At 75.0% G+C, this 105,038-nt stretch carries 105 protein-coding genes and 2 pseudogenes (1 of these 107 cut by a window edge); 22 read left to right on the top strand and 85 right to left on the bottom strand.

All coding sequences use genetic code 11. The features are described 5' to 3' along the window. Window positions 1–101 precede the first annotated feature (101 nt). From KDL28_RS05110 to KDL28_RS05100, 3 genes are all read right to left on the bottom strand, one after another. Window positions 102–1,202 carry a class I tRNA ligase family protein gene (locus tag KDL28_RS05110; RefSeq protein WP_252436027.1) on the bottom strand — a complete coding sequence of 367 codons (1,101 nt, stop codon included), beginning with the start codon at window positions 1,200–1,202 and terminating at the stop codon, window positions 102–104. Window position 1,203: 1 nt separating this feature from the next. Then, window positions 1,204–1,731 carry a LapA family protein gene (locus tag KDL28_RS05105; protein WP_252436026.1) on the bottom strand — a complete coding sequence of 176 codons (528 nt, stop codon included), beginning with the start codon at window positions 1,729–1,731 and terminating at the stop codon, window positions 1,204–1,206. 176 nt (window positions 1,732–1,907) lie between these two features. Continuing rightward, complete coding sequence (locus tag KDL28_RS05100) at window positions 1,908–2,369, bottom strand: GNAT family N-acetyltransferase (protein ID WP_252436025.1); 462 nt, start codon at window positions 2,367–2,369, stop codon at window positions 1,908–1,910. 97 nt (window positions 2,370–2,466) lie between these two features. On the opposite strand from KDL28_RS05100, the gene KDL28_RS05095 reads away from it, so the two are divergent. Next, entirely contained in the window at window positions 2,467–3,888 is a 1,422-nt protein-coding gene (locus tag KDL28_RS05095; RefSeq protein WP_252436024.1) for a mycothione reductase, read from the top strand. 146 nt (window positions 3,889–4,034) lie between these two features. Here the strand turns inward: KDL28_RS05095 and KDL28_RS05090 are convergent, their stop codons facing one another. After that, window positions 4,035–4,886 (bottom strand): lysophospholipid acyltransferase family protein, encoded by an 852-nt coding sequence (locus tag KDL28_RS05090; protein WP_252436023.1) that lies wholly within the window; start codon window positions 4,884–4,886, stop codon window positions 4,035–4,037. A 274-nt stretch (window positions 4,887–5,160) separates the two neighbouring features. Here KDL28_RS05090 and KDL28_RS05085 point away from each other — a divergent pair, with 274 nt between their 5' ends. Both KDL28_RS05085 and KDL28_RS05080 read left to right on the top strand, forming a co-directional pair. After that, the gene (locus KDL28_RS05085; RefSeq protein ID WP_252436022.1) at window positions 5,161–5,898 is read left to right on the top strand and encodes an alpha/beta fold hydrolase; all 738 of its coding nucleotides are present in this window, start codon (window positions 5,161–5,163) and stop codon (window positions 5,896–5,898) included. Window positions 5,899–6,020: 122 nt separating this feature from the next. After that, window positions 6,021–6,458 carry an SRPBCC family protein gene (locus KDL28_RS05080; RefSeq protein WP_252436021.1) on the top strand — a complete coding sequence of 146 codons (438 nt, stop codon included), beginning with the start codon at window positions 6,021–6,023 and terminating at the stop codon, window positions 6,456–6,458. A gap of 4 nt (window positions 6,459–6,462) precedes the next feature. On the opposite strand, the gene KDL28_RS05075 is transcribed toward KDL28_RS05080, so the two are convergent. From KDL28_RS05075 to KDL28_RS05055, 5 genes are all read right to left on the bottom strand, one after another. Next, complete coding sequence (locus KDL28_RS05075; protein WP_252436020.1) at window positions 6,463–7,038, bottom strand: pyridoxamine 5'-phosphate oxidase family protein; 576 nt, start codon at window positions 7,036–7,038, stop codon at window positions 6,463–6,465. Between the two features lie 42 nt (window positions 7,039–7,080). Next, entirely contained in the window at window positions 7,081–7,938 is an 858-nt protein-coding gene (gene map, locus KDL28_RS05070; RefSeq protein WP_252436019.1) for a type I methionyl aminopeptidase, read from the bottom strand. 58 nt (window positions 7,939–7,996) lie between these two features. Beyond that, window positions 7,997–8,374: a DUF3054 domain-containing protein gene (locus KDL28_RS05065; protein ID WP_252436018.1), complete on the bottom strand. Its 378-nt coding sequence runs from the start codon at window positions 8,372–8,374 to the stop codon at window positions 7,997–7,999. 83 nt (window positions 8,375–8,457) lie between these two features. Then, a complete protein-coding gene (locus tag KDL28_RS05060) occupies window positions 8,458–10,281 on the bottom strand; it encodes a penicillin-binding transpeptidase domain-containing protein (protein WP_252436017.1) in 1,824 nt (607 codons plus the stop codon). 67 nt (window positions 10,282–10,348) lie between these two features. Further along, a complete protein-coding gene (locus tag KDL28_RS05055; protein ID WP_252436016.1) occupies window positions 10,349–11,116 on the bottom strand; it encodes a TetR/AcrR family transcriptional regulator in 768 nt (255 codons plus the stop codon). 72 nt (window positions 11,117–11,188) lie between these two features. On the opposite strand from KDL28_RS05055, the gene KDL28_RS05050 reads away from it, so the two are divergent. Then, window positions 11,189–12,175 (top strand): ATP-binding cassette domain-containing protein, encoded by a 987-nt coding sequence (locus KDL28_RS05050; protein WP_252436015.1) that lies wholly within the window; start codon window positions 11,189–11,191, stop codon window positions 12,173–12,175. Then, window positions 12,172–12,999 carry an ABC transporter permease gene (locus KDL28_RS05045; protein ID WP_252436014.1) on the top strand — a complete coding sequence of 276 codons (828 nt, stop codon included), beginning with the start codon at window positions 12,172–12,174 and terminating at the stop codon, window positions 12,997–12,999. Before KDL28_RS05050 ends, KDL28_RS05045 begins: the two co-directional genes overlap by 4 nt. A 127-nt stretch (window positions 13,000–13,126) precedes the next feature. On the opposite strand, the gene KDL28_RS05040 is transcribed toward KDL28_RS05045, so the two are convergent. The 4 genes from KDL28_RS05040 to dxr form a co-directional block, all read right to left on the bottom strand. After that, window positions 13,127–13,960, bottom strand: coding sequence for a GNAT family N-acetyltransferase (locus KDL28_RS05040; RefSeq protein ID WP_252436013.1), 834 nt, complete (start codon window positions 13,958–13,960; stop codon window positions 13,127–13,129). A 112-nt stretch (window positions 13,961–14,072) separates the two neighbouring features. Then, window positions 14,073–15,218, bottom strand: coding sequence for a flavodoxin-dependent (E)-4-hydroxy-3-methylbut-2-enyl-diphosphate synthase (ispG, locus tag KDL28_RS05035; RefSeq protein WP_252436012.1), 1,146 nt, complete (start codon window positions 15,216–15,218; stop codon window positions 14,073–14,075). A 97-nt stretch (window positions 15,219–15,315) separates the two neighbouring features. Then, on the bottom strand, window positions 15,316–16,620 hold the full coding sequence (locus tag KDL28_RS05030; RefSeq protein ID WP_252436011.1) for a M50 family metallopeptidase: 1,305 nt from the start codon (window positions 16,618–16,620) through the stop codon (window positions 15,316–15,318). A gap of 18 nt (window positions 16,621–16,638) precedes the next feature. Continuing rightward, window positions 16,639–17,820 (bottom strand): 1-deoxy-D-xylulose-5-phosphate reductoisomerase, encoded by a 1,182-nt coding sequence (gene dxr, locus KDL28_RS05025; protein ID WP_252436010.1) that lies wholly within the window; start codon window positions 17,818–17,820, stop codon window positions 16,639–16,641. A 72-nt stretch (window positions 17,821–17,892) separates the two neighbouring features. Here dxr and KDL28_RS05020 point away from each other — a divergent pair, with 72 nt between their 5' ends. The 3 genes from KDL28_RS05020 to srmL all read left to right on the top strand — a co-directional run bounded on the left by KDL28_RS05020 (window position 17,893) and on the right by srmL (window position 20,461). Further along, a complete protein-coding gene (locus tag KDL28_RS05020) occupies window positions 17,893–18,153 on the top strand; it encodes a DUF2631 domain-containing protein (RefSeq protein ID WP_252436009.1) in 261 nt (86 codons plus the stop codon). Between the two features lie 19 nt (window positions 18,154–18,172). Then, the gene (gene ligD / locus KDL28_RS05015; protein WP_252436008.1) at window positions 18,173–19,144 is read left to right on the top strand and encodes a non-homologous end-joining DNA ligase; all 972 of its coding nucleotides are present in this window, start codon (window positions 18,173–18,175) and stop codon (window positions 19,142–19,144) included. Window positions 19,145–19,324: 180 nt separating this feature from the next. Then, window positions 19,325–20,461: a PheS-related mystery ligase SrmL gene (srmL, locus tag KDL28_RS05010; RefSeq protein ID WP_252436007.1), complete on the top strand. Its 1,137-nt coding sequence runs from the start codon at window positions 19,325–19,327 to the stop codon at window positions 20,459–20,461. Here srmL and KDL28_RS05005 read toward each other — a convergent pair whose 3' ends face one another. The 4 genes from KDL28_RS05005 to KDL28_RS04990 form a co-directional block, all read right to left on the bottom strand. Further along, complete coding sequence (locus tag KDL28_RS05005; RefSeq protein WP_252436006.1) at window positions 20,462–21,913, bottom strand: sensor histidine kinase; 1,452 nt, start codon at window positions 21,911–21,913, stop codon at window positions 20,462–20,464. Window positions 21,914–21,918: 5 nt separating this feature from the next. Next, entirely contained in the window at window positions 21,919–22,638 is a 720-nt protein-coding gene (locus KDL28_RS05000; protein ID WP_252436005.1) for a response regulator transcription factor, read from the bottom strand. Between the two features lie 70 nt (window positions 22,639–22,708). After that, window positions 22,709–23,500 (bottom strand): ABC transporter permease, encoded by a 792-nt coding sequence (locus KDL28_RS04995; protein WP_252436004.1) that lies wholly within the window; start codon window positions 23,498–23,500, stop codon window positions 22,709–22,711. Beyond that, window positions 23,497–24,444 carry an ATP-binding cassette domain-containing protein gene (locus tag KDL28_RS04990; protein ID WP_252436003.1) on the bottom strand — a complete coding sequence of 316 codons (948 nt, stop codon included), beginning with the start codon at window positions 24,442–24,444 and terminating at the stop codon, window positions 23,497–23,499. The genes KDL28_RS04995 and KDL28_RS04990 overlap by 4 nt, the downstream gene beginning before the upstream one ends. 346 nt (window positions 24,445–24,790) lie before the next feature. Between KDL28_RS04990 and KDL28_RS04985 the strand changes: the two genes are divergently transcribed. Together KDL28_RS04985 and KDL28_RS04980 are read left to right on the top strand one after the other, a co-directional pair. After that, a complete protein-coding gene (locus KDL28_RS04985; RefSeq protein WP_256500896.1) occupies window positions 24,791–25,594 on the top strand; it encodes an IS5 family transposase in 804 nt (267 codons plus the stop codon). A 318-nt stretch (window positions 25,595–25,912) separates the two neighbouring features. Continuing rightward, window positions 25,913–26,986 (top strand): hypothetical protein, encoded by a 1,074-nt coding sequence (locus KDL28_RS04980; RefSeq protein ID WP_252436001.1) that lies wholly within the window; start codon window positions 25,913–25,915, stop codon window positions 26,984–26,986. A gap of 77 nt (window positions 26,987–27,063) precedes the next feature. Here KDL28_RS04980 and KDL28_RS04975 read toward each other — a convergent pair. Beyond that, a pseudogene (locus KDL28_RS04975) lies at window positions 27,064–27,165 on the bottom strand (transposase); the annotation flags it as partial. Between the two features lie 120 nt (window positions 27,166–27,285). Here KDL28_RS04975 and KDL28_RS04970 point away from each other — a divergent pair. Then, window positions 27,286–28,047, top strand: a complete 762-nt coding sequence (locus tag KDL28_RS04970; RefSeq protein ID WP_252436000.1) for a phosphotransferase family protein — start codon at window positions 27,286–27,288, stop codon at window positions 28,045–28,047. Window positions 28,048–28,060: 13 nt separating this feature from the next. On the opposite strand, the gene mug is transcribed toward KDL28_RS04970, so the two are convergent. Then, window positions 28,061–28,615, bottom strand: a complete 555-nt coding sequence (gene mug / locus KDL28_RS04965; RefSeq protein WP_252435999.1) for a G/U mismatch-specific DNA glycosylase — start codon at window positions 28,613–28,615, stop codon at window positions 28,061–28,063. A gap of 387 nt (window positions 28,616–29,002) precedes the next feature. Between mug and KDL28_RS04960 the strand changes: the two genes are divergently transcribed. Next, window positions 29,003–30,076: an ATP-dependent DNA ligase gene (locus KDL28_RS04960; protein WP_252435998.1), complete on the top strand. Its 1,074-nt coding sequence runs from the start codon at window positions 29,003–29,005 to the stop codon at window positions 30,074–30,076. A gap of 32 nt (window positions 30,077–30,108) precedes the next feature. On the opposite strand, the gene KDL28_RS04955 is transcribed toward KDL28_RS04960, so the two are convergent. Next, window positions 30,109–30,261: a hypothetical protein gene (locus KDL28_RS04955; RefSeq protein WP_252435997.1), complete on the bottom strand. Its 153-nt coding sequence runs from the start codon at window positions 30,259–30,261 to the stop codon at window positions 30,109–30,111. Window positions 30,262–30,321: 60 nt separating this feature from the next. Here KDL28_RS04955 and KDL28_RS04950 point away from each other — a divergent pair, with 60 nt between their 5' ends. Next, the gene (locus KDL28_RS04950) at window positions 30,322–30,891 is read left to right on the top strand and encodes a TetR/AcrR family transcriptional regulator (RefSeq protein WP_252435996.1); all 570 of its coding nucleotides are present in this window, start codon (window positions 30,322–30,324) and stop codon (window positions 30,889–30,891) included. Continuing rightward, a complete protein-coding gene (locus KDL28_RS04945) occupies window positions 30,888–32,159 on the top strand; it encodes an FAD-dependent oxidoreductase (RefSeq protein ID WP_252435995.1) in 1,272 nt (423 codons plus the stop codon). Before KDL28_RS04950 ends, KDL28_RS04945 begins: the two co-directional genes overlap by 4 nt. A gap of 6 nt (window positions 32,160–32,165) precedes the next feature. On the opposite strand, the gene rlmN is transcribed toward KDL28_RS04945, so the two are convergent. From rlmN to rpsB, 9 genes and pseudogenes are all read right to left on the bottom strand, one after another. Then, complete coding sequence (gene rlmN, locus KDL28_RS04940) at window positions 32,166–33,281, bottom strand: dual-specificity RNA methyltransferase RlmN (RefSeq protein WP_252435994.1); 1,116 nt, start codon at window positions 33,279–33,281, stop codon at window positions 32,166–32,168. Next, complete coding sequence (locus KDL28_RS04935) at window positions 33,278–34,483, bottom strand: hypothetical protein (RefSeq protein ID WP_252435993.1); 1,206 nt, start codon at window positions 34,481–34,483, stop codon at window positions 33,278–33,280. Before KDL28_RS04935 ends, rlmN begins: the two co-directional genes overlap by 4 nt. A 166-nt stretch (window positions 34,484–34,649) precedes the next feature. Next, on the bottom strand, window positions 34,650–35,300 hold the full coding sequence (locus KDL28_RS04930) for a hypothetical protein (RefSeq protein WP_252435992.1): 651 nt from the start codon (window positions 35,298–35,300) through the stop codon (window positions 34,650–34,652). 42 nt (window positions 35,301–35,342) lie between these two features. Further along, window positions 35,343–36,065 carry a class I SAM-dependent methyltransferase gene (locus KDL28_RS04925; RefSeq protein WP_252435991.1) on the bottom strand — a complete coding sequence of 241 codons (723 nt, stop codon included), beginning with the start codon at window positions 36,063–36,065 and terminating at the stop codon, window positions 35,343–35,345. Next, a complete protein-coding gene (locus KDL28_RS04920) occupies window positions 36,062–36,937 on the bottom strand; it encodes a phosphatidate cytidylyltransferase (RefSeq protein WP_252435990.1) in 876 nt (291 codons plus the stop codon). Before KDL28_RS04920 ends, KDL28_RS04925 begins: the two co-directional genes overlap by 4 nt. A 10-nt stretch (window positions 36,938–36,947) precedes the next feature. Then, complete coding sequence (gene frr / locus KDL28_RS04915) at window positions 36,948–37,505, bottom strand: ribosome recycling factor (RefSeq protein WP_252435989.1); 558 nt, start codon at window positions 37,503–37,505, stop codon at window positions 36,948–36,950. An 89-nt stretch (window positions 37,506–37,594) separates the two neighbouring features. Beyond that, window positions 37,595–38,338, bottom strand: a pseudogene (pyrH, locus tag KDL28_RS04910) (UMP kinase); the annotation flags it as partial. Window positions 38,339–38,436: 98 nt separating this feature from the next. After that, a complete protein-coding gene (tsf, locus tag KDL28_RS04905; protein WP_252435988.1) occupies window positions 38,437–39,252 on the bottom strand; it encodes a translation elongation factor Ts in 816 nt (271 codons plus the stop codon). A gap of 174 nt (window positions 39,253–39,426) precedes the next feature. Beyond that, window positions 39,427–40,320: a 30S ribosomal protein S2 gene (rpsB, locus tag KDL28_RS04900; RefSeq protein ID WP_252435987.1), complete on the bottom strand. Its 894-nt coding sequence runs from the start codon at window positions 40,318–40,320 to the stop codon at window positions 39,427–39,429. 347 nt (window positions 40,321–40,667) lie between these two features. Between rpsB and KDL28_RS42040 the strand changes: the two genes are divergently transcribed. After that, window positions 40,668–41,498 (top strand): M23 family metallopeptidase, encoded by an 831-nt coding sequence (locus tag KDL28_RS42040; protein ID WP_372496889.1) that lies wholly within the window; start codon window positions 40,668–40,670, stop codon window positions 41,496–41,498. A 15-nt stretch (window positions 41,499–41,513) separates the two neighbouring features. Here the strand turns inward: KDL28_RS42040 and KDL28_RS04890 are convergent, their stop codons facing one another. The 28 genes from KDL28_RS04890 to KDL28_RS04750 all read right to left on the bottom strand — a co-directional run bounded on the left by KDL28_RS04890 (window position 41,514) and on the right by KDL28_RS04750 (window position 70,502). Then, window positions 41,514–42,404: a FliA/WhiG family RNA polymerase sigma factor gene (locus KDL28_RS04890; RefSeq protein ID WP_252435986.1), complete on the bottom strand. Its 891-nt coding sequence runs from the start codon at window positions 42,402–42,404 to the stop codon at window positions 41,514–41,516. Further along, the gene (locus tag KDL28_RS04885; RefSeq protein WP_252435985.1) at window positions 42,379–43,356 is read right to left on the bottom strand and encodes a tyrosine recombinase XerC; all 978 of its coding nucleotides are present in this window, start codon (window positions 43,354–43,356) and stop codon (window positions 42,379–42,381) included. The genes KDL28_RS04890 and KDL28_RS04885 overlap by 26 nt, the downstream gene beginning before the upstream one ends. Before the next feature lie 118 nt (window positions 43,357–43,474). Beyond that, window positions 43,475–44,653, bottom strand: coding sequence for a DNA-processing protein DprA (gene dprA, locus KDL28_RS04880; RefSeq protein ID WP_252435984.1), 1,179 nt, complete (start codon window positions 44,651–44,653; stop codon window positions 43,475–43,477). Then, complete coding sequence (locus KDL28_RS04875) at window positions 44,653–46,155, bottom strand: YifB family Mg chelatase-like AAA ATPase (RefSeq protein WP_252435983.1); 1,503 nt, start codon at window positions 46,153–46,155, stop codon at window positions 44,653–44,655. The genes dprA and KDL28_RS04875 overlap by 1 nt, the downstream gene beginning before the upstream one ends. Continuing rightward, window positions 46,155–46,514 (bottom strand): YraN family protein, encoded by a 360-nt coding sequence (locus KDL28_RS04870; protein ID WP_252435982.1) that lies wholly within the window; start codon window positions 46,512–46,514, stop codon window positions 46,155–46,157. The genes KDL28_RS04875 and KDL28_RS04870 overlap by 1 nt, the downstream gene beginning before the upstream one ends. A gap of 129 nt (window positions 46,515–46,643) precedes the next feature. Further along, window positions 46,644–46,967 carry a DUF2469 domain-containing protein gene (locus tag KDL28_RS04865; RefSeq protein ID WP_214407910.1) on the bottom strand — a complete coding sequence of 108 codons (324 nt, stop codon included), beginning with the start codon at window positions 46,965–46,967 and terminating at the stop codon, window positions 46,644–46,646. Between the two features lie 64 nt (window positions 46,968–47,031). Further along, window positions 47,032–47,892, bottom strand: a complete 861-nt coding sequence (locus KDL28_RS04860) for a ribonuclease HII (RefSeq protein WP_252435981.1) — start codon at window positions 47,890–47,892, stop codon at window positions 47,032–47,034. Window positions 47,893–48,071: 179 nt separating this feature from the next. Then, entirely contained in the window at window positions 48,072–49,898 is a 1,827-nt protein-coding gene (lepB, locus tag KDL28_RS04855) for a signal peptidase I (protein WP_252435980.1), read from the bottom strand. 33 nt (window positions 49,899–49,931) lie between these two features. Beyond that, complete coding sequence (rplS, locus tag KDL28_RS04850; RefSeq protein ID WP_252435979.1) at window positions 49,932–50,291, bottom strand: 50S ribosomal protein L19; 360 nt, start codon at window positions 50,289–50,291, stop codon at window positions 49,932–49,934. 148 nt (window positions 50,292–50,439) lie between these two features. Next, window positions 50,440–51,189 carry a tRNA (guanosine(37)-N1)-methyltransferase TrmD gene (gene trmD, locus KDL28_RS04845; protein ID WP_252435978.1) on the bottom strand — a complete coding sequence of 250 codons (750 nt, stop codon included), beginning with the start codon at window positions 51,187–51,189 and terminating at the stop codon, window positions 50,440–50,442. A 33-nt stretch (window positions 51,190–51,222) separates the two neighbouring features. Continuing rightward, complete coding sequence (locus KDL28_RS41340; protein ID WP_308215923.1) at window positions 51,223–51,798, bottom strand: Clp protease N-terminal domain-containing protein; 576 nt, start codon at window positions 51,796–51,798, stop codon at window positions 51,223–51,225. Between the two features lie 10 nt (window positions 51,799–51,808). Next, complete coding sequence (locus tag KDL28_RS04830) at window positions 51,809–52,024, bottom strand: helix-turn-helix domain-containing protein (RefSeq protein WP_214406799.1); 216 nt, start codon at window positions 52,022–52,024, stop codon at window positions 51,809–51,811. A 101-nt stretch (window positions 52,025–52,125) separates the two neighbouring features. Then, window positions 52,126–52,671, bottom strand: coding sequence for a ribosome maturation factor RimM (gene rimM, locus KDL28_RS04825; RefSeq protein ID WP_252435977.1), 546 nt, complete (start codon window positions 52,669–52,671; stop codon window positions 52,126–52,128). Continuing rightward, window positions 52,649–52,888 carry an RNA-binding protein gene (locus tag KDL28_RS04820; protein ID WP_252435976.1) on the bottom strand — a complete coding sequence of 80 codons (240 nt, stop codon included), beginning with the start codon at window positions 52,886–52,888 and terminating at the stop codon, window positions 52,649–52,651. The genes rimM and KDL28_RS04820 overlap by 23 nt, the downstream gene beginning before the upstream one ends. After that, window positions 52,885–53,346: a 30S ribosomal protein S16 gene (rpsP, locus tag KDL28_RS04815; RefSeq protein WP_252435975.1), complete on the bottom strand. Its 462-nt coding sequence runs from the start codon at window positions 53,344–53,346 to the stop codon at window positions 52,885–52,887. The genes KDL28_RS04820 and rpsP overlap by 4 nt, the downstream gene beginning before the upstream one ends. A 195-nt stretch (window positions 53,347–53,541) precedes the next feature. After that, entirely contained in the window at window positions 53,542–54,648 is a 1,107-nt protein-coding gene (locus KDL28_RS04810; protein ID WP_252435974.1) for a CPBP family intramembrane glutamic endopeptidase, read from the bottom strand. Between the two features lie 47 nt (window positions 54,649–54,695). Beyond that, the gene (locus tag KDL28_RS04805) at window positions 54,696–55,772 is read right to left on the bottom strand and encodes an amidohydrolase family protein (protein ID WP_252435973.1); all 1,077 of its coding nucleotides are present in this window, start codon (window positions 55,770–55,772) and stop codon (window positions 54,696–54,698) included. A gap of 4 nt (window positions 55,773–55,776) precedes the next feature. Then, window positions 55,777–57,324, bottom strand: a complete 1,548-nt coding sequence (ffh, locus tag KDL28_RS04800; protein WP_252435972.1) for a signal recognition particle protein — start codon at window positions 57,322–57,324, stop codon at window positions 55,777–55,779. Between the two features lie 10 nt (window positions 57,325–57,334). Continuing rightward, on the bottom strand, window positions 57,335–57,946 hold the full coding sequence (locus KDL28_RS04795) for a P-loop nucleotide/nucleoside kinase family protein (protein WP_252435971.1): 612 nt from the start codon (window positions 57,944–57,946) through the stop codon (window positions 57,335–57,337). A 96-nt stretch (window positions 57,947–58,042) separates the two neighbouring features. Beyond that, a complete protein-coding gene (locus KDL28_RS04790; protein ID WP_252435970.1) occupies window positions 58,043–60,403 on the bottom strand; it encodes a [protein-PII] uridylyltransferase in 2,361 nt (786 codons plus the stop codon). Beyond that, entirely contained in the window at window positions 60,400–60,738 is a 339-nt protein-coding gene (locus tag KDL28_RS04785) for a P-II family nitrogen regulator (RefSeq protein ID WP_252435969.1), read from the bottom strand. Before KDL28_RS04785 ends, KDL28_RS04790 begins: the two co-directional genes overlap by 4 nt. Before the next feature lie 168 nt (window positions 60,739–60,906). After that, window positions 60,907–61,245, bottom strand: a complete 339-nt coding sequence (locus tag KDL28_RS04780; protein ID WP_252435968.1) for a P-II family nitrogen regulator — start codon at window positions 61,243–61,245, stop codon at window positions 60,907–60,909. Between the two features lie 4 nt (window positions 61,246–61,249). Beyond that, the gene (locus KDL28_RS04775; protein WP_252436034.1) at window positions 61,250–62,614 is read right to left on the bottom strand and encodes an ammonium transporter; all 1,365 of its coding nucleotides are present in this window, start codon (window positions 62,612–62,614) and stop codon (window positions 61,250–61,252) included. A gap of 250 nt (window positions 62,615–62,864) precedes the next feature. Further along, window positions 62,865–64,544, bottom strand: a complete 1,680-nt coding sequence (ftsY, locus tag KDL28_RS04770) for a signal recognition particle-docking protein FtsY (RefSeq protein WP_252435967.1) — start codon at window positions 64,542–64,544, stop codon at window positions 62,865–62,867. A gap of 87 nt (window positions 64,545–64,631) precedes the next feature. Then, complete coding sequence (gene smc, locus KDL28_RS04765) at window positions 64,632–68,243, bottom strand: chromosome segregation protein SMC (RefSeq protein WP_252435966.1); 3,612 nt, start codon at window positions 68,241–68,243, stop codon at window positions 64,632–64,634. 224 nt (window positions 68,244–68,467) lie between these two features. Further along, window positions 68,468–68,758 carry an acylphosphatase gene (locus KDL28_RS04760; protein ID WP_252435965.1) on the bottom strand — a complete coding sequence of 97 codons (291 nt, stop codon included), beginning with the start codon at window positions 68,756–68,758 and terminating at the stop codon, window positions 68,468–68,470. A gap of 203 nt (window positions 68,759–68,961) precedes the next feature. Further along, on the bottom strand, window positions 68,962–70,185 hold the full coding sequence (locus KDL28_RS04755; RefSeq protein WP_252435964.1) for a DUF1700 domain-containing protein: 1,224 nt from the start codon (window positions 70,183–70,185) through the stop codon (window positions 68,962–68,964). After that, complete coding sequence (locus KDL28_RS04750) at window positions 70,182–70,502, bottom strand: PadR family transcriptional regulator (RefSeq protein ID WP_252435963.1); 321 nt, start codon at window positions 70,500–70,502, stop codon at window positions 70,182–70,184. The genes KDL28_RS04755 and KDL28_RS04750 overlap by 4 nt, the downstream gene beginning before the upstream one ends. A 158-nt stretch (window positions 70,503–70,660) precedes the next feature. On the opposite strand from KDL28_RS04750, the gene KDL28_RS04745 reads away from it, so the two are divergent. Next, complete coding sequence (locus tag KDL28_RS04745; protein ID WP_252435962.1) at window positions 70,661–71,701, top strand: magnesium and cobalt transport protein CorA; 1,041 nt, start codon at window positions 70,661–70,663, stop codon at window positions 71,699–71,701. Here KDL28_RS04745 and mutM read toward each other — a convergent pair. The 7 genes from mutM to KDL28_RS04710 all read right to left on the bottom strand — a co-directional run bounded on the left by mutM (window position 71,679) and on the right by KDL28_RS04710 (window position 76,640). Then, entirely contained in the window at window positions 71,679–72,587 is a 909-nt protein-coding gene (mutM, locus tag KDL28_RS04740; RefSeq protein WP_252435961.1) for a bifunctional DNA-formamidopyrimidine glycosylase/DNA-(apurinic or apyrimidinic site) lyase, read from the bottom strand. The genes KDL28_RS04745 and mutM overlap by 23 nt on opposite strands. A gap of 9 nt (window positions 72,588–72,596) precedes the next feature. Continuing rightward, window positions 72,597–73,343: a ribonuclease III gene (gene rnc / locus KDL28_RS04735; protein ID WP_252435960.1), complete on the bottom strand. Its 747-nt coding sequence runs from the start codon at window positions 73,341–73,343 to the stop codon at window positions 72,597–72,599. 14 nt (window positions 73,344–73,357) lie between these two features. After that, window positions 73,358–73,540 (bottom strand): 50S ribosomal protein L32, encoded by a 183-nt coding sequence (gene rpmF, locus KDL28_RS04730; RefSeq protein WP_252435959.1) that lies wholly within the window; start codon window positions 73,538–73,540, stop codon window positions 73,358–73,360. Window positions 73,541–73,584: 44 nt separating this feature from the next. Next, the gene (locus KDL28_RS04725; protein WP_372496888.1) at window positions 73,585–74,166 is read right to left on the bottom strand and encodes a YceD family protein; all 582 of its coding nucleotides are present in this window, start codon (window positions 74,164–74,166) and stop codon (window positions 73,585–73,587) included. 61 nt (window positions 74,167–74,227) lie between these two features. Beyond that, entirely contained in the window at window positions 74,228–74,713 is a 486-nt protein-coding gene (locus KDL28_RS04720) for a hypothetical protein (protein ID WP_252435958.1), read from the bottom strand. Between the two features lie 122 nt (window positions 74,714–74,835). Then, complete coding sequence (locus KDL28_RS04715) at window positions 74,836–75,531, bottom strand: GntR family transcriptional regulator (protein WP_252435957.1); 696 nt, start codon at window positions 75,529–75,531, stop codon at window positions 74,836–74,838. After that, window positions 75,528–76,640 carry a MinD/ParA family ATP-binding protein gene (locus tag KDL28_RS04710; RefSeq protein WP_252435956.1) on the bottom strand — a complete coding sequence of 371 codons (1,113 nt, stop codon included), beginning with the start codon at window positions 76,638–76,640 and terminating at the stop codon, window positions 75,528–75,530. The genes KDL28_RS04715 and KDL28_RS04710 overlap by 4 nt, the downstream gene beginning before the upstream one ends. A 415-nt stretch (window positions 76,641–77,055) precedes the next feature. Here KDL28_RS04710 and KDL28_RS04705 point away from each other — a divergent pair, with 415 nt between their 5' ends. Next, window positions 77,056–79,758: a hypothetical protein gene (locus KDL28_RS04705; RefSeq protein WP_252435955.1), complete on the top strand. Its 2,703-nt coding sequence runs from the start codon at window positions 77,056–77,058 to the stop codon at window positions 79,756–79,758. A gap of 116 nt (window positions 79,759–79,874) precedes the next feature. On the opposite strand, the gene KDL28_RS04700 is transcribed toward KDL28_RS04705, so the two are convergent. From KDL28_RS04700 to KDL28_RS04675, 6 genes are all read right to left on the bottom strand, one after another. Beyond that, complete coding sequence (locus KDL28_RS04700; RefSeq protein ID WP_252435954.1) at window positions 79,875–80,858, bottom strand: MinD/ParA family ATP-binding protein; 984 nt, start codon at window positions 80,856–80,858, stop codon at window positions 79,875–79,877. Further along, the gene (locus KDL28_RS04695; protein ID WP_252435953.1) at window positions 80,855–81,982 is read right to left on the bottom strand and encodes a MinD/ParA family ATP-binding protein; all 1,128 of its coding nucleotides are present in this window, start codon (window positions 81,980–81,982) and stop codon (window positions 80,855–80,857) included. Before KDL28_RS04695 ends, KDL28_RS04700 begins: the two co-directional genes overlap by 4 nt. A gap of 66 nt (window positions 81,983–82,048) precedes the next feature. Then, window positions 82,049–82,780, bottom strand: coding sequence for a DivIVA domain-containing protein (locus KDL28_RS04690; RefSeq protein WP_252435952.1), 732 nt, complete (start codon window positions 82,778–82,780; stop codon window positions 82,049–82,051). A 73-nt stretch (window positions 82,781–82,853) separates the two neighbouring features. Continuing rightward, window positions 82,854–83,336 carry a pantetheine-phosphate adenylyltransferase gene (gene coaD, locus KDL28_RS04685; RefSeq protein ID WP_252435951.1) on the bottom strand — a complete coding sequence of 161 codons (483 nt, stop codon included), beginning with the start codon at window positions 83,334–83,336 and terminating at the stop codon, window positions 82,854–82,856. A 54-nt stretch (window positions 83,337–83,390) separates the two neighbouring features. Further along, on the bottom strand, window positions 83,391–83,954 hold the full coding sequence (gene rsmD / locus KDL28_RS04680; protein WP_252435950.1) for a 16S rRNA (guanine(966)-N(2))-methyltransferase RsmD: 564 nt from the start codon (window positions 83,952–83,954) through the stop codon (window positions 83,391–83,393). Between the two features lie 163 nt (window positions 83,955–84,117). After that, window positions 84,118–87,504 (bottom strand): pyruvate carboxylase, encoded by a 3,387-nt coding sequence (locus tag KDL28_RS04675; RefSeq protein WP_252435949.1) that lies wholly within the window; start codon window positions 87,502–87,504, stop codon window positions 84,118–84,120. A gap of 184 nt (window positions 87,505–87,688) precedes the next feature. Between KDL28_RS04675 and KDL28_RS04670 the strand changes: the two genes are divergently transcribed. The 4 genes from KDL28_RS04670 to KDL28_RS04655 all read left to right on the top strand — a co-directional run bounded on the left by KDL28_RS04670 (window position 87,689) and on the right by KDL28_RS04655 (window position 90,207). After that, window positions 87,689–88,096 carry a DUF2786 domain-containing protein gene (locus KDL28_RS04670; protein WP_252435948.1) on the top strand — a complete coding sequence of 136 codons (408 nt, stop codon included), beginning with the start codon at window positions 87,689–87,691 and terminating at the stop codon, window positions 88,094–88,096. Between the two features lie 80 nt (window positions 88,097–88,176). Continuing rightward, complete coding sequence (locus KDL28_RS04665) at window positions 88,177–88,419, top strand: hypothetical protein (RefSeq protein WP_252435947.1); 243 nt, start codon at window positions 88,177–88,179, stop codon at window positions 88,417–88,419. 64 nt (window positions 88,420–88,483) lie between these two features. Then, window positions 88,484–89,323: a hypothetical protein gene (locus tag KDL28_RS04660; RefSeq protein WP_252435946.1), complete on the top strand. Its 840-nt coding sequence runs from the start codon at window positions 88,484–88,486 to the stop codon at window positions 89,321–89,323. Between the two features lie 56 nt (window positions 89,324–89,379). Next, on the top strand, window positions 89,380–90,207 hold the full coding sequence (locus KDL28_RS04655; protein ID WP_252435945.1) for a hypothetical protein: 828 nt from the start codon (window positions 89,380–89,382) through the stop codon (window positions 90,205–90,207). A 4-nt stretch (window positions 90,208–90,211) separates the two neighbouring features. Here KDL28_RS04655 and recG read toward each other — a convergent pair whose 3' ends face one another. Together recG and KDL28_RS04645 are read right to left on the bottom strand one after the other, a co-directional pair. After that, the gene (gene recG / locus KDL28_RS04650; RefSeq protein WP_252435944.1) at window positions 90,212–92,425 is read right to left on the bottom strand and encodes an ATP-dependent DNA helicase RecG; all 2,214 of its coding nucleotides are present in this window, start codon (window positions 92,423–92,425) and stop codon (window positions 90,212–90,214) included. Window positions 92,426–92,441: 16 nt separating this feature from the next. Continuing rightward, entirely contained in the window at window positions 92,442–94,103 is a 1,662-nt protein-coding gene (locus KDL28_RS04645; RefSeq protein WP_252435943.1) for a DAK2 domain-containing protein, read from the bottom strand. Between the two features lie 136 nt (window positions 94,104–94,239). Here KDL28_RS04645 and rpmB point away from each other — a divergent pair, with 136 nt between their 5' ends. Beyond that, entirely contained in the window at window positions 94,240–94,431 is a 192-nt protein-coding gene (gene rpmB, locus KDL28_RS04640) for a 50S ribosomal protein L28 (RefSeq protein WP_214403073.1), read from the top strand. A 62-nt stretch (window positions 94,432–94,493) separates the two neighbouring features. Here the strand turns inward: rpmB and KDL28_RS04635 are convergent, their stop codons facing one another. The 13 genes from KDL28_RS04635 to KDL28_RS04575 all read right to left on the bottom strand — a co-directional run. Beyond that, window positions 94,494–95,171, bottom strand: a complete 678-nt coding sequence (locus tag KDL28_RS04635) for a uracil-DNA glycosylase (protein ID WP_252435942.1) — start codon at window positions 95,169–95,171, stop codon at window positions 94,494–94,496. Window positions 95,172–95,215: 44 nt separating this feature from the next. Further along, entirely contained in the window at window positions 95,216–95,740 is a 525-nt protein-coding gene (locus KDL28_RS04630; RefSeq protein ID WP_252435941.1) for a gamma carbonic anhydrase family protein, read from the bottom strand. A gap of 11 nt (window positions 95,741–95,751) precedes the next feature. Beyond that, window positions 95,752–96,099: a monovalent cation/H(+) antiporter subunit G gene (gene mnhG, locus KDL28_RS04625; RefSeq protein WP_252436032.1), complete on the bottom strand. Its 348-nt coding sequence runs from the start codon at window positions 96,097–96,099 to the stop codon at window positions 95,752–95,754. A 5-nt stretch (window positions 96,100–96,104) separates the two neighbouring features. Next, on the bottom strand, window positions 96,105–96,371 hold the full coding sequence (locus KDL28_RS04620; RefSeq protein WP_252435940.1) for an MrpF/PhaF family protein: 267 nt from the start codon (window positions 96,369–96,371) through the stop codon (window positions 96,105–96,107). Then, the gene (locus tag KDL28_RS04615; RefSeq protein WP_252435939.1) at window positions 96,368–96,946 is read right to left on the bottom strand and encodes a Na+/H+ antiporter subunit E; all 579 of its coding nucleotides are present in this window, start codon (window positions 96,944–96,946) and stop codon (window positions 96,368–96,370) included. Before KDL28_RS04615 ends, KDL28_RS04620 begins: the two co-directional genes overlap by 4 nt. Further along, window positions 96,943–98,469 (bottom strand): Na+/H+ antiporter subunit D, encoded by a 1,527-nt coding sequence (locus KDL28_RS04610; protein WP_252436031.1) that lies wholly within the window; start codon window positions 98,467–98,469, stop codon window positions 96,943–96,945. Before KDL28_RS04610 ends, KDL28_RS04615 begins: the two co-directional genes overlap by 4 nt. Window positions 98,470–98,477: 8 nt before the next feature. After that, window positions 98,478–98,972: a Na(+)/H(+) antiporter subunit C gene (locus tag KDL28_RS04605; RefSeq protein ID WP_252435938.1), complete on the bottom strand. Its 495-nt coding sequence runs from the start codon at window positions 98,970–98,972 to the stop codon at window positions 98,478–98,480. Continuing rightward, window positions 98,969–99,520, bottom strand: a complete 552-nt coding sequence (locus KDL28_RS04600; protein ID WP_252435937.1) for an MnhB domain-containing protein — start codon at window positions 99,518–99,520, stop codon at window positions 98,969–98,971. Before KDL28_RS04600 ends, KDL28_RS04605 begins: the two co-directional genes overlap by 4 nt. After that, window positions 99,520–101,874: a hydrogen gas-evolving membrane-bound hydrogenase subunit E gene (gene mbhE / locus KDL28_RS04595; protein ID WP_252435936.1), complete on the bottom strand. Its 2,355-nt coding sequence runs from the start codon at window positions 101,872–101,874 to the stop codon at window positions 99,520–99,522. Before mbhE ends, KDL28_RS04600 begins: the two co-directional genes overlap by 1 nt. A gap of 432 nt (window positions 101,875–102,306) precedes the next feature. Beyond that, window positions 102,307–102,582 (bottom strand): hypothetical protein, encoded by a 276-nt coding sequence (locus KDL28_RS04590; RefSeq protein WP_252435935.1) that lies wholly within the window; start codon window positions 102,580–102,582, stop codon window positions 102,307–102,309. Window positions 102,583–102,607: 25 nt separating this feature from the next. Continuing rightward, window positions 102,608–104,287, bottom strand: coding sequence for a sodium:solute symporter family protein (locus tag KDL28_RS04585; RefSeq protein WP_252436030.1), 1,680 nt, complete (start codon window positions 104,285–104,287; stop codon window positions 102,608–102,610). 107 nt (window positions 104,288–104,394) lie between these two features. Further along, a complete protein-coding gene (locus tag KDL28_RS04580; RefSeq protein WP_252436029.1) occupies window positions 104,395–104,850 on the bottom strand; it encodes a GNAT family N-acetyltransferase in 456 nt (151 codons plus the stop codon). Window positions 104,851–104,935: 85 nt separating this feature from the next. Next, window positions 104,936–105,038 carry the final stretch of a malate synthase G gene (locus tag KDL28_RS04575; RefSeq protein ID WP_252435934.1) on the bottom strand. It continues 2,045 nt past the right edge of the window, so 103 of the gene's 2,148 nt are visible here — the last part of the coding sequence; its start codon lies off the right edge, out of view — the gene reads right to left on this strand; its stop codon occupies window positions 104,936–104,938.

The following is a 105,038-nucleotide window of genomic DNA, read 5'->3' as shown; positions in this document are numbered from 1 at the left end:
CCCCCGCCCCCCCCCGCCCCCCCCCCCCCCCCCCCCCCCCCCCGCCCCCGCCCCCCCCCCCCCGCGGGGGGCCCGGGCCGGTTCGCGTCGGAGCGGCCGGTTCAGCTCAGGTTCAGCACCGAGAGCGCCAGCCGGGCGGCGTCGCCGCCCGCCTCCTCGGCCACGTCCAGGGCGGTGGGCACGTCGAGGTCGGCGAGCAGGGCCGTGGTGACCGCCTCGGTGGCGGCCCGCCCGCCCGACCCGGTACCGCGCGCCGCGGCGGCGTAGAGGCGCTCGAGGCGCTCAGCGGCCGCGTCCAGGTCGCGCGAGTGGAAGTCCCATCCCCGCGCCCAGGAGCGGTCGACCAGCAGCAGCCGCAGCGCCGCGGGCGCGTGCTTGGCGAGCACGTCGGAGACCAGCACCAGGTTCCCGGTCGACTTGGCCATCCGCGCGCCGTCCAGCCGGACCGCGCCCACGTGCATCCACGCCCGGGCGAAGGGCCGCACCCCGGTCACCGCCTCGGCCATCTCGGCCTCGTAGGCGTGGTGCGGGAACCGCAGGTCCTCTCCGCCGACGTGCAGGTCCAGCGCCGGACCGAGGGTCGTCAGGGCCATGGCCGCGCACTCGGCGTGCCACCCGGGCCTGCCCTCGCCCCACGGGCTCGGCCAGGCCGCCTCGCCGAACCGGGAGGCCCGCCAGATCGGGACGTCGGCGGGGTGCTCGGCGTCGGGGTGGTCGGTCACCTGCCCGAACTCGGCGGCCAGCGCGGCCGCGGCGGGCGCGCTCATCCCGGACCGGGCGGGCGCCCCCTGCCCGCGGAACCAGACCGTGCCGCCGCGCAGGTAGGCCGCACCCGACTCGAGCAGCGCCGCGGCCAGCGTCACCACCTGGCCGACGTGGTTGTGGGCGCGCGGCTCGTGGGTCGGCTTGCGCACGCCCAGCGCGGTCATGTCGCGGTCGAAGCGGAACTGCTGCACGGCGGCGAAGCTGTCGGGCTCGGCGCCGCGCTCGGCGGCCGCCGCGTCCAGGACGTCGTCGACGTCGGTGACGTTGCGGCAGACCTCGACGTCGACCCCGAGGTGGCGCAGCACCCTGGCCGCCACGTCGGCCCAGACGAACGTGGCCGCGTGGCCGAGGTGGGTGGTGTCGTACGGGGTGATCCCGCAGACGTACATCCGGGCCCGCCCGACGACCGGCAGCGGGCTGCCTCCGATGCGCAGCACGTCAGTCGGTGCGTCGCGCGCCGCGGCGGGCGGCCCGGCGCAGCTGCAGGATGCGCAGCCCGCCCGGGATCGCCACCAGCAGCAGCCCGGCGACGGCGGCGAACAGCAGCGCCACCCCGGTGGGCAGCGTGCCCGACAGCCCGAGGAACGTGATCTGCACCGGCGCGCTGTTCTGCAGGATGAAGATCAGCAGCAGGACCAGCACGATCGCGGACAGGATCAGGCCGGTCCACAGGCCGCTGGTGCGGGTGTGCGATATGCCGGGCACCGGCCCGCCCTTGGGCGTGGCCGCGGTGGGGGCGTCGCGGTCGGGCAGCGGGGTGCGCACCGTCGGGCGCTCGGAGTCGCGCAGGAGGTCGTCGCCCATGTCGAGGCCGCGGGGGTTCGACGCGGAGCCGTCCCACGCGGACGGGTCGGCCGGGCGCATGGCCGGCTGGGTGACCGGGTCCTCCCGCGGGTCGACCGGGCCCACCCGCCCGTAGCGGGGAACCTCCGGACGCGCGGTGGCCCGCGTCGGGTCCTCGGTCACGGTGCAGCCTCCTCAACGGGCCCGCGGTGCCGGTCCGCCCTCCGGGGCGCGATCGACGACCGAACCGGACGAACGGGCGGGTCGTCGTCCAGTATCGCGCACCCGGCGCAACGATGCCCCGCCTCGCGCGGGGTGTCGTCCGCCGCGAACGGATGGGGTGGTGCCGGGGCGGGCCGTCAGCGCCGGCCGCGGCGCATCGGCACGTGCGAGACGCCGTCCCAGTCGTAGGCGGGGCCGGTGACCTCGAAGCCGTAGCCGCGGTAGAAGCCGGCCAGGTGCTCCTGGGAGTCGAGCACGCAGGGGCGGTCGCCCACCTCGGCCAGCGCCGCCTCCATCAGCCGGCGCCCGAGGCCGCGGCCGCGGCCCGACCGGGCCGAGCACAGCCGCCCGATCCGCAGCTCGCCACCGGGCTCGTCGAGCAGCCGCAGGCAGCCCAGCACGGGCTCCGGCTCGCCGTGCCCGCCGAGCCAGAAGTGCCGCGCCCCCGGCTCCAGATCGCGCCCGTCGAGCTCGTCGTAGGGGCAGGCCTGCTCGACGACGAAGACGTCGACGCGCAGCCGCAGGATCTCGTAGAGGGTGCGCGGCTCGAGGTCGGCCGCCCACGCCCGGTGCACCGTTGCAGCCAGTACCTCGCTCATGTGCTCTGCCTACCAGAAGGTCCGCCGGACCGCCGGATCGGCTGACCGCCCGGGCGCGCTCGGCGGGGGACGTGCGACACGGGGTTAGCCTCGTCGGGTGCGGCACCACGATCTGGTCGTCATCGGCAGCGGCTCGGGCAACTCGTTCGTCGACGACCGGTTCGCCGACCTCGACGTGGCGATCATCGAGCACGGCGTGTTCGGCGGCACCTGCCTGAACGTCGGGTGCATCCCGACCAAGATGTACGTGCACCCGGCCGACGTCGCCCAGCACGTCCGCCGGGCCGGCCGGTTCGGCATCGACGCCACGTTCGACCGCGTGCGCTGGACCGACCTGCGCGACCGCGTCTTCGACCGGATCGACCCGATCTCGGCCGCCGGGCGCGACTACCGGCTCCACCGCGTGCCCAACGTCACCCTCTACGAGGGCCACGCCCGCTTCACCGCGCCCCACCAGCTCGAGGTCGACATGACCGACGGGTCGGGCACCACGGCGCTGGGCGCGGACCGCGTCGTCATCGCCGCGGGCGGGCGGCCGGTCGTCCCGGAGCCGATCGCGGCGTCCGGGGTGCCGTTCGAGACCTCCGACACGGTGATGCGGATGGACGCGCTGCCCGAGCACCTGGTGATCGTCGGAGCCGGCTACATCGCCGCCGAGTTCGCGCACGTGTTCTCCGCGCTCGGCAGCGCGGTGTCGGTGATCGGGCGCGGCGGGGCGATGCTGCGCCACCTCGACGAGACCGTCACCGAGCGGTTCACCACGCTCGCCCGCCGGCGCTGGGACCTGCACCTCGACGCCGACGTCGTCGGCGTCCGCGGCGGGCCCGGCGACGTGGTCGTCGAGCTGGCGGGCGGCGCCACCGTCCGCGGCGACGTGCTGCTGGTCGCGACCGGCCGACGGCCCAACGGCGACCGCCTCGACCTGGAGAAGGCCGGCGTCCCCACCCACGACGACGGCCGCATCGTCGTCGACGACCTGCAGCGCACCCCGGTGGAGGGGATCTTCGCCCTCGGCGACGTCAGCTCGCCCCACCAGCTCAAGCACGTGGCCAACCACGAGGCCAAGGTCGTCGCGCACAACCTGCTGCACCCCGACGCGCCCCGGCGCACCGACCACCGGTTCGTGCCGGCGGCGGTGTTCACCCAGCCGCAGATCGCCGCCGTCGGGCGCACCGAGCAGGCCTGCCGCGAGGAGGGCCTGGACTACTCGGTCAAGGTCCAGGAGTACGCCGACATCGCCTACGGCTGGGCGCTGGAGGACCGCACCGGCTTCTGCAAGGTGATCGCCGAGCGGAGCACCGGGCGGCTGCTGGGGGCGCACCTGATGGGCCCGCACGCCTCGTCGGTGATCCAGCCGCTGATCCAGGCCATGTCGTTCGGGCTGGGCGCGCGGGAGATGGCGACCGGGCAGTACTGGATCCACCCGGCGCTCCCCGAGGTGGTGGAGAACGCGCTGCTCGGGCTCGACCTGGAGGGCGCCGAGCGGCCCGGGTCGGGGCCGCCCGGGCGCGACCTCTGACGGGCTCCGCGCGCGTCCGGTCGCGCTCGTCACGACGTGGTGGTGGGGGGGGGGCCCGCCCCCCCGGGGGGGGGGCCCCCCCCCCCCCCCCGGCGGGGGAGCCCGCTTCCCCGGCGGGCGGAACGCACCGTCCCCGATCGGCGGGCTCAGCCTGCCGCGCGGGGGGCTTGCGGGTCGACCGGCTCCCCGGCGGCCACCGGTGCGGCCGGCACGACGGGGTCGGTCGGGAGCGGTGGCGCGTCGGGCGCCTCCGGGTCGAACGGGACGGCGGGCGGGGTCTGCCCGCGGATCTCGGCGACCAGCGCGGTGACGTCGGCCATGATCGCCGCGGTGGCGCCGTCGAGCGCCTTGCGGGTGCGTGGGCCGCCCAGCCAGGCCGACAGGTCGACCGGCGGACCGGCCACCACGTGGACCCGCTTGCGCGGGAAGGGCCGCAGGCCCTTGTTCGGGGGCAGCAGGTCCTGGGTGCCCCAGTTGGCCACCGGGATCACCGGCGCCCCGGTGACCAGCGCGATCCGGCCGATGCCGTTCTTGCCCTTCATGGGCCAGCCGTCCGGGTCGCCGGTGTAGGTGCCCTCGGGGTAGAAGACGACGACCTCACCGCGCTTGACCGCCTCGGTCAGCTCCCGCATGGCGGCGTCGCCTGCGCGCATCGACGTGCGGTCCACCGGGACGTGGCCCCCGCCCCGCATGACCCAGCGGACCCCGGGGATCCCCCACAGCTCCGACTTGGCCAGGAACCGCGGCACGCGCCCGTGCGAGACGGCGAAGGCGACCTCGTAGATCGGGTCGGCGAACGACACGTGGTTGGCCACCAGCAGCGCCCCGCCCTCGCGCGGGATGTGCTCGCCGCCCCGCCAGGACAGCCGCGGCCCGTAGACGGTCGGCGGCCACAGCAGCGCGATGGCCAGGCCGTACCAGAACCCGGTGCCGCGCCGGCGGCGGGTGAAGCTCAGCCGCAGCTTCTGCCCGACCGTCAGCGGCGTGTCCGCCGGCATCCGCACCCTCCTCGCTCGCGTGCTGCCACCCCGATGGTGCCGGGTGGACCGTCGCCGCGGGCGACCGGCCACCCGATCGTGCCGATCCCCGTGCCCCGGACGTGCGACCCGGTTCCCTCGATCATTCCAGTCCGCTGCCGGTGATGGCGAGGAACGATCGCGGCGGGTCCCGCCGGTAGAGCCCGGATGTGATGTCGATCGCAGAACCCGGCCGCGCGCGGCCGCCTTGTGGAACACCTCGAAGGCACCGTCCCGTCCCGCTTGCGAGGTAGCCGTGTCCGCACGCCCAGCCGCCGGCCCCCTGCCGCGGATCGAGCCGGTGGGCGCCGTCCCGGCCGCGCCTCCGGCGGCCGTGCTGGTGCTGCACGGCGGGCGCTCGCGCAGCCACGAGAGCGGCGAGCGCCGGCGGCTGTCGTACTGGCGGATGCTGCCCTTCGCCCGCTCGCTCGCCCGCCGCGGGCCGGCCGTCCACGTGCTGCGCTACCGCTACCGGGGGTGGAACGGGCCGGCCCGTGACGCCGCCCGCGACGCCGCGGCCGGTGTGGACGCCGTGGCCGCCCGGCACCCGGGGGTGCCGGTGGTGCTGCTGGGCCACTCGATGGGCGGGCGGGCCGCGCTGGCCGCCGCCGGGGCCGACCCGGTGGTGGCGGTGTGCGCGCTGGCCCCCTGGCTGGACGGGTCGGACCCGGTCGAGCAGCTCGCCGGGCGCACCGTGCTGATCGCGCACGGCGACCGGGAGCGCTGGACCAGTCCGGCGGCCTCCTTCGACTACGCGGTCCGGGCCAAGCGGGTCACCGACCGGGTCGCCCGCTTCGACGTGCACGGCGCCGGCCACTTCATGCTCGCCCGGGCCGGGGAATGGCACGGACTGGTGCGCCGGTTCGTGCTCGGCGTGACCGGCGTCGAACCCCTCGACCCGGTGATCGCGGACGCGCTGCGCCGGCCATCCCCGCCGGCCTGCGGGCCGCGCCGACCGACGCCGCGCGCGGCGGCCGCCGACCCGACAGGATGATCCGGTGACCGGTTCGCCGTGGGCGACCGCGCCGGCCCACCCCCACCACCAGGAGACCCGATGAGACCCGGCGACACCGTCGACGAAACACTGGAGATCGTGCGAAGGCACGGGGCGCCGGCGTGAGCGACCGCGAGGTGTCGGCGTCGACCGTGGTGGCGGCGGCCCCGGCCGAGGTCTTCGAGCTGCTGGCCGATCCGCGCCGGCACCGCGAGTTCGACGGCTCCGGGACCGTGCGCACGGCGGTCGCCGGCCCGCCCCGGCTCGGCCCCGGCGCCCGGTTCGGCATGGCGATGCACTGGGGCCTGCCCTACCGCATCCGCAACACCGTCGTCGAGTTCGAGGAGGGCAGCCGGATCGCGTGGCGGCACTTCGGCCGGCACGTGTGGTGCTACCGGTTGGAGCCGGTCCCCGGCGGCACGCGGATCACCGAGTCGTTCGACTGGGGACCGTCGCTCTCGCCGTGGGCGCTGGAGAAGTGGGGCGCCCCGGCGCGCAACCTGGCCTCGATCCGCGCCACCCTGCGCCGGCTGAGCGACATCCTCGGCGGACCGGCCTGACCCGTCAGGCCGGCTCGGTGACCGGCAGACCAGGCAGCCCGTCGAGGCTGGTGGCGTTGCGCTCGACCTTGTAGCGGGCGATGCGCTCGGCGTCGCGACTGCGCCAGGTGGCGTCCAGGGTCTCCCGCTCGCCGACCAGCGCCATCTTCGGCACGGCGTAGCCGCAGGAGTCCGACACCCTGCTCACGTCCACGACGACCACCCCGCGCAGGTAGGCACGGCGCTCCTGGGCGGCGGCACCGAACGGGGCGATGGCGTCGTCGAACGCGGGGTCGTCGGCGAGCACCACGCGCCCGGTGCCGTGCAGGCGCACGACGTTGGGCTTGCCGTCGAAGGCGCACAGCATCACGCACACGCGGCCGTTCTCCCGCAGGTGGGCGACGGTCTCGATGCCGCTGGCGATGATGTCGAGGTAGGCGAAGGTGTGCTCGTCGAGCACGCGGAACGTCCCCGACGTGCCCTTGGGCGAGAGGTTGACCAGACCGTCGGCCGCGAGCGGCGCGGTCGCCACGAAGAAGAGCGGCTGCGCCTCGATCCAGTGCGCCAGGTCGGTGTCGATGCGGTCGTAGACGTTGCCCATGGCACGGACGGTACGGAGCGCGGGCGCCGGTGAGAACCGGGTTCAGGGCAGGGTGAGGATCTCCGCACCGTCCGCGGTGACCAGCACCGTGTGCTCGAACTGGGCCGTGCGGGCGCGGTCCTTGGTGACCACCGTCCAGCCGTCGTCCCAGATGTCGTAGTCGATCGTGCCGAGGGTGATCATCGGCTCGATGGTGAAGGTCATGCCCGCTTCGAGCACCGTCTGCACGCTCGGTTCGTCGTAGTGCAGCACCACGAGGCCGCTGTGGAAGCTGCGCCCGATGCCGTGGCCGGTGAAGTCGCGCACCACGCCGTAGCCGAAGCGGCGGGCGTAGGACTCGATGACCCGCCCGACGACGTTGAGCTCGCGCCCCGGGCGCACCGCCTTGATCGCCCGGGCGGTGGCCTCGCGGGTGCGCTCGACGAGCAGCCGGTCCTCCTCGGAGACCGCGCCGGCCAGGAAGGTGCCGTTGGTGTCGCCGTGCACCCCGCCGATGTAGGCGGTCACGTCGATGTTGACGATGTCGCCGTCGCGGATGACCGTGGAGTCGGGGATGCCGTGGCAGATGACCTCGTTGAGGCTGGTGCAGCAGGACTTGGGGAAGCCCTTGTAGCCCAGCGTCGAGGGGTAGGCGTCGTGCTCGACGAGGAACTCGTGGACCACGCGGTCGACCTCGTCGGTGGTGACGCCGGGCGCGACGGCCTCGCCGCCCGCGGCCAGCGCCCGCGCGGCGATCCGCCCGGCCACCCGCATGGCCTCGATCACCTCGGGGGTCTGCACCCACGGCTCGGTGCTGCGGGTGGGGCCCTTCTTGCCGACGTACTCCGGGCGCGGGATGTGCGCGGGGACGGGGCGGATCGGCGATACCGTGCCGGGCGTGAGCAGGGTGCGGGCGGGCATGGCGCCAGTGTAGGTCGGGGACCGGAGGGCTCCGGCGGGGCCGAGCGGCGCGGGCGGCTCAGCGCACGCGCAGGCGGGCCCGGTGGGCCACCGCCACCGACAGCGCCCGCCAGCCGATGAGCAGCACGCCCAGCGAGAGGGTGGCGACCACGGCGAAGCTCAGCGGCAGCCGCTCGGTGAACGCGAACCGCAGCAGCAGGCCGATCACGACCGTGCCGGCGAGCACGGCGGCGCCTGCGCGCAACCCGGCCGGGCGGGCCCGCACGACCGGGGTCGCCCAGGACGCCACCAGACCGACCACGAACGGCGCCATCGTGGCGAGCAGGCCCAGTACGTCGCCCGGCTCGGCGTGGCTTGCCCGGCCCACTGCCGCGAAGACGATCACCGCGACGACGTCGGCGGCGAACGCGAGCGCCGGGATGCGGCTGTGCGTCATCCCACGAGGGTAAGTGCCCTGGCAAGCCCCTTGCGGTCCGGTACCCCGGGTGGAGCACCCGCCGCCGGTGGGCGTCGGCCCGGTCAGCCCAGCGCGGACAGGAACCGGACCGCGGTGTCCACCGCGACCGTGGCGCTGCCCCCGTCGACGACCAGCACCGCGAACGCCAGGTCGCCCCGGTAGCCGACGAACCAGCCGTGCGCCTGGCCCGCGCCGGTGAACTCGGCCGTGCCGGTCTTGCCGTAGACCTCGCCGAGGGGGGCGAGCTGGGTGGCGGTGCCCTCGGTGACCACCGCGCGCATCATGTCGCGGACCTGGTCGAGGCGGGCCGGGTCGGGCTGGTCGGCGGGCTTGGTGACCTCGGTGGGCCGTCCGCGCACGAGCTCGGGCACCACCGGCGACCCGTGCGCCACCGTGGCCGCGACCAGCGCCATGCCCAGCGGGCTGGCCAGCACCTCGCCCTGGCCGATGCCGTCCTCGGCGCGCTGGACCGGGTCGTCGGAGGGCGGGACCGAGCCGGTGATCGTCTTCACGCCCGGGACGACGAAGTCGGCGCCGATGCCGAAGCGCAGCGCGGCGGCGGGCAGCGCGTCGGCAGGCAGGTCGGCGCCCAGCCGACCGAACGTCGTGTTGCAGGACTTCGCGAAGGCGGTGCGCAGCGGCACGGTGCCCAGGTCGAAACCGCCCTTGTTGGGCAGTGGCCGGCCGCCGATCACGGCGCTGCCCGGGCAGGCCACGGGGGTCTGCGGGGCGAGCCCGGCCCCGGCCAGCCCGGCGTCCGCTGTGATGATCTTGAACGTGGAGCCCGGCGGGTAGCGGCCGGTCAGGGCGAGCGCGCCCTCGACGTCGGCCGGGCCGTTCTGGGCCACGGCCAGCACCTCACCGGTGGACGGCGCCACCGCCACGATCATCGCCTGCTGCGCCACCGGCTCGACGGCGTCCTCGGCGGCGGTCTGCACGGCGCGGTCGAGCGACACGCCGACGGTGGCCCCGGGCTCGGGCTCGCCCTCGGCGAGCGTGTCGATGGCGGTGCCCGCGGCGTCGGTGACCAGCACCGACCAGCCGGGCGTGCCGTCGAGCTGCTCGGCCATCTCGGTGCGCACCGCGGGCAGCACCTGGCGGGCGAAGCCCGCGTCCGGGGCGAGCATCCGCTCGCCGGTGGCGAACCGCAGCCCCGGCAGGTCGTGGATGGCGTTCTTCACGCCCAGGTAGTCGCGCTCGCGCAGGACGGCCACCGTGTAGGACTGCCCGTCCGGGGTGCGGGCGGCGCCCTCGGTGATCGAGGTGGCCGTGATGCCGCTGTCGAGCGGGGACAGCGCCGCGGCCAGCGCCGCGGTCACCGACGGGAGGTCGCCCGCGGCGAGCCGGTCGAGCAGGACGCTCACCACCGCGGTGGGCTCGAGCAGCGGCACACCGGCCCGGTCGACCACCGGCGCCTGCTGGGGCTCCTCGGTGCGCACGGCCAGCCGCTGGCCGGTGGCCAGCTGCGGGTGCACGACGGTGGGCGCCCAGCGCACCGCCCAGCCGCGCTCGGCGTCGGGGGTCGCGACGAGCTCCAACTCGTTGAGGTAGCTCCAGGTGCGCCCGGAGCCCAGGTCCCAGCGCACGTCGACCGATGCGGTGGCGCGCTCGGTGGCCTCGCGCACCTGCCCGGCCGTCGCGACGATCCCGGCGGGCCGCAGCGAGGAGCGCGCCGCCGCCAGCACCTCGGTCGCGGCCTGGGGGTTGTCGGTGAGCGCCGCGGCCCCGGCGTCGTCGCCTGCGGACCAGGCGGCGAGGAAGTCGGTCAGGGCCTCCTCCGGCCCCTCCCCGGAGAACAGGCCGCAGCCGCCGACCCCGGCGAGCACGCAGAGCACGGCGAGCAGGGCGGCGGCTCGGCGCGGCGCGCGGGAGCGGGTCAGCGGCACGGGCCGAGTATGCCCAGCCGGTGGCGCCGGTCAGGGGCCCACCCGGGCGGGCCGGAGTCCGCGCCGGTCAGCCCGTCGCGGGGTCCGCACCGGCCCGGCGGGCCGTGACGAGGACCTCGAGCCCGTCGAGCACGCGGCGCAGGCCGAACTCGAACGCGCGGTCGTGCGGGCCGTCGAAGCCGCCGCTGTCGGCCACCCGGCCGAGCATCGGGTAGCGCACCCCCGCCAGCGCGTCGGCCAGGTAGGGCTCCTGGGCGGCCCACCACTCGTCGTCGCTGACGCCGGTCTCCGACGCGGCCCGCGACGCCTCGACCGAACTGCGGGCCAGCCCCGCGACCCACGAGCTCGTGGTGACGATCGCGTCGATCATCTCGCGGCCGTCGAGCCCGGTGCCGTCCAGGATGCGCAGCGTGGCCTCGGTGGCGCGCAGGGAGTTGGGGCCCATCAGCGGGCGTCCCTGCTGGACGTGCAGCAGCCACGGGTGGCGGTGGTAGTGCGCCCACTCCCCCCGGCAGGCGGCTTCGAGCCGCTCGCGCCAGGTGCCGCTCTCGTCGAGGTCGGGGCCCTCGGCGTAGACGTGGTCGACCATCAGGTCGATCAGCTCGTCCTTGCCGGGCACGTACCGGTAGAGCGACATGGCGCCGACCTTGAGCGCCCCGGCGATGCGGCGCATCGACAGCGCGCCGAGGCCCTCCTCGTCGGCGAGCGCGATGGCGGCCTCGACGATGCGCTCGCGCGAGAGCGCCGGCTTGGGCCCGCGGGTGGGCTCGTCCGCCTTCCCCCAGAGCAGCGCCAGGCTGCGCTTGAGGGACTCGGCGCGTTCGGAGGAAGTCATTTGACCGGATCCTAAAACTGGGTACAGTGTACGCGTGACGACGTACACTGTACCCAATTTGGAGGTGTCGGCATGGGCGACGCGGTGCTGACCGAGGGGCTCGGCAAGCGGTTCGGGACCAAGCAGGCCCTCGACGGCCTCGACCTGGCCGTCCCCGAGGGGTCGGTGCTCGGGCTGCTCGGGCCCAACGGCGCCGGCAAGACGACCGCCGTGCGGGTGCTCACCACCCTCCTGCGCCCCGACGCGGGCCGGGCCGAGGTCGGCGGGCACGACGTGGCCCGCGACCCGACCGCGGTGCGCCGGGCCATCGGGCTGACCGGCCAGCACACCACCGTCGACGACATCCTCACCGGCCGGGAGAACCTGGTCATGTGGGGCAGGCTGTTCCACCTCCCCCAGCGCGCGGCCGCCCGCCGCGCCGACGAGCTGCTCGAGCAGTTCGGGCTGACCGACGCCGCGGACCGCCGCGCCAAGACCTACTCCGGCGGCATGCGCAGGCGCCTCGACGTGGCCAGCAGCCTGGTGCTGGCGCCGCGGGTGTTCTTCCTCGACGAGCCCACCACCGGCCTCGACCCGCGCAACCGCGGCGAGGTGTGGGCGGCGCTGCGCGGCCTGGTCGCCGGCGGCACGACGGTCGTGATGACCACCCAGTACCTCGACGAGGCCGACCAGCTTGCCGACCGGATCGCCGTGCTCGACGAGGGCCGCAAGGTCGCCGAGGGCACGCCGTCCGAGCTCAAGTCGCGCATCGGCGGCGACCGGATCGACGTGCTCCTGCGCGACGCCGACGACCTGCCCGCCGCGGCCGACGTGCTGGCCCGCGCGGCCAGCGGGCCGGTCGAGGTGGACGCGCCGCTGCGGCGGCTCTCCGCGCCGGTGCGCGACCGCGTGGCCGCGCTGACCGGGGTCGTGCGCGCACTGGACCACGCCGGCCTGACCGTCGAGGACATCGGCGTGCGCCGCCCGACCCTGGACGAGGTGTTCCTGCACCTCACCGGGAAGCCGGCCGCCCCGGCCGCGAAGCAGAGCGCCCAGAACGAGATCGGAGTGCCGGCATGACCACCTCCACCTTCGCCGTCCCCGCCCGCGGCAGCGCGCTGCGCTGGACGGTCGCCGACTCGTGGGTGGTCGCGCGGCGCGACCTCCTGCACTGGGTGCGCAACCCGAGCGTGATCATCGCCAGCGTGGCGTTCCCGGCCATGTTCGTGCTGCTGTTCGGGTTCGTGTTCGGCAGCGCGATCACGGTGCCGGGCGGCGGTGACTACCGCGAGTTCCTGATGCCGGGGATGTTCGCCCAGGCGATGGTGAACGGGGCCGCGGCCACGGTCGCCGCGGTCGCCGCGGACAAGGCCAGGGGTGTGACCGACCGGTTCCGCTCGATGCCGATGGCGCCGGGCGCACCGGTCGTCGGGCGCAGCGTCGCCGACGTCGTCAACTCCGTGCTCGACCTGGTGGTGCTGGTGGGCCTGGGGCTGCTCGTCGGGTGGCAGGCGCACGGCGGCGTGGCCGGCGCGCTGGCCGCGGTCGGGCTGCTGCTCCTGCTGCGGTTCGCGATGATCTGGGTCGGCATCTACCTCGGGCTGGTGGTCAGCCAGGAGGCCGCGGGCCTGGCCTGGGCCCCGCTGTTCCCGCTCACGATGATCGCGAACACCTTCGTGCACCCGTCGCAGCTGCCGGGCTGGCTCGGCCCGCTCGCCGACTGGAACCCGCTCTCGGCCACGGTGACCGCGGTGCGGGAGCTCTTCGGCAACGCCGGGCCGGTCGGCGCCCAGGCGTCCTGGGCGGAGCAGAACGCGATGCTGCTGGCCGTCGCCTGGCCGCTGGTGATCGTCGCGGTCTTCCTGCCGCTGGCCGTACGCCGCTACCGCCGCCCCGCCGCCTGACGCCGTCGAGAACGGGGGGGGGGGGGGGGGGGTGGGGGCGGCCCGCCGCACACAAGGCTCGGGGGGGGGGGGCGGGGCCCCCCCCCCCCCCCCCCCCCACCCCCCCCCCCCCCCCCCGGGGGGCGGGTCAGAACAGGACGGTGGCGAAGCTGGCGATCTGGGTGAAGCCGATGCGCCGGTAGGCCGCCTTGGCGACGTGGTTGAAGTCGTTGACGTAGAGGCTGGAGACCCGGCCCATCGCGGCCAGGCGCTCGACGACGGCGGCGGTGCCCGCCGTGCCCAGGCCGTGCCCGCGCCGCTCGGGGTGCACCCACACCCCCTGGATCTGCCCCACCTGCGAGGACAGCGCACCGATCTCGGCCTTGAAGACCACCTGGTCGCCCTCGAAGCGGGCGAACGCCCGGCCCGCCGCGAGCAGCTCGGCCACCCGGGAGCGGTAGCCGGCGCCGCCGTCGCCGAGGCGGGGGTCGACCCCGACCTCCTCGGTGAACATCGCGATCGCCGCCGGCAGGTAGCGCTCGAGCTCGTCGGGGCGCACCGGGCGAACGTACGGGTCGGCGGCGATGGCCGGCAGCCCGGCCAGCGCCATCAGCGGCTGGTCGGCGCGGATCTCGCGGGCGGGGGTCCAGTGCCCGGCCAGGTCGTCCCAGAGCGGCAGCACCAGCTCCGCCCGGCCGACCAGCGACGAGCAGCCCCGGCCGTGGCGGCGGGCGCGGTCGGCGAAGGCGCGCAGCGCGGAGCGCTCACCGCGCAGCGGCACCAGGTTGGCGCCCGAGAAGCACAGGCCGTCGAGCCTGCTCCCGACCGCCCACAGCTCACCGCCGAGTCGCCACGGGTCGAGCCCGGCCACCTCGACGCGGGCGGCGACCATGCAGGCGGCCACGGGATCGTTCTCCAGCAGCGCGCGCACACCCGCGCGATCCCGGTCGTCCAGCAGCCGCGCTCCGGCAGTACGAAGCACCCTCTCACGATGCCAGACGGCCACCGATGTTCCTACGACGGGATCCGACCGGAATCCGGCCGTGATCGGGGGATCCGCACGATCGGGACGATCTTCGCGGGGCCCGGGCCGGTCATCCGACCACGACGGTGGGCTCGCCGTCGGCGGCCGGCATCGACTCGGCGATCTTCATGGCCTCCTCGATGAGGGTCTCCACGATCTGGTGCTCGGGCACGGTCTTGATGACCTCGCCCTTGACGAAGATCTGGCCCTTGCCGTTGCCGGAGGCGACGCCGAGGTCGGCCTCGCGGGCCTCGCCCGGGCCGTTGACCACGCAGCCCATCACGGCGACCCGCAGCGGCACCTCCATCCCGGTGAGCCCCGCGGTGACCTCGTCGGCGAGCTTGTAGACGTCGACCTGGGCGCGCCCGCAGGACGGGCAGGACACGATCTCCAGCTTGCGCGGGCGCAGGTTGAGCGACTGCAGGATCTGGGTGCCGACCTTGATCTCCTCGACCGGCGGGGCGGACAGCGAGACCCGGATCGTGTCGCCGATGCCCTGGCGCAGCAGGGCGCCGAACGCCACCGCCGACTTGATGGTCCCTTGGAAGGCCGGACCGGCCTCGGTGACGCCCAGGTGCAGCGGGTAGTCGCACTGCTCGGCGAGCAGCTCGTAGGCGCGCACCATCACGACCGGGTCGTTGTGCTTGACCGAGATCTTGATGTCGTGGAAGTCGTGCTCGGCGAACAGGCCCGCCTCCCACATCGCCGACTCGGCCAGCGCCTCCGGGGTCGCCTTGCCGTACTTGGCCAGCAGCCGCTTGTCCAGCGATCCCGCGTTGACCCCGATCCGGATCGGGGTGCCGTGGTCGCGGGCCGCGGCGGCGATCTCCTTGACCTGGTCGTCGAACTTGCGGATGTTGCCGGGGTTGACCCGCACCGCGGCGCAGCCCGCCTCGATCGCGGCGAAGACGTACTTGGGCTGGAAGTGGATGTCGGCGATGACCGGGATCTGCGACTTCCTCGCGATGGCCGGCAGGGCGTCGGCGTCGTCCTGGCTCGGGCAGGCGACGCGGACGATGTCGCAGCCCGCCGCGGTGAGCTCGGCGATCTGCTGCAGGGTCGCGTTGACGTCGGCGGTGAGCGTGGTGGTCATGGACTGCACCGAGATCGGGTGCTCCGATCCGACACCGACCGCTCCGACCATCAGCTGGCGGGTCTTGCGTCGCTCGGCGAGGGTGGGGGCGGGCGGCACGGGCATGCCCAGTGAGACGGTCACGGCTCCAGTATCCAGGCCCGTGATCGAGCCCGCCGCCGGCCGTGGCCGGAGACACCACCCGGTGTGACGCATTCCCGCCCACCAGGGGTTCTCCCGGCTACTGGAACAGCCGCACCGGGTTGATGACGTCGGCGACGAGCAGCAGCCCGCTCCAGGCGATGAACACCAGCGCCACCACGTAGGCCACCGGCAGCAGCTTGGCCACGTCGACCGGACCGGGGTCGGGGCGCCCGCGCAGCCGCGCGATCCGCTTCTTCACCGCCTCCCAGAGGGCCGGGAAGATCTGCCCGCCGTCCAGCGGCGGGATCGGCAGCAGGTTGAACAGGAACAGCGAGATGTTCACCGCGGCCAGCAGCTGCAGGAAGAACGCGATCTCCTGGCCGACCGGGATGTCCTGGGCCAGGATCTCGCCGCCGATGCGCGAGACCCCGACCACGCCGATGGGGCCGTCGAGGTCGCGCTCCTCACCGAGGAACACCGACCCGAACAGCGCCGGGACCCGGGAGGGCAGCGCGATGATGGCCTCACCGGTGCGACTGATGATCGAGCCGATCTCCCCGGCCACGGCCGGCAGGTCCTTGCGCTGGATCTCGTCGAGGGGCGAGAGCCCGAGGAAGCTGGCGTCGACGATCCTCTCGGGGTCGTCGAGGTCGCGCAGCTGGGTGGTGATCAGCGTGGGGGTCAGGTCGAGCCGCTGCCCGTCGCGCTCGACGGTGACGGTGACGGTGCCCGAGCTGGAGCGGATGGCCTCCTGCATTCCGCGCCAGTCGTCCTGCTCGTAGGGGGTGCCGTTGAACGCCACGATCTTGTCGCCGGGCTGGAAGCCGGCCGCGGCGGCCGGGGTCGGCGGCGCGTCCGCCGGGCACTGCGGCGGAGGGCCGTCCGCGGCGACCGTGGCCGGCAGCACGCAGGCGCTGACCTCGCTCACCGTGGTCGTGTAGGTCCGCACGCCGAAGCCCATGAGCACGATCGCGAACAGCACGACGGCCAGCACCAGGTTCATGAACGGCCCGGCGAACATCACGACCACGCGCTTCCAGGGGGCGCGCAGGTAGAACTGCCGGTCGGCGTCCTCGGGGGCGACGTCCATGGCGGACTGGCGGCGGGCGTCGTCCATCAGGCCCTGGAACGGGCCGGTGCGCCGGGTGCGCCCCAGTGCGCTGTCCGAGCCGGGGGCGGGCGGGATCATCCCGATCATGCGGATGTAGCCGCCGAGCGGGATCGCCTTGAGCCCGAACTCGGTCTCACCGCGCTTGCGCGACCAGATCGTCTTCCCGAAGCCCACCATGAACTCGGGCACCTTGATGCCGAACCACTTCGCCGTGGTGAAGTGCCCCAGCTCGTGCCAGGCGACCGAGAGCAGGATCCCCACGAAGAAGATCACGATTCCCAGCACGGTCATCATCGAAGGCACTCCAGGTCAGTTCGAGCGGATGCCCGCCGCGGCGGCGGTGCGCGCGACCGTGCGGGCGTAGGCCCGGGCCCACTCCTCGGCGGCGAGCACGTCGGAGACGGTAGCGGGGTCGGCGGTCCAGGCTCCGGCCGCGTCCAGCACCTGGGCGAGCACGTCGGTGATGGCCGTGAAGGACAGCCTGCCGGCCACGAACGCGGCCACGACCTCCTCGTTGGCCGCGTTGAGCACCGCGGGCATGCAGCCGCCCGCCGCCCCGGCCCTGCGGGCCAACCGCACGCCGGGCAGCGCGTCGTCGTCCAGCGGTTCGAACGTCCAGCTCTGCGGCGCGTCCCAGCGGCACGGCCGGGCCGCTCCGGGCACCCGGTCGGGCCAGCCGAGGGCCAGCGAGATGGGCAGGACCATGTCCGGCGGGCTGGCCTGGGCCAGCGTGCTGCCGTCCACGAACGCGACCATCGAGTGGATCATCGATTGGGGGTGCACGACGACGTCGATGCGGTCGTAGGGGATGTCGAACAGCAGGTGGGCCTCGATCACCTCGAGGCCCTTGTTGATCAGCGTCGCCGAGTTGATCGTGATGACCGGGCCCATGTTCCAGGTGGGGTGGGCCATCGCCTCGTCGACGGTGACGCCGGTGAGGTCGGCGCGCTTGCGGCCGCGGAACGGCCCGCCGGAGGCGGTCAGCACGAGCCGGTCGACCTCGCTCGCGCGCCCGCCGCGCAGGCACTGCGCCAGCGCGGAGTGCTCGGAGTCGACCGGCACGATCTGGCCGGGCGCGGCCGCCCCGGTGACCAGCGCGCCGCCCGCGATCAGCGACTCCTTGTTGGCCAGCGCGAGCACGGCGCCGGAGCCGAGCGCGGCCAGCGTCGGACCCAGCCCGACCGAGCCGGTGATCGCGTTGAGCACGGTGTGCGCGCCGGAGGTGCCGGCCAGCTCGGTGGCCGCGTCCGGTCCGGCCAGCACGGCGACCCCGGGCAGCATCTCCCGCAGCCGGGCGGCCGCGTCCGGACGCGACACCGCGACCCGGGGCGCGCGGTGCTGCCGGGCCTGGCGGGCGAGCAGGTCGAGATCGCCCCCACCCGCGGCCAACCCGGCCACGGTGAAGCGTTCGGGGTTGGCGGCGATGAGGTCGAGGGCCTGGGTGCCGACCGAACCGGTTGACCCGAGCACGACCACGGAGCGACTGGACATCCTCACCATCATCCTCCGCCGGATGTTGTGCGACGATGAGCCCCGGCACTCGCATGATCAGGAGGACTACCGGTGGCGAGGAACTCCCGGGAGCTGGCCAAGCGCTCCGCGGTCGACCCGCAGGACGAGCCGTCGGCCGAGTGGGGCTGGCACGGCAGCTTCCCCAAGGGCAAGGTCGCCGGCGGCGTCGTCTCGATCATCTTCCTGCTGCTGTTCGCCATCGGCCCGTACCAGAGCCGCACCCAGGACCTGTGGCTGATCGGGATCGCGCTGCTGCTGGCGGGCCTGATCGTGCACCACGTCGTGAGCCGCCGGCACGCCTGGCGACGCTGAGAGGGGCGCGGAGGCCGTCGTGGCCGGGCCCGCGGTCGAGCTGGAGGTCGGCGACCGGACCGTCCGGCTGAGCAACCCCGACCGGGTGTACTTCCCGGCCCGCGGCGAGACCAAGCTCGACCTGGCGCGCTACTACCTGTCGGTCGCCGACGGCGTCGTGCGCGCCCTGCGCGACCGCCCGTGCATGCTGCACCGCTTCCCGACCGGCGTCACCGGGGAGAAGGTCCACCAGAAGCGGTTGCCGCGCGGCGCGCCCGACTGGATCGAGACCGTGCGGGTGGACTTCCCGCGCTGGGGCCGCCACGCCGACGAGCTGTGCGTCCAGCACCCCGCCGATGTCGTCTGGGCGGTGCAGATGTCGACCGTCGAGTTCCACCCGTGGAACTCCCGGCGCGCCGACACCGAGAAGCCCGACGAGTGGCGCATCGACCTCGACCCCATGCCGGAGGCCACCTACGCCGACGTCCGGCGCGTGGCGCACGTCGCCCACGAGGTGCTCGACGAGCTCGGCGCCACCGGCTGGCCCAAGACCTCCGGCGGCAAGGGCATGCACGTCTACGTGCGGATCCCGCCCGAGCACGGCTTCGCCGACGTGCGCCGGGCCGCGCACGCCTTCGCCCGCGAGGTGGCCCGCCGCTGCGACCTCGTCGACCTGACGTGGTGGCGCAAGGACCGCGACCCGGCGTCGGTGTTCGTGGACTACAACCAGAACACCCGCGACCACACCATCCGCTGCGCGTACTCGGTGCGCGGGATCGCCGAGGCGCTGGTGTCCGCGCCGATCCGCTGGGACGAGGTCGACGCCGCGGCCCCGGACGACTTCACGATCGCCACGATGCCCGCGCGCTTCGCCGAGCTTGGCGACCTGCACGCCGGCATCGACGACGCCGTGTTCCGGATCGACGAGCTGCTGGAGTGGGCCGACCGCGACGCCCGGGACGGCGCCGAGGAGCCGCCCGAGGACGACGTGCAGGACCTCGACGCCCGCTGACGGGATTTCCCGTGTGCCGGGCACGTGCCCGGCACTACCCTGGTCGCGTGCGCGAGCAGCGATTTCCCCGCCCCCGGCCGCAGCGCGGCCGCGAGGGCCCGCTGACGCACGCCTGAGTCCTCGCCGCCACCGCGGTCGGGGGGTGTCCCCACCCGTCGCCGCCACCCGCGAGGACCCGCCATGACCGCAACGCTCGCCCCACCCGACATCTCCGCCGCGCTGTCCGTGCGCGACCTGACCGATCCCGCGCAGGGCCCGCACGCCGTCCAGGCCCTGCTGTCCGCCGCGGTCGACGCCCTGGCCGGGCGCTGGCGCTGCGCGGTCGAGGTGCGCCGCCCGTCGCCGCTCGTCGCCGTCGAGGACAACTACGACCGGCTCGGCTACGACCCGACCGCGGCCACCCGCGCCGGGCGCTACTCCCGCTACGTCAGCGACACCGTCATGCTGCGCAGCCACACGTCGGCCGGAGTGCCGCCCGCCCTGCGCGCCCTGGCCGCCCGCCCGGACTCCCCCGCCGACGTGCTGCTGGTGCTGCCGGGGCTGACCTACCGCCGCGACGTCGTCGACCGGCTGCACGTCGGCACGCCGCACCAGGTCGACCTGTGGCGGATCACCCGGGGGCGGGCCGTCCGGGTGGCCGACCTGGTCGACATGGTCGACGCGCTGGTCGCCGCCGTGCTGCCGGGCGCGCGGTGGCGCACCGAGCCCGCCGAGCACCCCTACACCACCGACGGCCTGCAGATCGACGTCGACACCGCCGACGGCTGGGTCGAGCTGGCCGAGTGCGGGCTGGCCGCCCCGCACGTGCTGGCCCGGGCGGGGCTCGACCCCGACCGGCACAGCGGCCTGGCCCTGGGCATGGGGCTGGACCGGGCGCTGATGCTGCGCAAGGGCGTGCCGGACATCCGGCTGCTGCGTGCGGGCGACCCGCGGATCGCCGGGCAGCTGCTCGACCTCGCGCCGTGGCGGCCGGTGTCGGCGCTGCCCGCGGTCCGGCGCGACCTGTCGATCGTGCTCGACGAGCGGGCGGCCGACCCCGAACTGCTCGGCGACCGGGTCCGCACGGCACTCGGGGCGGACGTCGACGCGCTGGAGAGCCTCACCGTGCTCGCCGCCACGGCGCACGCGGACCTGCCCGCGGCCGCGCGGGCGCGCCTGGGCACCCGCCCCGGTCAGCTGAACGTGCTGCTGCGGCTGGTGCTGCGGCCGGTGGATCGGACGCTCACCGACGCGGTGGCCAACGCGCTGCGCGACCGGGTCTACGCCGCGGTGCACGAGGGACCGCACCACGAGTGGGCCGCGGCCGGACCGCCCTGATCAGTCCGGGGCGGCCGGCAGCAGCACGCGCACGGTCGCCCCGGCCCCGGGCGCGGTGTCCAGCTCGACGCACCCGCCGTGCGCGGCCACGATCGAGTCCACGATCGCCAGCCCCAGCCCCGCCCCGCCGCCGCCGACCCGGCTGCGCGACCCGTCGACCCGGGAGAAGCGCTCGAACGCGCCGGCGGCCTGCTCGGCGGTGAGCCCCGGCCCGCGATCGGCGACCTCCAGCACCGCGTCGTCGCCGACCGTGCCCACGCCGACGCGCACCGGGGTGCCCGGCGGCGTGTGGGCGACGACGTTGCCGACAAGGTTGCTGACCACCTGCCGCAGCCGGGCCTCGTCACCCAGCAGCGGCGCCGCGGCCACCGGTCCGTCGCCGGGCCCGGTGAGCCGCACCTCCCGGGTCGGGTCGAGGGCACGCAGGTCGTGCAGGGCGTCGGCGGCCAGCGTGCGCAGGTCCATCGGCGCCGGATCGACGACCGGCGGCCCGTCGGCGGCGCGCTCGTCGAGGCGGGCGAGCAGCAGCAGGTCCTCCACCAGGGCGACCAACCGGGAGGACTCGTCCTCGATGCGCGTCATCGTGCGGTCGACATCGGCGGGCGCGCTCAGGCCACCCATCCGGTAGAGCTCGGTCGAGCCCCTGATCGTGAAGAGCGGCGTGCGCAGCTCGTGGCTGGCATCGGCGACGAACCGGCGCATCCGGGCCTCGGACGCCGCGCGGGCCGCGAACGCCGCCTCGATCTGGGCCAGCATGCCGTTGAGCGCACCCGCCAGCCGGCCCACCTCGGTGCCCGGCCCGGCCAGCTCGGGCACCCGGCGGGCCAGGTCGCCGCCGGCGATGGCGGTCGCGGTCTCCTCGACGCGGCGCAGCGGGCGCAGCCCCGCCCCGACGGCGAACCAGCCTGCCGTCACCAGCAGCACGAGCACTCCGGCCGCGACGCCCAGGAACCGCCCGACGATGCCGTCGATCGCCCGGTCGACCTCCGCCAGCGATGCGCCCACGACGACGCTGCCCGCGCCGTCCGCCCGCGGGACGCCGAGCACCCGCCACGACGCCGAGCCGGCCTCCCCCGGCACCTCGAAGGGTTCACCGCCCCGGCCGGCGGACGCCGCGGCGTCCATCGGCGGCAGCTGCGGACCGGTGCGCTCCGCGGGTGGCTGCGGCACCGCCTCCAGCCGGCCCTCGGGGTCGAACAGGGCCACGTAGCGCCCCTCCCGCTCCCCGACGCGCGCGTCAGGCGGACGGGTCGCGCGCGAGTCGGCGTACTGCCGAGCCAGCGGTTCCACCGCAGCCGCCACGGTGGCGCTGATCCGCAGCTCCTCGTCGATCCGCTCGACCAGCGGCCGTCGCAGGTCGACGAGGGCCCCGGCGATGCTGGCCGCGAGCCCGACCACCAGCAGCCCGGACGTGATCATCAGCAGCCGGGCGCGCACCGACGGCGCGCGCACCCGCCTCACGGGCGCGGGGCGCGCAGCACGTAGCCGGCGCCGCGGACGGTGTGGATCAGCTTCGGCTCACCGGTGTCGACCTTGCGGCGCAGGTAGCTGATGTAGGACTCGACGATGCTCTGGTCACCGCCGAAGTCGTAGTCCCACACGTGGACGAGGATCTGCGCCTTGGAGACCACGCGGCCGGCGTTGACCATCAGGTAGTGCAGCAACCGCAGCTCGGTCGGCGAGAGCGCGACCGGGTGACCGCCGCGGCGCACCTGGTGGCCGTCCGGGTCGAGCTCCAGGTCGGCGACCACCAGCGACGCGCCGGTTCCCGCGGTGCGGCGCAGCACCGCCCGGATGCGCGCGACCAGCTCGGCCAGCTCGAACGGTTTGGTGACGTAGTCGTCGCCGCCCGCGGTGAGGCCTCGGACCTTGTCCTCCGTGCCGTCGCGCGCGGTGAGGAAGAGCACCGGGAGGTGGCCGGGGCGCCCGCCTGCCCCCGGCGCCTGCGCGCGCAGCCTGCGCACGACCTCGAAGCCGTCCATGTCCGGCAGCATGACGTCGAGCAGGACGAGGTCGGGCGGGTCCGCGGCGGCCGCGGCCAGCGCCTCGGCCCCGGTGCCCGCCGAGGCCACCCGGAATCCGGAGAAGCGCAGCGTGGCCGCGAGGAGCTCGCGCAGGTTGGGCTCGTCGTCGACGACCAGCAGCCCTGCCTCCGTCTGCTGCGCGGGTGCCTTCACCGTGGGGCCTCCATGCGCTCACCTGTCGTCCGGACGGGCTTCGGGATCCGCATCCGACCCTAGGCCGCGCTCACGCGTCCCGGCGCTGCAGGACGACGAGCGCGGCCGCCATCAGCGCGACCACCCAGGCGGCCATCACCGCCAGCCCGGTCCACGGGTCGAGGACGCGCGGGTCGACCACCACCGTCATGATCTTGTTGCCGGCCAGCGTCGGCCAGAAGGTGCCCACGAGGACGGCCAGCGACCGCGGCAGGATCGGGGTGAACGCGGGCACGAGCAGCGTCGCGCACAGCATCACCGTCACCGCTCCGGCCGTCGCCCGCACCAGCACCCCGACCGCCACCGCGCCGAGGGCCACCAGCGCCAGGTACAGCCCGCCGCCCAGCACGGCGCGCAGCACGTCGGGCTGGTCGAGCGCCGCTCGCGGCGCGGCGCCGTCGAGGACCGCCTGCACCACCAGGAACGAGGCGAGCAGGACCAGCCCGCCGGCCAGCAGCGCGAGCCCGCCCACGACGACCGCCTTGGCCGCCAGCAGCCGGGGCCGCCGGGGCACCGCGGCCAGGCTCACCCGGATCGTGCCGGTGGCGTACTCCGAGGTCACCACGAGCACGCCGAGCACGGCCACGGCGAGCTGCACGAACAGGTGGGCCCGCAGGCCCACGGCGGTCGGGTCGAACGCCGCGCGCTCCTCGGGCGTGCCTCCCAGGAAGTCCTGCGCCCCGGCGAGCCCGAAGGGCACCGCGAATCCGACGCCCAGCACCACCGCGGCCAGCAGGCTCCACGCCGTCGACCGGACGCCGACCAGCTTCGCCCACTCCGCCCGCACCGAGTCACCGAAGGTCGCCGCCACTGCGGCGCTCACCGCGCCACACCCGCCCCGACGGCGCCGTCGACGCGTTCCGGGACGGAACCACCGACCGGGTACTCCACGCTGTCGCGCGTCAGCTCGAGGAAGGCCTCCTCCAACGTGGCCCGCCGCGGGGTCAGCTCGGCGAGCGCCACGCCGTGCAGCGCAGCCAGCCCCCCGACCTCGGCAGCGGTCATACCGGTGATCAGCCAGGAGCCGTCCGCCTCCTGGCGCACCCCGGCGCCGACCGCCCGCATCCGGGTGGCGAACCCGGCGTCCCCGCACCGGACCAGCACCGCGTCGGTACCGGCCGCGACCAGATCGCCCACGCCGGTGTCCGCGATCAGCCGGCCGCGACCGAGCACCAGCAGGTGGTCGGCCGTCAGCGCCATCTCCGGGAGCAGGTGGCTGGACACCAGGACGGTGCGGCCCTCGGCGGCCATGCCGCGCACCAGCGACCGGATCCAGTGGATGCCCTCCGGGTCGAGTCCGTTGACCGGCTCGTCGAACAGCAGCACGCCCGGATCCCCCAGCAGGGCCGCGGCGATGCCCAGGCGCTGGCTCATGCCCAGCGAGAACACCCCCGCGCGCCGGTGGGCCACCGCGGCCAGTCCCACCAGCTCCAGCACCTCGTCGACCCGGCGGTCGGGGATCCGGTTGCTGCGGGCCAGCCACGTGAGGTGGCGGCGGGCGGTCCGCCCCGGGTGCACCGCACGGGCATCCAGCAGCGCCCCGACCGCGTGCATCGGGGCGGGCAGGTCGGCGTAGCGGACCCCGTCCACGGTGACCGTTCCGCTGCTGGGCCGGTCCAGGCCCAGGACCATCCGCATCGTGGTCGACTTGCCGGCCCCGTTCGGCCCGAGGAAACCGGTGACCGTTCCCGGTCGGACGGTGAAGTCGAGCCCGTCGACCGCGAGGGTCGACCCGTACCGCTTGGTGAGGCCGCGCGCCTCGATCATCCCCTGCTCCTCCGTGTCGTACCCGATCACCGGCCAGGGTGGACCGGGTGGCTGGCAGGAACCCGGGAGTTCCTGGGAGCCCGCTGGGAACGCCGTGGCTCCGACCGGCGCCGACGACCACGACAGTGGCGTGCGACGGCCGAACTGGCAGCGATCTCCCAGCTCAGGCCGCGACGGCGCGCAGCCGCTCGTCCTGCGGGGCCGTCTCCCCGGCCACCGCCGGGTTCTGAGTGCGTGTTCGAGAAGCGTCGGCGTGTCTGCGTGATCATGGGCTCGGTGCCGTCCACGGTGGACCGATGGCACGACGCAAGGCACCGCGCCACGCCGTCGGGGCTACCCCTCGGACCTGACCGATCAGCAGTGGGAACTGGCCGAGCCGTTGCTGCCGGCACCAAAGGCCGGTGGCCGCCCGGAGAAACACCCACGTCGACTCATCGTGGACGCAGTCCTCTACGTGGTCCGCACCGGCTGCTCGTGGCGGCAACTACCAGCGGACTTCCCGCCCTGGGAGACGGTGTACTGGTACTTCACCCGCTGGGAGAAGGCGAAGGTCACCGAGAAGATCCTGACCGCCGTCCGCGAACAGCTCCGGGTCGAGGGCCGTAACCCCGAGCCCAGCGCGGGCCTGGTCGACTCACAGACCGTGAAGGGAGCTGACACCGTCGGCGCCGACACCCGCGGCTACGACGCCGGAAAGAGGATCAACGGCCGCAAGCGGTTCATCGTCACCGACACCCTCGGTCTGCTGCTCACCGTCGTGGTCTGCACCGCGAGCATGCAGGACCGCGATGGGGCCAAGCCGGTGCTGCTGCAGGCCTACCTGGCCTCGCCGGTGCGGTTCGTGTTCGCCGACGGCGCCTTCGGCGGCCGGCTGCTTGAGTGGGCGACCCGGATCCTGCGCACCACGATCCACATCGTGCGCAAGCCCGCCGGCCGGCAGGGCTTCGCGGTCATCCCGCGCCGATGGGCGGTCGAGCGAACCCTTGCCTGGTTGACCGCGCACCGCCGCCTGGCTCGAGACTACGAACGCGATCCCGCGGTGTCCGAAGTGATGATCCGCTGGGCCGCGATTAACACCATCACACGACGACTCGCCCGCGGAGGGCCAGCCACGCGTCAGCAGCGCCGGACTTTCCCGGCACCAGCTTGACCCACCTCAAACACGCTCTGAGCCGGCTCGGCGGCGGTCACGGCCGTCATCGGGTGCAGCGCGCTCAGCAGCTGGTCCCGGGGGCCGATCCGAGCGCGGTCACCGATGGTGATCATGACATCGTCCATGACACCGCGTCACTGTTGACGAACGCCCGCACCGATGCGGATCTGTGTGCCGTAGCTGCACTGGAACCTCGGCATCGCGTGAGCCGGTTGCCGTCGCGCCGGACACCGCGGTAGTTTCCGGGAACCGACCTACCTGATCCGCAGGGGAGTCAGCGCGCTGTCGCGCGTCTCCAGCCAGGAGGCCGCACCCGTGAACGTCGACCAGCCCGATCTGTGGCGCTCCCAGGGCAGCCCCGCGCCGACTGTGCTGTGGGACATGCTCGACGGTCCGATGCCGCGAGGGCTTCTCGGTGTCGGTGACCCGAACGTCCACCTCGTCGACGGCCGCTGGACCCTGTTCGTCGGCGGCTTCACCATCACCTTCCGCAACCGCCTGTTCCGTGCGCACCTGGTCGACGAGGCGACCGGTCCCCGCGGTCTTTGGCGGATCGACCGCGACCGTCAGGGCCGGGCCCTACCGCTGGCGGCTGACCCACCGAAGGGCGGTTGGGACGCCGCCGGCATGCACACCCCGAGCTACGTCCCGCCGACCGCGGGCAACGGCGCCCGGATCTACTACTCGGGCCGGGCGAACGCGAAGCACTACGGACCCGGGAGCAGCTACGCGATCGGCGTGCTCGAGTACGTCGACGGCCGGTGGCGGCGGCGCGGGGCGCCGGTGCTGGAGGGCAGCGCCCCGCGGTGGAGCGCGCTCGAACCGCGCGTCGTCCACGCCGGGGGCCGCTACCGGATGTGGTATCAGGCGAACCCACATGAGATCGGCCCCGGCGAGCACCCCGACTACGAGCTGCGGTACGTCGAGAGCGAGGACGGCCTGACCGGCTGGACGCCGCCACGGGTCTTCGCCGGCCCGGCCGAGGGGTTCTTCGACATCGCGATCGCGCGATGCGGCGACGGGTGGGTGATGCTGCTGGCCCGCGGGTCTGACCTGCATGGCACGGGCGGCTTCCCGCCGCAGGGCCTCTGGTGGAGCACGGCGGCGCGTCCCAGCGCCGATCGGGCGGACTGGTCGCAGCCCCGGCGGCTCCTCGACACCGACGCGCCGGGTACTCCGGTGTGGATGGCCCGCGGAACCTACGGCCCGGGGCTCGCGTTCGATCCTGCCGACCCCGCTCGCGCCACGGTGCTGCTGACGGGCGTCCGGGCCGCCCCGCGGTGGCCCCGCCTGATGCTCGGGCGGGTCGCCCGGCTGCGTCGCCCGCCGGTGCCGGCACCATTCTACCTGTCGGTGGCGTCCCTGACGCTTGATCTGACGACCTGCTGATCGATGCGCTCACACGGCCTGGCTCCAGGTCGACGTAGGGCTCAGCGTGCGGGACCCGGACGGTGCGGCCGCGCTGGGATCGCGTCCACCACGTCACGACGCGGATGCTTCTCCGGCCGCCCACCAGTCTTCACCGGCGACAGCAACGGCTCGATCAGCGCCCACTCCTCGTCGGTCATCGGACGGATACCGCGGTCTACGTCCCGCCATCACCTCGACGTGGACGATCAAGCCGGATCGGTCACGCAGACACGCGCCCTTCTCAAACACGCTCTGAGTCGTCTTCCACCGCTGGGGTGGTGATCTCCGCGACAATGACCGACGTGCACGAGGTCGAGGTCGTCGTCGCCCACCAGGAGCGCGCGACGCTGCGGGTCGGTGAGGTGTTCTTGAAGATCGACGCCGATCGGACGCGCATCGACGTCGAGGCCGAGGCGATGGCCGTGGCGCCGGTCCCGACCCCGGAGATCCTCTGGCGCAAGCCGCCCGTGCTCGCGCTCGCCGCCCTCCCGGGGACCGCACTCGGCCGCCTCGGCGAACCGTCGATCGCGTCGCCGGGGGCGTGGGCCGCCGCGGGTGCCGCCGCACGGAGGCTGCACGACGCGCCGCTGCCGCCATGGCCCGGTCGGACACCCGACGAGATCGCGGCGCACCTCGACAGCCGATGCGAGTGGCTCGTCGCCGAGCGCGTCCTCCCCGTCGACCTGGTCACGCGCAACCGCGGGATCGCCGAGGCCGCGCTCCGGCCGTGGACACCGGCGTTCACGCACGGCGACCTGCAGCTCGACCACGTCTTCGTCGACGGCGACGAGATCACCGGCGTGATCGACTGGTCCGAGGCGGGCCGGGGTGATGCCCTGTACGACCTCGCCACCTTGACGTTCGGGCACGAGGAGCGCCTGGGTGATGTCCTCAGCGGCTACGGCGCCGACGTCGACCTCGACGTGATCCGCGGGTGGTGGTCGCTGCGAAGCCTGCACAACATCCGCTGGCTGATCGAGCACGGCTTCGACCCGTTCCTGCCGGGCTGCGAAGTCGATGTGCTGCGGTCTCGGATGTGAAGCCGGCTGCGGCTCAGGACGCCGCCTCCCGCAGGCGGGCGAACTCGGCGGCCAGCCCGGCGGGCGTCCAGTGCGCGTTGAGGCCGCTGGGGTTGGGCAGGACCCAGATCCGGGTCGGGCCCCAGCGCTCGTCCTGGGGGCCGACGGTGGCCTTGGGCAGGGCGAAGGCGGTGCGGTACGCGGTGATGCCGACGACGGCCAGCCACGCCGGGCGCACCCGATCGACCAGGTTCCGCAGCCGCCGGCCACCGGCCACCAGCTCGGCGCCGGACAGCTCGTCGGCGCGGGCGGTGGCGCGGGGGGCCATGCTGGTGATGCCGAGGCCCAGGGCCGCCAGCTCGCCCTGCTCGGCCGGGAGGAGGCGGCGCGGGGTGAACCCGGAGGCGTGCAGGGCGGGCCAGAACCGGTTGCCGGGGCGGGCGAAGTGGTGGCCGGTCGCGGCGGAGACCAGCCCGGGGTTGATGCCGCAGAACAGCACGCGCAGGGGCGGGTCGCCCGGGCCGGGCAGGACGTCGTCGATCGTCCGGTCGCGGGCGGCGGCGAGCTCGGCGGGGGTCGGCGCAGGCACCCCGGCATCGTGCCCGCTCAGCCCGCTCCCGCGTTGGCCGCCATCCGGCGCAGCACGTCGACGGTGGCCGCGTACTCCGCGGGCTCGATCCCGGCCATGAGCCGCCGCCGTCGGGGCCGGCCTGCTGCGACGGGAGGCCGACCAGGCCGACGGCCGCTCCCGGCTCGCGCTGACCACCGCGGGGCGCGACCGGCTGGCCCGGCTGCACGAGCACCGGCGGGCCCGGTTCAGCGCCGCCATGGACGGGTGGACCGCGCACGAGCGCGCGGCCTTCGCCGACCTGCTGACCCGGTTCGTCGCCGGGCTCGACGACTGAACGGCCGCGCCCGCCACCCCGATCGGGTGCCCGCCGGTCGCCTGCTTGCCGTGGGGGGCAGGATGACCTGCGTGGACCTCCCCGTGATGCCCCCGGTGAAGCCGATGCTGGCCAAGCCGATCGCGAAGATCCCGACGGGCCGGCTCTACGAGCCCAAGTGGGACGGCTTCCGCTCGATCATCTTCCGCGACGGCGACGAGGTGGAGATCGGCAGCCGCAACGAGCGCCCGATGACCCGCTACTTCCCGGAGGTCGTGGAGGCGGTCAAGGCCAACTTCCCGGACCGCGCGGTGATCGACGGCGAGATCGTGGTGGCCGACACCGCCCGCAACACCCTCGACTTCGAGGCCCTCCAGCAGCGCATCCACCCGGCGGTGTCCCGGGTGACCCTGCTGGCCGAGCAGACCCCGGCCAGCTTCATCGCCTTCGACCTGCTGGCCGTGGGCGACGAGGACCTCACCGAGCGCCCGTTCAGCGAACGCCGGGCCCGACTGGAGCAGGCGCTGGCCTCGGCCGCTCCGCCCGTGCACATCACCCCGCTCACCGACGACCACGAGCGCGCGCAGCAGTGGTTCGAGCAGTTCGAGGGGGCGGGCCTGGACGGGCTGATCGCCAAGCAGCCCGACGAGGTCTACCAGCCCGACAAGCGGGTGATGGCCAAGATCAAGCACGAGCGCACGTGCGACTGCGTGGTGGCCGGCTACCGCGTGCACAAGTCCGGCCCGGACGCCATCGGGTCACTGCTGCTGGGCCTGCACGACGAACGCGGGACGCTCGCCTCGGTCGGGGTGATCGGGGCCTTCCCGATGGCCGTGCGCCGGGAGCTGTTCGTCGAGATGCAGCCGCTGGTCACCGACTTCGAGGGCCACCCGTGGAACTGGGCGGCGCACCTGCAGGGCGAGCGCACCCCGCGCAAGAACGAGGTGAGCCGCTGGAACGCCGGCAAGGACCTGTCGTTCGTGCCGCTGCGCCCGGAGCGGGTGGTCGAGGTGCGCTACGACTACATGGAGGGCGTCCGGTTCCGGCACACCGCGCAGTTCGTGCGCTGGCGGCCCGACCGCGATCCCGAGTCGTGCACCTACGAGCAGCTCGAACGGCCCGTCTCGTTCGACCTCGCCGACGTCCTGGGCGTCCAGGACTCGTGAGTGCGGATCACGGCCAGGACCGTGATCCGCACTCACCGTTCGGCCACCGCCCCGATCGCCGGCTCGAGGGCGGCCGCCGAGGAGAACACGGCGTCGAGCTCGAGCCACAGCTCGCCGTGGTGGCCCGACTCGAACCGGAAGTGCCCGGTCCGGGCACCCACCAGGCCCATCACGATCTCGTGCACGAGCGAGGTCCACCCCCACCCGCTTGCCGGGGGCGAACGCTGTGCCCTAGCCTCAACCAAGTGGTTGGTGGAGTGGAGAGCGGGCGCCGTGAGCAACTCGTGCTGGCGGCCTTCCGCCGGGTCGCCGAGGCCGGGTTCGAGGGCCTGCGGCTGCGCCAGGTCGCCGAGGACGTCGGCATCGACCACTCGACGCTGCACCACCACTTCGCGACCAAGCAGGACCTGGTGCTCGCGGTCGCCGAGTACGCCACGCGCCAGTTCTGGGTGCTCGGCGACGGACCGCCCGATCCCGCGCGGGCGCTGCGCGAGCACCTGGCGGGGCTGCGCCGGATGCTCGACGAACGGCCCGAGCTGTTCGTCGTCACCGTCGAGCTCGACCTGCGGGCCCGGCGCGATCCCGCGGTCGACGACGCACTGCGGCGCCACGAGGCCGGGTGGCGGGAGGTGCTGTCCGACGTGCTCACCGCGGGCAACGCCGCCGGGGCCTGGGCCGCACCGCTGGACGTGGCGGTGACCACCGAGCTGGTGATCGCCACGGCGAAGGGGGTCCGGCTCGCCCCGGCGGCAGCGGGGCCGGTGTTCGCGCAGCTGGAGGCCATGGTGATCGGTGACCGAGGGGAACAGCCATGAAGGTGGTCGTGGTCGGGGGCGGCATCGGCGGGCTGGGGCTCGCCCAGTCCCTGCACCGGTCCGGTGTCGACGTCGAGGTCCACGAGCGGGACGCCGCGGTGGGCGGGCGCTGGGAGGGCTACCGCATCCACGTCAACCCCACGGGCGCCCGCGCCCTGCACGCCTGCCTGCCCGCCCGGGCCTGGCGGGAGTTCCGGGAGACGGCCGGGCCCGGCGGCGACTTCGGCTTCCTGACCGAGCAGCTCGACGAGCTGGTCGTCGTCGAGGAGTCGATCATGTACCCGGCGGGGCCGAGCGATCCCGCCGAGGACCACTACGCCGCCGACCGCGCCGTGCTGCGCCGCCTCCTGGCCGACGGGCTGGACGACGTCGTGCGGTACGGCGCGGAGTTCGTCGACTACGACCTCCTGCCCGACGGGCGGGTGCGCGCCCGCTTCGCCGACGGGCGCACGACCGACGCCGACCTGCTCGTCGGCGCCGACGGGGTCCGGTCGCGGGTCCGCCGCCGGCTGCTGCCCACCGTGCGACCGCGGCCGACGGGTGCCACCGGCATCGCCAACAAGATCTGGCTCACCGACGAGGTGCGCGCCGCGCTGCCCGCACGGCTGCGCACCGGGATGAACGTCGTGTCCACCGACGCCCCGTTCTTCCTGTTCACGTCGGTGTTCGAGCCGCCGCGCGGCGCCGGTCGCCCCTACCTGCTGTGCGCGCTGGTGGCCCGCACCGACGCGTTGCCACCCGACCTCGCCGACCTCGACGCCGACGCCCTGCGCATCATGGTGGACGTGCTGGTCGCGGGCTGGCACCCGGCGCTGCGGCGGGCGCTGGCCGAGGCCGATCCGCACAGCCGCACCGCCACCGCCTTCCACAGCACCCTCCCGCCGGCGCCGTGGCCGGCCGGCCCGGTGACGGTGCTCGGGGACGCGATCCACGCCATGCCGCCGATCGGCGGCCTCGGCGGGAACACCGCGCTGCGCGACGCGCACCTCCTGGGCCGGTTGCTGCCCGCCGTGCACCGCGGCGAGCGCGACCTGCTGCCGGCCGTGGCCGAGTACGAGGCCGAGATGCGCGAGTACGGCCCGGCGGCGGTGCGCTACTCGCTGGAGCAGCAGGACCAGGCCCTGGCCGCCGGAGCCGCGGGGGCGGCGGTGACGCGGGCGTTCTTCCGGCTCTGCGGCGCGGTGCCGCCGCTGCGCAGGCGGGTGTTCGCGAAGTCGTGGATCGGGCCGGCGATGCCGCGGGAGTGGGAGCTGCGCCCCGCGGCCTGAACGGGGCTACCCCTGGGCGGCGAGCTGGCCGCAGGCCGCGGCGATCTCCCGGCCCCGGGTGTCGCGCACGGTGCAGGCGACGCCTGCGTCCTGCACGATCCGCACGAACTCGTCCTGCACGGGGCGCGGCGAGGCGTCCCACTCGCTGCCCGGGGTGGGGTTGAGCGGGATGAGGTTGACGTGCACCCGCTTGGTGCCCACCCGCTGGCGCAGCAGCTTGGCCAGCAGCGCCGCCCGCCACGGGTGGTCGTTGACGTCGCGGATCAGCGCGTACTCGATGGAGACCCGTCTGCCGGTCGTCTGGGCGTAGCGGCGGGTGGCGTCGAGGACCTCGGCGACGTTCCAGCGGTTGTTCACCGGGACGAGCGTGTCGCGCAGCTCGTCGTCCGGGGTGTGCAGGGAGACCGCGAGGGTGACCGGGAGCCCCTCGGCGGCCAGCTTGTCGATCGCCGGGACCAGGCCCACCGTCGAGACGGTGACCCCCCGGGCGGAGATGCCCAGCCCGTCCGGGGCGGGCTCGGTGATCCGGCGCAGCGCCGCCACGACCCGCTTGTAGTTGGCCAGCGGCTCGCCCATGCCCATGAAGACCACGTTGGACAACCGGGCGGGGGCGCCCAGGGCGCCGTCGCGGGCGGCCGCGGCGGCCTGGCGGACCTGCTCGACGATCTCGCCGGTGGACAGGTTGCGCTGCAGGCCGCCCTGGCCGGTGGCGCAGAACGGGCAGGCCATCCCGCAGCCGGCCTGGCTGGAGATGCAGACGGTGGCCCGATCGGGGTAGCCCATCAGCACCGACTCGGCGCGGGCGCCGTCGTGGCCCTTCCAGAGGGTCTTGCGGGTGGTGCCGTCGTCGCAGGCCTGCTCCAGGACCGGGGTGACCAGCGGGGGGAGCAGGGCGCCGAGCGCCTCGCGGGCCGGGGCCGGCAGGTCGGTCATCGCGTCGAGGTCGGCGGTCAGCCGGGCGAAGTAGTGGCGGGCGAGCTGGTCGGCGCGGAAGCCGGGCAGACCCAGCGCGGCGACCTCGGCCCGGCGGTCGGCCGGGTCGAGGTCGGCGAGGTGACGCGGGGTCGGCGTGCGCCGGGGCGCGTCGAAGACGAGGGGGAGGGTGCTGGGCTGCGCAGTCATGACCCTTCGATTGTGCCAGGTCGCTCCCGCTCACCCCGCCGGCGCAGTACGTACCCCAGGGTGGCCGCGCCCAGCGCGGGTCCCCACACCGGCAGCGGGAAGACCAGCTGCAGCCACGGCTCGCCGGCGGCCACCGCCATCGCGGCCATCGGCACCGCGGCCGAGCAGATCACCAGCGCGACCAGGGCGCCGGGCACCGCCGCCGCGGCCACCGGGACCGGGCGCCCGCGCAGCCCCGGCATCCACCGCGGCCACACCTCGCCCCAACGCGCGACCAGGCCGGCCGTGAGGACCGCGCCCGCCACCGCGGCGCCGCCCAGCAGCAGGCCCTGCAGCCGCATCTCCCCCACCACCTGCAGCTCCGTGCCCTCCGGCACACCCAGCGGCCACGGGGTCAGCCAGGTGGCGCGCAGCAGGGCGTACGGCAGCGGGCACAGCACCGCGATGACCGTGGCGATCCGGCCCCAGCGGGCGGCGGCCGCCGGCCGGGTCCACGCGGCGGATGCACCGCCGGACGCCCTCCGCGCGGTCGCCCAGCCCACCGCGAGCCACAGCGCACCGCCCGCGGCCAGGAACAGCACGGCGAGGGACCGCGGCGCCGTGCGCGCCAGGCCCGCCCCGAACGCGGCCGCCCACCTGCCGACGACGGCGCCGTCGGCCACCCCGCTCACCCACGCCGCCAACAGGACCAGCACCAGCACGGCGGCGACGGCCGCGGCCAGCCGCGAGCGCAGCGCGCCGGCGAGCAGGGTGCCCAGCAGCACCACCGGGCCGAACGCGGCCATCAGGTAGCCGAGCAGCACCAGCAGCGACAGCCCGGGGGCCAGCAGCACGAACGCGATCCCGTAGACCACCGCCGTCGCCACGACGACGACCGCCGATGCGGCGCCCGGCAGGCGCCCGGCCGCGATCCGCTGGGCGCGGACCGCGGCGACCACCGCGACCAGGACGCCCACCGCGCCCGCCGCCATCAGCAGCGGCGGCCCGGCCGCGGCGGGCAGCGCGCCGAGCACGGTGCCCTCCCCCTGCGGGTCGGCCGGGCCGAACGGGTAGCCGCCGGTCGCCCACCACCACAGGCCGAGCAGGACGGCCAGCGCCGACCAGGTCGCGGCGGCCGCGGGCAGCAGGGTGGGCCCGCGGAACGGGCCGGGGACGGGTGCGGGGGCCGGCCGGTGCGGGCCGGTGCGGTGGGTGAGCGCCATGCCGACGACGATGCTCCGCCGCCGCGCGCCGACCGTCCCCGGCGAGCGGGATCCCGCTCCCCCGGCAGGGGGAGATGCCGTCGGTCGGGCAGGCGAACACGCCGACCCCCTGCGGGGCCCTGGCGGGTGAGCGCCATGCCGGCGGCGATGTGCCGCCGGCGCGCGGCTACCGTCCCCGGCGAGCGGGGTCCTGCTCCCCCGGCAGGGGCAGCCTGCGCGTGTCGCCCCGGCGCGCCGGCCCGACCGGCGGCGGCTGCGGGTGGCGCTGAGTGCGCGCCTCGGACCGCAGGCGGCGGGGGTCGAGCAGCCCACCGCGGTGCGCCGCGATCAGCCAGTACAGCAGGCCCGCGATCAGACCGACCGCTCCGACCGGGTACAGGGCGCCCGCCGAGCGCAGGGCCAGCACCGCCCCGGCCGCGCCCAGCACCAGCATCAGCGCGCCCGCGGCGACCAGCGGGCGCTCGTCGAGCACCGCGGCCAGCGAGATCGACGCCAGGCCCACCAGCACCGCGCCCAGCGGGACCACGAGCTCGCCGAGGCTGAAGTACCCGAGCACGCTGCCCGAGACCGCCAGCAGCGCCGCGGTGATGCCGACGGTGCGCAGGAACTTCCCGCGGGCCCCGGACGCGAGCCGCACGCCGGTGCCGTGCCTGCGGTGCAGTGCGACCAGCAGCCCCCCGCTGAGCCCGAGCCCGAGCGCCAGCACCAGGGTGCCGGTGCCGCCCTTCAGGGCGCTGGTGCCGATCGTCCACCAGGCGGCGCCGACGACGGGCTCCAGGTACGGCACCGGGACAGGGCGCGCAGCCGGTTCACGCATGCCCCCACGGTATCCGGATCGGCGGGCCGGGCGGTCGCGGGCTCAGGGCGCGCTGAGCGCGCCGACCCGCTGCACGTGCAGCCGGTAGCCGACGCCGAGCGCCGGACCGGTCGTCTCGGCCACCGCGCGCGCCGCGACCCGCGGGCTGAACTCGATGCGCAGCACCGACTCGCAGGTCTCCCGGTCCGGGAAGACCCACCGGGTGGCCACCCTGCGCAGCGCGAAGCCCTCCCGCTCGAAGAACCGCTCGACCGCGACCGGGTCGTAGTGCGGGATGTCGGCGCGCATCCAGCCGCCGTAGGGCCCGACGGTGGCGTCCAGGTCGACGATCGCGATCCTGCCTCCCGGCCGCAGCACCCGGCGGGCCTCGGCGAGCCCGGGTTCGCAGCCGGGACCGAAGAAGTAGGCGGTGCGGGCGTGCACCAGGTCCACGCTCGCGTCGGGCAGCGGCAGGTCGGCCGCCCCCGCCCGCAGCACCGCGGCGGTGTCGCCGACGCGGTGCCGGGCGCGCTCCACCAGCGGCGCGTACGGCTCGACCCCGGTCACCGAGGCCGCCTCGGCCGCGAACCGCGGCAGGTGGAAGCCGTCGCCGCAGCCCACGTCGAGCACGTCGGCGCCGGCCCACGGGGCCAACTCGCGCAACGCGGCCCACAGCGCGCCGTCGGCGTCCTGGGCCTCGTTCTCCCGCTCGTACACCTCCGGCCAGTGCCAGATGTTCGGGCTGGGGATGGGCCGCTCGGCCGCGGCCCGGCGGAACGACCTCACCCGACGGGGACGGGCACCAGCAGGCCCAGCACCGCCCAGCTGACCACGGCCGTGGGCAGCAGCGAGTCCATCCGGTCCATCAGCCCGCCGTGGCCGGGCAGGATGTTGCCCATGTCCTTGATCCCGAGGTCGCGCTTGATCATCGACTCGACCAGGTCGCCGAGGGTGGCGGTGACCACGAGCAGCGCGCCGGTGAGCGCACCGGCCCACCACTGCCCGCCGAGCAGCAGCCACACCGAGAGCGCCCCGGCGGCCATGCCCGCGATCTGCGAGCCGGCGAAGCCCTCCCAGGACTTCTTCGGGCTGATCGTGGGGGCCATCGGGTGCCGCCCCGCGGTCACCCCGGCCACGTAGCCGCCGATGTCGGAGCCGACCACGCAGATCATGAACGTGAGCACCCGGCCCACGCCGTCCTCGGGCACCGTCATCAGGGTGGCGAACGAGCAGAACAGCGGCACGTAGGCCGCGACGAACAGACCCGCCGTGACGTCGCGGACGAAGTGCGCCGCACCCGCCCGCATCCGCCACAGCATCACCGCGATGGCGGTGAGCGCGAACGAGACCGCCTGCCCGGCCGCGCCGAACGGCCAGGCCAGCCAAACCATCGCCTGGCCGCCGACGAGCAGGACCGGCAACGGGACCTCGATGCCCACCCCGCGCCGCATCGCCCCGGCGAGCTCCCAGGTGGCGACCAGCGTGGCCAGCGCCAGCACTCCGATGAAGACGTGCCGCTCGATCAGCAGCGAGCCGATGATGACCGCGCCCAGCCCGGCCCCGACGGCGACCGCCGCACCCAGGTTCCGCCCGGCGCGCGATGCGCGTCGGGCCGGCGGCACGACCGCGGGCAGGTGGTCGGAGGATGAAGCGGTCACGGACGGTGTCTCACACCTCGAGCAGTTCGGTTTCCTTGTGCTTGACCAGGTCGTCGATCTGGTGCACGTACTTGTCGGTCGTGCCCTGCAGCTCCTTCTCCGCGCGGGAGACCTCGTCCTCGCCGGCCTCGCCGTCGCGGACGATGCGGTGCAGCTCGTCCATCGCCTTGCGGCGGATGTTGCGCACCGTGACCCGGGCGTCCTCGCCCTTGCCGCGGGCGACCTTGACCATCTCCCGGCGGCGCTCCTCCGACAGCGGCGGGATCACCACGCGGATGATCTGGCCGTCGTTGCTCGGGTTGAGGCCCAGGTCGGAGTCGCGGATGGCCTTCTCGAGCTGCCGGAGCTGGCTGGCGTCGTACGGCTTGATCACCGCCATCCGGGCCTCCGGCACGTTGATGGAGGCCAGCTGGTTGATCGGCGTCGGCGCGCCGTAGTAGTCGACCACGACGCGGGAGAACATGTTGGGCGTCGCCCGGCCGGTGCGCACGCTGGCCAGGTCGTCCTTGGCCACCGAGACGGCCTTCTCCATCTTCTCCTCGGCGTCGAACAGCGCCTCGTCGATCACGGCTGCTCCCTACCTTCCTGCCCTGTGCCCGGTGCTGTGCTCGAAGCTTCGCCCGGTCCGGGGCCGGGCCCCGCACCGTCCGCCCAGTCGGGCGTGCTGACGAGGGTCCCGATCCTCTCACCGCGCACCGCCCGCGCGATGTTCCCCTCCAGCAGCAGGTTGAACACGATGATCGGCATCTTGTTGTCCATGCAGAGGCTGAACGCCGTCGCGTCGGCGACCTTCAGACCCTGCTCGAGGACCTCGCGATGGGAGATCTCCTCGTAGAGCTTGGCGTCGGCGTGGATCTTCGGATCGGCGGTGAAGACACCGTCGACGCCCTTGGCCAGCAGCAGTACCTCGGCCCCGATCTCCAGGGCGCGCTGCGCGCCCGCGGTGTCGGTGGAGAAGTACGGCATCCCGACACCGGCGCCGAAGATCACGACGCGGCCCTTCTCCAGGTGCCGGATGGCTCGGCGCGGGATGTAGGCCTCGGCGACCTGCCCCATCGTGATGGCGGTCTGCACGCGGGTGTCGATGTGGTGCTCGCGCTCCAGGAAGTCCTGCAGGGCGAGGCAGTTCATCACGGTGCCGAGCATGCCGATGTAGTCGGCGCGGGCCCGGTCCATGCCGCGCTGCTGCAGCTCGGAGCCGCGGAAGAAGTTGCCGCCGCCGATGACCACGGCGACCTGCGCGCCGTCGTTCACCACGTCGGCGATCTGGCGGGCGACGGCTTCGACGACCGTCGGGTCGACCCCGACGGCACCGCCGCCGAACATCTCACCACCGAGCTTGAGCAGCACGCGGCGGAAGCCGGGGCGGGTGCCGTCGAGGCCGATCCTCAGGTCGCTCATCGTCCTCCCTCGCTGGCGCTCGGTCGGCGCTGCGCGGGCGCTGTGTCGAATGATCCGCTCGCAGGCTCGCTCATCGCGTCGTCGCGCCAACCCGGCCGTCAGGCCTGGCCGACCTCGAAGCGCACGAACTCCTTGACCGAGACGCCGGCGTCGTCCAGCAGCGCCTTGACGGTCTTCTTGGAGTCCTGCACCGATGCCTGCTCGAGCAGCACGACGTCCTTGTAGAAGCCGTTGACCCGGCCGTCGACGATGCGCGGCAGGACCTGCTCGGGCTTGCCCTCCTCGCGGGCGGTGGCCTCGGCGATGCGACGCTCGTTCTCGATCACGTCGCCGGGGACCTCGTCGCGGGTGAGGTACTGCGGGCGGGCCGCGGCGATGTGCATCGCGACGCCCTTGGCCGCCTCCTCGTCGGAGCCGTCGTAGGCGACCAGGACGCCGATGGCCGGCGGCAGGTCGGAGGCGCGGCGGTGCTGGTAGAGCGCGACCGGGCCGTCGACGTGGACGTAGCGCTTGAGCTCGAGCTTCTCGCCGATGCGGGCCGAGAGCGACTGCACGGCGTCGAGCACGGTGCCGTCGTCGAGCTTGGTCGCCTTGAGGGCCTCGAGGTCGGCGGGCTTCTCCTCGACCGCGACCCGCAGGATGCGGTCGGACAGGTTCTGGAAGTCCTCGCTCTTGGCGACGAAGTCCGTCTCGCTGTTCAGCTCGACCATCGTGCCGCCCGCGGCGGCCACGAGCCCGTTGGCGGTGTCGCGCCCGGCGCGCTTGCCGACGTCCTTGGCGCCCTTGATGCGCAGCAGCTCGACGGCCTGCTCGATGTTGCCGTCGGACTCCTCGAGAGCCTTCTTGCAGTCCATCATCCCGGAACCGGTGAGGTCGCGGAGCTTCTTGACGTCGGCGGCGGTGTAGTTCGCCATCGTGGTGCCTTCTCGTCCGTTCTCGTGGGGGCTGGTCGCGAGGGGTGGCGGGGGGGGGGGGGGGGGGGGGCCGCCCCCCCCCCCCCCCCCCCCCGGCGGGGGGGGGGGGGGGGGGGGGGCCGCGGGGGGGGGGGGGGGGGGGGGGGGGGGGCGCCCCCCCCCCCCCGACTCCGGTCAGCTCGCGGTCTGCTGGGTGCCGTTGCTGGTGGTGGCGGGGGCGGCCTCGGCGGTCGGGTTGGGGCCCTCGCCGGTCGCCCCGGGCGCGGCCAGGCTCGCGCCGTCCGAGCCGGCGCCGCTGGTCAGCAGCTCCTGCTCCCACTCGGGCAGCGGCTCGGCCGGAGCACCCTCGGCGGGCTTGTCCTCGCCCTCGCCGCGGCGCGCCGAGCGGGCCATCAGGCCGTCGGCCGCGGCGCGCGCGATGACCTTGGTCAGCAGCGCGGCCGAGCGGATCGCGTCGTCGTTGCCCGGGATCGGGTAGTCGACCTCGTCGGGGTCGCAGTTGGTGTCGAGGATCGACACGACCGGGATGCCCAGCTTGCGGGCCTCACCGACGGCGATGTGCTCCTTCTTCGTGTCCACGATCCAGACCGCGCTCGGGACCTTGCTCATGTCCCGGATGCCGCCGAGGGTCTTCTCGAGCTTGGTCTTCTCGCGCGTGAGCATGAGGATCTCCTTCTTGGTGCGACCCTCGAAGCCCCCCGTCTGCTCCATCGACTCCAGCTCCTTCATGCGCTGCAGCCGCTTGTGCACGGTCTGGAAGTTGGTCAGCATGCCGCCCAGCCAGCGCTGGTTGACATAGGGCATGTTGACCCGGCCCGCCTCGTCGGCGATGGCCTCCTGCGCCTGCTTCTTCGTGCCGACGAACATGATCGTCCCGCCGTGCGCGACGGTCTCGCGGACGAACTCGTAGGCGCGGTCGATGTAGGACAGCGTCTGCTGCAGGTCGATGATGTAGATGCCGTTGCGCTCGGTGAGGATGTAGCGCTTCATCTTCGGGTTCCAGCGGCGGGTCTGGTGCCCGAAGTGCACACCCGAGTCCAGCAACTGCTTCATGGTGACGACGGCCACGGCCGGTGCTCACCCTTCGTTCGGCGTGGTCGCCCGGCGGCCACGCGTGCGGTTGTGCGGGCGCCGGTCGGCGACACCGCCCTGGTGCTCGCGTCGGCGACCGGACCCGGTTGTCCGAACCCGGGACCGCCCGTCCGCCGTTACCCGTACCCCGGGGCCGGATGGCCGCGGGCGAGGATGGCGAGCACGCGAAGTCGGCCCGACTTGCGTCGAGCCGCAGCACGAGTCTACGCCGCGGGCGGGTCGCAGCTCATCCGGTGCCCCGAGTTGTCCACATCGGGGCCGGCCGTCCACAGCCGCGACGATCCGCGCCCCGCCGCGACGCGGGCGGACGCACCCTGGCGGGCATGACCGAACCGCCCCTGCGCCGGCCCACCGCCACCCGGTCCCGCCGGCGGCGACCGAGCCGGCTGACCGAGCGCGCGATGCGGACGTGCCTGCTCACGGAGCCGGAGCCGGCGCCCGTTCCACCTGAACGACCCCCGCCACCCGAGCCACCCGGGCCGCCGGGGCCGGACCGGCGCCGGGCCCGGGCCGCGGCCGTCCTCGCCTGCCTGGCCGTGGTCGCGGTCTGCGCGGCGGCCGCGGCGCTGCCGGCCGGGGCGCCGGCTCCGGCACCCGCGGCGACGACGCCCGGCCCACCCGTGCGGCCCGCCCAGCCCGGGCCCACTCCCCCGCCCCCGCCATCGCCGGACGCCGACGCGCGCGGCACCCCGCCGGCCCCCGGTCCGGCCCCCGGGGCCCGCTACGGCTGGCCGCTGCACCCGGTCCCCGCGGTGCGCACGCCGTTCCGGCCGCCCGCGCACCCCTACGGACCCGGCCACCGCGGCGTCGACCTCGCCGGCGCGCCGGGCGCGGAGGTGCTGGCGGCCAGGGCGGGCACGGTGGTGTTCGCCGGGCCCGTCGGCGGGCCCGGGGTCGTCTCGGTGCTGCACGACGACGGCCTCCGCACGACCTACCAGCCGGTCCGGCCGCTGGTCGCGACGGGCGCCGCCGTGGCCGCCGGGCAACCGGTGGGGCGGCTCGACCCCGGCCACGCCGGCTGCCCCGACCCGGCCTGCCTGCACTGGGGCGTGCGCCGCGGCCCGGGCGAGTACCTCGACCCGTTGGTCCTGCTGCGCCCGCCGCGGGTGCGGCTGCTGCCGGTGCCCGAGCCGTGGCCGGTGCGCGAGCTCTGACGGGTGCGCGGGCGCTCAGCCCGCGGCCAGCTCCTCCAGCCGCCCGCGCAGCCTGCCGACCAGTCGCGAGTGCAGCTGGCACACCCGCGACTCGGTGACGCCGAGCATCCGGCCGATCTCGGCCAGGGTGCGGTTCTCCAGGTAGTAGAGCCGGACGACGGTGCGGTCGCGCTCGCCCAGCTGGGCCACCACCATCGCCAGCTGGCGCAGCGTCTCGCGGGCCTGCACGGTGGCCATCGGGTCGGGGGTGTGGTGGTCGGCGAACAGCTCCGAGGCCCCGCCGCTGCTCTCGTCGAGCGCCTCCACGCTGACCACCTGCACCTGACGGGTGAGCCCGCGCAGCTCGTGCACCGGCACCCCCAGCTCGCCGGCCAGCTCGCGGTCGGTCGCCGCGCGCAGCAAGCGCGCCTCCAGCCGCTCCTGGGCCCGCTCCAGCTCGCGAGCCCGGCCGCGGACGCTGCGCGGCACCCAGTCCTGGGCGCGCAGCTCGTCGAGGATGGCCCCGCGGATCCGCTGGGCCGCGTAGCTCTCGAAGCGGGGGCTGCGCTCCGGGTCGAACCGCTCGACCGCGTCGATCAGCCCGAACACGCCCGACTGCACGAGGTCGGCCAGCTCGACGTGCGCGGGCAGCCCGGCGGCCACCCGGTGGGCCACCGCGCTCACCAGGGCCGTGTAGTGCACGACCAGGTGGTCGCGCACGTCCCGGGTGGGCTGGGCGAGGTAGCGCGTCCAGAGTTCGTCGACCGACGGCGCCACCGCGCCGACCACCGGCCCGACCTCGGCGGGGCCGTCCGTGACCGCGGCCGCGCCGGTCGGCACGCCGACCAGCCGGACGGGCGCCGCGACCGCGCCGGCGTGCGCCGCACCAGGGAGTCGCAGCTCATGCCCTGGGATGCGCCTGCTCATGGACCACCTTCAGCCGCTCGACGGTGACATGCGTGTAGAGCTGAGTGGTGGCTAGCTTAGCGTGACCGAGCAATTCCTGTACGTAGCGGAGGTCGGCACCTCCCTCGAGCATGTGGGTGGCGGCGGCGTGCCGCAGACCGTGCGGGCCGACGTCGGGCGCGCCGGGCACCGCGGCCAGCGCGCGGTGGACGACCGTGCGCGCGACGCGCGGGTCGAGGCGGCCCCCGCGGGCGCCGAGCAGCAGCGCCCGCGGCGAGGTCGGGCGGACGAGGGCCGGGCGCCCGTCGTCGAGCCAGCGGCGCAGCGCGGCCGCGGCCGGGACGCCGAACACGACCGTGCGCTCCCGGTCGCCCTTGCCGACGACGCGCAGGGTGCGCCGGTCGAGGTCGACGTCGGCGAGGTCGAGGCCGCAGAGCTCGCCGACCCGCACGCCGGTCGCGTAGAGCAGCTCCAGGACCAGCCGGTCGCGCAGGGCGACCGGATCGCCCTGCGCGGACCCGGACTCGGCGGCGGTGAGCACCTCGGCGGTCTGCTCGGCGTCGGGCACCGCGGGCAGCGTGCGGTGCGGGCGGGGCGAGGCCAGCCGGGCCCCGGGGTCGGTCTCGATGAGGCCGTCGCGGCGGGCCCAGGCGGTGAACGTGCGGGCGGCCGCCGCGCGCCGCGCCAGGGTCGAGCGCCCCGCCCCGGCGGTGTGCTGGGCGGTCAGCCAGCCGCGCAGGGCGCGCAGGTCGAGCTCGGTGAGGTCGGCCAGCCCGGTGAGCAGGGTGGTGAGGTCGCCCCGGTAGGCCCGCACGGTGTGCCGCGACCGCCCGCGCTCCAGCTCCAGGTGGCGCAGGAACCGGTCGAGCTGCTCGGCGACCGCGGGCGCGAGCCCGGCGGGCGCGTCCCCGCCGCCGCCCACCGCGGCATCGCCGGCGCGGCGGGACGAGCGGGGGCCGGGGCGGGGGTCCATCGCTCGACGGTGTTGGAGCCGGGCCGGTGGGTCAAGCTCCGTCGCGCGTGTCCGTCACCGCGTCGGCCCCGATCGGGATCGGCGGGCGCGGAGGGCCCGCGCCGAACCGCCCGCGGCGTCATGGCCGGGAGCCCGCGGCGCGCTGCCAGTGGCCCGCGAAGTGCTGGACCAGCCCGCGCCGCTCCAGCTCGACCAGCGCGGCGCGCACCGCCGCCACCGGTACCCCCGCCTCCAGGGCCAACCACGCCGCCTCGCGGGCCGCGCGGGCCGGCAACGCGTCGTGCACCAGCGCAGCTGCCGCGGACAACCCGTCGGTGGCCCGGTCGAGGCCGGGGACCGGCGGGGCGGCCAGGTCGGCGCCGATGCGACCCACCGCCTCCAGCACCTCGTCGGCCCGGGTGACGAGCGTGGCACCCTCCCGGATCAGCCGGTGGCAGCCCGCCGAGACGCCCGAGGTGACGGGGCCGGGGACGGCCAGCACGTCGCGACCCAGTGCGGTGGCGTCGGCCGCGGTGCGCTGGGCCCCGCTGCGCAGGCCCGCCTCGACCACGACCGTGCCCGTGGTGAGCCCGGCGATGAGCCGGTTGCGGACCAGGAACCGGTGCCGGCCCGGCACGCAGCCCGGCGGGTACTCGCTGAGCACCGCGCCGCCGTCGAGGATCCGCTCCAGCAGGGCCTGGTGGGCGGCCGGGTAGGCGCGGTCGGCCCCGCAGGCCAGCACGGCGATCGTCGGCCCGCCGACGGCCAGCGCGCCGCGGTGGGCGGCGCCGTCGATCCCGATGGCGGCCCCGGAGACCACCGTCCAGCCCCGCTCGGCCACCCCCGCCGCCAGCTCCCCGGCCAGCTGCGTGCCGTAGCGGGTGGCCGCCCGGGAGCCGACGACCGCGACGGCCCGCCCGCACATCCGGTCGAGCCGGCCGCGGCCCCGCACCCACAGCGCGAGCGGCGCGGTGAGCTCCCCCGGCCCGTCCGCGGAGAACGCGGCGAGCGCCTCGCCCGGCCACTCGGCGTGCTCCGGGGTGACCAGGCGCAGCCCGGCCACCTCGGCCGCGGCCAGGTCGGCCGCGGCCCGGTGCACGTCGCGCCGGGCGCTCGTCTCGGTGGCGACGCGCTGGTCGACGTGGCCCGAGCGGACCCGCTCGGCGGCCTCGACCGGGCCCACCTCGGCCACCAGCGCGACCAGCCCGCTGGCCGGTGGCTCGGCGACCCGCGACAGGTAGGCCCGGGCGAGCAGGACCTCCCGGCTCGGCCCCGCCGGGTGGGGAAATGACGCCGATCCGCCCGCACACTCGCTCATCACGCCCCCCGGTCCCGGAAGAACAGCGCCGTCTCGACGTGCTCGCGGTCGGGTCGGTCGCGGCCGGCCAGGTCGCTGAGCGTCCACGCCACCCTCAGTGCGCGGTCCGCACCCCTGGCCGTGAGGTCGCCCGCGGCCAGACCGGCGTCGATCGGCCGGACCACGGCCCGCGGGAGCGCGAACGCGGTCCGCAGGACCGGGCCGGGTACCTCCGCGTTCGTGCGCCAGCGCCCGGCCCACCGCCGCGCGGCCGCGGCCCGGGCGGCGAGCACCCTGGCCCGCACCACCGCCGTGGCCTCGGCCTCCCCCACCGCGCCGGACAGCCCCGTCACCGGGACCATCCGGGCGCGCAGGTCGACCCGGTCGAGCAGCGGGCCGGACAGCCGGCCCAGGTAGCGGCGACGGGCCAGGGACGGGCAGACGCAGTCGCGGTCGTGCGCGGGAGCGCACGGGCACGGGTTCGCCGCGAGGACCAGCTGGAACCGGGCCGGGTAGCAGGCGGTGCCGTCGGCCCGGGCCAGCCGGACCTGGCCGTCCTCCAGCGGGGTGCGCAGGGCGTCGAGCAGCTTGGGCCCGAACTCCGGGGCCTCGTCCATGAACAGCACGCCGCGGTGGGCCAGCGACACGGCACCGGGCTTGGCCGTCCCGCTGCCCCCGCCGATCAGCGCCGCCATCGAGCTGGAGTGGTGCGGGGCGATCATCGGGGGCAGCGTGCTCACCGCGCCGCTGGGCGGGAGCCTGCCGGCCACCGACCGGACCGCGGCCAGCGCCAGCGCCTCGGCGGCGTCGAGCCGGGGCAGCAGCCCGACCAGCCGCTGGGCGAGCATGGTCTTGCCGGTGCCGGGCGGGCCCACCAGCAGCAGGTGGTGCCCGCCCGCCGCGGCCACCTCCAGGGCGTGGCGGGCGTCGTCCTGGCCGACGACGTCGGCGAGGTCGGGTGGGTCGGGCTCGGGCGGCGCGGCCACCGGTCCCGGCCGGGCCAGCGCCCGGCCCTCGCACAGGAACGCGAGCACGTCGTCCAGGGCACCGGCGCCGAACACCTCGATGCCCGACACCAGCGAGGCCTCGTCGAGCGCCGCCTCGGGCACCACCGCGCGGCGCATCCCGGCGCGGCGCGCGGCCAGCAGGCTGGGCAGCACCCCGCGCACCGGGCGCAGCCTGCCGTCGAGCGCGAGCTCGCCCAGCAGCACCGTGCCGTCGAGGGCGTTCTGCTCGACCGTGCCGCCCGCGGCCAGCAGGCAGCAGGCCAGTGCGACGTCGAACCCGCTGCCCGCCTTGCGGAGGTCGGCGGGCGACAGCGCGAGCACGATGCGCTCGTTGGGCCAGTCGCGCTCGGAGTTGACGATGGCCGCGCGGACCCGGTCGCGCGACTCGTTCAGCGCGGCGTCGGGCAGCCCGACCAGGTGGAAGCCGGGCAGCCCGCCGCCGACGTCGGCCTCGATCTCGACCAGCCTGCCTTCGACCCCGACCAGGGCGACCGACCAGGCGCGCGCGAGGCCCATCAGAACGCACCCCGGTAGTGGGTGATCTCGACCGGGTGCCCCGGCTCGGCGACCACGCCCACGACGTCGAAGCGGAGCTGGACCCAGCGCACCTGGTGGGTCGCCAGCCAGACCTGGGTGACCCGGCGGATCCGCTGGGCCTTCACCCGGGTGACCGCCTCGGCCGGCGACCCGAACCGGGCCGCCGACCGCGTCTTCACCTCGCAGACCACCACGAGCTTCGACCCGTCGGTGGCGACCAGGTCGAGCTCACCTTCGCGGCACCGCCAGTTGCGGGAGAGGATCACCAACCCCTGCTGCTGCAGGTGGTGCGCCGCGAGATCCTCGCCGCGGCGCCCGAGCACGTCCTTGGCTGCCATGGCGACCACCATCCGCGAGCGGACCGGGCCCGGGGACGGCTTTCGACGAGGCTGTGGACAACTCCCCGGTTGGGGACAGCCGGGCCCGCGGCGGGCCGTTTCGTCGGTGCTGCGCGGTAGTCGGCGCGCTCAGCTGCCGAACTGGTTGCCCTCGGGCAGGCGCAGCTCCGGCTTGTCCAGCTCCTCGACGTTGACGTCCTTGAACGTCAGCACCCGGACGTTCTTGACGAACCGGGCGGGCCGGTACATGTCCCACACCCACGCGTCGGACATCCGGACCTCGAAGTAGATCTCGCCGTCGGCGTTGCGCGCCGCGACGTCCACGGAGTTGGCCAGGTAGAAGCGGCGCTCCGTCTCCACCACGTAGGAGAACTGGGACACGATGTCCCGGTACTCCCGGTAGAGGGTGAGCTCCATCTCGGTCTCGTACTTCTCGAGGTCCTCGGCGCTCACGACACCTCCTCGCCGCCGCCGGGGCACCGGTCCGCGGCGCCCGGCGGTGAGCCCACGATCACGCTCACAGTCGCATTCCCCCTCCGGAACCCACCTCGGACAACCCGTCGGTGGGCGACCCATTGTGGACCCTGACCCCGGTCGGCCCCACATCGGCGGGGTCCTCCACCGGGTTGACCGCCGGGTCGACCGCGCCGGACGCGGGGCGCGCGGCGCGGGCGGCCCGGACGTTGACGAAGGAGAAGCGGTGCACCGGGCTCGGTCCGTGCGCGGCGAGCGCGGCGTCGTGCACGGGGGTGCAGTAGCCCTTGTGCTCGGCGAACCCGTACTCCGGGTGCTCGGCGTCCAGCGCCACCATGATCCGGTCGCGGGTGACCTTCGCGAGCACCGACGCCGCGGCCACGCAGGCGGCCGCCTGGTCGCCCTTGGGCACGGCCAGCGCGGGCGCGCCGAAGCCGCGCACGGCGAAACCGTCGGTGAGGACGTAGCCGGGCCGGTCGGCCAGACCGGCCACGGCGCGGCGCATGCCCTCGATGTTGGCCACGTGCACGCCGCGGCGGTCGATCTCCTCCGGCGGGATGACGATCACCGCGTGGTCGGCGGCCCAGCGCAGGATGAGCTCGTAGTACTCCTCGCGGGCGGGCGCGGTCAGCAGCTTGGAGTCGGTCAGGCCGGCCAGGCGCTTGGCGTCGCCGCTGCGCAGCACGCAGGACGCCACGACGAGCGGGCCGGCGCACGCTCCCCGACCGGCCTCGTCGACACCGGCGACCGGGCCGAGCCCGTGGCGGTCGAGCGTGGTCTGCAGGGTCCAGGTGCCGGCCGAGCGCCGGACGACGGCGCGGGCGGGGCGCAACTCCGGCGGCAGGATCGGCCGAGCGGGTCGGCGGGGTCGTGCGTGGGCCGCGGTGCGGCGGGGAGCGGGCATCGGGAGGGCGGTCTCCGGCGGGGCGGCGTGTTCGGGGGCGGCGATCTCGGGAGCGGCGATCTCGGGAGCGGGGTGCGGCGGGGCGGGGTCGGAGGACCACGATGCCGCACGCGCGCCGGGGGCCGCATCCGGCCCGGCGGGCCCGTCGCCCGGACCGGCCGGCGGCGGAGGAGCCGTGGTCAGCGCCACCGTCGTCGGTCCGGCAGGAAGCCGTCGAGGCGGTCGCGCCGGTGGGCGCGGGGGTCGAACGAGCGGCGGCCGCGGCGCAGCAGCGGCACCGCGAACAGCGCGCCCAGCGCCAGCGGAACGCCCCCGGCCCCGGTCGCGCCCATGCCGACCGCCGTGGTGCTCCGCGGGTCGACCGAGTCGATCCAGCCGAAGCGGTCGATCGGCAGCACGACCAGGCGGGCCTCGCCGATCACGTTCTCCACCGGCACCGGGCCGTGGCCGGGCACGCGCGAGTCCGAGGAGTTGTTGCGGCTGTCGCCCATCATCCAGAGCTGGCCCTGCGGCACGGTGACCGGCCCGAAGGCCTCCTGCCGCGGCGGGCCGGCCTCGGGGAGGTAGTAGACGTAGGGCTCCTCGAGGGGCTGGTTGTCGACCATGACCCGGTTGCGGCTGTCGCAGCACTGCACGGTCTGGCCGCCCACCGCGATGATCCGCTTGACGAAGTCCTTCTCGTCGGGCGGTGCGATGCCGATCAGCGAGCCGAGCTGCTGCAGGCCGGCGACCAGCGCGTTGCTCGGCGGGGCCACGGAGACCTCGCTGCTCCAGCTGTCGGGCCCGCGGAACACCACGACGTCGCCGGGCTCCGGGTCGGCGAAGCGGCCGGTGACCTTGTCGACCAGGACGCGGTCGTTGTTGCAGCCCGTGCAGCCGTGCAGCGTGAGCTCCATCGACCCGGACGGGATGACGTAGACCTTGGCCAGGAACGTCTGGATGAGGAAGGTCAGCAGCAGGGCGACCACGACCAGCAGCGGCAGCTCCCGCCAGAACGCGGGGCGGCGCCTGCGGCCGGTGCGCGGCTTCTTGCGGGCCAGCGCCTCGGCCTGCTTCTTGTACTCGGCGGCGGGGCGGCTGCCCGCCGTGTCGCCGGAGCGGCGCCGGTCGCGGCGGCTGGCGCGGCGGTCGTCGTCGAGGTCGTCGAGGTCGTCGGCGTCGAGGTCGACGCCGGCGTCGGCGTCGAGGTCGGCGGCGGGGTCGGACGAGTCGCGGCCCGCCCTGGCGATGACCTCGGTGGCGTCGGGGTCGGACCCGTCGGCCGAGCGCCTGCCCGGGCCGGCGCCGTCGACGCGCAGGGCCTCGGTCGGCTCGTCGGACGGGAAGCCGCCGGGGCCGGACGGCGGGGCCGGGGGCCGGACGGCTCCGGTGCGCTCCGGGGCGCGGGGGCCACCGGGCTGCGGGCGGGCGTCGCCGGCGTACCGGGGCGCGGGCAGCTGACCGGGTGGCGGTTGGGTGGGCGGCAGCGGGGTGGGCGGCGGGATGGCGCGGGCGCCGCCGCCGGGCTCCGCCGGGCCGCGCCGCGCCGCCTCCGGCCGACGGGGGCCGCCGGGGAACGCGCCGTCGGGGTGCCCGGGGCCGGGACGACGGGGATCGCCATGGGGGTGGCCGTTCACGGCGCCCGCGGGCCGGCCGGGGCCGGAGCCGTTGACCGGCAGGGGGCGCCCGGCGGGCGGTGGCGCGCTCCCGTTGCGGCTGTGGCCGTCGGGGGCGCCGTGGGGCGGGTGGCCGTGGGGGCCGCCGTGCGGACCGCGGCCGTTCGGGGCGACGTTGCCGGGCGCGCCGGTGGGGGGCGCCCCGTTGGCCGGGGCGCCGTTCCCGTTGGGGTGGCCGGTGGCCGCGGGGAACCCCCCGGGCCCCGCTACCGGCTCGCCGGGCGCTGCCGGGGGGTGCCCCGGGAGGGGTGCCCCGCCGTCCGCTCGATGACGGACCGGGACCGGGGTCTCCGCGGGCGGGTACCGCCGCGGGGTCGCCCGCCGATCGTCGGGGAGCTCGGGTGGGGCCACGCCCATGAGGCTACGGGAAGGCCGGAGCCGCGGTCAGGACGCGGACGGGGTCTCGCGCTTCTCCTTGATCTTCGCGGCCTTCCCGCGCAGCTCACGGAGGTAGTACAGCTTCGCCCGGCGGACGTCGCCGCGGGTGAAGACCTCGATCTTGTCGATGTTCGGGGAGTGCACCGGGAAGGTGCGCTCGACGCCGACGCCGAACGAGATCTTGCGGACGGTGAAGGTCTCCCGGGAGCCCGCGCCGTGGCGGCGGATCACCACGCCCTGGAACACCTGGACGCGGGAGCGGGTGCCCTCGATGACCTTCACGTGCACCTTGAGCGTGTCGCCCGGCCGGAAGGCGGGGATGTCGGAGCGCAGGCTCTGCGCGTCCAGGGCGTCCAGGGTGTTCATCGCGAAGATCCGTCCTCGGTGCGTGCGTGATAGAGATCGTGCGGGGGCGCCGTCGCCACGGGGTGGGAGGCGCCGGGCCTGCCCGGCGCAGGTCCGCCGGGCGCCAGCAACCCGTCCATGATGCCAGACGCGCTCGGGACGGGTGACATCACCCGTCCCGCAGGGACTCCAGGAAGGCCCGGTCGGCGGCGTCGAGCGCGTCGGCGGGCAGCGCGGCGAGCAGGTCGGGTCGGCGGTCGGCGGTGCGCTCGAGCGCCCGGTCGCGCCGCCAGCGGGCGATGGCGCCGTGGTGGCCGCTGCGCAGCACCTCGGGCACCGACAGCCCGCGCCACGTCAGGGGGCGGGTGTAGGCCGGGCCCTCCAGCAGCCCGTCGGAGAACGAGTCCTGCTCGGCGGAGACGGGGTTGCCCAGCACCCCGGGCAGCAGCCGGGCCACCGCCTCCACCATCACCAGCACCGCCACCTCGCCGCCGACCAGCACGTAGTCGCCGATGCTCACCTCGTCGACGGGCATCCGCGCGGCGGCCTCGTCGACCACGCGCTGGTCGATCCCCTCGTAGCGGCCGCAGGCGAAGACCAGGCGCTGCTCGCCCGCCCAGGCCTGCGCGGTGGACTGCCGGAACGGGCGCCCGGCCGGGGTCGGCACGACCAACCGGGCCGGGCGCTCGTCGGCGGCCAGCACGGCGTCCAGCGCCTCCCCCCAGACCTGCGGCTTCATCACCATGCCGGGGCCGCCGCCGTAGGGCGCGTCGTCGACGGCCTGGTGGACGTCGTGGGTCCAGTCGCGCAGGTCGTGCACCGCCACCTCGACGAGCCCGGCCTCGATCGCCCGGCCGAGCAGCGCCTCGCGCAGCGGCGCCAGGTAGCCCGGGAAGATCGTCACCACGTCGATGCGCACGGCGCCGATCGTCCCAGCCCCACCCGGTCGGGCTCAGCCGGCCCGGCGCCGCTTGAGCAGCTCCTCGACGATGATCCGGGTGGCGTCCTGGCGCACCCCGCGGCTGCGCAGGAACACCCCCGCCGCCCCGGTGCCCTCGTGCAGCATCCCGAGCAGGATGTGCTCGCAGCCGATGTAGTTGTGCTTGAGCAGCAGCGCCTCGCGCAGGGCCAGGTTCAGCACCTTCTTGGCGTCCCGACCGAAGGGCAGGTGGCCCTTGCGCCACCCCCACCGCCTGCTCATGCCGCTGCGGGTGCGGTCGAGCGCACCGGGCCCGAACGCCTCCTCGACCTGGCGGCGCACCTCGTCGAGGTCGATGCCCAGGGTGGCCAGGGCCTCGGCGTCCGACGGGGTGGCGACGCCGCCGGTGCGGATCCGCTCCAGCTCGGCCTCGACCTCCTCGCGCGGCACGGAGAGCGCCTCGAGCACCGTGAGGGCCAGGTTCCCCCGCTGCTCGTACAGGGCCGCGAGCAGGTGCTCGGACCCGACGGTGTCGGCGTCGAACCGGCGCGCCACCTCCTGGGCGCCGATCACGGTGTCGCGGGCCTTCGTCGTGAACCTCTCGAACATCGCTCCCCCTCTACAGCCCGAACCGGCGGTACTTCTTGTGGACGGCCTGCCGGGTCACCCGCAGCACGTCCGCGATCTGCTGCCAGGACCAGCCCTGCGCCCTGGCGTTGCTCACCTGCAGCTCCTCCAGCGACTCCAGCAGTCCCCGCAGGGACGCCACCGCCGCCAGGCCGACGGCCGGGTCCCTGCTGGACGCCGCCGCCGCGACCTTCGTCGCATCCGTCATGACGTCAACCTACGTTGACGTCTCGGGCCTGTCAACCCAAGTTGACGTGTCGGGCACGAAAACGGGGCGCCACGTGTGGCGCCCCGTTCCACGAGGAGGTGTCACTCCGGGTCGAGCAGTCCCTCCGGAGGGGTCAGCACGACCCGGCCGCCCGCCAGGTCGACGGTCGGCACGATGGCCCGCACGAACGGCACCAGCGCGTCGGGCAGGTCGGGCCTGCGCAGCACGAGCAGCTCGCCGCCCGGGCCGTGCACGACCTCGTGGACGGTGCCGACGGCGGTCCCGTCCGCCAGCTCGGCCCGCAGGCCCTCGATCTGGTGGACGTGGAACTCGTCCGGGTCGTCCGGCGGCGGCAGCGAACCGGTGTCGACCAGCAGCCGGACGCCGCGGACCGCCTCGGCGGCGTCCCGGTCGGGCACCTCGACGAACCGGACGAGCAGCCGCCCGCTGTGGCGGCGGGCCGCCTCCACGGTGAGGAGGCGGTCGGCGGCGCCGTCCCGGCGCGCGCGGAGCACGGCGCCGGGAGCGAACCGCTCGTCGGGCGAGTCGGTGTGGAGGTCGACGGCGAGCTCGCCGCGCAGGCCGTGGACCCGCACGGCGACCCCCACCAGGACCTCGGTGCCGCTACCGGTCGGTGTCGACGACATCCACCCGCACGCCCCGGCCACCGATGCCGCCGACGACGGTCCGCAGCGCGGTCGCCGTGCGCCCGCCGCGGCCGATCACCTTGCCCAGGTCCTCCGGGTGCACCCGGACCTCGAGCGTGCGCCCGCGCCGGGTGGTCACCAGTTCCACCTGGACCTCGTCCGGGTGGTCGACGATGCCGCGGACGAGGTGGTCGAGAGCGTCAGCCAGGACACTCACGACTTGTCTGCGGCCCCGGCGGCCTCACCCTCGCCGGCGCCCTCGGCGCCGTCGCCGGCCTTGGGCCGGCGGTCGCCCCGCTTGCGCGGCGTGGTCGCCTCGGTGGTGGGCTCCTCGCCCGCGGCGGCCAGCGCGGCCTGGAAGCGGGCCAGCTTGTCGACCTTCTCGGCCTGCGGCTTCAGGGTGCCCTCGGCGCCCGGCAGGCCCTTGAACTTCTGCCAGTCGCCGGTGATCTCGAGCAGGTGCTGGACCGGCTCGGTCGGCTGCGCGCCCACGCCCAGCCAGTACTGCGCGCGGTCGGAGTCGACCTCGATCAGGCTCGGCTCGTTCTTCGGGTGGTACTTGCCGATGGTCTCGATGGCCCGGCCGCTGCGGCGGCTGCGAGCGTCGGCGACGACGATGCGGTAGTAGGGCTGACGGATCTTGCCCAACCGCATCAACTTGATCTTGACGGCCACGCTGTCTGGTGCTCCTCGCGGATCTGGTGGTGCTACGGGTGAGCCCGCGCGGCTCGCGTGGGGTTACGGGCAGCGCTCGCTCGACGTGTGCTGGCCGCGGCACGGTAGAGGGCCCGCCGCGGGTCGATCGACCATTCTGCCAGACGCACCGGCGTGTCGTGCACGGCGGCGTCCGTGCGGACCGCCCCGGGCCGCTCAGGCCAGCGGCACGAAGCCCAGCAGGCCCAGCAGCAGGGCGACGCCCGGCAGCAGGTTGTTGATCTGGTGGGCGATCACGCTGGCCGTCAGCCTGCCCGTGTAGTACCGCGCCACGGCGATCGGCAGGGCCACCACCAGCAGCAACGGCGTGCGGGCGAACTCGAAGTGGGCCAGCGCGAACAGCAGGGTGGAGACCCCGAACGCCGCCCGCGGCCCGGCCAGCCGCTCCACCCCGCCCCACAGCAGCCCGCGGTAGACGATCTCCTCACACAGCGGCGCGACGAGCACGACGATCACGAACACCACCAGCGCCCACGGCACCGACGCCGAGACGTCGCCGAAGACGTCGCCGACCGCGGAGCTGGCGTCCTCGCCGACGACGGCGACGTAGAGCACCGAGGCCGGGATGGTGACCACCAGCCCGCCGACGCCGAAGGCGACCCCGAGCCCGACGTCGCGCCAGGTCGGGGTGAGCCCCAGGTCGGCGACCGGGCCGTTGCCGCGCAGCCGGGTGATCAGCAGCGCCGTGGCCGCGGCCAGCACGGTCGGCGTGGCCAGCGCGATGGCCAGGCTGCTGGCCTGGGGCGGGCCGTCGGTGGCCAGCAGCTGGCTGATCAGCAGCGAGGCGCCGAGGAAGATGGCCTCGACGAGCAGGTAGGCGCCGAGCCCCCAGCGGTGCGTGCGGGGGGCGGGCGCGGACGGCCCGGACCGCGGGGTCGGCGGATGCGGCGGGGGCGGGCCGACGGGCGGCGGACCGACCGACGGGGCGGTCGCGGACGGGGCGGCCGCGGACAGGGCGGCCGGACGCGGATCCTGGGCGGCCGGGTCCCAGTCCGGCGCGGACCACAGGGCCGCCGCGGCGCCCTCGCCGTGACCGTTGCCCGAGCCGTTGCCCGAGCCGTTGGCCGCCGCGCCGTGGGACGGGGTGCCCTTCGCCACCGCGATCGGCTCCTCCACGGGGCGCGCCATCGCGTCGGGCGGTGCGTCGGCCGGGGCCGCGTGCTCGGCGGGCTCGGCGCTCGGGGAGGGCGTGCCTCCCGCGCGGGACCCCTCGTCCTCCGGGCCCGTCTCGCCGGGCCGCTCGTCGTTGTCCGCAGGTCCCACCCGCACGACGCTACCGGCCCGGGGGGCCGGACGCCGCGTGTCGTCGATCAGCCGCGACCGGGCAGGACCCGCCCGCGCAGCATGATCAGGGTGGGGCGGTGCAGGACGTCCGGGTGGGTGCGCGGGTCGGTCGGGTAGACCACGAGGTCGGCCGGGGCCCCTGGGACGGGACCGGGACGGCCGAGCCATTCCCGGGCCGCCCAGCTGGCCGCGCCGAGCGCGTCCGGGTGGCCCGCGGCGTGCAGGGCCACGACCTCGTCGGCGATGCGCCCGTGCGCGATGACCCCGCCCGCGTCGGTGCCCGCGTAGACCGGTACCCCGGCCTCGACGGCCCGGCGCACGACGTCGCGCGCGCCGGCGTGCAGCTCGCGCATGTGCCCGGCGTAGGCCGGGTAGCGGGTGGCCCGGCCTGCGATGTCCGGGAACGTGTCGATGTTGATCAGGGTGGGGACCAGCGCGGTGCCGCGCTCGGCCATCTCCGCGATGAGGTCGTCGGTGAGGCCGGTGCCGTGCTCGATGCAGTCGATGCCGGCGCGGACGAGCCCGGGCAGCGCCTCGGTCCCGAAGACGTGCGCGGTGACCCGGGCGCCCGCCGCGTGCGCCGCGTCGATCGCCGCGACCAGCACGTCGTCGGGCCAGAGCGGGGCCAGGTCGCCGACGCCGCGGTCGATCCAGTCGCCGACGAGCTTGACCCAGCCGTCGCCGGCGGCGGCCTGCTCGGCCACCGCGTCGGGCAGCAGCGCCGGGTCGTCCAGCTCCAGGGCGAGCCCGGGGACGTAGCGCTTGGGCCGGGCCAGGTGCCGCGCCGCCCGGACGATCTCCGGGAGGTCGGCGCGGCCCTGCAGGGGTCGGGTGTCGGTCGGGGAGCCGCAGTCGCGCAGGAGCAGCGCGCCGGCGTCGCGGTCGGTCGTCGCGTGCTCCTCGGCGGTGGCCAGGTCGACCGCGCCGCCGTTCGACCCGAGCCCGACGTGGCAGTGCGCGTCGACCAGCCCCGGCACCAGGAACCCGGAGTCGACCAGGGTCTCGGCGCCGGGCAGCGGCTCCGCGGCGATCAGCCCGTCGGCCCCGACGAAGAGCTCGACGGTCTCCTCGTCGGGCAGCAGGACGCCGCGCAGGCGGTACACCCGGCTAGCCGTCCTTCTTCGGGAACTTGAGCTTGCTGGGGTCGAAGCCGGGGGGCAGCTGGTCCATGCCGGGGGGCAGCTCGCGCAGCGACGGCGGCAGGCCGGACAGGTCGGGCATGCCGCCGAAGCCGGTGGGCAGGGCGCCGCGGGCGGGTCCGCGCCCGGTGGGCCGCTTGGCGCCCTTCTTGCCCTTGCGCCCCTTGGCCTGCTTGCGGGTGGCGCTGCGCGCCGCGCCCCCGAAGCCGAACTGCCCGGCCATCTGCTTCATCTGCTTGCGGGCCTCGAAGAAGTTCTTGACCAGCTCGTTGACCTCGTTGACGCTCACGCCCGAGCCGTTGGCGATGCGCAGCCGGCGGGACCCGTTGATCATCTTCGGGTCGGCCCGCTCGGCGGGGGTCATGCCGCGGATGATCGCCTGCAACCTGTCCAGGCGCCTGTCGTCGACCTGGGCCAGCGCCTCCTTCATCTGCCCGGAGTTCGCGCCCGGCAGCATGCCGAGGATGTTGCCGATGGGGCCCATCTTGCGGATGGCCAGCATCTGCTCGAGGAAGTCCTCCAGCGACAGCTCGCCGGTGGACATCTTGGCCGCCGTGGCGGCCGCCTGCTCCTGGTCGAAGGCGCTCTCCGCCTGCTCGATCAGGGTGAGCAGGTCGCCCATGCCCAGGATGCGCGAGGCCATCCGGTCGGGGTGGAAGACGTCGAAGTCGGCCAGCTTCTCGCCGGAGGAGGCGAACAGGATGGGCTGGCCGGTCACCTCGCGCACGCTCAGCGCGGCACCACCGCGGGCGTCGCCGTCGAGCTTGGTGAGCACGACGCCGGTGAAGCCCACGCCGTCGCGGAAGGCCTCCGCCGTGGCCACGGCGTCCTGGCCGATCATCGCGTCGACGACGAACAGCGTCTCGTCGGGCCGGGTGGCCTCGCGGATGTCGGAGGCCTGGCGCATCAGCTCCTCGTCGACGCCGAGCCGGCCCGCGGTGTCGATGATGACGATGTCGAACATCTTCTCGCGGGCGTGCGCGACGCCGCGGCGGGCGACGTCGACCGGATCGCCGACGCCGTTGCCCGGCTCGGGCGCGAAGGTGGTGACGCCCGCCCGCTCGCCGACGATCTGCAGCTGGGTGACGGCGTTGGGGCGCTGCAGGTCGCAGGCGACGAGCAGCGGGGCGTGGCCCTGGCCCTTGAGCCAGTGCGCCAGCTTGCCGGCCAGGGTGGTCTTGCCCGAGCCCTGCAGGCCGGCCAGCATGACGACGCTCGGCGGCTCCTTGGCGAACCGGATGCGGCGGGTCTCGCCGCCCAGGACCGTGACCAGCTCGTCGTTGACGATCTTGACGACCTGCTGGGCCGGGTTCAGCGCGCCCGAGACCTCGACGCCCTTGGCCCGCTCCTTGACCCGGGCGATGAACCCGCGCACCACCGGGAGGGCGACGTCGGCCTCCAGCAGCGCGATGCGGATCTCGCGCGCCGTCGTGTCGATGTCGGCGTCGGACAGCCGACCCTTGCCTCGCAGGTTGGCGAGGGTGGCGCCGAGGCGCTCGGAGAGGGTGTCGAACACCCTTCTCAGCCTACTGGGGTGTGCTCCGGGCGCGCTCCACCGGCGCCTTCGGCGCCGATTGCGGGCGCGACGGCACCGGGCACGCCCCGGTGTCGAGGTGCAGGCCCTCGCGGGCGGAGTCGCGGTCGAGCACGGTCACCGACCGCCAGCCCCGGGCACCTCCGGGGGCGCGCAGCTCGGCCGTCGTCGCGGCGGCGCGGCGGGCGTGCGCGAGGAACGACGAGCTCGGCACCACCCGGCCGCGCTCGCGCTGGCCGCGCAGGGCCTGCTCGGGGTCGACGTGCAGCCAGACCAGGTGCGGGTCGCGCCCGGTCAGCGCGGCCAGCCCGAGCACCGCGGCGCGCATCCGGGGGGCCGTGGCCGGCAGGTGGACGACGACCGTGCGCGCCCTCGACGCGGCCGCGGCCAGCACCGCGAGCCGGTGCCACGCGTGCACGACCGGCCGGTACGAGGCGTAGGGCACCGGGCCCATCACGGCCGCCATCCGGGAGCGGTAGGTGTCGGAGTCCAGCACCCGCAGGCCCGGCCGGGCGGCGACCCCGCGCAGCAGCGTCGACTTGCCCGCGCCCGGCATCCCGGCGACGAGCAACAGGGCTCGGCCCGGCAGGGCGAGCGTGGTCACGTGGGTGGAACGTACGATCCGCCCGTTTCGTTCCGTAGTCACCGGATCGCTTCCCTGTAGGCGGCCCCAGTGCGGCGAGCCTAGTGGGTGGCCCGCTCACCCGGCGGCGGCGAGCACCGCCTCGGCTATCCGCCTGCGCTCGGCCGGGTCCGGGTCCCGCGCGCAGTCCAGGCAGAACGAGTCGACGACCGAGGCGCCCAGCGTCGCGGCCCTGGCCCAGCGCAGGCCCACGCCCACGTCCTCGAACGCCCCGGCCACCCGGTGCAGCAGCCCGATGCGGTCGGTGCCGCGCAGCTCGAGCACCAGGGCGCCGGTGGCCTCGTCGTCGAACCACAGCACCCGTGGCGGGGCGGGCGGCTCGCCGCCGGGGTTCATCGGGGCGTAGTCGCGCTCCTTGCGGGCCAGCGCCTCGGCCAGCGCGAAGCTGCCGTCGAGGACCCGGACCAGGTCGGAGCGCAGCAGCGCGGCGTCGGGCAGGCCGCCGAAGCGGGGCGATGCGGTGAAGGTGAACACCGCCGTCTTCTCGACGGTGCGCAGCTCGGCGGCGTGCACCTCCAGCGAGTGCAGGGCGAGCACGCCGGTGGCCGCGGCCAGGGCGTCGGGCCGGTCGGGCAGCACCACGACCACCGTGGCCGGCTCCGCGCTGCCGTCGAGGCGCACGCGGGGCCGCCCGTCGGCGCTGGACTCGGTGACCATCTCCTGCTCGGCCGCGGTCGGGGTGGCCGGGGCCGGCAGCGCCTCGCCGGCGAGCAGGGCCCGGCAGCGCAGCACGAGGTCGCCGATGAGCGCGCGCTTCCACGGGCTCCACACCCCCGGGCCGGTGGCCAGCGAGTCGGCCTCGGCCAGCGCGCCCAGCAGGTCGAGCAGCAGCGCGCCGTTGCCCGGGACCGCCGCGTCGAGGGTCTCGGCGACCCGGGACACGGTGGCGGGGTCGTCCAGGTCGCGGCGGGTGGCGGTGTGCGGCAACAGCAGGTGGTGGCGCACGACCGCGGCCAGCACCGCCACGTCGGGCTCGGTGAACCCCAGCCGCCGCCCGACCTGCTGGGCCAGCGACTCCCCCACCACCGAGTGGTCCTCGCCGCGGCCCTTGCCGATGTCGTGCAGCAGGGTCGCGACCAGCAGCAGGTCGGGACGGGCCACCCGGGTGGTGAGCCGGGCGGACTGCGCGCAGGCCTCGACGAGGTGCCGGTCGACCGTCCAGACGTGCGCGCGATCGCGCGGGGGCAGGTCGCGGACCGCGCCCCACTCCGGGAACAGCCTGCCCCACAGCCCGGTGCGGTCGAGCGCCTCGACGACGTCGACCATCGCCCGGCCGGTGCCCAGCAGCGACAGCAGCTCGGCCAGCGCCGTGCGCGGCCAGGGCTCGCGCAGCTCCGGGGCGGTGTCGGCGAGCCGGTGCAGGGTGCCCGCGGCCACCGGCATCCCGGTGCGGGCCGCGCTCGCGGCCACCCGCAGCACCAGCCCGGGGTCGCGGGCCGCGTCGGCGTCGCGGGCCAGGGTGACCTCCCCCGCGTGCTCCACGACGCCGGTGTCCAGCGGCCGGCGCACGGGCGGGCGGCGCAGCGCGGCCAGGCCGCGGCGGGGCAGCGCCGACCGGGCGGAGCGCAGGCCGGTCTCGGCGGCGAAGGCGACCGCCCGCGCCGCCCCGGACAGCGCCCTGGCCAGCTCGAACCGGTCGGCGATCTCCAGCTGGGCGGCGATCTCGTCGGCGTCCTGGGCGCGCATCACGTCGCGGGCGCGCCCGGCGATGCGGTGCAGCTCGGTGCGCACGTCGAGCAGCAGCTTGCGGGCCTCCAGCACCTCGCCCGCGGGGCGGTCGACCAGCTGCGCGGCGGCCAGCGCGTCGATCAGCTGGATGTCGCGCAGCCCGCCGTGGCCGTTCTTGAGGTCGGGCTCCACGCGGTGCGCGACGTCGCCGACCTTGGCCCAGCGGGCCCGGGCGGTGTCGGCGAGCTCGTCGAACCGGCCGCGGATCCCCGCCCGCCACGCCTGCCGCACGGCCGCGCCGACCTTGCTCGACAGCGCCGCGTCGCCGGCGATGTGGCGGGCCTCCAGCAGCCCGACCGCGGCGCGCAGGTCGGTCGCCGCGACCTGGACGGCCTGCCCCGGGGTGCGCACCGAGTGGTCGAGGCCGACCCCGGAGTCCCACAGCGGGTACCACAGCTGCTCGGCCAGCCGGTCGACGTCCTTGCGCCCGTCGTGCAGCAGCACCAGGTCGAGGTCGGAGAACGGGGCGAGCTCCCGGCGCCCGAGCGCCCCGACGGCGACCAGCGCGGCGCGGTCGGTCAACCCGATGGTGGCGGACCGCGAGGACAGCCAGAAGTCGTGCAGGTCCACCAGGGCCGCGCGCAGCGCCTCCGGACCCAGCCTGCGTTTCCCGGGCCCGGGCTCCAGGAGCACCGCCTTGGCCCGGACCAGGTCGCCCGCGTCCCCCGACACCGCGTTCCCGGCACTCACAGCGCGTCGGCACCCCGCTCGCCGGTGCGCACGCGCACCACGGTCTCCACCGCGGTGACCCAGACCTTGCCGTCACCGATCTTGCCGGTGCGGGCGGCCTCGATGACGGTGTCGATCACCTTGTCCACCTGGTCGTCGTCGGTCGCGACCTCGATGCGCACCTTGGGCACGAAGTCGACCTGGTAGTCGGCGCCCCGGTAGACCTCGGTGTGCCCGCGCTGGCGGCCGTAGCCGGACACCTCGCTGACGGTCATCCCGGCGATGTCGAGGCGCTCCAGGCCGGCGCGGACGTCGTCCAGGGCGAACGGCTTGACGATGGCGGTCACGAGCTTCATGACGACGTTCTCCGATCGGAGCCGAGCTGTGGCGGGAAATCGCGGATGGCGCGGTCGGCGGGAAACCGCGGGGAATGGGGGAAAGCACCGGGGCCCGCCGCACCGACGAGCGGTGCAGGCGGGCCCCGGCGTCGTGACCGGTGTCGTTCTCGGGTCCGCTGACCGTGCCTAGACCGCGTCCGAGCCGCGCTCGCCGGTGCGGACCCGGATGACCGTGTCGACCGGGGTCACCCAGACCTTGCCGTCACCGATCTTGCCGGTGCGGGCGGCCTCGACCACGGCGTCCACGACCTTGTCCGCGAGGGTGTCGTCGGCGACGACCTCCACCCGGACCTTGGGCACGAAGTCGACCGAGTACTCGGCGCCCCGGTAGACCTCGGTGTGCCCCTTCTGCCGTCCGTAGCCCTGGACCTCGCTGACCGTCATGCCCAGCACGCCGATCTGCTCCAGGGCGCCCTTGACGTCCTCCAGGACGAACGGCTTGACGATCGCCGTGACCAGCTTCATGCCTTCAGCCCTCCTTGCCGGATGCTGCCGCGACGGTCTCGGCCGCCGCGGGGGTGGCCGCGTCGGGGCGCGGGGTGCCGAGGCCACCACCGGCGCTGCGCAGGGTGGAGAAGTCGTAACCGGTCTCGGCGTGCTCACTCTCGTCGATGCCGGCCCGCTCCTCGTCGTCGGACAGCCGCAGGCCGATCGTGAACTTCAGGGCCAGCGCGATGACCAGGCTCAGCACGCCGCAGTAGACGATCACCGCGAGCGCACCGACGGCCTGGCGCCACAGCTGGTCGACCCCGCCGCCGTAGAACAGCCCGTCCACGCCCGCAGGCGAGCTGGCCGTGGCGAACAGGCCGATCAGCAGGGTGCCGACCAGACCACCGACGAGGTGGACGCCGACGACGTCGAGCGAGTCGTCGTAGCCGAAGCGGAACTTCAGGCCCACCGCGAGGGCGCAGAGGACACCGGCGACGACGCCGATCGCGATCGCGCCCAGCGGCGAGACCGACGAGCAGGCCGGGGTGATCGCGACCAGGCCGGCCACGACGCCGGAGGCGGCGCCCAGGCTGGTCGGCTTGCCGTCGCGGATCCTCTCGGTGAGCAGCCAGCCCAGCATGGCCGCGGAGGTGGCGACCACGGTGTTGACGAAGGCGAATCCGGCGATGCCGTTCGAGCCGACCGCCGAACCGGCGTTGAACCCGAACCAGCCGAACCACAGCAGGCCGGCGCCGAGCATGACCAGGGTCAGGTTGTGCGGGCGCATGGGCTCGCGCGGCCAGCCGCGGCGCTTGCCCAGCACGATCGCCAGGACCAGGGCCGCCATACCGGCGTTGATGTGCACCGCGGTGCCGCCGGCGAAGTCGATGACCGCGAGGTCGTTGGCGATCCAACCGCCCACGGCCGCGGTGACCTCGTCGAAGGAGAACACCCAGTGCGCGACCGGGAAGTAGACGACCGTGGCCCAGATGCCGGCGAACAGCAGCCAGGAACCGAACTTCATCCGGTCCGCGACCGCGCCGGAGATCAGGGCGACGGTGATGATCGCGAACATGCCCTGGAAGGCGACGAACACCAGAGCCGGAATGGTCCCGACCAACGGGATCGACACCTCGGTCCCGGCCTCGGCGTCGGCCAGGTACGTGCCGTCGAGCAGGCTGCTCAGCCCGGCGTAGTCGCCGGGGTTGCCGAGGAACCCGGCTCCTCCGACGCTGTCGCCGAAGGCGATCGAGTAGCCGAACAGGACCCAGAGGACTCCGATGACCCCCATCGCGCTGAGGCTCATCATCATCATGTTCAGGACGCCCTTGCTACGGACCATTCCGCCGTAGAAGAGCGCCAGTCCCGGTGTCATCAGCAGCACGAGGGCCGCGCTGGCGAGCATCCAGGCGGTATCGCCGGTGTCGGGGATTCCCACTCCTACTCCCTCCCGTTCACGCCGCTGGTCCGAAGTCGGTCCGATGGTGCGGCAGTCGCCGGGAACTATCGGATCGCCGTGTTTCGGGCATCGTGTGCGGCTGTTTCCGGCAGGTGAACGAGCGGGCGCGAGCAGTTACAACGGGATTACGTGTCCCGGCCGTTACCGCTTCGCTACCGGTGTGACGTCGGAACGGGCGCCACCGGCGCGACGAACGTCACGTCGCCAGCAGGGCGTCGACGAACGCCCCGGGCTCGAACGGGGCCAGGTCGTCCGGGCCCTCGCCGAGGCCGACGAGCTTCACCGGCACGCCCAGCTCGCGCTGGACCCGGAACACGATCCCGCCCTTTGCGGTGCCGTCGAGCTTGGTGAGCGCGATGCCGGTCACCTTGACCACGTCGCCGAAGACGCGGGCCTGGGTGAGGCCGTTCTGCCCGGTGGTGGCGTCGAGCACGAGCAGCACCTCGTCGACCTCGGCCTGGCGCTCGACCACCCGCTTGACCTTGCCCAGCTCGTCCATCAGGCCGGTCTTGGTGTGCAGGCGCCCGGCGGTGTCCAGCAGGACGACGTCGGCGCCCTCCTCGGTGCCCTGCTTGACGGCGTCGAACGCGACGCTGGCCGGGTCGGCGCCCTCCGCGCCGCGCACGACGGTGGCCCCGGCGCGCTCGCCCCAGGTGGCGAGCTGCTCGGCGGCGGCGGCGCGGAACGTGTCGGCCGCGCCCAGCACGACGTGGTGCCCGCCGCCGACCAGCACCCGGGCCAGCTTGCCGGTGGTGGTGGTCTTGCCGGTGCCGTTGACGCCGACGACCAGCATGACGGCGGGACGGCCGTCGTGCGGCAGCGCCCGCACGCGGCGGTCCAGGTCGGTGCGCAGGGCGTCGGTCAGCACCTCGCGCAGCAGCGTGCGTGCCTGCTCGGTGGTCCGCACGGCCCGCCGGGCCAGCTCGGTGCGCAGCGTCTCGACCAGCTCGATGGTCATCTCCGGGCCGAGGTCGGCCTGCAGGAGCATCGTCTCGACGTCCTCCCAGGACTCCTCGTCGAGCTCGCCCGCGCCCAACAGGCCCAGCAGGCCCTGCCCGAAGCCCGACCGCGACCGGGCCAACCGCCCGCGCAGCCGCTCCAGCCTGCCCTCGGCCGGGGGGATCTCCTCCGGCGGGGCGGTCCGCCCGGTGGCGACGACGTCCGGGTCCACCTCGGGAGCGGTGGAGGTGCTCGGGAACGGCGTGCCGTCGGTGGGCGCGTCCTGCGGCGCGGCCGGTGGGACGACGTCCACCGGGGCTGCCTCGGCGGGCGCGGTCTCGGTGTCCGCGGGCGCGGTCTCGGTGCCCGCGGGCGCGGTCTCGGTGCCCGCGGGCGCGGTCTCGGTGCCCGCGGGCGCGGTCTCGGTGCCCGCGGGCGCGGTCTCGGCGGGGACGGTGCCGGTCGGGGCGACGTCGACGCGGGCCGGGTCGAGCGGCGGGACGTCGACCGGGGCGGCTCCGTTGCGGCTCGCGTCCACCGCTGCGGTGTCGGCGGGGGCGGCATCGGCAGGAGCCGTGTCGGCGGGGGCGGTCTCGACCCGGGCCTCGTCGACCGGCGCGACGTCCGTCGGCGCGGCGGCGGCCTCGGCCGGGCGGGCCACGTCCTCGCGGGTGGCCCCCGCCGGGCGCTCCCCGACCGGTGGCGGCTCGGTGTCGGCGGCCCCGCCCGCGGCGAAGTCGAAGCCGCCGGAGGCGGTGTAGGTGCCGCCGCGGCGCGGCGGTGCCGCGGTCGTGCCGGTGCCGCTGCCGAGGCCGGGACGGTCGGACTCCCGCAGGCTGATCCGGCGCCTGCTCCGCAGCCAGAGGCCCAGCCCGACGGCGACGATCAGGACCGCCACCACCACCGCGATGACGATCCACAGGGTCTGTGTGGTCACCCGCCCAGCCTGTCACGTGCCCCCGGCGCAGCGCCCGGCGGCGCCCGTCCGCCGGGCCCGGCGGGGCGCCCTCGGCGGAGCGGGCGCTCAGCTCGCCGCGCGCAGCCGCTGGCTGATCACCGTCGTGATGCCGTCGCCGCGCATGGACACGCCGTAGAGCGCGTCGGCGACCTCCATCGTCGGCTTCTGGTGGGTGATGACGATCAGCTGGCTGGTCGCGCGCAGCTCCTCCATCAGGCTGATGAGCCGGCGCAGGTTGACGTCGTCGAGGGCGGCCTCGATCTCGTCGAGCACGTAGAACGGCGAGGGCCGGGCCCGGAAGATCGCCACCAGCAGCGCCATCGCGGTCAGCGAGCGCTCGCCGCCCGACAGCAGTGACAACCGCTTGACCTTCTTGCCCGGTGGGCGGGCCTCGACCTCGATGCCGGTGGTGAGCATGTCGTCGGGGTCGGTGAGCACCAGCCGGCCGTCGCCGCCGGGGAACAGCGTCGCGAAGACGATCTCGAACTCGCGGGCGACGTCGTGGTAGGCGGTGGTGAAGACCTCCAGGATCTTGTCGTCCACCTCGCGGACCACGGTGAGCAGGTCGCGGCGGGTGTTCTTGAGGTCCTCGAGCTGGGTCGACAGGAACCGGTAGCGCTCCTCCAGCGCCGCGAACTCCTCCAGCGCCAGCGGGTTGACCCGGCCCAGCAGGGCCAGGTCCTTCTCCGCGCGCTGCACCCGGCGCTCCTGGGTGGCCCGGTCGAACGGCATCGGCGGGGGCGCGGTGACCTCCTCGCCGCGCTCGCGGGCGGTCTCGTACTCGGCCACCTCCGCCGCCGACGCCGGCACCGGGCACTGCGGGCCGTACTCGGCGACCAGGTCGTCGACGGCCAGGCCGTGCTCGGCGAGCACCTTCTCGGTGAGCTGTTCGAGGCGCAGCCGGTTCTGCGCGCGCAGGACCTCGTCGCGGTGCACGGTGTCGGTGAGCTTGTCCAGCAGCGCGGTCAGCCGCCCGGTGGTCACCCTGGCCTCGCCCAGCGCGCGCTCGCGGGCGTCGCGGGCGGCGGCCGCGGCGTCGCGCTCGGCGGCCGCGGCGGCCAGCGAGACGGCGATCCGCTCCCCCGCCACCCGGCCGGCCCCGACGACCAGCCGGGCGATCCCGGCGGCCTCCTCGCGGGCGGCGCGGGCGGCCTCGGCCCGGGCCCTGGCCTGGCGTTCGGACGCGGCCTGGCGGCGGAGCACGTCGGAGCGGCCCCCGACGGCGCGCGACCGCTCCTCGGCGGTGCGCACCGCCAGCCGGGCCTCCAGCTCCTCGGCCCGCGCGGCCGCCAGCGCCTCGGCCGCGGTGTCGCGGATCTCCGTGTCCGGCTCGTCGTCGACGGGCTCGTCCTCGGCCACGGCGAGCTGCCGCTCGGCCGCCTCCAGGGCGACCAGCGCCTCGGCCCGGCGGTCCTCGACGCCGTCGCGGCGCTCGCGCAGCCGCTGCGCCTCCGCCGCGGCCGAGCGCACGGCCTGCTCGTAGCGGCCCAGCTGCGCCGACGCGGCGCTGCGGCGCTGCTCGACGGCCCCCTGGTCGCGCTTGGCCGCCTCGACCTCGCTCCGGCGGGCGGCCTCCTCGGCCCGCGCGCCCTCCAGCGCGGGGCGCAGCCGGGCCAGCTCCTGCTCGACGGACTCCCGCTCGGCGTGCGCCTCGTCCAGCGCCGCCTGCACGTCCAGCGCGGTGGACGCGACGCCGGACCCGCCGTTCGCCCGGTGCGCGCCCAGCAGGTCGCCGCCGCTGGTGACGGCGGTGAGCAGGGGGTCGGCCTCCACGACCGCGCGCGCCGCGTCGAGGTCGTCGACGATCACCACGCCGCGCAGCAGCTCCCGCACGGTCGGGGCGAGCCGGCCGCCGGTGATCGCCTCGCCGGCCCAGCGCCCCCCTCCCCCGGGTTCAGGAAAGCCACGTTCCTGTCCTGTGGCGACCTGAACGTGGCTTTCCTGACCCTCGGGGGCGGGCTCGCGGGCGGGGGCGACGACGAGGGCGGCGCGGCCGGCGTCGCGGTCGCGGAGCAGGCGCAGGGCCGCGAGCGCGGCGTCCGGGCCAGCGACGACGAGGGCGTCGGCGAGCTCGCCGAGGGCGGCGGCGACGGCCGTGCGGGCCGGCGGGTCCACCGTGACCAGGCCGGAGAGGGCGCCCAGGACGCCGTCGGTGTCGACCAGCTCGCCGGAGCCGTCCTTGCGGGCCATGCCCACGCCCAGCGCGTCGACCCGGGCCCGCCAGTGCGCCCGGCGCTGCTCCAGCTCGCGCTCGCGGGCCACCAGCTCGCCGACCCGGGCGGTGGCGGCGGCGTGCGCCTCCGCGGCCAGGCCCGCCCGGTCCTCCAGCTCGCGCACCGAGCCCTGCTCACCGGTGAAGGCGCCCAGCTCGTCCTGGGCGGCCACCAGCTCCTCCTGGGCGGCGTCGGTGCGCTCCTGGGCCTCGGCGATGGCCTCGGACAGCCGCTCGATCTCGTCGGCGGTGGCCGCGGCCCCGCTGCGCAGCGCCTCGGCCCGCCCGGAGAGGGTGGCCAGCCCGGCGCGGCGGTCGGCCAGCGCGCGCACCGCGGCCAGGTGGGCGCGCTCGGCCGCGGCCAGGGTGCGCTCGTGCTCGGTGCGCGCGTCCATGATCTCGGAGAGCCGGGTGCGGGCCTGCGACAGCGTCTCGACCAGCAGCTCCTCCTCCTCGGCCGCCGCCTCGGCCTCGGCGTCCAGCTCGTCGGGGTCGCGGCCGGGGATGCGCTCGATCGGCTCGGCGAGGTGGCGGGTGCGCTCCTCGGCCAGCCGCACGGTGCCGTCGAGCCGCTCGGCCAGCGCGGAGAGCCGGTACCAGGTGTCCTGGGCCGCGGCCAGCCGCGGGGCGTCCTGGGCGAGCGCGGCCTCCAGCCTCTCCTGCTCGACCCTGGCCACCGAGAGCTGCTCCTCGACCTCCGCGCGACGGGCCCGCGCCGACGACTCGTCGGCCTCCTCGCGGGCCAGCTGGTCGCGCAGGGTGACCAGGTCGTCGGCGGCGAGGCGCAGCCGGGCGTCGCGCAGCTCGGACTGCACGGACTGGGCGCGCCGCGCGATCTCGGCCTGCCTGCCCAGGGGCTTGAGCTGGCGGCGCAGCTCAGCGGTGAGGTCGGTGAGCCGGGTCAGGTTGGCCTGCATCGCGTCCAGCTTCCGCAGCGCCTTCTCCTTGCGCTTGCGGTGCTTGAGGACGCCCGCGGCCTCCTCGATGTAGGCGCGGCGGTCCTCCGGCTTGGACTGCAGCACCGAGTCGAGCTGGCCCTGCCCGACGATGACGTGCAGCTCCCGGCCGATGCCGGAGTCGCTGAGCAGCTCCTGGATGTCCAGCAGCCGGCAGGCCGAGCCGTTGATCTCGTACTCGCCCGCGCCGTCGCGGAACATCCGGCGGGTGATGGAGACCTCGGAGTAGTCGATCGGCAGGGCGCCGTCGGAGTTGTCGATGGTCAGGGTCACCTCGGCGCGTCCCAGCGGTGCCCGCCCGGAGGTGCCGGCGAAGATGACGTCCTCCATCTTGCCGCCGCGCAGCGCCTTGGCGCCCTGCTCGCCGAGCACCCAGCTGATCGCGTCGACCACGTTCGACTTGCCCGACCCGTTCGGCCCGACCACGCACGTGATGCCCGGCTCCAGGCGCAGCGTCGTCGCCGAGGCGAAGGACTTGAAGCCCTTGAGCGTCAGGCTCTTCAGGTGCACGGGGTGGTATCTCCGGGTGGCGGGAGGCGGGCGTGTGACACTACCGGCCTCCCGGTCGGCGACCCCCGATCGACCCAGCTCGCGGCGGGAGTCCTCGCAGAGCAGAGGCGGTCTCGCAGCGCCGGCTGAATCCTCGCAGCGTGCAGGCAGGCTGCGCTGAGCACCCCAGGGCTGCGAGACGCCAGGACAAGGCCGCGGGGTGGCCGAAGCAAGCGCCTGCCGGGTCAGGCTTCGAGGAAGCCGGTCAGGTCGCCCCGGGGGGCGGTCCACTGCTCGGCGACGTCGTCGACGCGGCCGGGCGTCGCGCCGCCGCGCAACGCCTCCAGCAGGGCGGCGCACGCCCGGCGCGGGCCCTCGGCGACCACCGCGACCCGCCCGTCGGGCAGGTTGCGCGCCGAGCCGGCCAACCCCAGCTCCAACGCGCGCGAGCGCGTCCACCAGCGGAAACCCACGCCCTGCACGCGTCCGCTCACCCAAGCGATGAGTCGGACGGGGGCGTCCTGATCCGTCGACATGATCCGCGGACGGTACCGGGCCGGGGTCGCCCCGGCGTCGATCCGGTGTCGATCCGTGCCGGCGGTCGCACTGGGACCGCCGGCCCGGGCCGGGGCGGGGCCCGCTCGGGGCGGGCGGGCCCCCGGCCCCGCGCCCCCCGGGACCGGGGCGGGCCCGGTCGGTCGCGGGCTCCCCCGAGCACGCGCGACCGACCGGGCGGGTCTCAGCCGGTCGGGGTGACCGGCGCGGGGACGAGCGCCGTCGGCGGGGCCGGGGGCACGGCCGGGCCCGTCGGCGCCACGGCGCCCGGTGGCACGGACGTGGGGGCCGCCGCGGCGGTCGCCGTCGGCACCGCCACGACGAGCGGGACGGGCGGGACGAGCACGCACCGGCCGGTGTCCGGGTCCACCTCCCAGGTCCCGCGCGGGTAGGGCTGAGCGGCCCCCGCCGACGGGTCGCCCGAGTCGTAGGAGTCGTAGGGGTCGCCGCCGTAGCCGTCGTAGCAGCTCTCCGGGTTGACCTCGATGGGGCGACCGTCCTGGTCGAACAGGTAGACGCCGGTCAGCGGGTTCCCGGCGGCGTCGACCGGGCGGATGTCCCGGATCAGCTCGCCGTTCTGCTGGAGCCCGGACGGGCCCGGGTAGTAGTCCGCGGTGTCGATCGCCGGGGACGGGGCGGCGCTGGTCCAGCTCAGCGCCGCGATCACGAGCAGGCACGCGGCCAGCGCGTTCAGCGGCGCCACCAGCCACAGCCAGCGCCGGTCGGCGCGGCTGTGCCGCCCGAGCCACACCGACAGCGGGACGGCCAGCACGGCCAGCAGGAGCACCGGGAGCGGATCGGCGCTGCCGACCACCATCGCGACGACCGCGGCGGCGACGACCGCGCGCAGCACCCACCAGGCGGGCTGCAGCTCACCCAGGAACCCCGACCGGGCCCGCCGCAGCTGGGCCAGGGGCCTGCGGAGCTCGGGGAGCTCGGCCACCGCGGCCAGCCGCGAGCTCTGCCCGGCCAACCCGGCCAGCCCGAGCAGCGCGACCAGGATCGCGAGCAGGACGACAGGCGCCGACCGGCCCAGCAGCCCGACCACGATCAGCAGCGTGCCGGCGACCAGCCCGAGCACCGCCAGCCGGGCCGCGGTCCGGTTGGGCGGCGCGGCCGGCTCCGCGGCCGGCGGCGCGGGCGGGTAGCCCGCGGCCGCCCGCAGCTCGCCTGCGTAGGCCTGCGGAGTGCCGAGCCGGGCGGCCAGCGCCGCCCGGTCGGGCCGGACACCGAGCTCGCCGGACAGCTCGGCGAGGTGCGCGCGCACGTCGTCGAGGATCTCGTCCACCTCACCGGGCGGTAGGTCGGACAGCGCGGCGCGCACCCCGTCGAGGAACTCCCGCGCGGCGCCGTCGACGACCTGCACCGCAGGCTCCTGCGCTCGACCCTTCTCGTCGTCCCCGCTCACGCCGCCCCCACCAGGCCTTCCATCGTCTCGGCGAACCCCCGCCACACCTTGGCGGTCTCCCGCAGTCGCTCCCGGCCGGGCTCGTTCAGGCTGTAGTACTTGCGGTGCGGTCCCTCGTCGCTGGGCACCACGTAGGAGGTCAGGAGCCCGGCGTTGTAGAGCCGGCGCAGCGTCCCGTACACCGAGGCGTCGCCGACCTCCTCCAGGCCGGCCGCGCGCAGCCCGCGCAGCACCTCGTAGCCGTAGCCGTCCGCGCGGTCGAGCACCGCCAGCACGGCCAGGTCGAGCACCCCCTTGAGCAACTGGCTGGTGTCCACCGCACCCCCTCCTCCCGGCCCCGGATCCCCGCGGTCCGACCGACGCGTCGCACAGTACTACGCATACCGCAGTACTGTGCATCGCACCCCTCGACGGCGCGCGGATACGATCTGGGCGGCCGCCGCGGGGCGTGCGACCCGATCGAGCAGGAGCACTCATGTCGGTGGTCGACAACGTCATCTACGTGGACGGCAAGCGGGCCGTCGTCCCCGACTCGCTCGACTCCACCTTCCAGGAGCTGCGCGCGTGCCCGGAGCCCGAGCGCGCGCACCGGTTCTGCTGGATCGGCCTGCTGCGCCCGAACGAGGACGAGGTCCGCTCGGTCGCCGAGGAGTTCGGCCTGCACGCGCTGGCCGTCGAGGACACCGTCACCCAGCACCAGCGGCCCAAGCTGGAGCGCTACGGCGACGTGCTGTTCGTGGTGCTGCGCCCCGCCCGCTACGTCGACCCCGTCGAGGTCGTCGAGGTCGAGGAGCTGCACCTGTTCGTCGGCCCCGACTTCGTGATCACCGTCCGGCACTCCGAGCGCCCCGACCTGGCCACCGTGCGCCAGCGCCTGGAGCAGGACCCGGAGCTGCTGGCCCGCGGCCCGTTCTCGGTGCTCTACGCGATCATGGACGTGGTCGTCGACGACTACGCCCCGGTGCTCGACGGGCTGCAGGACGACATCGACGAGATCGAGGTGCAGGTCTTCGGTGGCGACCCCGGGGTGTCGCGGCGGATCTACCAGCTCAGCCGCGAGGTGATCGAGTTCCAGCGGGCGGTCGAGCCGCTGGACGAGGTCTTCTCGGTGATCCGCGGCCACCTCAAGGAGCTCGCCGGCGAGGACGACCTGGAACTGCGCCGGCTGCTGCGCGACGTCGCCGACCACGCCACCCGGGCGCTCGAGCGCATCGAGGGCTACCGCCAGCTGCTGACCAACATCCTGCAGGTCAACGCGGCGCTGGTGGGCCAGCGGCAGAACGAGGAGATGGCCCGCATGACCCAGGCGGGCTACCAGCAGAACGAGCAGATGAAGCGGGTGTCGTCCTGGGCGGCGATCCTGTTCGCCCCGTCGCTGATCACCGGGGTCTACGGCATGAACTTCACCCACATGCCCGAGCTGAGCTGGCCGCTGGGCTACCCGATGGCCTTCGCGTTGATGGTGGGGTTGGCCGTGCTGCTGTTCGTGCTGTTCAAGCGCCGCGGCTGGCTGTGATCCCGCCGGTCGCCCGGTGCCGGGGCCGGGGCTGGCAGCGCGGGCAGCTGAAGCTGCTGCGGTTCATGAACGCGTCGCGGCGGATCGGCGTGCCGCAGCGCCGGCAGGGCCGGTCGGCCTGCCCGTAGGCGTCCAGCCTGCGGTCGAAGTAGCCCGAGGCGCCGTTGACGTTGACGTAGAGCGCGTCGAACGAGGTGCCGCCCGCCCGTAGGGCCTCGGCCATCACCTCGGTCGCGGCCTCCAGGACCGCTCGCCCCTGGGCGCGGGTGAGCGCCTCGGTCGGGCGCAGCGAGTGCAGCTTCGCCCGCCACAGCGCCTCGTCGGCGTAGATGTTGCCGATCCCGGAGACGACGGTCTGGTCGAGCAGGGCGCGCTTGAGCTCGGTGCGCCTGCGGCGGACCGCGGCGACGGCGGCGTCGAGGTCGAACAACGGGTCCATCGGGTCGCGGGCGATGTGCGCGACCGGGCCGGGCAGCAGCCCGCCGCCGGTGGCCGGGACCAGCGGGTGCACCGACAGCCCGCCGAAGGTGCGCTGGTCGACGAAGCGCAGTTCGGAGCCGTCGTCGGCGAAGCGGAACCGGATGCGCAGGTGCTTCTCGTCCGGCCGGGTCGCGTCGGCGACCAGCATCTGCCCGCTCATGCCCAGGTGCGCCAGCACCGCGTCGTCGCCTGCGGCGCCGCCGTCCAGGTCGAGCCAGAGGTACTTGCCGCGGCGGCGGGCACCGGTGATGGTGCGACCGGCCAGCCGGGCGGCGAAGTCGAGACCGCCCTCGGCGTGGCGGCGCACGGCCCGCGGGTGGGCCACCTCGACCTCGGCGATCTTGCGGTCGAGCACGTGGTCGGCCAGGCCCAGCCGGACGACCTCCACCTCGGGCAGCTCGGGCACGGGACTCCTTCAGGAGGTGGCGTGCTCGGAGCCCGCGGCGGCCTCCGCGGTGAGCGTGCGCCAGGCCAGCTCGGCGGCCTTCTGCTCGGCTTCCTTCTTGGTGCGGCCTTCGCCGCTGCCCAGGTCGCGCCCGCGGACCACCGCGGTGGCGGTGAAGACCTTGAGGTGGTCGGGGCCGGCCTCGGTGATCCGGTACTCGGGCACGCCGAGCTCGGCGGCCGCGGTGAGCTCCTGCAGGCTGGTCTTCCAGTCCAGGCCGGCGCCCAGCAGGGGCGCGCTGGTCAGCAGGGCCTCGAACAGGCGGTGCACCAGCCCGCGCGCGGGCTCCAGCCCGTGCTCCAGGTAGACCGCGCCGATCAGCGCCTCGGTCGCGTCGGCCAGGATGCTGGCCTTGGACCGACCACCGGTCAGCTCCTCGCCGCGCCCCAGGTAGAGGTAGGCGCCCAGGCCGCCGTCGCCGAGGGCGGCGGCCACCCCGGCCAGCGCGTGCATGTTGACCACGCTGGCCCGGAGCTTGGCCAGCTGGCCCTCGGGCAGGCCGGGGTGCTCGCGGTAGAGCCGCTCGGTGACCACGATGCTGAGCACCGAGTCGCCGAGGAACTCGAGCCGCTCGTTGGTCGGCAGACCGCCGTTCTCGTACGCGTATGAGCGGTGGGTCAGCGCGAGCGTGAGCAAGTCCTCGGACACCCCGATCCCGAGGGAGTCCAGCAGCGGACCGCGGTCGGCCGCCGGACCCTTGACGCCACGTTCCGCCACGGGGCTCCCGACGGTCAGGCCGGGTTGACGACCTGGCGGCCGTCGTAGGTGCCGCAGGTCGGGCACGCGACGTGCGGGGGCTTGGTCGCGCGGCAGGCGCGGTTCGAGCAGGCCACGAGCGTGGGGGCAGTGGCCTTCCACTGCGACCGACGCATGCGCGTGTTCGCCCGCGACATCCGGCGCTTGGGCACAGCCACGGTAGATCTCCTAGCTAAGTTCGGGTGCGACGACCGGAATCCGGTCAGTCTGCGACGGCGTCGTTCAACGACGAGCGCTCACGGAGAGCAGCCCACCTGGGGTCCAGTGTCTCATGCCCGTGGTCGGCCGGGAGGTCGGCCCGGCGCTCGCCGCACTCCGGGCACAGACCGGGGCAGTCGTCGCGGCACAGGGGGGCCATCGGGAGGTCGACCACGAGCGCGTCGCGGACGGTCTGCTCCAGGTCGACGCGGTCGTCGACGACGCGCGGCAGCTCGTCGGAGTCGGTGGTCTCGTCGGTGACGCTGTCGGGGTAGGCGAACAGCTCACCGATCCGGACCTCGACGTCCTCGGTGATCTCGTCGAGGCAGCGCGCGCACTCCCCGACCAGCTCGGTGCGGGCGGTGCCGGAGACGTAGACGCCCTCGGTGACCGCCTCCAGGCGCACATCGAGCTCGATGGGCCGACCCGGCGGGACGACGATGGTCTCCGCCCCGAAGCGCTCCGGCTCGGGGGGCGCCGGGATCGAGCGGGTGTACTGGCGCATGGCGCCCGGACCGCGGCCCAGCTCACGGGTGCTCAAGACCCACGGGCCGGTCGCGGTCGGGGTGGAACGGGAACTGCTCACCCCTCCAGGATAGGCCGCCCCACCGACTCGCCCCGGCCGGGCGCGGTCCGCACCCGACCGCTCACGCGGCCGGGACCACGACGAACTCGGCGCGGTCGCCCGCGGCCTCGTCGACGGTGATCTCGTAGTCGCCGACCTGGGCGGTCTGCCCGGAGTCGATCCGCACCGCCCGGCCGCCCTCCGGGGTGAAGGTGACCCCGCCGTCCTGGACCTCGACGCCGAGCAGCGGGCCGTCGCCGCAGCCCAGCGAGGTGGCGCCGTTGCGGGTGACCGCCCGGGTGCCGCCCCCGCTGACCTGGATGTTGCCCCGGCCCGACAGCGTCACCTCGCACGCGCCCTCCCGGTCGCGCGCCTCGGCCGGCCCGGTCGGACCGGGGCCGCCGTCGGGCCCGGGTTCCGCGGTGGGCGACGTGCCACCCCCGGCGGACGGGAGGGCGCTGCCGGGGATGGGGCTGCCGGCGCAACCGGCCAGCAGAGCACCCGCGGCGAGCGCGACGAGCGCGGCCGTGACGGTGCTCGACGGCGACGGACGGGCGGGAGTGCGCATGCTGCGGGCTCCTGTCGTTCGGGGTCGGGCCGGACCGGCCCGGCGGGGCCGGTGCGCGTCGGCGCGCCCATGATGCTGCCCGGACCGCCCGGGCGGACCCCCGGTCGGGACCCGACGCCCGATCAGCCCGCGGATTCGGCGGTGAGGACGCCGAGGATGTGGCGTTCGGCGGTGTCGAGGTAGTCCCGCAGCTCGGAGAGCGCGCCGGCCCGGTCGCCCGCGGAGAGCAGCTCGGCGATGCGCCGGTTGCGCTCGACGTAGGGCAGGTGCAGCTCGCGCCGGTCGGGCAGCTGCAGGAACGCCAGCCGCAGCTCGGCGAGCACCCGCTCGAACATCGCCACGATGTGCGTGCTGCGGCAGCCGGCCACCAGCACGCGGTGGAAGTCGATGTCGGCGGTGCCCACGGCGTGCCAGTCCCCGCGGGCGGCCGCGGCGACGGCGGTGTCCACCCGCTCGCGCAGCGCGCTCAACCGCGCGGGGTCGGCGATGACGGTGTCGACGCCGAGCGGCTGCACCAGCCGGCGGGTGGCGTAGAGGTCGCGGACGTCGGCCGCGGACAGGGTGCGCACGTGCACCCCGCGGTGCAGCTCGTGCTCGACCAGCTGCTCGTGGGCCAGGAGCCGGAACGCCTCGCGGACGGTGTTGCGGGAGATGCCGAACGCCTCGGACACCGACTCCTCGCGCAGCTTCGTGCCCGGGGGCAGCTTGCCGTCGGCGATCTGGCGGCGCAGCTCGTCGGCCGCGTACTCGGCCGTGCTCGACCTCCTCGGCAGCGCCGGGAGCCCGGAGAGCACGTCACCCGCGTCGGCCGCGATCACCCGCCGAACTCTACTCCGCCGCTTGTGCGATCGCTCAACAATCCCCCGCTCGCCCGGCTCGGCGGGACGCTGTCGAACTCGTCGGCCAGCAGGGCCGCGACCTCCAGGACGGCCGCGCGGGTGTCGGGTCGCAGCGCGGCGAGCCGGATGCGGTCGCCCGCGGCCAGGTGCGGGTCGCGCGGGAGGACCACGACGGCCCGGCTGCGGCGGGCGAAGTGCTCGCGCAGGTGGGCGGCGTCGACGTCGGGGCTGGACCGGTCGGCGGAGAGCACGACGACGGCCCGTGCCGCGAGCTCGCCGTAGCCGTGGGCGTCGAGCCAGTCCAGGGTGCGCCCGGCCCGACTGGCTCCGTCGACGGTGAGCGAACCGACCACGACGACCGAGGCGGCCGCGTCGAGGGTGCCGCCGACCACGGGGTGGACCATGCCGGTGCCCGAGTCGGTGACCACGATGTCGCAGAACCGGCTCAGGGTGGCGTGGGCCGCCTCGTAGCCGGCCCGGTCGAGCGCGTCGTGGCGGCGGGGGTCCTGGTCGGAGGCCAGCACCTGCAGCCGCCCGGACAGGCTGGTGAACCGGGCCAGCTCGGGCAGCGCCCGGATCCGCTCGGCCCGGGCGGCCAGGTCGCGCACCGACACGGTGGACTCGCCGGAGAGCCGGTCGGCCAGCGTGCCGCCGTCGGGGTCGGCGTCCAGCACGGCGACCCGGTCGCCGCGCAGCTCCGCGAGCACCAGCCCGACCGCGGCCGTGACGGTCGTCTTGCCGACTCCACCCTTGAGCGAGACGACCGCGATGTGGTGCGGGGCGGCGAGGGGGCGGCGGATCCGCGCCTCCCGCTCGCGGCGCGCCGGCTCGGCCGGCGTGTCGGCGACCCGCACGGCTCCGCCGCTGATCCGGTGCAGCAGCCGCCGCCAGCCCGAGCGCGGCGCCCGCTCGCGGTGGGTGACGATGCTGCGGTCGGTCAGGTCGGAGGCCGATCCGCGGGCGGGGACCACAGCGTCGGCGGGCGGGACCGCACGGACCGGCAACCGCGGCGCGACCGGCGGCGCACTCGCCGGCTCGTCGTCACCGTTCGGCGCGAAGGACCGCTTGGGCACGACTGGACCACCCATCTTGACAGGAGACGGACAAGGGATCGCCGACAGGGGCCGACGGCTCGGCGTCCCGACGGATCCTACGCATGCGGACCAGCAGCTGCGTACGATCGGACGGATCTTCGTGAATGCGCAATCAAATACCTCAGGAGTCGCGCGGCGAACGTGAAGGCTTCGACTGTATTTAAGGTCCGTCGGCTTGCACGCCCTTGCACAAGACCCGTAGGTTGCGATACGGAGAGCCACGGTGCACCACCGGTCCGGTGACGCCGCGCAGGTCCCGTCCTGGGGACGATGCGCACGGCCCGTGATCACCCGGCTCTCCTCCGCGCAGGTCGCTCCACCTGATTGTGGCCTGCCCGGGCACGGCGGAAACGGGGGGTCGGAGTGAGCGAGTTGCAGTGCGATTGCACAGTCGGACGGGGGGTCCGGCATGAGCAATGAACCGATGCGGTGCGCACTGGACGGGTGCGAAGAAGCCATCGAACAATCCGCCGACGGCGGACCCAGGCGGTTGTACTGCTCGGCGGCGCACCGCGCCGCCGCCCGCAAGCAGCGCCAGGTGGCGCGCACGTCGACCGATCCGACACCCCATCCGACGACCGACGTGGCCGCGGTCGCGGCGCCGGCCGCCGGTGGCGCGGCGCCCGACGTGGTCCCCGCCGACACCACCGGTGACGACACCGCTCGCGACGCGACACCCGTCCGTCCCCGCCCCGACGAGGCGCCGGTCGAGGCGCCGGTCCCCGAGCCGGTCCCCGAGCCGGACTCCGACGAGGAGCGCCCCGCGGCCGCGGCGGCGTCGACCGGCGGTGCCGCGGCGGGTGCGGGCGCGCTCGGTGCGGACGGCAAGGGGCGCGCCACGCCGCGCCGGCTGACCAGCCGCCGGGTGCCGCGCACGCGCAAGCCGCTCGAGCGCGACACGGCCGGTCCGTTGCTGCGCAGGCGCGCCGTGGCCAGCCTCGCCGTGGTGAGCCTGATCGCCGGTGGCGGGAGCTACATCCTGACCACCGACCTGGCTCCCGACCAGCCGTCGACCACCGTCCCGCCGGCGCCCGACCCGGCGCTGGCCGCCAGCCAGTGGGAGACCCGCGCCGAGGTCGCGCTGGCCTCCATCAACAAGCAGCTCGACGCCGCGGCCCAGGCCGAGGCCGGCTGGCTGCAGATCCCCGAGGCGCGCCGCGGCAACCGGCCGCCCGCGGCCGTGCAGGCCCTGCTCGACCGCAAGTCCCTGCTCGAGCAGCAGCGGGTCACCCTGGAGTCGCAGCTGGCGACGGTGCGGTCGCTGCCCGAGGTCAGCGCCGAGCTGACCGCCACCCAGGCCGAGCTGGACTCGATGGAGCGCGCGCTCAGCACGGCCCCGGCGACGTCCTCGATCGACCAGGTCGAGGCGAGCCGCCAGCTCGAGCAGCAGCGCAAGCTGCAGGAGCAGCAGCACGAGCGCAACCAGCGCGAGCTCGAGCAGCTGCGCGACGGCGTCGACAAGATGCTCGCCATGCCCATGCCCGACGTCGAGGACCACACCAGCCCGGTGGTCCAGCGGGTCAAGCAGGTCATCGAGGGGCTCCCCGACCCGACGCCCCCGCCGTCGAAGGTCGACCGGCCGCACCACCCGGAGGCCACGCTGCCGCGCCGGGGCTCGCACGAGCGCGAGCGCCAGGACGTCGGCCGCACCGCCCCGCCCGACCCGTCGCGCGAGGTGCTGGCCGCCGGTGGCGACCGGGACCGCGACCGGGACCGGGACCGCGAGGAGTCCCGGGAGTCCCGCGGCGAGCGGGGCGACGTCTCGGTGCTCGCCATGCCGGCCGGCCTCGCGCCGGCCGAGGGCGGCGAGTCGGCCCGCCCGATGGGCAAGGCCGAGCGGCTGGCCGCGCAGGTCCTGGGCGGCGACGGGTCCGACGACCGGTCCGACGGCGACGGTGCGCAGTGGTTCGACCGCGTCGGCGACGACTCCTCGCGCGACGACGACCGCTCCGACCGCGACGAGTCCGACGACCACGGGTCCGACTCGCGCTCCGACGACGGTGGCTACGACCGGGATTCGGAGCACGGCGGGTCGGACGACGACTCCGACCGCGACCGCGGCGGCCTGGGCGATCACCTGGACGACATCCTGAACCCGGGTGGCGACAGGGACGACGAGTCCGACGACAAGGGCGCAGACAGGTCCGACGAGAAGGACGAGCACGAGGGTCGCGACAAGCCGGGCGACGAGGACGACGACGATTCCGACGACAGGTCCGACCGTCACGACGGCCACCTCGGCGGCATCCTGAGCCCCGGTGGCGACAAGTCCGACGACCGACCCGGCGACAAGGGCGACGACCGGCCTGGCGACGAGGGCGGCGACGAGTCCGGCGGTCACGACGGCGTCCTGAACCCAGGCGGCGACGAGTCCGAGGACGAGGGCCACGACAAGCCCGGCGACGTGGACGGCGACAAGGGCCACGGCGACAAGGGCCACGGCGGGCCGGGCGACCACGGCAAGCCCGGCGGCGACCAGAAGCCCGGCGACCAGAAGCCCGGCGACGACAAGCGCGGCGGCCACGCCAAGCCCGCCGACAACGAGAAGCCCGGGGCCGGCGACAACAAGTCCGACAACAAGCAGGACGTCAAGAAGCCCGACAACAAGCCCGGCGACAAGCAGGACGTCAAGAAGCCCGGCGACAAGCAGGACGTCAAGAAGCCCGCCCAGCAGGACAAGTCCGGGGACAAGGACCGCAAGGCGGGCGACAAGGGCGGCAAGTCCGAGGACAAGGACTCCAAGTCCGACGACAAGGGCAGCGAGTCCGAGCAGAAGGACTCCAAGTCCGACGACAAGGGCAGCAAGTCCGAGCAGAAGGACTCCAAGTCCGACGACAAGGGCAGCAAGTCCGAGCAGAAGGACTCCAAGTCCGACGACAAGGGCAGCAAGTCCGAGCAGAAGGACTCCAAGTCCGACGACAAGGGCAGCAAGTCCGAGCAGAAGGACTCCAAGTCCGACGACAAGGGCAGCAAGTCCGAGGACAAGGACTCCAAGTCCGACGACAAGGGCAGCAAGTCCGACGACAAGGGCAGCAAGTCGGACGACAAGGACTCCAAGTCCGAGAAGTCGGAGTCCAAGGAGAAGAAGTCGGAGAAGTCCGGCGACGATTAGACCAGCACCGTCCGCCCCCGCCGCGGACCGCTCCGCGACCGCCGCGCACCTCCGGGTGCGCGGCGGTCGCCGTTCCGGTGGGCTCGCGCCTGCTCCAGGAGGGCTCCCGGGCCGTGTCAGGCGCGGGCGGGCGGGGCTGCCGCGCGGCCGAACCGGTCGGCCAGCAGCGCCGCCATCTCCAGGAACGCGTCCAGCGTCGGCTGGGCCAGGCGGGCGGGCTCGATCACGGCGCCGGTGGCCAGGTGGGGGTCGTGGGGCACCTCGACGACCGCCCGGCAGCGGCGGGCGAAGTGCTCGCGCACCCGCCGCACGTCCACCGCGTCGCTGCTGCGGTCCATCGACAGCGCGACCACCGCGTCGGCGGCCAGGTCGCCGTGGTCGTGGGCGTCGAGCCAGTCCAGGGTCTGGGCGGCCCGGCTGGCGCCGTCCACGGTGGGGCTGCCCACCACGACCAGGCCGTCGGCCCCCCGCAGGGTGGCGCGCATGACCGGGTGCACCATGCCGGTGCCCGAGTCGGTGATCACGATGTCGTGGAAGCGGGTGAGCACCTCGCTCGCCAGCTCGTAGTCGGCCGGCCCGAGGGCTTCGCTCACCGTCGGGCTCTGGTCGGAGGCCAGCACGTGCAGGCGCCCGGAGAGCCCGAGGTAGGGGGCCACGTCGGTGAGCGCGGTGACCGGGCCGGGCTGCGCGGCGACGAAGTCGACCAGCCCGCGGATCGACTCGGCGGTGTCGACGCCGAGGCGGTCGGCCAGGGTGCCGGCGTCGGTGTCGGCGTCGAGCACGGCGACCCGGTCGCCGCGGTTCTCGGCCAGCACCAGCCCCAGGCAGGCGGCGACGGTCGTCTTGCCGACCCCGCCCTTGATCGACCCGACGGCGATGCGGTGCGGTCCGGGCAGCGGTCCGCGGATCCGCGCCCGGTACTGCTGGCGCAGCTCCTCCTCGGGCCCGACCCCGGGGTTGACCAGCCCGCCCGACAGCCGCAGCACCGCCCGGCGCCAGCCGTGGCGGGGGCGGTCGCCGCGGAACCGGACGATGGCGTCCTCGGCGAGGGCGGCCGCGCTGGTGGTGGGCTGGTCGGGGGCGGTGGGGCCGCCGGTCACGGCACGAACCGGTCCGCCATGGCGGCGGCCAGCTCGTAGGCGGCGTCGCGGGTGCGGGGGCGGAGCCGGTCGAGGTGGACCCGGCCGCCGGTGGCCAGGTGCGGGTCGTGGGGGATCTCGATGACCGCCCGGCACCGGGAGGCGAAGTGCTCGCGGATGCGGGGCAGGTCGACCTCGACGCTGGTGCGGTCGCACGACAGCACGGCGACGGCCTCGGCGGCCAGCGGGCCGTGCCCGTGGGCGTGCATCCAGTCCAGCGTCTTGGCCGCGCGGCCCGCGCCGTCGACGGTGGGCGCCCCGACGATGATCACGCTGTCGGCCAGCTTCAGCGTGCCCTCCATCGCCGAGTGCACCAGCCCGGTGCCCGAGTCGGTGATGATGACGTTGAAGAAGCGGTCGAGCAGGGCGCAGATCTGCTCGTACTCCTGGCGGTTGAAGGCGTCGCCGGCGGCCGGGTCCTGCTCGGAGGCCAGCACCTGCAGCCGCCCGGCCAGGCTCGTGTAGCGCGAGACCTCGGTCCAGGAGTCGATGCGGTGCAGGTCGCGCAGCAGCTCACGGACGGTGACCGAGGACTCGCCGGTGAGCCGGTCGGCCAGGGTGCCGGCGTCGGGGTTGGCGTCCAGCGCGATGACCCGGTCGCCCCGGTGCTCGGCCATGACCAGGCCGAGCAGCGTCGACACGGTCGTCTTGCCGACGCCGCCCTTGATGGAGGTGACCGCGATGCGGTGCGAGCGCACGAGCGGTCGGCGGATGCGGTGCAGGACCTCGCGGCGGCGCAGCTCCTCGGCGCCGGGCCCGGGGTTCACCAGTCCCCCGGTGGCCCGCAGCAGCGCGCGGCGCCACCCGAAGGACGGCTCGTCGGGGCGGACGCGCAGGATGCTCTCGCCGGTCAGCTCCTCGCGGGCGGTCTCGTCGGCCGGGTCGGACCCGCTGTCGGCGCTGACGGCCGTGGCCGTCGTCGTGTCGGTGGCGGGGTCTCCGCCGCCGTCGGCCGCGGCCGAGCCCGTCTCGTGCACAGTGCCCCCGAATAGTCCCGTCCCCGCGCGGTCGCGCCCGGCGACGACCCGATGGCCGTAGCGGTCCCACCAGGACGACGGATCCGGCTCGGGCTGTTGCCGCACCACGTCGGGAGCGTACCCCGATCGGGTACGGATCGGTCACTGCCGGTACACGCCGCGACCACTCCGTGATCAGTCGATCAGGTCCATCCCGGTGCCGGTGCGGCCGTTGGGGACGGGGGCCGGGTGTCCGCGGTAGAGGTGGCTGCGCCCGCGGGTGACCGTGCGCAGGGCCTTGGTCAGCGTCTCCTCGAACTCGGCCAGCTTGGCGTCGACGTAGCCGTCGCACTCGCGGCGCAGCCGGTCGGCCTCGGCGTCGGCCTCGTCGACGAGGCGGGTGGCCTCGGCCTGCGCGGCCCGCACGACCTCGGTCTGCGCGACGAGGCGGGCCTGCTCGGCCTGGCCGTCGGCGATGTAGCGGTCGTGCGCGGCCCGGCCCGCCTGGGCGATCCGCTCGGCGTCGGCGGTGGCGCGGTCGGTCAGCTCGGTGTACTGGCGGCGGCCCTCGGCGATGTTGCGCTCGGCGTCGTGGCGGGCGTGGGCGAGCAGCTGCTCGGCCTCGGCGCGGGCCTCGGCGACCGTCCGCTCCGCCTCCGCGCGGGCCTCGGCGACCATCTGCTCGGCGTCGGAGCGGGCGCTGGAGCGGGTCTGCTCGGCCTCCTGGGCGGCGTCGTCGACCAGCTCGTCGCGCCGGTCGAGGACGTCCTGGGCGTCGTCGAGCTCGCCGGGCAGGGCCTCGCGGACGTCGTCGAGCAGCTCGAGGACGTCGCCGCGGGGCACGACGCAGTTCGCCGTCATCGGGACGCCGCGGGCCTCCTCGACGACCGTGACGAGCGCGTCGAGCGACTCGAAGACCCGGTACACGCCGCCATTCTGTCACCGCGGCGCACGGGACGTCGGATTGCGCGCCTTTCAGCGTGTCCGCCGCCCGCGCGGCTCAGCCCCGTTCGGCGATGCGTTCGCGCAGCCTGCGGTGCACGGTGTCGGGCAGCAGGTGGGCGATGTCGCCACCGAACGTGGCGACTTCCTTCACCAGGGAGGACGACACGAAGCTGTACTCCGGGCTGGTCGACATGAACAGCGTGTCCACCCCGGAGAGCCGCTGGTTCATCTGGGCCATCTGCAGCTCGTAGTCGAAGTCGGTGACCGCGCGCAGGCCCTTCACGATCGCCCGGATGTCGTGGTCGCGGCAGTAGTCGACCAGCAGCCCGTGGAAGGAGCCGATCGTGACGTTCGGCCACGGCTGCACGACCTCGGTGAGCATCTCGATCCGCTCGTCCACGGTGAACAGGCTCTTCTTGCTCTTGTTCACCAGCACGGCGACGACCACCTCGTCGAACAGCTGCGCGGCCCGTCCGACGACGTCGAGGTGGCCGTTGGTGGGCGGGTCGAAGGAGCCGGGGCACACCGCACGCCTCATGGGCGCCGACGGTAACAGCCGGGAGCGCCCGTCCCGGGTGATCGCCGTGTGATGTCAGTCGTCCGCGCCGCGGCGGGCCACGTGCAGCACGGTGTCGCCGTAGCGGCGGTCGCGGACCGCGGCCAGCGGCGCGGGCCAGCCGAACGGTCGCCGGGCGTACCGGCGCTCGACGACCACGACGGCATCCTCGGTGAGCCAGCCGTGCGCCTCGGCCGCGACCAGCCAGCCGGTCACCTCCGCGTCGGGCAGGTCGTAGGGCGGGTCGGCCAGCACGACGTCGTAGCGGCGCTCGGCCGGGCCGGCCAGCACCGCCGCCGCCGGCGCCACCCGCACGACCGCACCGGGCAGCCCGAGCGCGACCACGTTGCGCCGCAGGACGTCGGCGGCGCGCCGGTCGGACTCCACGAACAGGGCGTGCGCGGCCCCCCGCGACAGCGCCTCCAGCCCGAGCGCTCCCGAGCCCGCGCACAGGTCGAGGACCGCGGCGCCGTCCAGGCCGGGGTCGGCGTCCAGCGCCGAGAACAGCGCCTCCCGGACCCGGTCGGAGGTGGGGCGGGTGCCCTTCGGCGGGACGGCCAGCCGGCGCCCGCCGGCCACCCCGGCCACGATCCGGGTCATCGGGGGCGGGGGGCGGGGACGGGCATGGTGCGCCGAGTCTGCCACCCGGTCAGCCCCCGCCTGCCTCCCCGTCCTGGTCCAGGCCGTCGTCGCAGAGTCTCCGTGCTCGTCGCAGAGGCCGTGGACCCTGCGACGAGCAGGCCGCCTCTGCGACGACCGCGGCTCAGCCCTCGGCGGCCAGCTCCAGGAGCAGGTCGCCGCCCTCGACCTGCTGGACCTTGCCGATCGCCACCCTGGCGACCTTCCCGCCCTGCTGGGCGGTGATCGAGGCCTCCATCTTCATCGCCTCGATGGTGGCCACGGTCTGCCCGCTCTGCACCGCGTCGCCCTCGGCGACCTGCAGGGTGACCACGCCGGCGAAGGGGGCCGCGACGTGGCGCGGGTCGGTGCGGTCGGCCTTCTCCGCGGCCTTGACGTCGGTGGCGATCGACCGGTCGCGCACCGACACCGGGCGCATCTGGCCGTTGAGGGTGGCCATGACGTTGCGGTAGCCGCGCTCGTCGGGCTCGGAGATGGCCTCCAGGGTGATCAGCAGGATGACCCCGGGCTCCAGCTCGACGATGTGCTCGGTCTCCGGCTCCAGCCCGTAGAGGAAGTCCTTCGTGGACAGCACCGACGTCCGGCCGTGGGCCTCGACGTGCTCGAGGAACTCCTTGGTGGGGCCGGGGAACAGCAGCCGGTTCAGGGTGGCGCGGCGGTCGTCGCGCAGACCGCGGCGGTCGGCGATGCTCAGCTCCGGCTCGTCCTTCTCCGGTGGCCTGCCCTCCAGGGCGCGGGTGCGGAAGGGCTCCGGCCAGCCGCCGGGCGGGTCGCCCAGCTCGCCGCGCAGGAACCCGATCACCGAGTCCGGGACGTCGAACTTGCCCGGCTCGGCCTCGAAGTCCTCGGCCGAGACGCCCGCGCCCACCAGGTGCAGCGCCAGGTCGCCGACGACCTTCGACGACGGGGTGACCTTCACCAGCCTGCCGAGCATCCGGTCGGCGGCGGCGTAGAGGTCCTCGATGAGCTCGAAGCGGTCGCCCAGGCCCAGCGCGATGGCCTGCTGGCGCAGGTTGGACAGCTGCCCGCCGGGGATCTCGTGGTGGTAGACGCGCCCGGTCGGCGAGGCCAGCCCGGACTCGAACGGGGCGTAGACCTTGCGCACGGCCTCCCAGTACGGCTCCAGGTCGCCCACGGCCTGCAGGTCGAGGCCGGTGGCCCGCTCGGTGTGGTCGGTCGCGGCGACCAGCGCCGACAGCGACGGCTGGCTGGTCGTGCCGGCCATCGACGCGACTGCGCCGTCCACGGCGTCGACGCCGGCGTCGATCGCGGCCACCAGCGTGGCGAGCTGGCCGCCCGCGGTGTCGTGGGTGTGCAGGTGAACGGGCAGGTCGAAGCGCTCGCGCAGCGCGGTGACCAGGCGCCGCGCCGCGGGCGGGCGCAGCAGCCCGGCCATGTCCTTGATCGCCAGCACGTGCGCGCCCGCCTCGGCGATCTGCTCGGCCAGGCGCAGGTAGTAGTCGAGCGTGTAGAGCCGTTCGCCGGGGTGGGAGAGGTCGGCGGTGTAGCAGAGGGCGACCTCGGCGACGGCCGTCCCGGTCGCCCTTACGGCGTCGATGGCCGGGCGCATCTGGGCCACGTCGTTGAGCGCGTCGAAGATGCGGAAGATGTCCATCCCCGTCTGCGCGGCCTCGGAGACGAAGGCGTCGGTGACCTCGGTCGGGTAGGGCGTGTAGCCGACGGTGTTGCGCCCGCGCAGCAGCATCTGCGTGCAGATGTTGGGCACCACCTCGCTCAGCGCGGCCAGCCGCTCCCACGGGTCCTCGGCCAGGAAGCGCAGCGCCACGTCGTAGGTGGCCCCGCCCCAGCACTCCAGGCTGAGCAGCTGGGGCACCGACCGCGCGACGTAGGGCGCCACGGCCAGCAGGTCGCGGCTGCGCACCCGGGTGGCCAGCAGCGACTGGTGGGCGTCGCGGAAGGTCGTGTCGGTGACCGCCACCGGGACCTGCTCGCGCAGCCGCCGGGCGAACCCCTCCGGGCCGAGCTCGCGCAGCAGCTGGCGCGACCCGGGCGGGGCCTCGGCCGAGAGGTCGATGGCGGGCAGCTTGTCCACCGGCTCGATGACCTGCGGGCGCTCACCGTTGGGCCGGTTCACCGTGACCTCGGCCAGGTAGCTCAGGATGCGCGAGCCCCGGTCGGCGGACTGGCGCGCGCGCAGCAGCTCCGGGCGCTCGTCGATGAACGACGTGGTCACCCGGCCGGCCTGGAAGTCCGGGTCGTCGAGCACCGCGGCCAGGAACGGCAGGTTCGACGAGACCCCGCGAATCCGGAACTCCGCGATCGCCCGCCGCGCCCGGCGCACCGCGTTCGGGAAGTCGTGGCCGTAGCAGGTCAGCTTGACCAGCATCGAGTCGAAGTGCGCGCTGACCTCGGCGCCCGTGTGCGTCGTACCGCCGTCCAGGCGCACGCCCGGACCGCCGGGCGAGCGGTAGGCCGAGATCGTCCCGGTGTCGGGGCGGAACCCGTTCGACGGGTCCTCGGTGGTCACCCGACACTGCATGGCCGCGCCGTTGAGCCGCACCTCGTCCTGGGTGAGGCGCAGCTCGGGCAGGCTCATGCCCGAGGCGATGCGCAGCTGGGCGATCACCAGGTCGCGGTCGGTGACCTGCTCGGTGACGGTGTGCTCGACCTGGATGCGCGGGTTCATCTCGATGAACACGTGCTGGCCGCGCTCGTCGAGCAGGAACTCGACGGTCCCGGCGTTGACGTAACCGATGTGCCGGGCGAAGGCCACCGCGTCGGCGCAGATGCGCTCGCGCAGCGCCGGGTCCAGGTTGGGCGCCGGGGCGATCTCGATCACCTTCTGGTGGCGGCGCTGCACCGAGCAGTCGCGCTCGTAGAGGTGCGACACGCCGCCCTGCCCGTCGGCCAGGATCTGCACCTCGATGTGGCGCGGGTTCACCACGGCCTGCTCGATGTAGACGGTCGGGTCGCCGAACGCCGACTCCGCCTCGCGCATCGCGGCCTCGACCGCGTCGCGCAGCTCGTCGGACTGGCCCACCCGCCGCATCCCGCGCCCACCGCCGCCGGCCACCGCCTTGACGAAGACCGGGAAGCCGATGTCGGAGGCGGCGTCGAGCAGCGTCTCGACGTCCGTGGACGGCTCCGAGGAGCGCAGCACCGCCACCCCGGCCTCGCGGGCCGCGCCGATCGCCCTGGCCTTGTTGCCGGTCAGGTCGAGCACCCGCGGCGGCGGCCCGACGAACGTGATCCCGGCGTCCTCGCAGGCCTGGGCGAGGTCGGGGTTCTCGGAGAGGAACCCGTAGCCGGGGTAGACGGCGTCGGCGCCCGCCTTGCGCGCGGCCCGGATGACCTCGTCGACGTCGAGGTAGGCGCGCACCGGGTGGCCGCGCTCCCCGATCAGGTACGACTCGTCGGCCTTCGCCCGGTGCAGGGAGTTGCGGTCCTCGTAGGGGAACACCGCCACCGTCGAGACGCCCAGCTCGTAGGCGGCGCGGAACGCGCGGATGGCGATCTCCCCGCGGTTGGCTACCAGCAACTTCTGGAACACACGGGCTCCTGACCAGGTGTGGGACGAGCGGCAGCGGGAACGTTACCGGCGGTGCCGCGTCCGGTCCGCGCGAAGCGCGTCACGCTTCCGGTACCAAGGACGGGTGCGGAGCGGAGCGGCCGAGGAGCCCGACGGCGGAACGACCGGCCGACCGGGGTCCGCGCCGCGATCCCCGCCTGTGGAGGTGCTGCGGCTGCCCGTGCTGACCGACGTCTCGGTGCCCGGCACGGCGCGCTTCGTCGACGCCTTCGCCGAGGCGCAGGCCCTGCTGACCGACCACTTCCCCGGCCCGGGGACCGGGGAGGCGTTCACCGAGGCCGCCGACGCCGCCCGGCGGGCGTGGCGCGCCGCCGTGGGCGCCGCCGAGCGCATCCGGCTGCAGGGCATCGACCCGGCGGAACGGGCGGCCGTCGAGCGCGTGGTCAAGCTGCTCACCACCGCCCGCGACTCCGACAACGAGCCCGAGCGCCGCCTCGCCTACGCCAGGGCGCGCACCGAGCTGGGGCGGCTCGACGCCGCCGGCGTCGTGCACGTGCCGATGCCCGCGCAGGCCGCTCTGGACGCGGCCGCGCGGCGCGAGCTGCCGCCCTGACGCACCGGTCGGAGCGAGCCGGACGGCGCGGTGGGAGGGGTGGCCGTCACCCGTTCCGGGCGGGACGGTACGAATGACGCGTGAGTGACCCGCACCAGGTCGACGACGCAGGCAGCAGGGCCACGACGCTCGCGCTGCTCATCGCGGCCGACGTGCTGCTGGTGCTCACGCTGGTGGTGGTCCTGTCGCTGGCGGTGCAGGCCAAGGCAGGCGTGGTGATGCTGCTGGTGGTGGGGGCGGCGACGGCGCTCGTGGTGGTCCGCCACGTCCAGTTCGCCCGATCCGGCCGACGTGCGCGCGGGATCGCGCGCCAGCGCGGCTGACGAGGGCTCGTTCCGCCACCCCGAACGGGTGCCGATCACGGCCGGTGTCGGGTACCAAGGAGGGGTGCGCCACGACCCGGCCCGGTTCCGCCCCCGGGACCTCCGCGCGTTCGAGGACGGACGCAGGCTGCGCGAGGAGGCCGCGCGGCGCAGGCGCCAGCGGCACCGGGTGCGCGCACGGCGTCCCGGGCCGGGGCGCGGCGGCGCGCGGGCCGCACCGGTCGTGCACGCCGCGGGGCTCCTCGCGCTGCTCGCGGTCGTCTCGGCGGCCACGGCCGGGCCCCTCACGCCCGGTTTCGGCCTGATCGGCATCCTGTTCGCGCTCGTCGTGCTCAACCGCGTCCTGGCCTGGCGAATGCTCACCGCCTCCCCCGCCGTGCAGGTGCCCCCGCTCGCCCCGCCGGCCCCGCCGCCCGACCGGGCGTGGCTGGGGGCCAAGCAGCGGTTCGCGCAGCTGCGCGGCGCCTACGCCGGCTACGAGTGCGACCCCATGCAGGTGCTGCGGCTGCCCGCGCTGGCCGACGTCACCGTGCCCAGCACCGCGCGGTTCGTCGACGCCTTCGCCGAGGCCCAGGCCCTGGACACCGACGCGTTCCCCGGCCCCGGCCACGCCGAGCGGTTCACCACTGCCGTGGACGGCGCCGAGCGGGCCTGGGGCGCCGCGCGCGACGCCGCCGAACGGATCCGGCTCTCCACGCTGTCGCCGGGCGAGCGGGCCTGCGTGGAGCGGATCATCAAGCTGCTGACCACCGCCCGCGACTCCGACAGCGAGCCCGAGCGCCTCGCCGCCTACACCCGTGCCCGCGCCGAGCTGCTCAAGCTCGACCAGACCGGCGTGCTGCACGTCCCGCTGCCCGCTCAGGCCGCGCTGGAGGAGGCCGCCCGCGGCCAACTGCCCTCCTGAGGACGCTGCGCGCGGCACCGGTGTTCAGGTACCAAGGAGGGGTGCGCCGACGACCGGTGAACCGCCCCGTCCCGACCGACGCCCGTGTGCCCGGTGGTCGCCGGGCCCGCGAGCCGCACCGGCGGTCCACGAGGGTCGCGGGGCGCTCCCGCCGGATGTACCCGGTGGCCGTGGCGATGCTGGTGCCCGCGGCCATCGTGTTCGGCGTGACGGCGGGCCTGCTGGCCATCGCGATGGCCGGGCTCTTCCTGCTGATCAACGTGATACCCCTGCTGATGGTGGCGGCCATCGCGATCGGCGTCGGCAGGCACCGGGCCCGGCGCCGCCGCGAGTTGCGCCGCGGCGCGGCCGGGCTCGCGCCCGTTCCCGGCCGACCGGCCGCCCTCCCCCGACCGGACCGGGTCTGGGCCCACGCCCAGCAACGCTTCCAGCAGCTGCGCGCTGAGTACGCCGCCTTCGAGTGCGACGCGATGCGGGTGCTGCGGCTGCCCGCGCTGGCCGACGTGACGGTGCCCAGCACCGGCCGGTTCGTCGACGCCTTCGCCGAGGCCCAGGCCCTGGACACCGACGCGTTCCCCGGCCCCGAGCACGGCCGCCGCTTCGTCGCCGCGGTCGACCGCGCCGAGCGGGCCTGGCGGGCCGCCCGCGAGGCCGCCGAGCGGATCCGGCTCTCCGGGCTCGACCCCGCCGAGCGGGCCGCCGTCGAACGGATCATCAAGCTGCTGACCACGGCCCGCGACTCCGACATCGAGCCCGAGCGCCTCGCCGCCTACACCCGCGCCCGCGCCGAACTCACCAAGCTCGACGCCACGGGCGTGCTGCACGTGCCGCTGCCCGCCCAGGCCGCCCTGGACGAGGCCGCCCGCGGCCAGCTGCCGGCCTGACCGGTCAGACCTTGTCGAGGTAGGCCGCGCGCTCCTCGTCGCCCACCGTCTCGCCCACGAGCGCGGCGAGCCCGGGGTGCTCGACCAGGCCGGGATCGTGCCCGACGATGTCGGTGGCGTAGACCTGCGCCTTGCGGATGACGTCCTCGTGGCGGAGCAGGCTGAGCAGCCGCAGCCCCGAGCGCCGCCCGGACTGCAGCGCCCCGAGCACGTCGCCCTCGCGGCGCAGCTCCAGGTCGATCCGGGACAGCTCGAAGCCGTCGGTGGTGGAGGCGACCGCGTCGAGCCGCTCGCGGGTGGTGGTGCCCTCGGGCACGTCGGTGACCAGCAGGCACACCCCCGGCGCCGAGCCGCGGCCGACCCGACCGCGCAGCTGGTGCAGCTGGGAGAGGCCGAACCGGTCGGCGTCGAGGATGACCATGGCGGTGGCGTTGGGGACGTCGACCCCGACCTCGATGACGGTGGTGGCCAGCAGCACGTCGAGCTCGGCGGCCTCGAAGGCCCGCATCACCGCGTCCTTCTCGTCGGGCGGCAGCTTGCCGTGCAGGATGCCCAGCCGCAGGCCCTCCAGGGCGCCCTCGGTGAGCTTCGGCGCGATGTCCAGGACCGCGAGGGGCGCGCGGCGCCCGGCCTCCTCGGCGTCGGCGCCCTCGTCGGGGGTGTCGAGGTCGACCAGGTCGGCGTCCGGGTCGAGGTCCGCGGCCTTGTCGCCGCCGCCCACCCGCGGGAACACCACGTAGGCCTGGTGCCCGGCGGCGACCTCCTCCCGGACCCGCCGCCACACCCGCTCGAACCACTGCGGCTTCTCCGCCAGCGGCACGACGGTGGTGGCGACCGGGGAGCGCCCGCGCGGCAGCTCGCTGAGCGTGGAGACCTCCAGGTCGCCGTAGACGGTCATCGCGACGGTGCGCGGGATCGGGGTGGCCGTCATGACGAGCATGTGCGGCGCGCGCTCACCCCGCCCGCGCAGCGCATCGCGCTGCTCGACGCCGAAGCGGTGCTGCTCGTCGACGACCACCAGGCCGAGGTCGGCGAAGCCGACGTGGTCCTGGATGAGGGCGTGCGTGCCGACGACGATCCCGGCCTCCCCGGACTGCGCCTCCAGCAGCGCCGCGCGGCGCGCCTTGGCCCCCAGGGACCCGGTCAGCAGGGTGACCTTGGTGGCGAGCTCGGCGGCACCGAGCTCCCCGGCCCGCCCGAGGCCGCCGAGCATGGTGCGCAGCGACCGGGCGTGCTGGGCGGCCAGCACCTCGGTCGGCGCCAGCATGGCGGCCTGCTGGCCGCCGTCGACGACCTGCAGCATCGCCCGCAGCGCGACGATCGTCTTGCCCGCGCCGACGTCGCCCTGCACGAGGCGGTTCATCGGGTGGTCGCGGGACAGGTCGGCGGAGACCTCGGCGCCCACGGCGCGCTGGCCGTCGGTCAGCGTGAAGGGCAGCATCGCGTCGAAGGCGTCGAGCAGGCCGCCGGGCACCGGGGGGCAGGCGGGGGCGGGGCGGGAGACCGTGGCCTGGCGGCGCAGCGCCAGGGCCAGCTGCACGCCCAGCGCCTCGTCCCAGACCAGGCGGTGCTTGGCCGCGTGGATGTCGGCCTCGGTCTCCGGGACGTGGATGCGCCGCAGCGCCCTGCCGAGCTCGGCCAGCCCCTCGCGGCGGCGCAGCGTCTCGGGCAGCGGGTCGGTCGGGTCGTCGAGGACGTCGAGGACCTGGCGCACGCAGCGGGCGATGATCCAGGAGCTGAGCTTGCCGGTGGCCGGGTAGACCGAGATGAACGGGCGGATGGACTCCTCGTCGTCCAGCGGCTCGAACTGCGGGTGGGTGAGCTGGAGCTTCTTGTTGAACGTGCCGACCTTGCCCGCGAACAGCGCCCGGGTGCCGGGCACGATCAGGTTCTTGAGCCTGTGGCCGTTGAAGAACGTGCAGTCCAGCCGGCCGCCGCGGTCGTCGCGGATGACCACGGCCAGCAGGTTGCCCCGCCGCGAGCGCATCGGGCGCAGGGTGGCCTGCTCGACCTCGGCGACCACGGTGGCGTGCTCGCCCAGCTCCAGGCCCGCGATGTCGGTGAGCTTGCCGCGGTCGACGTAGCGGCGGGGGTAGTGGCGCACGAGGTCGCCCACCGTGGCGATCTCCAGCTGGGCGGCCAGCAGGTCGGCCGACTTCTTGCCGATCACGTCGACCAGCGACGTGTCCATGTCGATCTGCGCGTCGATCGCGGTCATCGCCGGACTGCCATCCTCATTCCACTCCGAGCACCAGCGGGTAGTCGCGCTGACCGCCCCGGTGTACCACGACGTCGACCTCGGGGTGGGTGCGGCGCAGGTCGGCCGCCAGCCCCTCGCCCAGGGCGTCGTCCACGTCGGCGCCGAGCAGCGCGGTCACGATCTCGCCACCCGCGGTGAGCATGCGGTGAGCCAACCACAGGGCACCGACAGCGAGGTCGGGCGCGATCAGCACCACCTCGCCGTCGGAGATGCCGAGCACGTCGCCGGGCTCGCAGCGCCCCACCCAGGTGAGCGCCTCGGACTCGGCGACCAGCAGGCCCGCGGTGCGGGTGCCAGCGGCCGCCTCCGCCATCGCCACGACGTCCTCGCCCGCCCGGCGGTCGGGATCGTGAACCGCCAGCGCGGCCAGCCCCTGCAGCACCGAGGCCGTGGGGACCACCAGCACCTCCTGGCCCTCCTTGCGGGCCAGCGAGGCGGCCCGCTCGGCGGGCTCGGTGAGATCGGCGTCGTCGGGCAGCAGCACGACGTGGCGGGCCCGGGTGCCGGCCAGCGCGGCGCGCAGCACCTCGACCTCGACCGGCCCGTCGTGCTCGCGCTCGACGACGTGCGCCCCCGCCGAGCGGGCCAGCTCGGCCACCTCCGGCGCCCCGACGACCAGGACCACCGCCCGCTCCCGCTCGAACGCCCCCGCCGGCCGCGCAGCGGGCGCCGCGGGCGGGTCGGCGAAGCGCACCACGCTGATCCGGTGCGGGCGCCCGGCCGCCACCCCCGCCTCGATCGCGGCCCCGACGTCGGCGCAGTGGACGTGCACGTTCCAGGTGCCCCCCGGCACCCCGTCGCCGACGACGGCGACCGAGTCGCCGATGCCGTCGAGCGCGGCGCGCAGGTCGTCGACGCGGGCCTGGTCGGTGCCGTCGAGCAGGAACATGACCTCGTACTCGTCGGCCTCGCGCGGGGTCGCCTGGGCCGGAACGCGGCAGGTCGCCCCGCCCCCGCCCGCCCCGCCCGCTGCGGCCGGCAGCTCGACGGTCCCCGGCCGCCCGCCCAGCAGCGCCGCCAGCGCGTCGAGCACCACGTAGAGGCCCAGCCCGCCGGCGTCGACGACCCCGGCCCTGGCCAGCTCGGGCAGCTGGCGGGTGGTGGCGCGCAGCGCCCCGGCCGCGGCCCCGGCGGCCGCCTCGGCGACCGCGTCGAGCCGGCTCGCCCCGGCCGTCACCGCGGCCCGGGCCGCGGCGGCCAGCACCGACAGCACCGTGCCCGGCCGGGGCCGGGTGACCGCGGCCGTGGCCAGCAGGTGCGCCCGGCAGAGGGCGTCGGCCAGCACCCCGCCCCCACCCGCCTGCCCGCCGACGGCGGCGACCGCCTCGGCGACCCCGCGCAGCACCTGGGACAGGATGATCCCGGAGTTCCCCCGTGCCCCCCGCAGCGCGCCGGCGGCCAGCGCGTCGGCCACCGTGCTGGTGCGCTCGGGGTCGCCGGAGGGCGGCCGGGCGGCCGCCGCGGGGGGCACGGCATCGGCCGCCGAGCGCATGGTGAGCAGCAGGTTCGTCCCGGTGTCGCCGTCGGGGACCGGGAAGACGTTGATCCGGTCGATCTCGGCCCGGTGCCGCTCCAGGGCCTGGGTGGCGGCCCGCACCCAGCCGGTGAGCAGCGCGGAATCCAGGGTCGGGGGCACGTCGGCGAGGGTAGCGACCGGGCGGTGTGCGGGCCCCACGGCGGCGCGGGTACTCTGACCAGTCGACACGGGTTCCCTGGCATCGCGACCGGGGCGGCCCGGCATTCTAGATCGTCTATCCCGAGGAGTGTCCGACGTGGCTGCCGTTTGCGACGTCTGCGGCAAGGGTCCGGGCTTCGGCATGTCCGTCTCGCACTCGCACCGCCGTACCCACCGCCGGTGGAACCCCAACATCCAGACCGTGCGCGCCGCGGCTGGTGGGGGCAACCGCCGCCGCATGAACGTGTGCACCTCCTGCCTCAAGGCGGGCAAGGTCGCCCGCGCCTGACCGCAGACCCCGAAGAGCCCGGGCCGGCCTCGCCGCCCCGGGCTCTTCGGCGTCCACCCCCGTCAGGGGAGCTTCCAGTCGACGGGGTCGCCGCCGATCTCCTCCAGCATCGCGTTGACCCGGCTGAACGGGCGCGAGCCGAAGAACCCGCGGTCGGCCGACATCGGGCTCGGGTGCGCCGAGGCCACGATCGGCACGTCGGTCAGCCACGGGGTGAGGTTGGCCGCGTCGCGGCCCCACAGGATCGCCACCAGCGGTTCGGCGTCGCGCGCGACCAGCGCCTTGATCGCCTGCTCGGTGACCGCCTCCCAGCCCTTGTTGCGGTGCGAGCCCGACTTGCCGGGCTCGACGCTGAGCACCCTGTTGAGCAGCAGCACCCCCTGCTCGGTCCACGGCGTCAGGTCGCCGTTGGAGGGCATGGGGTGGCCGAGGTCGTCGCAGTACTCGCGGAAGATGTTGGCCAGCGAGCGGGGCACCGGGCGGGTCTCGGGCGACACCGCGAACGACAGCCCGATGGCGTGGCCCGGGGTGGGGTACGGGTCCTGACCGACGATCAGCACCCGGACCTGGTCGAAGGGCTGCGTGAAGGCGCGCAGCACGTTCTTGCCCGCCGGCAGGTAGCGGCGGCCGGCGGCGATCTCGGCGCGCAGGAACTCGCCCATCTCGGCGATGACCGGGGCGACCGGTTCCAGCGCCTGGGCCCACCCCGCCTCGACCACCTCGTGCAACGGACGGGCCATGGGATCTCCTCGGGTCGTTCGGTCTGGAGCAGGGAGCGGAACGGTCAGTCGGGCAGCCGGCGCAGCTCGGCGCGGAACCGCTTGCCGCGGGCGACGTAGGACGCCACGGCCCCGGCGCTGCGGCCCTCGGCGACCTCGTGGCCCTCGCGGACCCGCGCCGGCACGCCCAGCGCCATCCGGCGGGCGGGCAGCTCGAAGCCGGGCGCGACCACCGCGCCGGCCGCGACCACCGCGCCCGCGCCGACGCTGGCCCCGTTGAGCACCACCGACCCGGACGAGATCAGCGCGTCGTCGCCGATGGTGGCGCCCTCGATGTGCACGTTGTGCCCGACGGTCACCCGCGATCCGATGATCGTCGGCTCGCGCCGGGTGCAGTGCACGATCGTGCCGTCCTGGATGCTGGTCCGCTCGCCGACCTCGATGCGGCCCTCGTCACCGCGCAGGACGGCGGTCGGCCACACCGACGACTCGGCCCCGATCCGCACGTTGCCGATCACCACGGCGTCCGGGTGGACGTAGGCGTCGGGGTGGATGTCGGGTTCGTCGTCGCCGAGCGCGTAGACGGGCACGGCAGGGCAGCCTATTGGGGCGGCGGCTCCGGGGCGCGGCGACCCCGCTCGGCCAGCTCGTCGACGACCAGCACCTCGGGGCGCACGGCTCCGCTGCGGTAGGCCGAGCGCCCCACCAGCTGCGAGATCACCGGCGCGGTGATCACCTGGAACAGCGCCACCAGCAGCAGGGTCACCGCGCTGTCGGTGGGCACCCGCATCGCCGTGCCGGCCAGTATCAGGAACAGCCCGAGGGTCTGCGGCTTGGTGGCGGCCTGCAGCCGGGAGAGCATGCTGGGCAGCCGCACCAGGCCGATCGCCCCGAGCAGGCACGACAGGGCCCCGAGCAGCAGCAGGCAGGCCGAGACGATGTCGGCCACCCCGGTCACCGGTGCCACTCCCGCCGCTCGATCAGCCGGGCCGCGGTGATCGAGCCGACGAACCCGATCAGCGCGACCGCCGCCAGCAGCGGGATGTTCGACCCGTCGCGGTAGAAGGCGGTGTAGACCGCGGCCGCGGCCACGATCAGCACGATGAACACGTCGAGCGCGACGATCCGGTCGAGGGCGTCGGGCCCGCGCAGCAGTCGGACCAGGGTCAGCGCCCCGGCCGCCGCGAGCACCCCGAGCACGACGACGTAGACGGCGTTCACCGCTCCCCCTCCCCGGCCGCGGCGCGGGCCTGCTCCTCGGGCGTGCCGAACGCCGCCAGCACCCGCCGCTGCATGTCGAGCGCCTGGCGCCGGGCCCGCTCGACGCCGGCCTCGTCGCGCGGACCGAGCGAGTAGGCGTACCAGACGCCCTGGTCGGGGGCGAAGTGCAGGACCGCGGTGCCGGGCGACAGCGTCACCGCGCTGGCCAGCACCGTCGCCACCCGGTCCGACGAGCTGTACAACGGCACCTCCAGGATCGTCCCGCGCGCCCGCGGGCCGTAGCGCAGGATCTGCCAGCTGACCCCGAGTGTCGATGCCACGAGGTCGTAGGCCAGGAAGACGACGAGGCCGAGCACGCGCAGCGGGCGCACCGGGATCGGGTCGGTGGCCGGGGGCATCGGGAACAGCAGGGTCACGACCAGCGCCACGAGCACCCCGCCGACGACCGTCTGCACCGTGAAGGTGCCCCACAGCAGCACCCACACCAGCGTCAACCAGCCGATCCGGGGCAGCCGGTCGCGCCAGCCTGCGCGCGCGGGGCGACCGTTCGGGCGGCCGTTCGGGCTGTCGCTCACGGCGCGTCCCCCAGCACGGCGACGCGGTACGGCCCGCGGTCGAGCAGGTCGACGCCCGCCCGGTCGGTCATCGCGGTGAGCGGTCCGGCGAACACCGAGATCGCCAGGCTCACCGCCACCAGACCCGCGGTGGCGGCGTACATCGGGGCCGCCGTCGCCGCGGTGCCGACCACGACCTCGTCGTCGGGGTCGTCGTCGGGCAGCGCGGGGCGCGGCTCGCCCCAGAACACCCGCACCCACACCCGCACGAGCGCGACGAGGGTGAGCAGGCTGGCCACGATCACCACGCCGGCCACCGCGACCGGGCCGGACCCGGCGCCGACCCCGGCCTCCAGCAGGGCGAGCTTGGCCACGAACCCGGCGGTGGGCGGGATGCCGGCCAGGGTCAGCGCCGGGATCACGAACAGCACCGCCAGCCCGGGCGCGGTGCCCACGAGCCCGCCCATCTGGTCGAGCGCCACGGTGCCGGTCCGGCGCGTGATCAGACCGCTGACCAGGAACAGCGTGGCCAGCACCGTGATGTGGTGGGCGGCGTAGAGCGCGGCGCCCCCCACCGACTCGGCGTCGAACACGGCCAGCCCGAACAGCATGAACCCGATGTGGCTGACCAGCAGGAACGACAGCAACCGGTTGAGGTCGTTCTGGGCCAGCGCGCCCAGCGCCCCGATCAGCATGGTGGCCACCGCGAGCACGAGCATCAGCGTCCACGGCTCGTCGCGGCTGAACAGCAGCGTCTGGGTGCGCAGCATCGCGTAGAAGCCGACCTTGGTGAGCAGTCCGGCGAACAGCGCGGCGACCGGGCCGGGCGCGTTGGGGTAGCTGTCGGGCAGCCAGAAATGCAGCGGCACGATCGCCGCCTTGATCCCGAAGACGACCAGCAGCATCAGGCCCAGGACGGTGCGCAGCTCGGCGGGCAGCGCGTCCATCCGGCCGGCCAGGTCGGCCAGGTTCACCGTGCCGGTGGCCGCGTAGACCATCGCGATGGCGGTCAGGAACAGCAGCGAGGACATCAGGCTGACCGTCACGTAGGTCATCCCGGCGCGGACGCGGGTGGCCGTGGTGCGCCGGCTGATCAGCACGTAGGAGGCGGTCAGCATGACCTCGAACGCCACGAACAGGGTGAACAGGTCGCCGGTGAGGTAGGCCAGCGACACCCCGGCCGAGAGCATCAGGTACATCGGGTGGAACGTGGTGCTGGCGGTGCCGCGGCCGTAGTCGGCGATGCGCTGGTCGATCGCGTACACCAGCACGGCCAGCGTGACCAGCGTCGAGACCAGCAGCAGCAGCGCGGAGAGCCGGTCGGCGACCAGCGCGATGCCCACCGGGGCCGCCCAGCCGCCGAGCTCGGCGACCACGGGTCCGGACCCATCGGCCACCACGAGCAGCACCCCGGCCAGCGCGGCCACCACGGCCAGCACCACCACGCCGACGACGCGCTGCAGCACCGGCGAGCGCGCGAAGACGACGGTGACCGCGGCGCCGAGCATCGGCAGCAGCACCGGCAGCGTGATGACGGTGCTCATCCCCGCGCTCACGGCCGCTCCCGCTCGCCGGTGGCGGCGGCCTCGACGTCGTCGTCGGTGCTCGCGATGCGGTCGGACGAGGGGTCGTCGGAGTCGTCGGGCGGGTCGTCGTCGGCGGACTCCAGGGCCACCGGGTCGGCCTTCTGCCCGCCGATGCGGCGGTCCTCCACGTCGTCCTGCACCTCGTCGTGGCCGACCAGCACGAACGAGCGGTAGCCCAGCGCGAGCAGGAAGGTGGTCAGCGCGAAGGTGATCACGATGGCGGTCAGCGCGAGCGCCTGCGGCAGCGGGTCGGCCATCGCCGCCGGGTCGGTGCCGATGATCGGCGGGCGCGCGGGCGGGCCCCCGGCCAGCTGCAGCAGCAGGTTGCTGGCGTGGCCGAGCACCACCACGCCGATGAGGACGCGCATCAGCGACCGCGAGAGCAGCAGGTAGAAGCCCACGGCGTAGAGCACGGCGATCGTCGCGGCCATGGTCAGGTTGATGGTCGGGATGATGATCATTGCCTGGCCCGCTCCCCCGACTCCTCGAGGTCGCGCTCGATGCCCGAACCCAGCGAGCGCAGCAGTTCGAGCACCACCCCGACGATCAGCAGGTACACCCCGACCTCGAGGAACAGGCTGGTCTGCACCTCGACCGCGCCGAGCACCGGCAGCGCCGCGCCGAGCTTGGCCGACTCCAGCACCCGCAGGCCGAACGCCAGCGGCAGCAGCGCGCTGACCACGCCCACCGCCATGCCCGCGCCGATGACCGTGGGCGGGCGCACCGCCCGGCCGGAGCCCAGGTCGCCGCCGCCGCCGGCGATGTGGCGCAGCACGAACGCCAGCCCGGCGACCAGCCCGGCGGAGAACCCGCCGCCGGGGCCGTAGTGGCCGACCAGGAGCAGGTAGACCGAGAACACCAGCACGGTCGGGAAGACGGCCCGCGTGGTGATCTCCAGCAGCAGCGAGCGGTGCCGCGGGCCCCGGCAGTCGCCGTTGAGCAGCCACGGCTGGCGCGGCCCGTCCCAGGCCTGCTCCGGGTCGGGGTCGGCCCGGTCGGGCTCGGCCATCACAACACCTCCCGCTCGTGCTCCGGGTCGTTCTGGCCGCTGCGGACCTCGTCGCCGCCGGAGCGGCGCTTGCGCCGGGTGTCGTACCGGGTGGCCAGGACCAGGCTGCTCACCCCGGCCGCGGCGATGAACAGCACCCCGATCTCGCCGACGGTGTCCAGGGCCCGGAAGTCGACGATGATGGCGCTGACCACGTTGGTCGCCCCGGCCTCGGCCGGGGCCAACCGGACGAACTCCGCGCTGACCGCCGCCGGCCCGACGCGCGCCGCGGACAGCACGACGGCGATGCCCGCGACGGTGAGGCCGCCGACGGCGGCGATGACGAGCCGGGGCAGCCGCGAGCGCAGGGTGGCCCGCCGCTCGGTGAAGTGCGAGGGCAGCCTGCGCAGCACGAACACGAACGCCACCAGCGACAGCGTCTCCACCAGGAACTGGGCCAGCGCCAGGTCGGGGGCGCCGTCGACGATGAACAGCCCGCCGACCCCGTAGCCGATGACGCCGACGAGCAGGACCGCGGTGAACCGGCGGTGCGACCGGGTGAGCGCCAGCGCGGCGACCACGACGACCAGCGCCAGCGGCACCTGAAGCACGGAGTCGTAGACCAGTTGGTCGACGGGCCACTGCCCGGCGAGCACGGCGGCCACCCCCGGCAGCAGCACGAACGTGACCAGGATGGCGCCCAGGTAGAGCGGCAGCGAGCCGGCCTGCAGCCGTCCGGTGACCGCGACCGCGAGGCGGCTGACGCCTTCGACGGTGGCCCGGTAGCCGCGCTGCGCGTCGACCGGGCTGTGGTGCGACAGCGCGTCGACGGTGCCGCGGGCGCGGTGCAGCAGCAGCCCGCCGCCGAGGGCGATCGCGGTGAACAGCAGCGGGACGTTGAAGCCGTGCCAGAGCGCCAGGTGGTAGCCGTGCTCGTCGGGGTAGAGCGCGGAGTAGGGCTCGGTCAGCAGGTCGACGAGCACGTACGCCGTGCCGAGCAGGAGCCCGGCGAGGGCGCACAGCCAGATCGGTCCGGTGAGCAGGGCTCCCGGCGGGTGGCGCACCGCGGTCGGCTCGACGCCGGGCTTGGCGGCGAACGCGCCCCACAGGAACCGGGCGCTGTAGGCCACGGTCAGGACCGACCCGGCGAGCACCCCGAACGCCAGCAGGTACCCGCGGGCGCCGCCCTCGGAGACGAAGGCCTCGAAGGCGGCCTCCTTGCCCACGAAGCCCAGCAGCGGCGGCACGCCCGCCATGGAGGCCGCGGCGAGCGTCGCGGCGATGGCCGTGCCGGGCAGGGCAGTTCGCAGGCCGGAGAGCTTGCGCAGGTCGCGCGTGCCGGTGGCGTGGTCGATCGTGCCCACGGCGAGGAACAGCGGGGCCTTGAACAGGGCGTGCGCGAGCAGCATCGCCGTCCCGGCCAGCGCGGCGGTCCGCTGGCCCGCGCCGAGCAGCACCATCAGGAACCCGAGCTGGCTGACGGTGCCGAACGCGAGCAGCTTCTTGAGGTCGGTCTCGGCGAGCGCCCGCCAGCCGCCGACCAGCATCGTGCCCAGGCCGACCACCACGACCGGCCCCCACCACACGGGCAGGTCGGCGAAGCCGGGCGAGAGCCGGGCCACCAGGTAGACGCCCGCCTTCACCATCGAGGCGGCGTGCAGGTAGGCGCTCACCGGGGTGGGGGCGACCATGGCCGCGGGCAGCCACGGGTGGAACGGCAGCTGGGCGGACTTGGTGAACGCCCCGAGAAGCACCAGCACCAGGGCCACGGTCACCAGCCCGCCGCGGGGCGGGTCGGCCAGGATCTCCGAGATCCGGTAGGTGCCCGCGGCCTCGCCGAGCAGCACGAACCCGAGCAGCATGGCCAGCCCGCCGAACACCGTCACCAGCAGCGCCTGGACCGCGGCCCGCCGCTCGGCGCGGCGCTCGCCGCCCTGCCCGACCAGCAGGAACGACGCGATGGAGGTCAGCTCCCAGAAGACGTAGAGGGTCAGCAGGTCGTCGGCCAGCACCAGGCCGAGCATCGCGCCGGCGAACGCGAGCAGCAGCGCGGCGCTGCGGGTGGCCTGCGGGGAGTCGGGGGCGAAGTAGCCGATGCAGTGGACCAGGATCACCGCCCCGACCCCGCTGACCAGGATGATCATCACCAGGGCCAGCGCGTCGAGCCGGAACGACAGGGTGAGCCCGAGGGCCGGCGCCCACGGCACCGACTCCGTGACGCCCGCGCCCAGCGCGGCCCCGGTCTGGGAGAAGGCCCAGAGCAGGGTGATGGAGGGGGGCAGCGCGGCCACGGCGAAGGCCGCGGGGCGGCTGCGCGCCGACACCATCGGCAGCAGTCCCGCCAGCACGAGGTGGGCCAGGACCAGCGCGAGCAAGCTCCCACCTCCGGCGGTCGGTCGGGGTTCCGCGACGAGCCACCCTAGGGCGGCGACAGCGGGGCGATCATCGCCCGGTCGCGCCGGCACCGCTCGGCGGCACCGCGAGGTCACCCGCCGATACGGACCAATCGGGCGGGTCGTTGGCCCCGACGCTACCCGACGGGCCGTCGTGAGCAGGTTCACGACCGACTACTGGAACGATCCAGAAGATCGATTCGCTGAACCTCACGTGATGACCGAGAAGAACACCACCGCCCGCATCCGCCGCGTCCTGCGCCGTCTGGACGCATGGACCCTGACCGTCTTCAACCCGTACGTGCACTCCGACCACCGCTGAGCCGGACGGCTCGGCCCGACTCCCGGCCCGCGACCTCGATGCCGAGGCCGCGGCCGTTCCACGTCGGGGTCCGAACCGCTCAGCCACCCACCTCAATGGCCGCCCGGGCGCGCGTCGGTGTCGTCGGACGGCTCCGAGGGCGCGGCCACGACGGGCGGGCGCAGCCACACCCACAGCACGAACCCGGCCGCCACGGCCAGCATGGCGATCCCGGTCCACAGGTTCAGGTGGACGCCGCCTGCCTTGTCCAGGTCGGCCGGGCCGGTGCCCAGCGCCCCGAGCAGGGTCAGCACCAGCCCGTAGACCCCGAACAGCAGCGCGATCACCGATCGCAGGTCGAACAGGGCCGCCAAGGTCGACGCCTTCATCTCTTCTCCTCCTCGCCGACCGGGATCACGGGACCAGCAGGTAGAGCACGACGGTCAGGGCGATCACCATGCCGCCCAGCAGCGCGGGCGAGCGGTACCAGCCGGCGTCCTCGCCGGTGGTCTCGTGGCTGCGGCTCTCCTTCGGGGTCAGCTGCCAGACCAGCCCGACCAGCTCGGCCTCCGGCTTGGGCGCGGTGACCATGGTGACCACCGAGGCGACGGCGATGCCGAACACGAACGCCGCGCTGGCCCCGATGAACGCCCCGGCCTGCGCCGAGACCGCCAGCACCCCGGTGCGCACCAGCACGTCGACCACGATCGCGGCCAGCGTCCCGGCGACCAGCCCCGTCCAGCCCGCCGTTCCGGACATGCGCTTCCAGAACAGCCCCAGGATGAAGATCGCGAAAAGCGGGGCGTTGAAGAAGCTGAACAGCGACTGGATGTAGTCCATCAGGTTCTGGTAGCTGCCGGCGATGAACGCGGTGCCGATCGCCAGCACGCAGCCGGCCACCGTGACCGCCCGGCCCACCCGCAGGTAGTAGGCGTCCTCGCGGCCGGGCCGGATCCAGTCCTGCCAGATGTCGTAGGTGAACACCGTGTTCAGCGAGCTGACGTTGGCCGCCATGCCGGCCATGAACGCGGCCAGCAGCCCCGCGACCGCCACCCCCAGGATGCCGTTCGGCAGCACCTCACCCATCAGCAGCGACAGCGCGTTGTTGTAGGTGACGTCGGATTCGCCGCCGGCCTTCAGGGTGGTCAGCTGGGGCACCAGCACCGCGGCGATCATGCCGGGGATCACGATCACCAGCGGGATCAGCGCCTTGGGGAACGCCGCGATGATCGGGGTGCGCCGGGCCGCGGACATGCTCTTGGCCGACAGGGCCCGCTGCACCTCGGCGAAGTTCGTCGTCCAGTAGCCGAAGGACAGCACGAACCCGAGCCCGAACACGATGCCCAGCACCGACAGGAACGCGTTCGGGATCTCGGTCAGCGTGGTGCCCGGCCAGGACGACAGCTCCTCGGACCCGCCGACCTCGGTGATCCGCTGCTGCAGCCCGTTCCACCCGCCGACCCGGGCCAGCCCGGCCACCGTCAGCGGGATGAGCAGCGCCAGGATCACGAAGAACTGCAGCACCTCGTTGTAGATGGCCGCCGACAGCCCGCCCAGGAAGGTGTAGCTCAGCACCACCAGCGCGGCGATCGGGATCGCCAGCTGCAGCGACCAGCCCAGCAGCGCCTCGAGCACCAGCCCGAGCGAGAACAGGTTGACCCCGGCGATCAGCACCGAGGCCAGCGCGAAGCTCACCGCGTTGACCCGCTGGGTGGTGGTGTTGAACCGCATCCGCAGGAACTCCGGGACGCTGCGGGCCTTGCTGCCGTAGTAGAACGGCATCATCACGATGCCCAGGAACACCATCGCCGGGATGGCGCCGATCCAGTAGTAGTGCACGGTCGGGATGCCGTACTGGGCGCCGTTGGCGGTCATCCCGATCAGCTCGATCGCGCCCAGGTTGGCCGCGACGAACGCCAGCCCGGTCACCCACGCCGGTAGCGACCGGCCGGAGAGCAGGAAGTCCAGGCTGGACGAGATGGACCGGCGGGCGATGAACCCGATGCCCAGGACCAGCACGAAGTAGAACATCACGAGCACGTAGTCGAGTGCCGAGACGTCCAATCGCAGATCGGTCTGCGCCAGCACCATGATGCCCACCCACCCCTCCCGCACCGTCGCGTGCGCGAATCTTGCGCGAAGTGGACAGTCGGCGCCACAGGAAGCGCGATCGTGTCCGCGGCGTCCCCGGATGCGGCGGACTACTGGTCTGAACGGCCGATCATGTCGATCGTCTTGGCGAAGCACCGGCTGTTCGGGTAGTCGCGGTAGGTGCCGAAGTTCGGCATCGGCCGGTAGCCGGCGCTGGTGTACAACGCGATCGCCTCGGGTTGGGCGGTCCCGGTCTCCAGCACGCACCGCAGCCGCCCGGCGGCGGCCGCGGTGCGCTCCAGCTCGGCGAGCAGCGCGCGGGCGAACCCGCGTCCGCGATGGGTCTCCCGCACGTACATGCGCTTGAGCTCGGCGTCGCCGGGGCGCAGGGCCGGCTCGTCGCCGCCGTCGCGGGCGCGCCAGCCCCCGCAGGCCACGGGCTCGCCGTCGGACCACCCGATGACGAAGTGGCCGCGCGGCGGGGCGAAATCGGTGGTGCTCACCGGGGTCACGTCGCCCTCGTCGCCGTAGCGCTGCTGGTAGAACCGCTGCAGCTCGTCGATCATCTCCAGCGCGAGCGGGTGGTCGAAGGGCGTGGGGCGCAGGTCGAAGGTGGTCTGCACACCGGCATACTCACCCGTCGACCCGCTCTCACGCACGCGCCTTCGCCTTCTGCCGCCAGCCGGTCAGCGCCCGCTCGGTGTAGCCGTTGGGCTCGGCGCGCCCGGAGAACACCAGCTCCAGCGCGGCCTGG

The organism is Pseudonocardia humida, from assembly GCF_023898865.1.
GTDB classification, from domain to species: domain Bacteria; phylum Actinomycetota; class Actinomycetes; order Mycobacteriales; family Pseudonocardiaceae; genus Pseudonocardia; species Pseudonocardia humida.
This window is presented reverse-complemented; position numbering and strand designations above follow the sequence as displayed.

Bases quoted from the DNA above. Each gene is read 5' to 3' on its own strand.
- KDL28_RS04885 (WP_252435985.1), bottom strand. From the start codon at position 43,356: ATGGACCCCCGCCCCGGCCCCCGCTCGTCCCGCCGCGCCGGCGATGCC.
- KDL28_RS42040 (WP_372496889.1), top strand. From the start codon at position 40,668: ATGACCGAACCGCCCCTGCGCCGGCCCACCGCCACCCGGTCCCGCCGG.
- KDL28_RS04710 (WP_252435956.1), bottom strand. From the start codon at position 76,640: ATGGGTGGTCCAGTCGTGCCCAAGCGGTCCTTCGCGCCGAACGGTGAC.
- coaD (WP_252435951.1), bottom strand. From the start codon at position 83,336: ATGAGGCGTGCGGTGTGCCCCGGCTCCTTCGACCCGCCCACCAACGGC.
- KDL28_RS04775 (WP_252436034.1), bottom strand. From the start codon at position 62,614: ATGCTCGCCAGCGCGGCCCTCGTGCTGCTGATGACACCGGGACTGGCG.
- KDL28_RS04780 (WP_252435968.1), bottom strand. From the start codon at position 61,245: ATGAAGCTGGTCACGGCGATCGTCAAGCCGTTCGTCCTGGAGGACGTC.
- KDL28_RS04830 (WP_214406799.1), bottom strand. From the start codon at position 52,024: ATGACGGATGCGACGAAGGTCGCGGCGGCGGCGTCCAGCAGGGACCCG.
- rlmN (WP_252435994.1), bottom strand. From the start codon at position 33,281: ATGACTGCGCAGCCCAGCACCCTCCCCCTCGTCTTCGACGCGCCCCGG.
- KDL28_RS04990 (WP_252436003.1), bottom strand. From the start codon at position 24,444: ATGATCGAGGCGCGCGGCCTCACCAAGCGGTACGGGTCGACCCTCGCG.
- KDL28_RS04945 (WP_252435995.1), top strand. From the start codon at position 30,888: ATGAAGGTGGTCGTGGTCGGGGGCGGCATCGGCGGGCTGGGGCTCGCC.
- KDL28_RS41340 (WP_308215923.1), bottom strand. From the start codon at position 51,798: ATGTTCGAGAGGTTCACGACGAAGGCCCGCGACACCGTGATCGGCGCC.
- rimM (WP_252435977.1), bottom strand. From the start codon at position 52,671: ATGTCGTCGACACCGACCGGTAGCGGCACCGAGGTCCTGGTGGGGGTC.
- KDL28_RS04720 (WP_252435958.1), bottom strand. From the start codon at position 74,713: ATGCGCACTCCCGCCCGTCCGTCGCCGTCGAGCACCGTCACGGCCGCG.
- KDL28_RS04590 (WP_252435935.1), bottom strand. From the start codon at position 102,582: ATGAAGGCGTCGACCTTGGCGGCCCTGTTCGACCTGCGATCGGTGATC.
- KDL28_RS04935 (WP_252435993.1), bottom strand. From the start codon at position 34,483: ATGGCGCTCACCCACCGCACCGGCCCGCACCGGCCGGCCCCCGCACCC.
- KDL28_RS05065 (WP_252436018.1), bottom strand. From the start codon at position 8,374: ATGACGCACAGCCGCATCCCGGCGCTCGCGTTCGCCGCCGACGTCGTC.
- KDL28_RS04785 (WP_252435969.1), bottom strand. From the start codon at position 60,738: ATGAAGCTCGTGACCGCCATCGTCAAGCCGTTCGCCCTGGACGACGTC.
- KDL28_RS05090 (WP_252436023.1), bottom strand. From the start codon at position 4,886: ATGCCGGCGGACACGCCGCTGACGGTCGGGCAGAAGCTGCGGCTGAGC.
- dprA (WP_252435984.1), bottom strand. From the start codon at position 44,653: ATGAGCGAGTGTGCGGGCGGATCGGCGTCATTTCCCCACCCGGCGGGG.
- tsf (WP_252435988.1), bottom strand. From the start codon at position 39,252: ATGGCGAACTACACCGCCGCCGACGTCAAGAAGCTCCGCGACCTCACC.
- KDL28_RS04635 (WP_252435942.1), bottom strand. From the start codon at position 95,171: ATGGCCCGTCCGTTGCACGAGGTGGTCGAGGCGGGGTGGGCCCAGGCG.
- KDL28_RS04745 (WP_252435962.1), top strand. From the start codon at position 70,661: ATGTCGGTGGTCGACAACGTCATCTACGTGGACGGCAAGCGGGCCGTC.
- map (WP_252436019.1), bottom strand. From the start codon at position 7,938: ATGCCCGCCCGCACCCTGCTCACGCCCGGCACGGTATCGCCGATCCGC.
- KDL28_RS05100 (WP_252436025.1), bottom strand. From the start codon at position 2,369: ATGAGCGAGGTACTGGCTGCAACGGTGCACCGGGCGTGGGCGGCCGAC.
- KDL28_RS05075 (WP_252436020.1), bottom strand. From the start codon at position 7,038: ATGGGCAACGTCTACGACCGCATCGACACCGACCTGGCGCACTGGATC.
- KDL28_RS04875 (WP_252435983.1), bottom strand. From the start codon at position 46,155: ATGGGCCTCGCGCGCGCCTGGTCGGTCGCCCTGGTCGGGGTCGAAGGC.
- KDL28_RS05050 (WP_252436015.1), top strand. From the start codon at position 11,189: ATGGGCGACGCGGTGCTGACCGAGGGGCTCGGCAAGCGGTTCGGGACC.
- KDL28_RS04890 (WP_252435986.1), bottom strand. From the start codon at position 42,404: ATGAGCAGGCGCATCCCAGGGCATGAGCTGCGACTCCCTGGTGCGGCG.
- KDL28_RS04605 (WP_252435938.1), bottom strand. From the start codon at position 98,972: ATGATCATCATCCCGACCATCAACCTGACCATGGCCGCGACGATCGCC.
- rsmD (WP_252435950.1), bottom strand. From the start codon at position 83,954: ATGACCCGGATCGTGGCCGGGGTGGCCGGCGGGCGCCGGCTGGCCGTC.
- KDL28_RS05030 (WP_252436011.1), bottom strand. From the start codon at position 16,620: ATGACCGTGCTGGGAATCGTGATCTTCTTCGTGGGGATCCTGCTCTCG.
- recG (WP_252435944.1), bottom strand. From the start codon at position 92,425: ATGACCGCGATCGACGCGCAGATCGACATGGACACGTCGCTGGTCGAC.
- KDL28_RS04870 (WP_252435982.1), bottom strand. From the start codon at position 46,514: ATGGCAGCCAAGGACGTGCTCGGGCGCCGCGGCGAGGATCTCGCGGCG.
- KDL28_RS04705 (WP_252435955.1), top strand. From the start codon at position 77,056: ATGAGCAATGAACCGATGCGGTGCGCACTGGACGGGTGCGAAGAAGCC.
- rplS (WP_252435979.1), bottom strand. From the start codon at position 50,291: ATGAACACCCTGGACGCCCTGGACGCGCAGAGCCTGCGCTCCGACATC.
- srmL (WP_252436007.1), top strand. From the start codon at position 19,325: ATGACCGCAACGCTCGCCCCACCCGACATCTCCGCCGCGCTGTCCGTG.
- dxr (WP_252436010.1), bottom strand. From the start codon at position 17,820: ATGTCCAGTCGCTCCGTGGTCGTGCTCGGGTCAACCGGTTCGGTCGGC.
- KDL28_RS04580 (WP_252436029.1), bottom strand. From the start codon at position 104,850: ATGATCGACGAGCTGCAGCGGTTCTACCAGCAGCGCTACGGCGACGAG.
- KDL28_RS04930 (WP_252435992.1), bottom strand. From the start codon at position 35,300: ATGCGTGAACCGGCTGCGCGCCCTGTCCCGGTGCCGTACCTGGAGCCC.
- KDL28_RS04760 (WP_252435965.1), bottom strand. From the start codon at position 68,758: ATGTCGACGGATCAGGACGCCCCCGTCCGACTCATCGCTTGGGTGAGC.
- KDL28_RS04600 (WP_252435937.1), bottom strand. From the start codon at position 99,520: ATGGCCGAGCCCGACCGGGCCGACCCCGACCCGGAGCAGGCCTGGGAC.
- KDL28_RS05045 (WP_252436014.1), top strand. From the start codon at position 12,172: ATGACCACCTCCACCTTCGCCGTCCCCGCCCGCGGCAGCGCGCTGCGC.
- KDL28_RS05055 (WP_252436016.1), bottom strand. From the start codon at position 11,116: ATGACTTCCTCCGAACGCGCCGAGTCCCTCAAGCGCAGCCTGGCGCTG.
- KDL28_RS04860 (WP_252435981.1), bottom strand. From the start codon at position 47,892: ATGCCCGCTCCCCGCCGCACCGCGGCCCACGCACGACCCCGCCGACCC.
- KDL28_RS04610 (WP_252436031.1), bottom strand. From the start codon at position 98,469: ATGAGCACCGTCATCACGCTGCCGGTGCTGCTGCCGATGCTCGGCGCC.